The organism is Pseudoalteromonas sp. NJ631, assembly GCF_000276645.1.
Lineage (GTDB): Bacteria > Pseudomonadota > Gammaproteobacteria > Enterobacterales > Alteromonadaceae > Pseudoalteromonas > Pseudoalteromonas piscicida.
Genome location: NZ_AKXJ01000004.1, coordinates 57,672 through 173,014, shown reverse-complemented (window position 1 = coordinate 173,014; position 115,343 = coordinate 57,672). Strand labels below are relative to the sequence as shown.

The 115,343-nt window shown below is 42.9% G+C and carries 92 protein-coding genes, 1 tRNA gene and 1 pseudogene (1 of these 94 only partly in view); 25 read left to right on the top strand and 69 right to left on the bottom strand.

From position 1 onward, the window contains the following. Positions 1 to 52: 52 nt before the first annotated feature. From A587_RS0109505 to ggt, 3 genes are all read right to left on the bottom strand, one after another. The gene (locus A587_RS0109505; RefSeq protein ID WP_017217386.1) at positions 53 to 757 is read right to left on the bottom strand and encodes an SIMPL domain-containing protein; all 705 of its coding nucleotides are present in this window, start codon (positions 755 to 757) and stop codon (positions 53 to 55) included. Positions 758 to 969: 212 nt separating this feature from the next. Continuing rightward, on the bottom strand, positions 970 to 2,664 hold the full coding sequence (locus A587_RS0109500) for an NAD-dependent malic enzyme (protein WP_017217385.1): 1,695 nt from the start codon (positions 2,662 to 2,664) through the stop codon (positions 970 to 972). Between the two features lie 172 nt (positions 2,665 to 2,836). Further along, on the bottom strand, positions 2,837 to 4,597 hold the full coding sequence (ggt, locus tag A587_RS0109495) for a gamma-glutamyltransferase (RefSeq protein WP_017217384.1): 1,761 nt from the start codon (positions 4,595 to 4,597) through the stop codon (positions 2,837 to 2,839). 82 nt (positions 4,598 to 4,679) lie between these two features. Here ggt and rrtA point away from each other — a divergent pair, with 82 nt between their 5' ends. Then, a complete protein-coding gene (rrtA, locus tag A587_RS0109490; RefSeq protein ID WP_017217383.1) occupies positions 4,680 to 5,264 on the top strand; it encodes a rhombosortase in 585 nt (194 codons plus the stop codon). A gap of 26 nt (positions 5,265 to 5,290) precedes the next feature. Here the strand turns inward: rrtA and A587_RS0109485 are convergent, their stop codons facing one another. The 4 genes from A587_RS0109485 to A587_RS0109470 all read right to left on the bottom strand — a co-directional run bounded on the left by A587_RS0109485 (position 5,291) and on the right by A587_RS0109470 (position 10,102). Continuing rightward, positions 5,291 to 7,774, bottom strand: a complete 2,484-nt coding sequence (locus A587_RS0109485) for a S9 family peptidase (RefSeq protein WP_017217382.1) — start codon at positions 7,772 to 7,774, stop codon at positions 5,291 to 5,293. A 356-nt stretch (positions 7,775 to 8,130) separates the two neighbouring features. Further along, positions 8,131 to 9,279, bottom strand: a complete 1,149-nt coding sequence (locus tag A587_RS0109480; protein WP_026000944.1) for a 5-(carboxyamino)imidazole ribonucleotide synthase — start codon at positions 9,277 to 9,279, stop codon at positions 8,131 to 8,133. A 1-nt stretch (position 9,280) separates the two neighbouring features. Next, on the bottom strand, positions 9,281 to 9,763 hold the full coding sequence (purE, locus tag A587_RS0109475) for a 5-(carboxyamino)imidazole ribonucleotide mutase (protein WP_010372883.1): 483 nt from the start codon (positions 9,761 to 9,763) through the stop codon (positions 9,281 to 9,283). A 132-nt stretch (positions 9,764 to 9,895) separates the two neighbouring features. After that, positions 9,896 to 10,102, bottom strand: a complete 207-nt coding sequence (locus A587_RS0109470; RefSeq protein ID WP_017217380.1) for a hypothetical protein — start codon at positions 10,100 to 10,102, stop codon at positions 9,896 to 9,898. Positions 10,103 to 10,231: 129 nt separating this feature from the next. Between A587_RS0109470 and A587_RS0109465 the strand changes: the two genes are divergently transcribed. Further along, entirely contained in the window at positions 10,232 to 10,756 is a 525-nt protein-coding gene (locus A587_RS0109465; protein ID WP_017217379.1) for a TetR/AcrR family transcriptional regulator, read from the top strand. Between the two features lie 147 nt (positions 10,757 to 10,903). Further along, a complete protein-coding gene (htpX, locus tag A587_RS0109460) occupies positions 10,904 to 11,764 on the top strand; it encodes a protease HtpX (protein WP_017217378.1) in 861 nt (286 codons plus the stop codon). A 44-nt stretch (positions 11,765 to 11,808) separates the two neighbouring features. Here the strand turns inward: htpX and A587_RS0109455 are convergent, their stop codons facing one another. Then, on the bottom strand, positions 11,809 to 12,288 hold the full coding sequence (locus A587_RS0109455) for a GNAT family N-acetyltransferase (RefSeq protein ID WP_017217377.1): 480 nt from the start codon (positions 12,286 to 12,288) through the stop codon (positions 11,809 to 11,811). 114 nt (positions 12,289 to 12,402) lie between these two features. Between A587_RS0109455 and A587_RS0109450 the strand changes: the two genes are divergently transcribed. Next, entirely contained in the window at positions 12,403 to 12,606 is a 204-nt protein-coding gene (locus A587_RS0109450; protein WP_017217376.1) for a hypothetical protein, read from the top strand. 187 nt (positions 12,607 to 12,793) lie between these two features. Further along, positions 12,794 to 14,299, top strand: a complete 1,506-nt coding sequence (locus A587_RS0109445) for a hemolysin-type calcium-binding region (protein WP_017217375.1) — start codon at positions 12,794 to 12,796, stop codon at positions 14,297 to 14,299. 246 nt (positions 14,300 to 14,545) lie between these two features. Here A587_RS0109445 and bioD read toward each other — a convergent pair whose 3' ends face one another. From bioD to bioB, 4 genes are read right to left on the bottom strand one after another with little or no spacing between them, the layout of a single operon-like run. Further along, complete coding sequence (gene bioD, locus A587_RS0109440) at positions 14,546 to 15,241, bottom strand: dethiobiotin synthase (RefSeq protein WP_017217374.1); 696 nt, start codon at positions 15,239 to 15,241, stop codon at positions 14,546 to 14,548. Then, positions 15,238 to 16,017 carry a methyltransferase domain-containing protein gene (locus tag A587_RS0109435; protein ID WP_017217373.1) on the bottom strand — a complete coding sequence of 260 codons (780 nt, stop codon included), beginning with the start codon at positions 16,015 to 16,017 and terminating at the stop codon, positions 15,238 to 15,240. Before A587_RS0109435 ends, bioD begins: the two co-directional genes overlap by 4 nt. Further along, entirely contained in the window at positions 16,014 to 17,156 is a 1,143-nt protein-coding gene (locus tag A587_RS0109430) for an aminotransferase class I/II-fold pyridoxal phosphate-dependent enzyme (RefSeq protein WP_017217372.1), read from the bottom strand. The genes A587_RS0109435 and A587_RS0109430 overlap by 4 nt, the downstream gene beginning before the upstream one ends. 3 nt (positions 17,157 to 17,159) lie before the next feature. Further along, positions 17,160 to 18,203: a biotin synthase BioB gene (gene bioB / locus A587_RS0109425; RefSeq protein ID WP_010379433.1), complete on the bottom strand. Its 1,044-nt coding sequence runs from the start codon at positions 18,201 to 18,203 to the stop codon at positions 17,160 to 17,162. Between the two features lie 148 nt (positions 18,204 to 18,351). Here bioB and bioA point away from each other — a divergent pair, with 148 nt between their 5' ends. The 3 genes from bioA to A587_RS0109405 all read left to right on the top strand — a co-directional run bounded on the left by bioA (position 18,352) and on the right by A587_RS0109405 (position 22,677). Further along, a complete protein-coding gene (bioA, locus tag A587_RS0109420) occupies positions 18,352 to 19,641 on the top strand; it encodes an adenosylmethionine--8-amino-7-oxononanoate transaminase (RefSeq protein WP_017217371.1) in 1,290 nt (429 codons plus the stop codon). Positions 19,642 to 19,829: 188 nt separating this feature from the next. Further along, positions 19,830 to 21,167, top strand: coding sequence for a KamA family radical SAM protein (locus tag A587_RS0109415; protein WP_026000943.1), 1,338 nt, complete (start codon positions 19,830 to 19,832; stop codon positions 21,165 to 21,167). A gap of 538 nt (positions 21,168 to 21,705) precedes the next feature. After that, positions 21,706 to 22,677 carry a hypothetical protein gene (locus A587_RS0109405; RefSeq protein WP_017217369.1) on the top strand — a complete coding sequence of 324 codons (972 nt, stop codon included), beginning with the start codon at positions 21,706 to 21,708 and terminating at the stop codon, positions 22,675 to 22,677. A gap of 877 nt (positions 22,678 to 23,554) precedes the next feature. On the opposite strand, the gene A587_RS0109390 is transcribed toward A587_RS0109405, so the two are convergent. After that, positions 23,555 to 24,193 (bottom strand): hypothetical protein, encoded by a 639-nt coding sequence (locus A587_RS0109390; protein ID WP_017217366.1) that lies wholly within the window; start codon positions 24,191 to 24,193, stop codon positions 23,555 to 23,557. Between the two features lie 339 nt (positions 24,194 to 24,532). Here A587_RS0109390 and A587_RS23930 point away from each other — a divergent pair. Next, a pseudogene (locus A587_RS23930) lies at positions 24,533 to 25,492 on the top strand (integron integrase). Between the two features lie 274 nt (positions 25,493 to 25,766). Here A587_RS23930 and A587_RS0109380 read toward each other — a convergent pair. Further along, positions 25,767 to 26,201, bottom strand: a complete 435-nt coding sequence (locus A587_RS0109380) for an AAA family ATPase (RefSeq protein WP_026000942.1) — start codon at positions 26,199 to 26,201, stop codon at positions 25,767 to 25,769. 228 nt (positions 26,202 to 26,429) lie between these two features. On the opposite strand from A587_RS0109380, the gene asnS reads away from it, so the two are divergent. From asnS to A587_RS0109355, 5 genes are all read left to right on the top strand, one after another. Then, positions 26,430 to 27,827, top strand: coding sequence for an asparagine--tRNA ligase (asnS, locus tag A587_RS0109375; RefSeq protein WP_010379069.1), 1,398 nt, complete (start codon positions 26,430 to 26,432; stop codon positions 27,825 to 27,827). A 279-nt stretch (positions 27,828 to 28,106) separates the two neighbouring features. Then, positions 28,107 to 29,117, top strand: a complete 1,011-nt coding sequence (locus A587_RS0109370; protein ID WP_010604792.1) for a heme-binding protein — start codon at positions 28,107 to 28,109, stop codon at positions 29,115 to 29,117. 566 nt (positions 29,118 to 29,683) lie between these two features. Then, complete coding sequence (locus A587_RS0109365) at positions 29,684 to 30,160, top strand: hypothetical protein (protein WP_017217363.1); 477 nt, start codon at positions 29,684 to 29,686, stop codon at positions 30,158 to 30,160. 70 nt (positions 30,161 to 30,230) lie between these two features. Beyond that, a complete protein-coding gene (locus A587_RS0109360) occupies positions 30,231 to 32,624 on the top strand; it encodes a TOMM precursor leader peptide-binding protein (protein ID WP_017217362.1) in 2,394 nt (797 codons plus the stop codon). A gap of 10 nt (positions 32,625 to 32,634) precedes the next feature. Beyond that, complete coding sequence (locus A587_RS0109355) at positions 32,635 to 33,597, top strand: Gfo/Idh/MocA family oxidoreductase (protein ID WP_017217361.1); 963 nt, start codon at positions 32,635 to 32,637, stop codon at positions 33,595 to 33,597. A gap of 212 nt (positions 33,598 to 33,809) precedes the next feature. Here A587_RS0109355 and A587_RS0109350 read toward each other — a convergent pair whose 3' ends face one another. From A587_RS0109350 to trhO, 9 genes are all read right to left on the bottom strand, one after another. Next, positions 33,810 to 34,424: an FKBP-type peptidyl-prolyl cis-trans isomerase gene (locus tag A587_RS0109350; RefSeq protein ID WP_010604796.1), complete on the bottom strand. Its 615-nt coding sequence runs from the start codon at positions 34,422 to 34,424 to the stop codon at positions 33,810 to 33,812. 119 nt (positions 34,425 to 34,543) lie between these two features. Beyond that, on the bottom strand, positions 34,544 to 34,927 hold the full coding sequence (locus A587_RS0109345) for a hypothetical protein (RefSeq protein WP_010604797.1): 384 nt from the start codon (positions 34,925 to 34,927) through the stop codon (positions 34,544 to 34,546). 53 nt (positions 34,928 to 34,980) lie between these two features. After that, a tRNA-Ser gene (locus A587_RS0109340) sits at positions 34,981 to 35,071 on the bottom strand. A 90-nt stretch (positions 35,072 to 35,161) separates the two neighbouring features. Next, on the bottom strand, positions 35,162 to 35,533 hold the full coding sequence (locus A587_RS0109335; RefSeq protein ID WP_010379077.1) for a hypothetical protein: 372 nt from the start codon (positions 35,531 to 35,533) through the stop codon (positions 35,162 to 35,164). A 234-nt stretch (positions 35,534 to 35,767) separates the two neighbouring features. Next, positions 35,768 to 38,818, bottom strand: coding sequence for an efflux RND transporter permease subunit (locus A587_RS0109330; RefSeq protein ID WP_198285546.1), 3,051 nt, complete (start codon positions 38,816 to 38,818; stop codon positions 35,768 to 35,770). Between the two features lie 45 nt (positions 38,819 to 38,863). Then, positions 38,864 to 39,901: an efflux RND transporter periplasmic adaptor subunit gene (locus tag A587_RS0109325; protein WP_010604799.1), complete on the bottom strand. Its 1,038-nt coding sequence runs from the start codon at positions 39,899 to 39,901 to the stop codon at positions 38,864 to 38,866. Positions 39,902 to 40,099: 198 nt separating this feature from the next. Then, positions 40,100 to 41,110 (bottom strand): L-threonylcarbamoyladenylate synthase, encoded by a 1,011-nt coding sequence (locus A587_RS0109320; RefSeq protein ID WP_017217359.1) that lies wholly within the window; start codon positions 41,108 to 41,110, stop codon positions 40,100 to 40,102. A 107-nt stretch (positions 41,111 to 41,217) separates the two neighbouring features. After that, entirely contained in the window at positions 41,218 to 42,600 is a 1,383-nt protein-coding gene (locus tag A587_RS0109315) for an NAD-dependent succinate-semialdehyde dehydrogenase (RefSeq protein WP_017217358.1), read from the bottom strand. 302 nt (positions 42,601 to 42,902) lie between these two features. Continuing rightward, positions 42,903 to 43,886, bottom strand: coding sequence for an oxygen-dependent tRNA uridine(34) hydroxylase TrhO (gene trhO / locus A587_RS0109310; protein WP_017217357.1), 984 nt, complete (start codon positions 43,884 to 43,886; stop codon positions 42,903 to 42,905). Positions 43,887 to 44,094: 208 nt separating this feature from the next. On the opposite strand from trhO, the gene A587_RS0109305 reads away from it, so the two are divergent. Together A587_RS0109305 and A587_RS0109300 are read left to right on the top strand one after the other, a co-directional pair. Further along, on the top strand, positions 44,095 to 45,426 hold the full coding sequence (locus A587_RS0109305; RefSeq protein WP_017217356.1) for a DEAD/DEAH box helicase: 1,332 nt from the start codon (positions 44,095 to 44,097) through the stop codon (positions 45,424 to 45,426). A 2-nt stretch (positions 45,427 to 45,428) separates the two neighbouring features. Continuing rightward, entirely contained in the window at positions 45,429 to 46,259 is an 831-nt protein-coding gene (locus tag A587_RS0109300) for a CvfB family protein (RefSeq protein ID WP_010379092.1), read from the top strand. A 42-nt stretch (positions 46,260 to 46,301) separates the two neighbouring features. Here A587_RS0109300 and A587_RS0109295 read toward each other — a convergent pair whose 3' ends face one another. The 34 genes from A587_RS0109295 to tssJ form a co-directional block, all read right to left on the bottom strand. Further along, on the bottom strand, positions 46,302 to 47,183 hold the full coding sequence (locus tag A587_RS0109295; protein WP_017217355.1) for a patatin-like phospholipase family protein: 882 nt from the start codon (positions 47,181 to 47,183) through the stop codon (positions 46,302 to 46,304). 161 nt (positions 47,184 to 47,344) lie between these two features. Then, the gene (locus tag A587_RS0109290; protein WP_017217354.1) at positions 47,345 to 50,461 is read right to left on the bottom strand and encodes an efflux RND transporter permease subunit; all 3,117 of its coding nucleotides are present in this window, start codon (positions 50,459 to 50,461) and stop codon (positions 47,345 to 47,347) included. Positions 50,462 to 50,470: 9 nt separating this feature from the next. After that, positions 50,471 to 51,511, bottom strand: coding sequence for an efflux RND transporter periplasmic adaptor subunit (locus tag A587_RS0109285; protein ID WP_017217353.1), 1,041 nt, complete (start codon positions 51,509 to 51,511; stop codon positions 50,471 to 50,473). A 278-nt stretch (positions 51,512 to 51,789) separates the two neighbouring features. Continuing rightward, on the bottom strand, positions 51,790 to 53,958 hold the full coding sequence (locus tag A587_RS0109280) for a DUF6359 domain-containing protein (RefSeq protein WP_017217352.1): 2,169 nt from the start codon (positions 53,956 to 53,958) through the stop codon (positions 51,790 to 51,792). A gap of 70 nt (positions 53,959 to 54,028) precedes the next feature. Further along, a complete protein-coding gene (locus A587_RS0109275) occupies positions 54,029 to 56,068 on the bottom strand; it encodes a bifunctional 2',3'-cyclic-nucleotide 2'-phosphodiesterase/3'-nucleotidase (protein WP_017217351.1) in 2,040 nt (679 codons plus the stop codon). Between the two features lie 319 nt (positions 56,069 to 56,387). Continuing rightward, positions 56,388 to 58,898: a DUF5666 domain-containing protein gene (locus A587_RS0109270; protein ID WP_017217350.1), complete on the bottom strand. Its 2,511-nt coding sequence runs from the start codon at positions 58,896 to 58,898 to the stop codon at positions 56,388 to 56,390. Between the two features lie 218 nt (positions 58,899 to 59,116). Beyond that, positions 59,117 to 59,275: a hypothetical protein gene (locus tag A587_RS25250; protein ID WP_232288042.1), complete on the bottom strand. Its 159-nt coding sequence runs from the start codon at positions 59,273 to 59,275 to the stop codon at positions 59,117 to 59,119. A gap of 88 nt (positions 59,276 to 59,363) precedes the next feature. Further along, on the bottom strand, positions 59,364 to 60,074 hold the full coding sequence (locus tag A587_RS23925) for a hypothetical protein (RefSeq protein ID WP_017217348.1): 711 nt from the start codon (positions 60,072 to 60,074) through the stop codon (positions 59,364 to 59,366). 50 nt (positions 60,075 to 60,124) lie between these two features. After that, on the bottom strand, positions 60,125 to 61,078 hold the full coding sequence (locus tag A587_RS0109260; protein WP_026000941.1) for a hypothetical protein: 954 nt from the start codon (positions 61,076 to 61,078) through the stop codon (positions 60,125 to 60,127). 50 nt (positions 61,079 to 61,128) lie between these two features. Beyond that, positions 61,129 to 62,091: a hypothetical protein gene (locus A587_RS0109255; protein ID WP_017217346.1), complete on the bottom strand. Its 963-nt coding sequence runs from the start codon at positions 62,089 to 62,091 to the stop codon at positions 61,129 to 61,131. Between the two features lie 122 nt (positions 62,092 to 62,213). Continuing rightward, the gene (locus A587_RS0109250) at positions 62,214 to 63,173 is read right to left on the bottom strand and encodes a hypothetical protein (protein ID WP_017217345.1); all 960 of its coding nucleotides are present in this window, start codon (positions 63,171 to 63,173) and stop codon (positions 62,214 to 62,216) included. A gap of 32 nt (positions 63,174 to 63,205) precedes the next feature. Next, complete coding sequence (locus A587_RS0109245; protein ID WP_017217344.1) at positions 63,206 to 64,123, bottom strand: hypothetical protein; 918 nt, start codon at positions 64,121 to 64,123, stop codon at positions 63,206 to 63,208. Positions 64,124 to 64,179: 56 nt separating this feature from the next. Then, complete coding sequence (locus A587_RS0109240; RefSeq protein ID WP_017217343.1) at positions 64,180 to 67,275, bottom strand: hypothetical protein; 3,096 nt, start codon at positions 67,273 to 67,275, stop codon at positions 64,180 to 64,182. Positions 67,276 to 67,278: 3 nt separating this feature from the next. Beyond that, positions 67,279 to 68,358, bottom strand: coding sequence for a DUF4150 domain-containing protein (locus tag A587_RS0109235; protein ID WP_017217342.1), 1,080 nt, complete (start codon positions 68,356 to 68,358; stop codon positions 67,279 to 67,281). Next, positions 68,355 to 69,257, bottom strand: coding sequence for a hypothetical protein (locus A587_RS0109230; protein WP_017217341.1), 903 nt, complete (start codon positions 69,255 to 69,257; stop codon positions 68,355 to 68,357). Before A587_RS0109230 ends, A587_RS0109235 begins: the two co-directional genes overlap by 4 nt. Then, on the bottom strand, positions 69,247 to 70,287 hold the full coding sequence (locus A587_RS0109225) for a DUF2169 family type VI secretion system accessory protein (protein WP_026000951.1): 1,041 nt from the start codon (positions 70,285 to 70,287) through the stop codon (positions 69,247 to 69,249). The genes A587_RS0109230 and A587_RS0109225 overlap by 11 nt, the downstream gene beginning before the upstream one ends. Then, a complete protein-coding gene (locus A587_RS0109220) occupies positions 70,274 to 71,425 on the bottom strand; it encodes a hypothetical protein (protein WP_017217339.1) in 1,152 nt (383 codons plus the stop codon). Before A587_RS0109220 ends, A587_RS0109225 begins: the two co-directional genes overlap by 14 nt. A 17-nt stretch (positions 71,426 to 71,442) precedes the next feature. Then, positions 71,443 to 71,865 carry a hypothetical protein gene (locus A587_RS0109215; RefSeq protein ID WP_010604818.1) on the bottom strand — a complete coding sequence of 141 codons (423 nt, stop codon included), beginning with the start codon at positions 71,863 to 71,865 and terminating at the stop codon, positions 71,443 to 71,445. Positions 71,866 to 71,881: 16 nt separating this feature from the next. Beyond that, positions 71,882 to 73,921, bottom strand: a complete 2,040-nt coding sequence (locus A587_RS0109210) for a type VI secretion system Vgr family protein (protein WP_017217338.1) — start codon at positions 73,919 to 73,921, stop codon at positions 71,882 to 71,884. A 26-nt stretch (positions 73,922 to 73,947) separates the two neighbouring features. Continuing rightward, on the bottom strand, positions 73,948 to 76,635 hold the full coding sequence (gene tssH, locus A587_RS0109205) for a type VI secretion system ATPase TssH (RefSeq protein WP_017217337.1): 2,688 nt from the start codon (positions 76,633 to 76,635) through the stop codon (positions 73,948 to 73,950). A gap of 28 nt (positions 76,636 to 76,663) precedes the next feature. Further along, positions 76,664 to 77,629: a type VI secretion system baseplate subunit TssG gene (gene tssG / locus A587_RS0109200; protein ID WP_232288040.1), complete on the bottom strand. Its 966-nt coding sequence runs from the start codon at positions 77,627 to 77,629 to the stop codon at positions 76,664 to 76,666. Further along, positions 77,630 to 79,354, bottom strand: coding sequence for a type VI secretion system baseplate subunit TssF (tssF, locus tag A587_RS0109195; protein WP_017217335.1), 1,725 nt, complete (start codon positions 79,352 to 79,354; stop codon positions 77,630 to 77,632). After that, positions 79,354 to 79,755, bottom strand: a complete 402-nt coding sequence (tssE, locus tag A587_RS0109190) for a type VI secretion system baseplate subunit TssE (RefSeq protein WP_017217334.1) — start codon at positions 79,753 to 79,755, stop codon at positions 79,354 to 79,356. Before tssE ends, tssF begins: the two co-directional genes overlap by 1 nt. Before the next feature lie 78 nt (positions 79,756 to 79,833). After that, complete coding sequence (locus A587_RS0109185; RefSeq protein WP_010377064.1) at positions 79,834 to 80,319, bottom strand: Hcp family type VI secretion system effector; 486 nt, start codon at positions 80,317 to 80,319, stop codon at positions 79,834 to 79,836. A gap of 165 nt (positions 80,320 to 80,484) precedes the next feature. Continuing rightward, the gene (locus A587_RS0109180; protein WP_017217333.1) at positions 80,485 to 80,991 is read right to left on the bottom strand and encodes a hypothetical protein; all 507 of its coding nucleotides are present in this window, start codon (positions 80,989 to 80,991) and stop codon (positions 80,485 to 80,487) included. Between the two features lie 106 nt (positions 80,992 to 81,097). Beyond that, positions 81,098 to 81,490 carry a hypothetical protein gene (locus tag A587_RS0109175; RefSeq protein ID WP_017217332.1) on the bottom strand — a complete coding sequence of 131 codons (393 nt, stop codon included), beginning with the start codon at positions 81,488 to 81,490 and terminating at the stop codon, positions 81,098 to 81,100. A gap of 253 nt (positions 81,491 to 81,743) precedes the next feature. Beyond that, positions 81,744 to 83,270 carry a type VI secretion system contractile sheath large subunit gene (gene tssC / locus A587_RS0109170; protein WP_017217331.1) on the bottom strand — a complete coding sequence of 509 codons (1,527 nt, stop codon included), beginning with the start codon at positions 83,268 to 83,270 and terminating at the stop codon, positions 81,744 to 81,746. Positions 83,271 to 83,281: 11 nt separating this feature from the next. Further along, complete coding sequence (tssB, locus tag A587_RS0109165) at positions 83,282 to 83,800, bottom strand: type VI secretion system contractile sheath small subunit (RefSeq protein WP_010604827.1); 519 nt, start codon at positions 83,798 to 83,800, stop codon at positions 83,282 to 83,284. 58 nt (positions 83,801 to 83,858) lie between these two features. Then, entirely contained in the window at positions 83,859 to 85,442 is a 1,584-nt protein-coding gene (locus tag A587_RS0109160) for a TssA family type VI secretion system protein (protein ID WP_017217330.1), read from the bottom strand. Further along, positions 85,439 to 86,431 (bottom strand): type VI secretion system-associated protein TagF, encoded by a 993-nt coding sequence (gene tagF / locus A587_RS0109155; RefSeq protein ID WP_017217329.1) that lies wholly within the window; start codon positions 86,429 to 86,431, stop codon positions 85,439 to 85,441. Before tagF ends, A587_RS0109160 begins: the two co-directional genes overlap by 4 nt. Positions 86,432 to 86,438: 7 nt before the next feature. Next, positions 86,439 to 90,149 (bottom strand): type VI secretion system membrane subunit TssM, encoded by a 3,711-nt coding sequence (gene tssM / locus A587_RS0109150; protein ID WP_017217328.1) that lies wholly within the window; start codon positions 90,147 to 90,149, stop codon positions 86,439 to 86,441. A gap of 4 nt (positions 90,150 to 90,153) precedes the next feature. Continuing rightward, on the bottom strand, positions 90,154 to 90,876 hold the full coding sequence (gene icmH / locus A587_RS0109145) for a type IVB secretion system protein IcmH/DotU (protein ID WP_010377048.1): 723 nt from the start codon (positions 90,874 to 90,876) through the stop codon (positions 90,154 to 90,156). A 16-nt stretch (positions 90,877 to 90,892) separates the two neighbouring features. After that, on the bottom strand, positions 90,893 to 92,233 hold the full coding sequence (gene tssK / locus A587_RS0109140) for a type VI secretion system baseplate subunit TssK (RefSeq protein ID WP_017217327.1): 1,341 nt from the start codon (positions 92,231 to 92,233) through the stop codon (positions 90,893 to 90,895). Continuing rightward, positions 92,233 to 92,664, bottom strand: coding sequence for a type VI secretion system lipoprotein TssJ (gene tssJ / locus A587_RS0109135; protein WP_010377046.1), 432 nt, complete (start codon positions 92,662 to 92,664; stop codon positions 92,233 to 92,235). Before tssJ ends, tssK begins: the two co-directional genes overlap by 1 nt. A 1,231-nt stretch (positions 92,665 to 93,895) precedes the next feature. Here tssJ and A587_RS0109125 point away from each other — a divergent pair. Further along, a complete protein-coding gene (locus A587_RS0109125) occupies positions 93,896 to 94,183 on the top strand; it encodes a hypothetical protein (protein ID WP_017217325.1) in 288 nt (95 codons plus the stop codon). A gap of 42 nt (positions 94,184 to 94,225) precedes the next feature. Beyond that, complete coding sequence (locus A587_RS0109120; protein WP_017217324.1) at positions 94,226 to 94,549, top strand: hypothetical protein; 324 nt, start codon at positions 94,226 to 94,228, stop codon at positions 94,547 to 94,549. Between the two features lie 60 nt (positions 94,550 to 94,609). On the opposite strand, the gene A587_RS25405 is transcribed toward A587_RS0109120, so the two are convergent. Both A587_RS25405 and A587_RS25400 read right to left on the bottom strand, forming a co-directional pair. After that, positions 94,610 to 94,909 carry an ISAs1 family transposase gene (locus A587_RS25405; protein WP_321527296.1) on the bottom strand — a complete coding sequence of 100 codons (300 nt, stop codon included), beginning with the start codon at positions 94,907 to 94,909 and terminating at the stop codon, positions 94,610 to 94,612. Between the two features lie 113 nt (positions 94,910 to 95,022). Continuing rightward, positions 95,023 to 95,631 carry an ISAs1 family transposase gene (locus tag A587_RS25400; protein WP_026000939.1) on the bottom strand — a complete coding sequence of 203 codons (609 nt, stop codon included), beginning with the start codon at positions 95,629 to 95,631 and terminating at the stop codon, positions 95,023 to 95,025. Between the two features lie 147 nt (positions 95,632 to 95,778). Between A587_RS25400 and A587_RS0109105 the strand changes: the two genes are divergently transcribed. Then, positions 95,779 to 96,051 (top strand): hypothetical protein, encoded by a 273-nt coding sequence (locus tag A587_RS0109105; protein WP_017217323.1) that lies wholly within the window; start codon positions 95,779 to 95,781, stop codon positions 96,049 to 96,051. 56 nt (positions 96,052 to 96,107) lie between these two features. Here the strand turns inward: A587_RS0109105 and pyrF are convergent, their stop codons facing one another. The 9 genes from pyrF to gyrA form a co-directional block, all read right to left on the bottom strand. Next, entirely contained in the window at positions 96,108 to 96,818 is a 711-nt protein-coding gene (pyrF, locus tag A587_RS0109100; RefSeq protein WP_010377038.1) for an orotidine-5'-phosphate decarboxylase, read from the bottom strand. Positions 96,819 to 96,846: 28 nt separating this feature from the next. After that, positions 96,847 to 97,983: a lipopolysaccharide assembly protein LapB gene (locus tag A587_RS0109095; protein WP_017217322.1), complete on the bottom strand. Its 1,137-nt coding sequence runs from the start codon at positions 97,981 to 97,983 to the stop codon at positions 96,847 to 96,849. Between the two features lie 2 nt (positions 97,984 to 97,985). Further along, positions 97,986 to 98,249 carry a lipopolysaccharide assembly protein LapA domain-containing protein gene (locus A587_RS0109090; protein ID WP_010377035.1) on the bottom strand — a complete coding sequence of 88 codons (264 nt, stop codon included), beginning with the start codon at positions 98,247 to 98,249 and terminating at the stop codon, positions 97,986 to 97,988. Between the two features lie 17 nt (positions 98,250 to 98,266). Next, positions 98,267 to 98,557, bottom strand: a complete 291-nt coding sequence (gene ihfB / locus A587_RS0109085) for an integration host factor subunit beta (RefSeq protein WP_010377033.1) — start codon at positions 98,555 to 98,557, stop codon at positions 98,267 to 98,269. 61 nt (positions 98,558 to 98,618) lie between these two features. Next, positions 98,619 to 100,286 carry a 30S ribosomal protein S1 gene (rpsA, locus tag A587_RS0109080; protein ID WP_017217321.1) on the bottom strand — a complete coding sequence of 556 codons (1,668 nt, stop codon included), beginning with the start codon at positions 100,284 to 100,286 and terminating at the stop codon, positions 98,619 to 98,621. Between the two features lie 97 nt (positions 100,287 to 100,383). After that, a complete protein-coding gene (cmk, locus tag A587_RS0109075; RefSeq protein ID WP_017217320.1) occupies positions 100,384 to 101,100 on the bottom strand; it encodes a (d)CMP kinase in 717 nt (238 codons plus the stop codon). Positions 101,101 to 101,353: 253 nt separating this feature from the next. After that, positions 101,354 to 102,634 (bottom strand): 3-phosphoshikimate 1-carboxyvinyltransferase, encoded by a 1,281-nt coding sequence (gene aroA, locus A587_RS0109070; RefSeq protein WP_010377028.1) that lies wholly within the window; start codon positions 102,632 to 102,634, stop codon positions 101,354 to 101,356. Next, on the bottom strand, positions 102,634 to 103,716 hold the full coding sequence (serC, locus tag A587_RS0109065; RefSeq protein WP_017217319.1) for a 3-phosphoserine/phosphohydroxythreonine transaminase: 1,083 nt from the start codon (positions 103,714 to 103,716) through the stop codon (positions 102,634 to 102,636). The genes aroA and serC overlap by 1 nt, the downstream gene beginning before the upstream one ends. Positions 103,717 to 103,925: 209 nt before the next feature. Beyond that, positions 103,926 to 106,598 (bottom strand): DNA gyrase subunit A, encoded by a 2,673-nt coding sequence (gene gyrA, locus A587_RS0109060; RefSeq protein WP_017217318.1) that lies wholly within the window; start codon positions 106,596 to 106,598, stop codon positions 103,926 to 103,928. Positions 106,599 to 106,863: 265 nt separating this feature from the next. On the opposite strand from gyrA, the gene ubiG reads away from it, so the two are divergent. From ubiG to yfaE, 5 genes are all read left to right on the top strand, one after another. Next, entirely contained in the window at positions 106,864 to 107,574 is a 711-nt protein-coding gene (gene ubiG, locus A587_RS0109055) for a bifunctional 2-polyprenyl-6-hydroxyphenol methylase/3-demethylubiquinol 3-O-methyltransferase UbiG (RefSeq protein ID WP_017217317.1), read from the top strand. After that, positions 107,571 to 108,218, top strand: a complete 648-nt coding sequence (locus A587_RS0109050; RefSeq protein ID WP_017217316.1) for an HAD family hydrolase — start codon at positions 107,571 to 107,573, stop codon at positions 108,216 to 108,218. The genes ubiG and A587_RS0109050 overlap by 4 nt, the downstream gene beginning before the upstream one ends. A 355-nt stretch (positions 108,219 to 108,573) precedes the next feature. Beyond that, complete coding sequence (gene nrdA / locus A587_RS0109045) at positions 108,574 to 110,859, top strand: class 1a ribonucleoside-diphosphate reductase subunit alpha (protein ID WP_017217315.1); 2,286 nt, start codon at positions 108,574 to 108,576, stop codon at positions 110,857 to 110,859. A 53-nt stretch (positions 110,860 to 110,912) separates the two neighbouring features. Then, complete coding sequence (gene nrdB / locus A587_RS0109040) at positions 110,913 to 112,043, top strand: class Ia ribonucleoside-diphosphate reductase subunit beta (RefSeq protein WP_017217314.1); 1,131 nt, start codon at positions 110,913 to 110,915, stop codon at positions 112,041 to 112,043. After that, the gene (gene yfaE, locus A587_RS0109035; protein WP_017217313.1) at positions 112,043 to 112,315 is read left to right on the top strand and encodes a class I ribonucleotide reductase maintenance protein YfaE; all 273 of its coding nucleotides are present in this window, start codon (positions 112,043 to 112,045) and stop codon (positions 112,313 to 112,315) included. The genes nrdB and yfaE overlap by 1 nt, the downstream gene beginning before the upstream one ends. 59 nt (positions 112,316 to 112,374) lie before the next feature. On the opposite strand, the gene A587_RS0109030 is transcribed toward yfaE, so the two are convergent. Continuing rightward, positions 112,375 to 112,899 carry a YaeQ family protein gene (locus A587_RS0109030; RefSeq protein ID WP_017217312.1) on the bottom strand — a complete coding sequence of 175 codons (525 nt, stop codon included), beginning with the start codon at positions 112,897 to 112,899 and terminating at the stop codon, positions 112,375 to 112,377. A 175-nt stretch (positions 112,900 to 113,074) separates the two neighbouring features. On the opposite strand from A587_RS0109030, the gene A587_RS0109025 reads away from it, so the two are divergent. Beyond that, positions 113,075 to 115,343 carry the 5' portion of a TonB-dependent receptor gene (locus tag A587_RS0109025; protein ID WP_017217311.1) on the top strand. 185 nt of this gene lie beyond the right edge of the window, so the window shows 2,269 of its 2,454 coding nt (coding positions 1-2,269); its start codon is at positions 113,075 to 113,077; its stop codon lies off the right edge, out of view.

Below are 115,343 nucleotides of genomic sequence, written 5' to 3'. Positions count from 1 at the left end.
AGCCCTCCAATGGAGGGCTTAGTGTATAAGTTTAATTAGTTAACAGCTAGTATTACTCAATTAAGTAAACAGCATAAACTTCCGCGTTTAATGTAATTGCACCTGTGTTATACGCATTTTTGTATGCGCCTTGATCTGCTTCCATCGCCATTGCCGCAGAGCGCACGTAAGGCTGAACTGGCGTTTGCATTGGTTGGAATGAAACTGAGTACAGTTTTGCCAATTCAACATCAAACTCGCCTGCCAGCTCTTTAGCTGCTTTCTTTGCATCTTTGATGGCGGCTTTTTTGAGGCTTTGCAGATACTTGCCTTCATTTTCAACACCAAATTCCGTGTTATTGAACTGATTGATGCCGCTGTCTACAAACTCTTGAAGTAACTCTGGGTATTTTTTGATGTCTTTAAGTTTTACCGTCAGGCTGCGGCTCACACGAAAACCATCAAACTCTTCTTCATTTGATTCACGATTGTAGCGTGTCTGTCTGTAGACATTCAGCTGATCTGCGTGAATATCGTCTTCTTTAATATCGAAGCGTTTAGCGATTTCGATGGCCTTAGCCATAATCTTATCGACGTTTTCTTTAGCTGTGGGCAGCGACTTTTGCTTTTCAGTAATGGCAACGCGGATGGTTGCAATATCGGGTTGTACTTGAATAAATGAAGTGCCTTTAACATATAAATGCGGCGAGTCAGGCAATGCGCCTGCAAAGCTAAATCCAGATAAACATAATGTCAGTAAGCCAGTTAAAATTCGCATCTTTTGCTCCTAGAATGTGATACCTGCATATTCAAGCATATTTCAATTAACAACTACTGAATTGGATTTCAGGGTAACAAACTTTAACAAAATGAGCAGTTGTCACTTTGAGAAGTGATACGTAGTGCACTCAAATTTTGTGCGTGATTGATAAACAAAATCGCCGCCAATGTGAGTTGGCGGCGATTTCTGTTTTAGCTAAGTAAAAGTAACTAGACGCTACAGCGTTTGTAATTTCTATACTTAGGGAGCCAATAGTTTTTCTCTATTGCAGCCCAAATTGCGTCGTCTTCCATTTCAAGTGCAACGCCCTCTTCCATTGCCTTTTTAGCAACTGCAAAAGCAATGCGCTTACTCAACGGTTCGATTTCAGTTAGTGCTGGTAGTAGGCTACCTTTGCCGGTATTAGCACGTGGTGATGATTCAGCAAGCATTTCGCTAGATACCATCAACATGCTATCTGTAATACGGTTCGCTTTAGCTGCAAGTACACCAAGGCCGATCCCTGGGAAGATATAACTGTTATTACATTGTGGTATGATGATTGTTTGCTCACCGTGTACTACCGGTTCAAATGGGCTTCCCGTAGCAACAATTGCTTGACCATCAGTCCACTCAATCACATCTTTTGGATGCGCTTCAACCTGGCGTGATGGGTTACTCAATGGGAAAATAATTGGCTGCTCGCATCCTGCATGCATCGCACGGATCACTTGCTCAGTGAATAGACCCGCTTGACCTGATACACCAATTAAAATGTCTGGTTTTGCACAGTGCATTACATCTAATAAAGATGCAAATTCACCACTGTATGTCCAATCCGCGAGGTTTGCTTGTTGTTGAACTAGCGCTTCTTGGAAATCTCTTAGCCCTTCCATGCCTTCTGTCAGAAGGCCAAAACGGTCCACCATAAACACTTGGCTTCTCGCTTGCTCATCGGTTATCCCTTCTGAAATCATTTGGCTAATAATTTGCTCTGCAATACCACAGCCAGCAGAGCCTGCGCCTACAAACACCACTTTTTGTTCAGAGAGCTTTGCCCCTTTAACACGGCAAGCGGCTAACAGCGAACCTACAGTAACCGCAGCGGTACCTTGGATATCATCGTTAAAGCTACAGATTTCATCGCGGTAACGTTTCAATAGTGGCATTGCGTTAGGTTGTGCGAAATCTTCAAACTGTAACAGCACATTAGGCCAACGGCGTTTAACCGCTTTAATGAATAGATCTAGGAATTCGTCATATTCAGCTTGGCCGATACGTGGGTGTCTTGCGCCCATGTACATTGGGTCATTGAGTAGCTTCTCGTTGTTTGTCCCTACGTCAAGCATTACAGGCAGCGTGTAAGCTGGGCTGATCCCACCACATACGGTGTAAAGTGCCAGCTTACCGATAGGAATACCCATACCACCAATACCCTGGTCGCCAAGGCCTAAAATACGTTCACCATCTGTAACCACGATAACTTTTACTTTGCCTTTAGTGGCATTTCGTAAAATATCGTCGATTTGATAACGGTCTTCATAAGAAATAAACAAACCACGAGAGCTGCGATAGATATCAGAAAACTTCTCACATGCATCACCTACTGTTGGGGTGTAGATGATTGGCATCATTTCTTCCAAATGATCGCGTACTAAACGGTAATACAGCGTTTCGTTGTTATCCTGAATAGCACGCAAGTAAATGTGCTTGTTTAGGTTGTCGCTAAAGCTTGAATATTGCTGATAACAACGCTCAACTTGCTCTTCAATTGTTTCATAACGAGGAGGAACTAGTCCTGCTAAGTTGAAATTTTCACGCTCGCGTTGAGAGAATGCACTCCCTTTGTTAAGCAGTGGAGTTTCTAATAGTGTAGGACCTGAATAGGGAATGTAGAGATAATTTGGATCGGTTTGTTTAGTCATATTTACAAGCTTGACACTAATTTTTTAGTCTAAGGGTTCATTATTGTCGAAAAGGATTAAATTACAATGAATTTAGTGCTCATCAGACCATTATTAACGCGCTCCAGAGCACGTTAAACGCATTTTTCTGGAACGCAAAATTATAGCCTAAAAGCACTTAAGAAACCACGGCTTATTCGCTGCTTTCACCGAGTGCAACACCTTCTCTTCTTGGATCTGCGCCACCGATTAAATGTGTTCCACGAACCTCAATGGCATGTAGTCCTGAGTTTAAGTCGCGGATCTGTACTTCATGGCCTTTTTTCTCAAAGTAAGATGCTTGTTTTGTCAGCTCAGTGCCTTTTTCAAGCGTTGTGTACTTATTGCGATTGGTGATTTTTGGTAAATCAATCGCAGCCTGAACAGATAACCCCCAGTCCAGTACACCAACTAAGGTTTGAGCAACATAGTTGATAATACGGCTGCCACCCGGTGAGCCGACTATCAATTTAAGCGACCCATCTTTGTTAAACACCATTACAGGTGCCATAGAACTTCTTGGGCGTTTGTTTGCTTCTACCCGGTTAGCGACCCATTTATCCCCTACTTTTGGAGAAAGCGCAAAGTCGGTTAATTGGTTATTGAGTAAATATCCGTTGACCATCACCGTCGAGCCAAATGCCATTTCTATCGAGCTTGTCATAGAAATAGCATTACCCTCTGCATCTACAATCGACACATGGCTGGTCGAAGGTAATTCATAACTATCATCCATAGCATAAGCGAGTGTGCCCGAAGTTGGGTCGCCTACTGGAAAGTCGTGATTATCCATTTCACCGATAAGTTTGCTACGGCCTAATAGATATTGTTCGTTAAGCAATGCTTTTGCTGGCACTTCAACAAAATCAGGATCAGCAACGTAAAAATCTCTATCGGCAAACGCTAGGCGAGATGCTTGAGTAAAGAGGTGCAAGGCTTCTGGGTCGTTTGCCTTATACTTACCTAGGTCGTACGGTTCAAGCAGTTTCATCATTTGCAAAACGGCAATACCACCACTGCTAGGCGGTGCCATAGAGCAAACTTTATATACACGATATTCCGTACAGATAGCGTCTCGGGTTTTGCTTTTATAATGTTCTAAGTCGCTCAGCGCCAATTTGCCAGGTGCGATTTCAGACTTTTGCACAGCTTCCACTAATTGGGTGGCATTTTGCCCTTCATAAAAGGCTTGTATCCCTTGCGTTGCTACTTTGTAGTATAGGTTTGCCAAAGGCAGATTCTTTTTAAGGGTTCCTGGTTGTAGTGCTTTACCATCCGGATAGAAATATTCTTTTGCAGGACTGAGCTTTGTCAAACCTGGGTTGAGTTTTTTCTCAAGCAGCATATTTAAACGTGGAGAGACGATAAACCCATCTCGAGCTAATTCAATCGCCGGCTTGAATAATTCCTGCCATGGCAGTTTACCGTATTTGTCATGTGCTGATTTAAACGCGTGCAGAATACCAGGCACACCAACAGAGCGACCGCCCACCACAGCCTCAATCCATCTAACCGCATTACCCGTATCATCTAAAAACAGATCAGGGCCGGCAAGTTTTGGTGCAGTTTCTCTACCATCAAAACTAATTAATTCATTGCTTTTCTTGTCGTAGTGCAGGATAAAAGCCCCGCCACCTACGCCTGAAGATTGCGGCTCAACTAATGTAAGCACAAGTTGAGTCGCTATCATAGCATCAACCGCACTTCCCCCTTTTGAGAGCATCAATTGACCTGCTTTACTCGCATAGGGGTTGGCAGCAACGACCATGTACTTTTCTGCGGTGCGTGCTTCTTTAGATTGGAAACCTGTTGCGGCTTCCGGCTCTCTAATTTCGATTTTTTGTTGTTCAGCTAAGGTGTTGGTTGAAAAGCTGAATGCGGCAATCACGGTTAGTGATGCAAGTGTATGTTTCATAATACCCACTTTGCTTACGTCTTATATTTGGCATCATAAAAGCAATTAGGCACAATATGCAAAAATAATAACGTGAAATCGTATGTTTGAACTTCCAACGAACAAAGAATATCTCATTGGCCCTGCATCTTTGGCGATATTGTCAACAATACTAATGTTGTTCGGGCTTGGCCCACACTTAGATTTTGACAGAAATGCAATTGCTGATGGTGAAATATGGCGTATTTTGAGCGGTCAGTTTACCCATAGTAATTGGTATCATTTGATGCTAAACCTGCTTGGGATCTTATTTATTTGGCTATTACATGCCGAATATACAACTCTAAGAAAATATTGGCTGAATGTATTTTTTCTTGGCCTCTTTACCGGGCTCATGATCTTGCTATTTTCCCCAAACATTGTTGTATATACAGGCTTGAGTGGCTTATTGCATGGGCTTATCGTATGGGGAGCGCTTGAAGATATTAAGCGGAAGCTAACAACTGGATATCTGTTGTTTATTGGTGTGTGGGCAAAGGTGTGTTGGGAGCAATATGCTGGTGCAAGCGCAGATGTAGCTAAGCTGATAGACTCGAGAGTCGCCATTGAAGCACATCTATTTGGTGCAGTTGGTGGTGTGGTTTTAGCTGTTATCTATTTATTTTATAAAACAAAAAAGCCAGCTTAAGCTGGCTTTTTTATCCATTGTTTTAATTACAAGTTTTCTTTAAACAGCTTGTATATACGACGGTATTCATCCAACCAACTTGATGGCTGTCTAAAGCCATGCGGTTCAACTGGATAAATCGCCGTTTCAAAGTCTTCCTTTTCTAGCTCAATCAGGCGCTGTACCAAGCGCACAACATCTTGGAAAAACACGTTATCATCAACCATAGGTGCATTGATCAGAAGCTTGTTTTTCAAACCTTCAGCATGATAGATAGGCGAACTGCGTTTGTATGCAATTGGGTCTACATCTGGGCGATTAAGAATATTTGAGGTGTACGGGTCATTGTAATAGGCCCAATCGGTGACTGGACGTAAAGCCGCGCCTGCTTGAAATAGATCCGGCTGAGTAAATAGCGCCATAAATGTCATAAAGCCGCCGTATGAACCACCATAAGTTCCTACAGCGCCACGATCAACATTAGCGTTGTTCACCATCCACTCGACACCGTCTGCCAAATCTTCGATTTCTGGTTTACCCATATGACGATAGATTGCCGTTCTCCAATCTCGGCCATAGCCCTTAGAGCCGCGATAGTCCATATCCATGACGACATAGCCTTCGCTCGCGAGGAGTGAATGGAACATAAACTCTCTAAAGTAGTTAGACCAACCCATATGAGAGTTCTGCAAATAACCCGCACCATGGTTAAAGATCACAGCCTTACGATTTTTACCTGTTTCGCCTTCTTGATAATCTGCCGGGTAATATACTTTTGCGTAGACAGGCTCACCTTGATGGCTTGAAGGAACCGCGACAATCTTAGGTGCAATTAGCTTCTTATTTAAAAACGCATCTGAGACCGTATTAGTGAGTCGTGACACCGCTGCTTTTGGCGCTGCATCCGCCACATAAAGCTCAGGAGGCATCATGATTTTTGAGTGAGTTAACAACAGCTTTTGCTCATCTGGGCTTAGCTGGTAATCAGTCAGGCCATCCAAATCGGTTAACTGCTCATCTTCACCGCTAGCTAAATTAACGCGATAAATTTCGTATAAACCTGGGTGATCTTTATTTGCTTTGTAATAAACAAATTGACTATCGTGGGTTAAGGTTGGTTCAGAAACCACAAACTTCCCTGAAGTCATTACTTTCGCTTTGCCGTTAAGCGGCTTAACATAAAGCTGGCTATATCCAGTTTGCTCAGAAAGATAGTACAACGCGTCTTGGTTGCTTAACCAACCAAAATCATTGTAGGTATAATTGATCCATGCATCATCGTGTAGGCGGTGCTGAGAAACGAATTGTTGTTTATCAAAATCAACCGTTGCTAACCATCTGTCTTTATTATCCCAAGCACCAAGCATCACTGCGACTTGAGAACCGTCACTATTCCATTGGATAGCGGATTGACTCCAGCCCCATGTGTCGATCAGGTTGATATCACGTGGGGCTTTTTCACTCTTATATGATTCACCTTTGGCCTTAGCATTTTCGCGTTTCACCTCGGCTAGTACATCTTCATCAAAGCCAGGCAAAGTATCATAGCTCAGCGTAACTTGTTCTGACTTTGCTAAATCAATGAAAATAACATCAGAACTCATTGGTTTAGTGTCTGCAACACGGCGGCGAGCTTTTACCGGATCAATGTCACCGTTTTGACTCACATAGTTAGGCATGATGTCAGAATCGGAACGACTTGGTTTATCATCTGTGATCACGGCGATTAACTTGTCACCTGTCGGTGCTAAGCTAACTGATATAAGCGTTTTTCCTTTACCTAGATAAAACTGATTATCTTGGATGCTTGCGTTATTTGCTTCTATCTCTTGATTTCTTGCTTCTCGATCTTTGCTGTTTTTGTGCGTTAGCGCGACGAATTGAATCAGTTTGTGTTGCTGCTCAGCGATATATCCATTTGGCTCTTTCACCCCTTCAGGCTTATCCGCTAAATGTAACTTTACCAATTCTTTAGTTAAGCCTGTGGCTAAATCGAACGCAAATAGCGCATTGCCTGAACGGTAAGCTAATCGGTTATCACTTAAGAATTGCGGTGCATACTCATAGTTTGAAGAATGAGTAACTTGTGTCATAGCGCCAGACTTCAGGTTTTTAACGAATATGTTGCCTTTAAATTCATAAGATTGTAGCGTCCGCTCTTTATTATAAATCGCGTTTGCAGCACCAACGGCATGCAAATCTGACAGCGAAACTGCTTCGCTTGTTTGTGCGCTACTGACTTTAAATAGATCTCTTAACTCTGAAGCAGCTTGCTTACGTTTATAGAAAACGGTTTTGCTATCAGCTCCCCAGTACGCGCTTTCTGGTTGTCTTCCCAACCAATCAGGATGCGCCATTGCTTGTTTTAAGGTGATCTGCTCACCACCAAAATCAACGGGAGTAGCAACGACTTGTGGAACTGGCGAGTTGGATTCAACTTGTTGTGGTTTTGGGCTTACTTCTGTGGTTTGACAACCGGAAAGGAATAAACCTGAAGCGACTGCTATCGAGATAAGAGAGAGTTTCAACATGTGACTTTCTTATAATAATTAAATTTGCTTAATTTAAGCAGAAAGCCAGCTGAATATCGACAGATTTAAGATTAAAAGCACGATGGGTGGGACAAAAAAAGGCCAGCATAGGGATGCTGGCCAAATACTCTCTGCGCTCACATAGTCGTTGATGGACAACGAGTATGAAATGAGGCCTATCCGCGCCTCACTACAGTAGACCGCGCTATCAGAAAAGAGTTCCAAAAATAACAGTAAAAAAATTAAATTTTTTATATATTCCCTGAGCTCTGTTACTAGGAATGAGTTAACTCAATAGTTATCAGAAGCTTAGGTTTTTAGTTAACAATGGACCTTTTTTGCTAAAAACAGTATTACTAATTCAAAATTAATTGTTGAGCAGTTTCCATGACCCCTGGGTAGTCTGCTTCAGGCAAGATGTCAGCAAGCTCTGCCAGTGCCTCACCTAACTTATGAAGTGAGTCAGCTGAAACGTTGATATGCCCCATTTTTCTGCCCGGTTTCGCATCTTTGCCATACCAGTGACTGGTTGTCCCCGGAACAGCAAGAACTTGCGATGGAATGTGACTTTGCCCTAACACATTAATCATCGCGGTTGGGCGAAGCAGCCTTGTTTCACCAATCGGTAAACCGGCAACGGCACGAATATGGTTTTCAAACTGGTTTACATGGGCACCTTGTTGAGACCAATGTCCTGAGTTATGTACCCTAGGCGCTATTTCATTAACCAATAATTGACCTTCAACATCGAAAAACTCAATAGCAAGTACACCAACATAATCGAGTGCATTCGCAAGTTTCGCAAATGCGTCTTCCGCTTGCGATTGAATATTGGCTTTCTCTTTACCTGCAATTGATAAGGTCAGTACACCATTGGTATGCTGGTTTTCAGTCAACGGATAAATTTTACATTCACCATTTTTAGCGCGCACACCAATAATCGACACTTCACGGTCAAACGGTATCATTTTTTCAGCAACGATAGAGTGAGGCTGTGCTTCAGTGCCTGCTTGCAAAAACTCGGACATTTCGTCCCAAGTACTATCTATTTCAGACTCTGATTTTACTCGCCATTGCCCTTTACCATCATAGCCTGCCTGACAGGTTTTAACGACCAACGGCATGCCTAATTCATCAATCGCTGTGAGAAAATGCGCTTTATCAGTAATGATTTTGAAAGGAGCACAAGGAACAGATGTTTTATCTAGTAGCGCTTTTTCTTTCGCGCGGTCACCACCAGTGGCTATTGCTTCTGCGCCAGGGTAGAACTTACCACTTTGTTCGCAAACCGCCAAAACATCATGTGGAATATGTTCAAATTCGGCAGTGATCGCATCAGCATTGTCAATAGCTTGCTGTAATGACTCTGGTGTTGTTGCAAAGGTAACGGGGTTTATTACCGTTTGGCTGCCAACATCATAAGCCAACACTTTTATATCAAGATGAGTTGACGATAAGCTCATCATACGGGCTAACTGTCCCGCCCCTAAAACAAGAATATTCATGTTATTTCGCAGGATCTGGATTAGCTAGTACTGTTTCTGTTTGTTCTTTTCTGAACGCTTCTACTTTTGCAAAAATTTCTGGCTGCTGACAACCTAAAATTTGAGCTGCTAGCAAACCTGCGTTTGCAGCACCAGCGTCGCCAATCGCTAACGTACCTACCGCAACACCTTTAGGCATTTGGCAAATTGATAGCAATGAGTCCACGCCATTTAGCGTTTTTGATTTTACTGGAACGCCAAGTACAGGCAGACTTGTAAATGCTGCCGCCATACCTGGTAGGTGTGCAGCACCGCCAGCACCGGCAATGATAACTTTGATCCCACGTTCTGCTGCTGTCGAAGCATAATCCGCTAAAAGCTGTGGAGTACGGTGAGCTGAAACTACTTTAGTTTCATAATCAATACCAAATTTATCTAACATTTCAGCTGCATGTTGCATTGTAGGCCAGTCTGATTTTGAGCCCATAATGATGCCAACGGTCATAATAATTCCTCGACTAATTTTGAACGATACAGGGCTAAGGTCCTTCACACCTTAGCTGCGGGCATTATACCTGAGTTCGTCTTTAATGCGAAGAATCAACTTATTGCAATTATCACGCGATGGCACCCTGAGTTATTTAGACACCACCAATTCTTCAATACTTAATGCTTTCGCACGCTTAAAGTGAGAGAAAAACGTTTTAGGACCCATAATTAAGCATAGCACCACCAGGCCACCTGGGATCAGCACCATTTTTAAAGCTGGACCAAGAATATAGCTGTAAAAAAAGATAAAAGGGATGAACAGAATGTATCCGATGAATAAGCTCAAATATTGCATAACAACTCCTATTGAAATTTAATGAGCACGCTCAATTATAATAATGAGCGCGCTCATTATTTGCAAACTTTATCTCTTAAATAATCTGGAATTGTGCTACACTCTCTTAGCAAATAAAAAGGTAACCATATGAAAAAAAGAGAAATTACGTACAATAAAATTCTCAGTGCTAGTTGGCAACTTTTTCAAGACAATGGTTTTGAAAACACTACTACTCGGCAAATTGCCCAAGCAGCAAACGTGGCAACGGGAACGGTTTTCTCTCACTTCCCCACTAAGCTCGACATGCTCAAAGTCGCAATGCATAACCAAATAGATGAACTAATTAATGAAGCGAAAACATCAGATGAGCAACATAGTGCCAGCTTAAAGTTACGCCACTATGCAAAGTATTTATTTGCTTTTTATCTTAGCAATAGAGATTTCAGTAAGGAGCTGCTTTGTGGGATTATTTGGCATAGCGAATTCTTTACTGGACAACTCAATTTGTTCAAACACTTGTTATTCAGTGAGCAGGAATACAATGAGTTGAAAGCAACCGTTATGATGGATTGCTACTTTATGACCTTATTAGAAGGGTTAAGCAATGAGCATAGCTCTGTTGACCAGATGCTGCATTCCCTATCTCAGAAGCTGAAATTGGTTAATCAATAAACCGTATGATGTGTTCTTTATTGAATATTCATACGAATTTACTTGTGCTTTTGAACTTCTGACCATATAAAGCATCTAGGACTAGTGTAATAAGCAAGTGCTTGGGAAAAGTTACTTAGTTCCTTATTTTTGTCTAACGAGGTCAAAATGAAACGCGTCATCTTATTCCTTATCACTAACTTAGCAGTAATGCTTGTGTTAGGAATTGTGTTATCTATCTTAATGTCTGTGTTTGGTATTTCTAGCCGAAGCTATACAGGCATTATGGTTATTGCTGCCGTATTTGGATTCGGTGGTTCTTTTATCTCTCTTTACATGTCGAAGTGGATTGCAAAGAAATCAACAGGTGCCCATGTTATTGAGCAACCACGAAACGAAACTGAACATTGGTTAGTTTCTATTGTCGCAGAGCAAGCTAAAAAAGCAGGAATTGCGATGCCAGAAGTTGCGATTTACGACAGCCCTGAAATGAATGCGTTTGCAACCGGGCCGAGTAAAAATAACAGCTTAGTTGCTGTGAGTACTGGCCTACTCCACAACATGAATCAGGATCAAGCTGAGGCAGTTCTTGCACACGAAGTGTCGCACGTTGCAAATGGCGATATGGTTACGCTTACCTTGATCCAAGGTGTTGTAAATACCTTTGTTATATTCTTCGCTAAAGTATTGGCGGGTATTGTTGACAACTTCTTAAATAGCGATGAAGAAGAGTCAGGTGGAAGCTGGACATATTTTATCTTTGATATGATATTCCAGATCCTCTTTGGTATTTTGGCTTCTGTTGTTGTCGCTTACTTTAGCCGTAAACGAGAATTCGCAGCTGATAAAGGTGCAGCGGATTTAGTCGGTGCGCAAAAAATGCGTTCAGCACTAGAGCGTTTGAAGCACAACCATGAATCGCAATTAGAAGGCTCAATGATGGCTTTTGGTATTGCTTCAGGTAAGTCTATTGCAGACTTCTTTGCGTCTCACCCGCCACTTGATGAAAGAATTAGGGCACTTTCGTAATTCTTTTCAAATTCTTATTAGGGCAACGATTAAGTTGCCCTTTTTTATAGCTCAATTTTATACAGATTATTTCCAACAGCGCTAAACCCTAAACGCTTGAGTAGGTTTAATGAACGGTGATTAGCAGCCGATACATGCGCCAAAACCACATTGAGCTCAAACTCAATCTGGCTTTTGTTCGCAAATAGACAACGTAAAGCTTCAAACATCACACCTTTACCCCAATAATCAGGCAGTAATTCATAGCCAATATGTAGGCCCTCAATGTAACCGTCTTCGTGATAGAAACCAATACAACCAATCACCGCTTTAGTGCTTTTACACACGAGGCAAAAGCGTCCACCTCTGCCTTCATATTGACGCTCAATATCCATTTGGATCATGCATTTAAGGTCTACTTCAGTGAGGTTGTCGCCGTAATCGTTATACGCTTTTACCTGCGGTAAATTAAGTAGCGCTAATAACTGCGGATTATCTTTGTGCCTTATGGGCCTGATGACTAGCCTTGGTGTTTCAAATTCCATAAAATGCTCAGGTCTAAGTATCTGCCGCAATGGTAGCACTTATCGCAGCAAATACACCTTCAATATTATGATCGCTTGTATTGTTTTATAATTTAGCATTTTTGGAGAATGAATATGAGTCAAGAGTTCACCGTTATCCCCCCAACGACAAAGGTTTACTGCCCAGAGAGAGGTGAAGGTTGGACGTTAACGGGCATTACAGGGATCGATGAAAACGCATCAGTGATGTTCTCTGGTGTACGCTATACCATCTCAGCAAATGAAATCGTCGAGTCATTATTGCCAAACTTTAAAAATAGGCAAGAATCAAGTAATTAATACTTTTTAACTATCCCACTGTTGTAAAAGTGTAAATTATGATCAATTATGGCGCTAGATTGCAAAGTCAATAATGGAAGCGCCCGCCTTAAAGGATTAAGTCATCGCATTGAGTTGGACTTAATTGCGAAGACATTGCTTTGTGTTGTTTTAAGTTACAGGACATAAACTTTTTAGGGTTCCTGCTATGTTAAAAGCATCACTCACAACACTTGGTTTACTCTCAACATTACTTTCCACATACACCTATGCAGATAGTTGCCCAGGTCAGGTTTTTGGTATTAACGCTGGCCGTGGCGATATTGGTATTTTGTTTGGCCTAGATGAAGGTGCAGGACAAGCCAGCGCCAATAGTTTAGCCGCTTTTAGTTCAGCTGCACTCACCTATGATACTAGCAGTGCACGTTGGTACTATGCATCCGCACCAAGGCCAATCGACTATAAAGTTGATACCAGTCATCTAAACTTACCAGCTGACACAGATATTCCCATTGAAGGTAACAAACATCGCTATATTCAACTGGCATATTTTGATGGAACCTCTCATACCATTGTCGGTAGAACGGCTTATTTGGTGGGATTGGCATATGACAGCACAAACGATAGACTCATTGGAACGAGTTACGATTCTATTTACAGCATAGATAAAAACACAGGCGACGCGACTAAACTCTCGGATCTCCCCTCATTGGCGGGAAAATACCGCGGCGATCTTGAGTTTTATAATGGCCGCTTAATCCTAGTCACCAGTGCAGCCGTCTACCAAGTTAATATCAACGACTTTTCTGTGACTAAATTATCTGATCACGACCTAACTGCCGTTACGGGGGCAAGCCTTAATAGTAACGGAGAGCTTATTATCAGTCGCGTTATCATTAATGACGCTGGACACACCAACAAAAGCGCGATTTATAAATTAAACCCTGATACAGGAAACACCTGTTATATCAATACATTACCAATACGAATAAATGACCTCGCATATAACCCAAATAGTAGCAGTACATGCTATACCGTTTCTGGTTGCGGCGGCACACCAACCCCTCCTTCGCCACCGTCTTTTACGTTAACGAGTATTGAAAACACGGTTTATGAAGGAAGTACCCTTAGCTATCAAATTACCTTAAGTAAGGTCTTCGAGCAGGACGTCAGCTTTTCGGTGGCGGTCAATGATGTGACATCGCAATCAAATGACTACGTAGCACCATCTACTTCATTGGTAATACCTGCGGGCAGCACAACTGCTACCATTCAAATAGCAACAATAGATGATGCTGAGTACACTGGCGATCGGGAACTCTCTTTGAGCGTAACAGGCGCGAGTAATACCTCAGGCAATGAAACCCTATCGGGAAACATACTCGACAATGAAACCGCATGTGTGCCTGACAACTACACGCGGATTAATTACGCGTTCGTCAGAGAAGACTCATTATTCAATAATGACTGGGGTATCAAAGTAAATGGCCAGTATATTAAATTGCTTGATGAATACGGAAGTGCCAGCAGCTATGACATCCTTCAAGGACAATCCTTTACCTATGTGCTCGCTATCGATGGTAACAGCAATACACTATCAACCAAGTACCAAGTCTCAGGCACCAACCAACGTTGGGAAGATCAAAACGATAATGATTACAATGACTTTGAGGTCAGTGTGACAACACAAACCATTCAAAAAGGTTGTAATTAACAGACTCAAAGCGGCTTACTACTTTTAGAAGCCGCTTTATTTAACCTGAACTCGGGATAAGAAGTTAGTTAATCCACTAAAATCACTAAGTTCAAAAGCGTAATATCACTCTAGCCAGAAGTTATTTCTTAATACAAGGCAAATTTGTGCGTCAATAGCTGGACTATTGCAGCAAATTTAACGCAGTAGTAAGGGATAACAGCTGCTAAAGAACAAATTGTTATCCCGAATTCAGGTTATTTAATATTAACTGGTGCCTGATTTAAGCTCAAACAACTCTAGTAACGCTGAGCGAAGCTGTAGCTTTGGTGTGCCCTCACTGTAAGGCGCTGTTGCAAGCAGCGGACAGTCTAGGCGAAGCTTTAAACTTTCAAGGTTTTCTTCAAATACAGACATCTCAGGGTCAATCTGATTTGCTATCCACCCCACCAAATTCAACCCTTTTTGCTTGATAGATTCTGCCGTTAAAAACGCATGATTCAAACAGCCTAGCTTCATGCCAACCACTAATATAACGGGAAGTTGTGCTTTGACGACCCAATCATACAGATATTCATTGTCGTTAATGGGCAGTGCCCAGCCACCTGCACCTTCACATAATATATACTCAGCGCCCAGTTGCTGAATCTCACTATAGCGCTCGTGTAGCTTATCTACTGTAATGTCAACATTTACCTGTTTGGCTGCAATATGCGGGGCAATTGGTGGTGCAAAACAAAATGGGTTAACTTGCTCGTAAGTACCGTGCACCGTCGCAGCTTCCATTAAACTGATAGCATCAACGTTCACTAGTTCACCAAATGCCTCTTCAGCATCTGCCGCAATCGGCTTAAAGCCAAAAGCCTTTTTGCCGTGCTTGGCTAACAGTTTCAGTAATAGAGTAGAAATATAAGTTTTACCTACTTCAGTGTCGGTCCCAGTTACAAAATATGCTTGATTCATTTCCTTAACTCCAAAAATCCGACTTGATAACTTACATCAAAACCAGTTTCACTCTCAGGGTAACTGCTCAGCAGCTGAGCGTAGGCTGATTTTCCTAACAAACCTTGTCGACGAGAAGCGGTTTTTACATCGTTGGCACCGATATTTTTTACCGAGCGCAACGCCTTTATTGGCGTGTCATAACTATCAATCAATAACGCTTCATCCGCCCACGTCACAGCAAATCCGGCCTGTAGCGCAAAGGATTTAAGTGCAGACAGCGAATAAAATGAATTGATATGGCCACACTGATCGATGGCTCGCCATGCGCTATCGATTTCGTTTAACGAGCCGTCTAGCACTGAGCTTAGCAACACTCGTCCTTCTTTTTTTAGTACTTCATACAACTGCGCAAACAACGCTTGCGGGGAATTAGACCACTGAATTGCAAAATTACTAAAGATCAAATCGATACAATGTGACTGAATAGCGAGTTTATCCATATCACAGCAAACACTATTTGTCGTATTTTCAGCGCTTGCCAACATCGCTAAGCTAAGATCCGCTCCAACATAATGATTCGTGAAGGCGTTTAATCTATGAAAGTTTTCATGTGGCCCGCATCCTAAATCGAGCAACCTAGGAAACATACGCACAGCTCCAAGCTCGCTATTTTGCTGTGTTAAACGTGAAAAGAGTACATCTGCGGCCTGTTTTTGCACGTTAGCGTGTTGAGAGTATGATTGCGCGGCTTTTGAAAAGCACTTTGCTGTTTGCGTCTTTTGTGCTCTGCTCATGCTCCCTCCACTAAGGCCGAAACTAATTTATCTATATCTTCGTGACTGTGCTGTGCCGTTATTGTAATTCGCAATCTTGCGGTATTTTGCGGCACCGTTGGTGGCCTAATAGCCCCAACCCAAAGTCCCTTTTCCTTAAGTTTATGTTGCGCCGCTAATACATTTTCACTGCTACCATACACAAGAGGCTGTATGGCCGTATCACTTGGAATAGGAGATAAGCAGGTTTGTGCAACTAACGACTTAAAATAGTCGATGTTTACTTGTAATTTGTGTCTCGCTTCAGATGCAGCAAGCAATTTATTCAGTTGGCATAATGCAACGCTTGCCATAATAGGCGACAACGCCGTTGTATAGATAAACTCACGATTAAATTGCGTCATGTAATTTATCACATCATGACTCGCTAATACCGCAGCACCTTGACAGCCCATCGCTTTACCAAAGGTGATCACCAAAATTTCAGGTTTAATGCCGCTTTCAATCGTGCCAAGTCCTTGCGCTCCCACAACGCCAAATGCATGAGCGTCGTCGACCATGAGCCACGCAGAATGAGACTTTGCCAGCACACTGATTTCAGACACTGGCGCTTTGTCTCCATCCATAGAAAACACCCCTTCAGTCACAATGAGTTTACTGTCGGCTTTGGTTTTTTCTAATCGAGACCTTAAGTGCGTCAAATCATTGTGATTAAAGCGAACAAACTTAGCGCTGCCCGCTAAACCACCGTCTAACAGACTGGCATGGTTGAGTTTATCTTGGAACACCGCAGCGCTTAATTGCTTTTCTTGGGGCGTGAACAATGCCTTTAACACACTGGTATTAGCAGCAAAACCGCTTGGAAACAACAGTGCTGCATCATAACCCAAAACGCTGCAAAGCTTATCTTCTAGCTGACGGTGAATATCAAGATAACCCGTAACAAGCGCCGAACTTCGGCTTCCGGCTTCAGTGCATGCGAGCGTATTAAACTCCAACGAGTCTGCAAGTCCCAGGTAGTCATTGCTGGCAAAGTTAATATATTGCTGATCAGCAATTTGAATTCTACTTGCAGAGGCCTTTTCAGCCACAATGCGCTTTCTTAGCAACCCTTCAGCGTGACGGGCAGCTAAGGCAGATTGAATATACTCAAACGACATTGATTAGTTGGCTTCGTAAAATAGCTCTGATGTCGCTTTGTCTGCAATTGCAGAGCTTAACGATGCCTCATAGGCCTCATCCGAGTAATCTTCTCGTTTTTCAGGGTTCATCCCAAGTTTTCTGATGAGATTCATATCGGCGTCTGCTTCTGGGTTTTCCGTGGTTAATAGCTTATCACCATAGAAAATTGAGTTAGCGCCAGCGAAGAAACACATAGACTGCATCTGTTCATTCATCGCCGTTCTACCTGCAGATAAACGCACGTAACTGTGTGGCATCATGATACGCGCAACCGCGATAGTACGGATAAATTCAAAGTGATCGAGGTCATCTACATTTTCAAGTGGCGTACCTTTAACTTTAACAAGCATATTAATCGGTACACTTTCTGGTTGTTTTGGCAGGTTTGCTAATTGGATCAGCAAGCCATAACGATCAGATGCCTGCTCTCCCATTCCTACAATACCACCAGAGCACACTTTCATTCCTGCATCTCTTACGTGATCAAGGGTATCAAGTCTGTCTTGATACGTTCTTGTCGTGATAATTTGCTCGTAGTACTCAGGCGAGGTGTCCAAATTATGGTTGTAATAATCAAGGCCCGCTTCTCTTAGCGTGTGTGCTTTTTGATTATCCAGTTTGCCCAAAGTCATACAGGTTTCTAGGCCTAGTTCTTTAACTTCTTTCACCATTTTGGCGATATAAGGCATATCTCTATCTTTTGGATCAGACCAAGCGGCACCCATACAAAAACGTGTCGCGCCCTTTTCTTTCGCCAACTTAGCTTGAGTTACAACCTTTTCCACTTCCATCAAACGCTCACGTTCAAGATCCGTTTTGTAATGACCTGACTGTGGGCAGTATTTGCAATCTTCAGGACAGGCACCCGTTTTGATAGACAGCAAAGTGGAGATTTGAACTTCATTGGGATTGAAGTTTTTGCGGTGAATACTTGCTGCATAAAAAAGTAAGTCGTTAAAAGGCATGGTGAACAGTGTTTTTACTTCTTCATGTGTCCAATCGTGTCTTAGCGCGCCTAATTCCATATTTTCATTCTCTTTTTATTCTTGCCTAAATTTACAACACGAGTATTTTCTAGTGATTAAATTTAGCGCAGTCAAACTGACGGTGATTGGCTTAGTCTACTTCTTAGCTTAGTATTGTCAACGTTACATGCGCCAACAAGGTTTACAAATGAACAATAAACATACAGTTGATATTGAATTTGATCGCAAGCATATATGGCACCCCTATACATCGATGATTGACCCTCTGCCCGTCTATCCAGCCGCAAGAACATTCGAGAACAAAATTGAGCTTGAAACTGGTGAAACTCTCATTGACGGTATGGCATCCTGGTGGAGTGCTGTGCATGGTTATGGTCATCCAGAAATAATCGCTGCGATAAAAAATCAAGCGGACACGATGAGCCATGTCATGTTTGGGGGGCTAACTCATCAACCTGCCGTGGAGTTATGTAAACTACTCGTGGAGCTAACCCCCGCCCCACTTAATCGAGTATTCCTAGCGGACGGCGGCTCGGTCAGTGTTGAAGTTGCAATCAAAATGGCGATCCAATATTGGTTGAGTAAAGGCAAAAAGAATAAAACCCAAATAATGACAGCCAAAAAAGGTTATCACGGAGATACATTCGCGGCGATGAGCGTTTGCGATCCTGTGAATTCGATGCATGCCATGTACCAAGGCTTTTTACCTGAGCAGGTGTTTGTCGATGCCCCTAGAAGTGAGTTTTACGGCAGCCAAAGTCAAGATGAACTTAGTGCGTTAGAAACCGCATTTGCAGCTCATCATGAAAAGGTCGCGGCATTTATCATCGAACCGATAGTACAAAATGCGGGCGGCATGAACTTCTACCACCCAGAATATCTCAAGGCGCTTCGAGCGCTATGCGATAAGTATGAGGTGCTACTGATTTTAGATGAAATTGCGACTGGATTTGGCCGTACAGGTAAAATGTTTGCCTGTGAACATGCAGATATCGCAGCGGACATTATGTGTGTTGGAAAAGCACTTACTGGCGGAAACATGACGCTCGCGGCCACTTTAGCAACAGAAGAAGTGGCTTTGGGTATTAGCCAAGGCGAGGCGAAAGTGCTGATGCACGGACCAACTTTTATGGGAAATCCGCTGGCCTGTGCCGCCGCTGTAGCTAGTCTCACTATCTTAAAACGCCAAGAAACAATGGCCAATATTGAACGAGTCGCGAGCGCGCTTAACGCACTCAAGCGCTGTCTTGATCTAAGTGCAGTCACAGATGTCAGAGTACTAGGTGCGATTGGCGTAGTGGAAGTAGAAAGGGTTGTTGATGTAGCAAAAATCCAAAAATTCTTCATTCAACAAGGTGTATGGATAAGACCTTTTGGCAAGCTAATTTATATTATGCCGCCGTATATCACCTCAAATGAAGATATTGAAACACTCATTGACGCGATTTACGCTGCCATTGAAGGTGAACACTTCTAAAACACATTAAATTTGGTATTAGGTCTATTTCATGACCTAATTCCGGCAATTTAATCTAAAACGCTGGCGCATAATCAACAAAATTGCGTTATTTCGAACTTTCCTCGCTTTGTACCTGAAATGATATCAATGGCATGTTACCATGGTCGTTTTTATTATTAGCAAGTGAGAGAAGAGACAAATTAGATATGCAGCAAACCGTCAAATTGCAGCCAGCTGAAGCTTACCAGCCCCCTCGTTTTACTGTTTACCAACACCGCCAAATCGATAAGATAGAGCAACTGGATAAACTGCCTGAACACCTTCGCTTTCAAATGAAAGTCGTCGCCAATGTATTCCCTTTTCGCGTTAATAACTTTGTGATTGAAGAGCTCATCGATTGGGATAAAGTGCCTAACGACCCAGTTTTTCAGTTAACTTTCCCACAACGTGGCATGCTGGATGACGAGTCATACGAGCAAATGGCCGACTTGTTAAGTCGCGAACATACTCCAGAAGAAGTGTTTAACCTTGCAACCAAAATTCGTCAAAAGTTAAACCCGCACCCAGCTGGTCAAATGGAAAAAAATGTTCCAGAGTATGAAGGTGAACGCGTAGACGGCATCCAGCACAAATATAAAGAAACAGTGTTGTTTTTCCCGTCTCAAGGACAATACTGCCACTCATATTGCACTTTCTGCTTCCGCTGGGCGCAGTTTGTTGGCAAAGCTACCCGATTTAACAATAACGACGCCGAGCTGCTCCACAACTACTTAGCCGAACACACTGAAGTGACCGATCTATTGATGACTGGTGGCGATCCTATGGTAATGCGCACCGTTAAATTGCGTAAATACCTTGAGGCACTAAAAGAGCCAAGGTTTGACCATATTCGTACCATCAGGATCGGCACTAAATCTCTCACTTTTTGGCCGTTTAGATACGTCACCGATCCAGATGCACAAGAGTTGTTAACCTTGCTAAAAGAGTTGGTTGATGCCGGAAAGCATGTGTCAATCATGGCACACGTTAACCACAAACAAGAACTGCGTACTGAAGTCACACGTGAAGCGATTAAACTTATCCGCAAAACTGGCGCACAGATCAGAACACAAGCACCACTTTTAAATAATATAAACGTAGACGCTGATATGTGGGCTGACATGTGGAAAGAGCAAACACAGCTTGGCATGATCCCCTACTACATGTTTATCGAGCGAGATACCGGCGCTAAGCGTTACTTTGAAATCCCGTTACACAAAACGTGGGAAACTTTCCGTGAAGCTTATAAGCAAGTCTCTGGTGTGAGCCGTACAGTTAGAGGCCCTTCAATGAGTGCGGGGCCTGGTAAAGTTGAAGTGTCTGGCGTAACCGAAGTCGCGGGCGAAAAAGTATTTGTGCTGCGCTTTATTCAAGCACGAAACCCAGACTGGGTGCAGCGTCCGTTCTTTGCCAAGTTCGACGAAAATGCCCACTGGCTGGATGACTTAAAACCTGCATTTGGGGAAGAAAAATTCTTCTGGCAGGACGAGTACGACGTCATGTAAATGATAAAAATATCAAAAAGCCAGCAAATTGCTGGCTTTTATTTTATTTGGCGCATTTAAATAACCTGAGGTTTAGATAAGGTGTGGGCTAACTGGCTGCTAAAAGCATTAATTTGAATAAGTCTTAACTGTACTAGCAAGGTTTGATTGCTAGGGCTTAATCAAATCAGACTGTCGCATAATGGCCAAACTTGGCCGTTCAACAGCAACTTCATACCTTAATCTAATTGCGATAACGGACACTCAACCAACTCGTATTTGGACAAAAACGTTTTAGGTCGCCGGCTGTATTAGGTGAATTTCGCATAAAAGCTTCTATGGCGCGAAGTTAATGGCCTTGTTAGTAGCTATGCCCAAAGCGTCCACCTGATGTGAATTAAACGAATTAGCATCTGGTTTTCTTCTTGATACTTTTCTTCGCTACAAGGAATATCATCTTCCTCATAAATAAATCGCTGACACCCACCACTAATTTGCACCTTCCTAAGATACCGCCTAAGCTTTAATTCTGCACTCAAAGGATTGAGGAAACCAAACTATGGCTACTGCCCGTAAAAGACAAATCAGTTTAACCGACACCAAATACTACCACTGTATCTCCCGTTGCGTAAGGCGTGCTTTTCTCTGCGGTGAAGATAAATTTACTGGCAAATCATACGAACACCGTCGTGATTGGGTTGAAGAAAAGCTCCTGATGTTGGGCTCCGTGTTTTGTATTGATGTCTGTGCTTATGCCGTGATGAGTAATCACACCCACATTGTTTTATATGTTGATGATAAAAAGGCTAAGCGCCTGTCGGATAAAGCAGTTGTGATACGATGGCACAAGTTGTTTAAAGGTAATTGGATAAGCCGTAAATTTACTGAAGGTGAGCCACTCAATGAGTCGGAGCAATTGATGCAAGATGAGCTGGTTGATAAGTACAGGGAAAGACTAGCGGATATTAGTTGGTTTATGCGGGTACTTAATGAAGACATCGCCCGTCGAGCAAATAAAGAAGATAACTGTACAGGCCGTTTTTGGGAGGGACGGTTTAAATCCCAAGCATTACTAGACGAGGCAGCACTGGCTGCGTGCCTCACTTACGTAGACCTAAACCCAATTAGAGCCAAAATCGCCGCAACACCTGAAACCTCAGACTACACCAGCATCAAAAAACGCATCGACCACGCTCAGCTGGGCAATCAACCAAAAAGCCTACTACGCTTTGCTGGCAGCCCACGAAAACATATGCCAAAAGGCCTGCCTTTTGAACTCAAGTCCTATATTGAATTAGTTGAACTCACAGGTCAATGCATTCGAGCCGATAAACGCGGGTATATCAATGAAACACAACCGATTCTTACTCGATTAAATATAGAACCTGAGAACTGGATAAAACTCACTACGCAATTTTCACGTGTATTCCACGGTGCAGTTGGTCGAGAGCGAACAATAACCGCTTACTGTGAAACACTGCAAAAACGACGACGGACAAACCTAACAAACTGCGAGCGCTTGTTAGCTTAGCAAAACTCACATTCTCAATTCTTGAATTTCTTACTGTCGTATTTGCAGCGCGTAGTCGTGCGCGATAACCCAGTTTTATTGTAGAGGTACGCCTAGGCGATAAGAATTAGTCTATCTAATGAACGTTTTTGACCAAAATTATTGGAGTGTTTACATGCTTTTTTACTTCACTTCCCCAGCATGAATATCAATAGTGGTGGATGTCACTTATTTTCTCTTATTTTCTCTTCTTTTTGTATACTCCATAACGGTGACGAGTATAGCTAAATCCGAGTTCATCGAACCAATTACAAACATCTTCATACAGAGCAAGTAGTTCTTCAAACTTATGCACATAACTTTTTGTATTATTTTCCATGAACTTACCTAAACCTTATAACGCCCTCTTGAACAGTTTGTTATGAAGCTGAATCTCGTTGAACAATATAACAAAACAAACACTTACATGAGACTTGCGTCTCATCTAATGATAGTCAAGATTGTCATTCATTGTCTCAACTGATAGACTTAACAGACATTTTAGTCAACGGAGCGTAATGAGATGGAATGTGAACTTTGTGGAAAAGAGATCAATGGCGAAGTGTACTCTTGTAATGAAATGGATGTATGCGAAAGCTGTCACGACGATGCTTATCCGATAGATTAACCTTATTAATATTGTCAACGAACATAACACGTATACTAAATTATAGAGGGGCTGAGCATTTATTATGTCACGTTCCTCTATTTAGCAATAAGTTCCAAAAAATCCCAAGCTTCATAACGCCCAATTAAGGTGTGAAGCACGCGACCACTGCACTCAATTTGACCACCGTAAACACTAAACTCAACCCAAACAAAAAATGCCAAGCGTGCTGAATCACTCTTAAATTGTTTGTTATGCCTGTGGTATATCTCGCACATATTCCAATAAATCGTCTAGGTCTTCGGACTCAAGAGACGCAAACATTGAAAGTTTAGCTCCCAACCCTGTAAATGAAGTCCCCATAACCTTTGCTGCTGTATCATTTCGGATGAAGAAGCGATCGTGAATCTCACTTGATTCATACCGAATCATAGTTATATTATTTTCTGCCAACACTTGCTCAAACAATGCAACTACTTGTTCACTTGGAGATTCATTAGAATAAATATGCACCTCATTCAAAACTTTAGGTACAAAGTCACAAACATAGCGAACATATGCTTCAAGATTTGCAATGTGATCAGGTTTTCTTTTCTCATCGAACGTAAAGATAAAAGGATCAATAATCCTAAGAGTTTTAGGCTTGTTTTTTAACCAATTTTTAATCTTTTTTATACCAGTATCTTTATTTTCTTTAGTAATAATTAGATTTAGATCATTATTATTCTCATTCGAATATCGACAACCCTGATTACGACTAACTGAATTAAGTTGGCTACGAATTTCTTCTAATTCTCTTCTAATACGGAAAACTTCTTCTAGATCAAGAAGAACAATAGCATCTTCTTCTAGTAAGTAGTGAAGCAACTCTTTTTTACGTCTATAACTCATTCTCTACCCGTAATTTTTTAAACTTTCCGAAAAAGGCATAACATTTTATTCGTGCGCATGCGCGTTTACCTCGTTGGACCAGTGAAAACGCGCACAATTAACTATCTGTATGCAAAGAACTTATCAGCATTCGGCTAAATATACCATCTGGAAAAATGCGCATGCGCGTTTCCCAAACCTATTATTTCAAATCGAAGATAAATAACCTTTTGATAAACAATAATATTTTTAATTTATTCATGCGTAAACGCGCAAAAATTTTTTCATTATTTTCCTTGATATCCGAGAATTTTATATAATGCTGTATATATATACAGTAATGTAAGGTAAGGAGTTATCATGAGTCTAAAAAGCCCATTTCTGAAAGGTCTTCAGGAAGAAATGCGTATGCGTGGTTACAGCATTAGAACAGAAAAAACCTACCTATATTGGATTAAGGCATTCATTAACTTTCACCACAAGCGTCACCCTGAAACAATGGGAACGGAAGAGGTTACACAATTTTTAACCTTCCTTGCCAACCAACGAAATGTGGCTATCAACACACAAAAAATTGCACTTAACGCGTTAGCCTATTTGTATCAGAAGCATTTGCACCATTAGCTTGGGGATTTAGGTTTTTGCTATGCCACTAAACAAAGGCATTTACCTACAGTGTTATCCCCATCAGAAATCTCACTAATACTAAATGAACTTGATGGCCGCGATAGACTAATAATAGAACTACTCTATGGTAGCGGACTAAGAGTTTCAGAATGCCTCAGGTTACGTATCCAAGATATTGATATTGATAGAGCTTCGCTGACCGTTAGAGACGGAAAAGGGCATAAAGATAGGCAAACCATCCTCAGCAATAGATGCTCAAAAAAGCTCACTACATATATTGAAATGGCTATTAAGATCCAACAGGATGACAACCTTCACGGGATAGGTCCATCTTTGCCAAATGCAGTAGAACGCAAGTATCCCAACGCGTTTAGGCAGCATGGGTGGATGTTTATTTTCCCTTCCAGCACTACTTGTATCAATCCCTATACAGGAACACTTTGCAGGCACCATTTACATCAAAGTGTTATTCGTAAAGCGCTCGGGAATGCCGTGCGTAATATTCAAATAAATAAACGCGTCACCTGCCATACGTTTAGGCATAGCTTCGCAACCCATTTGCTTCAAGCTGGTCGTGATATAAGAAGTGTTCAAGAATTACTGGGCCACAATGACGTTAGTACCACACAAATCTATACACATGTACTTGGCCAACATTTTGCAGGTACAACTAGCCCGTTAGACACAATATAAATGTCAGAGTCCTTTCGAAACTCAGTAGCATTACTAAAATTGGGTCAACTGAAGCTAAAAAAGTTGGTTGCACATCACACTGCTGAATCGAAATGGGGCAGAAATGAGTTGACTAAACGGCCGCTATGTAAAATGAAGCTAACATTGACGACCGTCTCTTGTTTGCTCGAAGGCGAATTCTAAACCCGCTCTTTTTAACTGTAAGATCGGATATGAGATACTACCCTGTTTAACATGCACGAGCGTTGTTAGGGTTACTCTACCCTAAGCTTGATCACCATTCGAAAAGGTGGGCCATTTTTGAAATTGTTTTCAAACCAATGCCATGGCTATTACGTTTGGCATATAAGTGCTGTAGGGACTTATCTTTAATTTCGCCAACAATGACTTCTTTCACTTGATAACCCATTGCCACGGCAGCTGACGCATAAGCAACAAACTCCCATTTCTTGATATTGGTGTTATCAACTACGACCAAAGGGATACCTTCAGCTAAGGCATTAATAAATCGGGCTAAGTTTAGGTTGTGATATTCTGAAAGGCGTTGTTTTTCAAAATGATACTCTCCGTTCTCATTAAGAAAATAATCATCGGTTGAACAGATAAAATACTGTGTTTCATCGCCGGAGACGAGATCGTCGGCTAGCGTTTGCGCATAATGCGATTTTCCAGAGCCAGGTAGACCCCTCAAAATAAAAACTTGTTTCATCGAGTTTTGAACGTCACTGTTAGTATTAATAAAGCTATTTTTATCATCGAACATTCATAATGCCACAGTCCGACTGTTTTTTCATGGCTTTTACTCATTCTTTTCAGCCCAGTTTTTTGCATTTCAGTGTTTTTTTATTTGTCCATCGCAGGTAAGATACGGCTTACATGACGATAAGACACTCTGTCTTTTAATTTACAAATAAAAAATAAATCATTTGGAGTAAAGATGAGCCACACAGCGATAACGGAGCTACTAGCAGGCACCGTTGCGGTTGACAGCCAAGTAACAGTAAAGGGCTGGATCCGTACACGACGTGATTCAAAAGCAGGTATTTCATTTCTAGCCGTTCATGACGGTTCTTGTTTTGACCCTATTCAAGCCGTAGTCCCTAATTCGCTGAATAATTATGACGAAGTGACTCGTCTTACTGCTGGGTGTTCAGTAGCGGTGACTGGTGTGCTTGTACAATCACAAGGTCAAGGTCAATCTTTTGAGATCCAAGCGAACAGCGTTGAGGTATTAGGCTGGGTTGAGAATCCAGATTCATACCCAATGGCTGCAAAACGCCACAGTATTGAATACTTACGCGAACATGCGCACCTTCGCCCTCGCACTAATGTTATGGGCGCGGTTACGCGTGTACGTAACTGTCTTGCACAAGCTATTCACCGTTTTTATCATGAGCGTGGCTACCAGTGGATCAGCACGCCTATCATTACCGCAAGTGACTGTGAAGGCGCAGGCGAGATGTTCCGTGTATCTACACTTGATATGAACAACCTACCACGCACAGACAAAGGCGATGTAGACTATTCAGAAGACTTTTTTGGAAAAGAAGCATTCTTGACCGTATCAGGTCAGCTTAACGGTGAAACATACGCGAGTGCCCTTTCAAAAATCTATACTTTTGGTCCAACATTCCGTGCTGAAAACTCAAACACTTCTCGTCACTTGGCAGAATTTTGGATGGTTGAACCTGAAGTGGCATTCGCCGACCTTAACGACATCGCAGCGCTTGCAGAAGACATGTTGAAGTATGTGTTTAAAGCAGTACTTGACGAACGTCGTGATGATATGGAGTTTTTCGCACAGCGCATCGAAAAAGATGCCATTACTCGCCTAGAATCATTCATCGATAAAGACTTTGCTCAGGTAGATTACACAGACGCTATCGAAATTCTAAAAGCATGTGATAAAGAGTTTGAATTCCCTGTTGAGTGGGGCGTCGACTTACAATCAGAGCACGAACGTTACCTTGCTGAAGTACACTTTAACGCACCAGTAGTTATCAAAAACTACCCTCGTGATATCAAAGCATTCTACATGCGCCAAAACGAAGACGGTAAAACCGTTGCCGCTATGGACGTCGTTGCGCCTGGTATTGGTGAAATCATTGGTGGTTCACAACGTGAAGAGCGTTTAGATGTGCTAGATGCGCGTCTTGAAGAAATGGGCTTAAACAAAGAAGATTACAGCTGGTACCGCGACCTTCGTAAATATGGGACGGTGCCTCACTCAGGTTTTGGTCTTGGCTTTGAGCGCTTGGTTGCTTATGTTACTGGTATGGGCAACGTACGTGACGTTATTGCCTTCCCTCGTACTAAAGGCAGCGCGACTTACTAAAACGTCACAAACTCAGCTTTGCTAAAAACGCTCCCTTTTATGGGAGCGTTTTGCATTGTGCGTTTAGAGATCTCTCATGATAACGTCAGCGCTTTACTATAGTTGTACCAACATAGCGCTCACCCGAGGTCAAAGAATCCTACCAATTCAAACGCCTAAGCATTCATATGCACAACACAGCCCTCAATGTAATGTGATGTAATCGATCAATTTGCATAACCATACTTAAATTAAACACTGAAAACACTTTATTAACAAACCTTTTAAAGGGAGTTTTTTATGTTTAATACTGTCACCAATCAGCAAGCAAAAGCCACAGCAGATCACCTACAAGCTGCGCTGCAACCTAACAAGCAAGGTTTTGTCCCAGATTACAATATACCTTTACTCGCAACAGGAGGAGGAAATAGCCAGCCAGAAACCCTCAGCGCACTTGGGCCATTGGCAGATCTCATCGGCACTTGGGCAAGCGCTCGTTTTGCGGGATTTAACGTCATGCCGCTGCCGCAAGAAACTGCTCCAGAAGGGGTTATATTATTTAATTTCCCTTACTACGAGGTGATCACCTTTAGCGCCACACAAGGAAAAGTAGTAAATCGAGGTGGAGATTATCAACAAAATAGTTATACGATCTTTTATGAGCAACGTGTATTTTTTGCCGACGGTGACAAGAAAGACCAACTTGTGCATGCTGAAAATGGCACTTGGCTCAATTTAGCCACCACCAATCAAGGTTCAGGTAAGTACAACCGCCCTCCTTATATCCCCGCACCTTCAGGTGGAGCAAACGTGCCAATACAAAATCCAGAGCATGCGATAGTCAAACAGGTTTCAATTCCACACGGTAACTCAATTTTAGCACTTGGAAATCATCACTTTGTCGATGGTCGTCCAGAAATTCCCATTGCCAACACGCTGCCGCAACCAGAAACTAAGGCAGGTACTGCCATTGCGGGTTTGTATGGCGAAAACTCACCGAGTAATCCAAATATCAATCCGAATATCGTGTTAGAACAACAATTGCTAGTTAACCAAGCATATAACCCTATCACTAAAACGGATATTTTGACCGTTAACAGTGACAATGATGGATTAGTTTCAAGTATCCCATTTTGTAAAAACCATGTAGACGTTCCAAACTTTTCTACTACTTACTGGATAGAAAGGTTATCCAGTGGCGCGTTGCAACTGCAATACACACAGAATATTTCGCTACAGTTTAACAACACCAAAAACAGCAAACTACTGTTTCCCCACATTACTGCAAATACCCTGTTTAAGGTGGGATAGCGATACTAGGATTTCGCTTAGGTTCAAAATATAAGTTGATATCTACATGTAGTTAGTCAGGTCTCAACCTTGTTGTTATTTGCCATGGCGAATTTAGCGGTGTCTATCGCCCGGCACCAAACATCAATCTAAAGCCATGACTTTGGTCATAAAGGATTTGAAAATGAGTAATGACGTTAAAGATCTTCAGGTTCAGCTCACTGAGCTAAGTTCAAAAGTTAAAGAATTAGAAAAGCAATATTCTGAGCAGCAAGCAGAGGGAGTACGTAAATGCGACGCTTGCGCCGTTACGTGCAGTCCTTGCTATTTATGTACTCCTTGCACACCATGTACTCCATGTTCGCCTTGTACAAACTGTCTCCCTTGTGTTGTCAATTTCTGTAACTGCTGCCTTCACTGTCAGCCCACTGCTACGCCAGAATCTGCATCATTGCAATGTCTACAGTGTCAGCCTTCAGGGGGCGCTAGTGTTCAATGCGCACAAAGCATACAGTGTGTTCCTTGTATCATTTCGTTCTGTGTAACCTGCCAGCCTGCGCAATGCGTTACTTGCCAACCAACACAGTGTGTATTATGTCAACCGCAGTGTGTTCCTTGCCAACCAACACAATGTGTATTATGCCAGCCGCAGTGTGTTACTTGTCAGCCAACACAGTGTGTATTATGTCAACCGCAGTGTGTTACTTGCCAGCCAACACAGTGTGTATTATGTCAACCGCAGTGCGTTACTTGTCAGCCAACACAGTGTGTATTATGTCAACCGCAGTGCGTTACTTGTCAGCCAACACAGTGTGTTTTATGTCAACCGCAGTGTGTTACTTGTCAGCCAACACAGTGTGTATTATGTCAACCGCAGTGCGTTACTTGTCAGCCAACACAGTGTGTATTATGTCAACCGCAGTGCGTTACTTGTCAGCCAACACAGTGTGTGTTGTGTCAACCCTCTGTTAATCACTTTCAAGGTGCACAATTGTGTGCCGGAAGTAACCCAACATACCAATGTTATACCTGTACACCAGGTCCAATTTATTGCTGTATGTTGAGTGCAGTTCAAGGATAAAGACATTAGTGAAGCCTCTCTATCGGGGCTTCCATAACTTACAGAGGATGCATATGAATAAAGATAAAATAAGGCTATCACCTGCCGCAAGTATCTTACCTAACGATGAGGGAGTATTGCTACGCTCTGATCTTGGAGATTTTCAACTCCATGGAAAAGACATAAGTGCTTTTGTTGACGACATTATTCCTTTATTAAATGGTGACTTTGGCCTCGATGAGATCGCATCACAGATAACGCAATACTCTAGTACTAGTGTTGAACAATTATTGCGCTTATTGGAGCAAAAAGGTCTCATTGAACGCGTTGTTATCAACTCAACCTCAGCTCCTTGGCCTGAACAATACCGCTTTATTAACGCGTGGCAGAATGAGGCAAAGCGTGATCCACGAACACTCCAGAATAACCGTATTCTGTGTATAGGGTTAACGCCTTGGGCGATGCCTATGCTAGAAGAGCTGTTAAATGCTGGCGTGGGGTATATTCATATTCTTGATGATGCTAATTGTACTAACCAAAGTGGCTATTATCATCATGCAGTTAATCACCTGCCAAGTAATGCTACAACGGTCGATGCCTTCACAGACTACCTAAAGCAACGCTTTGTTCACTCAGAAGTTAGTGCACAAACTGCCGAACTGAACTCCCCATTAGATGAAGTTATTCTTCAAAACTGGGATCTGGTTGTTATTTCTCTGCCATCGGACTCGCGCAGTGCGCATACCAACATCGCCACGCATTTAGCTAAGCTTGCACTACCCACTTTTTACGTCTCAATTGATGGACTAACCGGGCATGTAGGTCCATATGTTACCAATCAAGGCGGTGGATGCTGGAACTGTTTACGACTGCGAAAACTTGGCACTGCAATAAATCCGCAAACTGCACACAAGATTGATGAGATCACGAATAAAGCACATTCCGGCGCTCGAGCCCATTCAATTTTAAGTAGTATGTCAGCATCAATCGCAATGCAGGCTGCAACGGATATACAAACCATTTTGTTACAGTACACGCAATCTGTGCTGCAAAATACTACCAGAACAACCAATTTGGTTAGTGGAGAAAGCTCGCTTCACCCTATTATTCCAGTCCCCGAATGCGCAGTATGCTCTGGCCCTAGTGAACAAGATATCTCTGCCAACAATAAGGCGTTACCAGCCATTTCTGAATTAAAGACAGTTGAGCAATTTAAAACAATGATGCGAGGTTGGGTTGACCCAGAATTTGGCGTGATAAAACAACTAACGGGCCATGCCCCCCACTTACCTGAACTCCCAGTCACCGCATCTGCTAGCCTAAGTAGTTTTACAAGTGGTCAATTTGATCCGAGAACACAAGGCCAAGTTGGTTCAGGCAAAGGATTAGACTCGCTTTCAGCTCATATTAGTGCCGTGGGTGAAGCACTTGAACGTTATTCGGCAGCGAGATACGATATTCGTAACTGTCGTTATGCCACGGTAAATCAACTTCAAGGAGACTACGTAAACCCAGCAGATCTAGTCCTCTATTCTCCCGAGCAGTATGCAACACCAAGGTTTCCTTTTAGTAAATGGCGAAGCAAACAAAAAATTCATTGGGTTGAAGGCAATTGGATTGGCACAAGTCGCGCTACTTGGGTGCCCGCTTTAGTGAGCTACTTTAATTTTACTTGCCCTTATGAAGAACAATTCAGTCAAGTTTCTTCTAATGGCTTAGCGGCAGGTAAAGATAACGAAGATGCAGCTGTCAGAGCCTGCTTCGAACTCATTGAAAGAGATGCGATGATGCTTACCTGGTACGCCCAACTCCCTTGTACTAGATTAGATGCCGACTCTTTGCTAACTGGCAAGTTGAAGCTCATGGTCGAATCGATAACACAGCAAGGCATAGCGCTAGAGTTATATCTTCTTGACGTCGGCATCCATATCCCAACGGTAGTTTGCCTTGGTCTAGGCGATGGCATCACCACGCCTGCGGTATCAGTTTCACTAGCAACCCATGACAACATCAATGTGGCTGTCACCAAAGCATTATTGGAGCAAGGTCATGTTATGCCCTATCTTTGCAGCCTAATGCAGAGTGGGCATAAAGCTCCACAAACCGTAGAGCAGGTCAGAACGTTAGAGGATCATGCTGCATTTTATTTCTCTAGTGCACACTTATCCGCCTTTAACTTCATGAGACAGCCTAAATCTGAATCTAAACCGCTATCATGCTGGTCTTATCCTACACTTGAGGGAGCCGCAGATCTAAGACAGCGCATTACCAAAGCGGGGGTTGATATTGCCATTGTTGACGTCACTGCTTCAGACGTTGCATTGAGTCCATTTAGAGTTGCTCGAGCTGTTGGTGTTAATATGCAGCCCATTCACTTTGGCGAACAATTCAAGCGCATTGACAACCCAAGATTGCATAAACTCTTAGCAGGCCGCGCGGTTAACTTGTATCCACACCCCATTGCATAAGGACTCAGCTATGAAAGTTTTAGTATGCGGAACAAATTACGGTGCTACTTATATTCGGGCATTACAGTTTCAAAATACTGGATTGATGCTCAGTGGCATATTGTCAACTGGTGGTCTTCGCTCAACACAGTACGCTCAGTCCTTTGCCGTACCACATTACACCAATGTAGAGCAGATAACAGACAAACAAGTAGATATTGCTTGTGTGGCTATCGCTGGCGATGCCGGTATTGAGATTACTATCGCACTATTAGAAAAACATATTCATGTAATTTGTGAACATCCAATTGGGCCGACCTCGATGGCACAGGCATTAGCAGTCGCAAAAGCGAATGGCGTTAGGTTCTGGGTGAACGCCCATTTCGCCGATTTGTATCCTATTCGCTCTTTCTATGACAGCTACTTCAGTGCCGCAGCACAAGGCCAATGTATGCATCTAGACATCGCCGTTAACCTCAGGACACTGTATTCGGGACTGGATTTAATTTGTCGTCTGTTTACCGACGAAGTTGATGTGACAGTAGCCATTCAACCGAAGGCTACTCCAAGTGCGTTTGCTAGTATTTTGCTACAACGCGGGGAGATGTCCATTTCGCTGCTTTGTCAAAACTTTGCGTCTGAGTTTGATGATGGTTCAGCAACATTTATCAATCATAGAGTCTCAGCCATATTTAACCATGGCACATTACTGCTAAGCGATACTTATGGTCCATTAACTTGGTTACCATCACCTATCACTATGTCTAGTAAAGAGTGGCGAAGCCACTACCTGCTGGAGCAACATGCGTTTACGGTGAATGAAATAATGACATTGCGCGATAAAGCCAACTTAGCCGTACTTGAACAACTTAAAGCCGTTATCTATGGCGACAGCGACTGTCCCCATTTTCAAACGCCTGACTACCTAATTGCATTATCAAAGCTTTGGGAGAATGTGTATTTAGTATTGAATGGAAGTAATGAGGCGGGTTAAAGAAAATATGCCGTAAAAGTAATACCAACTAGCCTAACTCAATGATCCATTTTTAGACGAGAAAATCTTGTCGATAACACAGCTATGGGTAAGGTAGCAACGTCTGTGTCGGCAAGGTAAAAGTTTTTGTTAATTAGTCGCTCAATTTGAGGGGGTATTAACGCTAAATGGAATAATAGAGTGGATCGAACAGATCCACTCAAAGCATAGACTTAAAGTACGTCTAGTAGCTCAACGTCGAAAATTAGCGTTGAGAAAGGTGCGATTGCAGCACCTGCACCACGCTCGCCGTATGCAAGCTCATGCGGTACGTATAGACGCCATTTCGAACCTGCAGGCATCATTTGAAGTGCTTCAGTCCAACCTTTGATCACGCCATTTACTGGGAATTCAGCTGGTTGACCACGCTCGTACGAGCTGTCAAAAGTCGTACCGTTGATTAGTGTACCGTGGTAATGAACACGTACTTTTGAATCTTCAACAGGCTTATCACCTTCGCCAGTTTCAACTACTTCATACTGAAGACCTGACTCAGTTACTGTTACTTCAGCACGTTTTGCATTTTCTTCTAGAAACGCAACACCTTCTGCTGCTAACACTTTAGCTTCTTCTTCACGACGCTGTTGGATTTCAGCATTGATCTTCTCAAATGCAGCTTGAATTTCAGGGATCTCAACGCGGAAGCTGTCACCAGCATAAGCGTCTTTCATACCTTCGAATACAGAGTTAAGGTTTAGACCTTCAAAAGGGTTTGCTTTAAGTTGCTCACCCATTTGTAAACCAATACCGTAACTCGCTTTATCTGCGTCTGTGTTGAATTGAGACATAGTCTTTCCATATTTTTTATTAACAAGAATCTTAGATTGTATCACAGCCAAAATAGGCAAGATACTGGAGCTGCTTGATTATCAAGCAGTCGAGCTATTCGTCGGACACAAAAAAACCGCTAACTAGCGGCTTTCTCTTCGGCATATTGTTTGAGTTTTTTCATTACAAAGGTTGCAAATGGCAGCAATAATACAAGCCCAATATTAAGCTCATCACTGTACTCTCCCAAGCTACCAACAAAGTAGTGTCCAAATCCAACCACACCAAATAATGCAATAACCACACTGGCGATTTCTGGCCAAGATTTTTCATATTTAGTGATCAGATGACCAACAAGGCAATTGAATAAAAAAACATGCAGCAGCGTCATCGTAATATCAGGGTCTTGTTGCGAATCAATCGACAACGTTAGCGCCATGTTTAGGCCACTAAGATAAAAATAACTAAATACAATCCAAATAGAACTATGTTTTATTATTGCCATGTTACTAGCCGCAGACATACACGCCTCCAAACGAAAAAAACCGCCATTTGGAGGCGGTTTTGGGAATGAGGTGGCGGAGAGATAGGGATTTGAACCCTAGATACGCTATTAACGTATGCCGGTTTTCAAGACCGGTGCTTTCAACCACTCAGCCATCTCTCCGTTGTTGGCGCGCATTTTATGGAGTTATCCATCGGTTGTAAAGCACTATTTCAATTTTTGCATTCAAAAGCGCAAATAATAGCCGAATAATCAATAATATTGCTTTGGCCTTTTGGCAATGTAAGCAAAAATACAACTGGCGATAACCATAGCAATCACGATGATCCCCGAATCTATCATGCCAATGACTGCGTTTTTTGCAGGCAGCACTTTTTCAATGATAACCGGAATAGATGAAAACAACACAACGGTACTAAGCACTTTGAATGCTCTGGAAAAATCAAATCGCTTGGTGTAACTCATCCATGTTGTTAGTAATCCTAATACCAAAATAGGCGCTAATAGCCCCATCCATATCTCACTGGTATAACTCGATAATGCAACGGTTGCCGTGCATCCTATCAAGCTCCAAATAATCCAGGCGGTCCAATTTTCCCGTTCTTTTAAAAATAAATTACCCATGACACATCTTCTTTCAATTAGCTTGTTATTTTTATTATTGTTATAGAAAACAGGATTTACTGTCTTAGAGTAGCAAACATACTGGCTATAAAACAACCACATCGGTTGTGACAGTTTAAATAATGAAAAGTTCAACAAAAAGTATCAAAGAATGTGTTACCACAACATTAATCGCTGTATAAAAAAAGCGCAGCTATTACTGCGCTCACCTTACTTTATTTTTAACCGGGGAATTTAACTTTCAGCTTTATCAAGTTCATCCACTAATAATTTGGTTTCATCCGCCCTCGGTTTTGTAAATCTCGCTAAACCGAGATAAACGACAGGTGTGAGGTAAAGTGTAAAGAAAACCGCCAAGCCTAAACCGCCAAATACGACCCAACCGATTGCATTTCTCGACTCAGCACCTGCACCTACCGATAAAATCAACGGTAAAGCACCAAGCAATGTGGACACTAAGGTCATCATGATAGGACGTAAACGGATCACTGCTGCTTCTTCAACGGCTTGTCTTACCGAACGTCCTTTATCACGTAACTGATCTGCGAACTCAACTAACAAGATAGCATTTTTAGCAATTAAACCAATCAACATCACTAAACCGATTTGCGAATATATGTTTAGCGAAGTACCTGTAAGATACAGTGCCAATATGGCGGAGGTGATCCCAAACGGAACTGTGATCATAACTACAACGGCACTATTTACACTTTCAAATTGTGCAGCAAGTACGAGCAACACAATCAAAAACGCCAGCACGTAGGTAAGTAACACTTCGTTGGCAGTTTCTTCAAAGGTTAACGCTTCACCTTTAAACGCCAGCGTCACGCTGTCAGGTAAACTCTGATCTGCCAGCGTTCGTAATTTTTCAACCACTTCTGCCATAGGCATGTCTTCTGGCTGTTTCATATCCAGCTCGATACTACGACGCTGAGCGTGGCGTTCAAGCTCGGCAGCTACGCCCTCTTCTACAATAACGGCAAGGCTACTTAGCGGAACTAATGCACCAGAGCGGCTGCCAACATAAAGGTTAGCCAAATCACTTGGGTCTCTGATGGTATGGTTTTGAGCTTGCAGCATAATTGGTATGGATTGATCGCCAACATTCAAATCAGCAACATCATCGCCATTAATGGCCGCCCTAAGTGTCGTTGAGATATCACTCAAACTAACGCCAAGCTCTTCTGCTCTTCGACGGTCAATGTTTACGCGCAGCTGAGGTTGCGAGGGTTGATAAGAGATTTGCACTGGAGCCACGTCTGGCATTTCTTTTTCAACCAAAGCCGCAAATTGTTGCGCTGCTTTAAAAATCTCTAAATAGTCGTTACCAAGTAGCGCAAGCTCGATACCACCACCTTGGCCTCTAAGATTTAAACTGTTTGCACCAAAGGCACGAGCAGGTGCACCGGGTATATTACCAAGCGGTCCTCTGATCTTATCGATAATTTCCTGTTGCGAGAAATGACGCTCATCCCAATGCTTTAGCGGCACAGTAATGAACACGATATTGGGATCCCACTGACCAACAACCGTATAGATAGACTCTATTTCTCCACTTTCCACAAAAGGTAATAAAATGTCCTCCATTTGTTTAGCTTGTCTGTCCATAAAGTTAAGACCAACACCGTCAGGCCCTCTTGCGAAAATCCTGATCTTGCCTCTGTCTTCAGATGGCAAAAGCTCATTATCCAATTGCGAATAGAGCGCGCCAGATAAGCTCGCAATAACCACGAATACACCAAAGGTTAGCCATGCATAGTCAAGTACCCAGTGGATCGTACCCCGATACATTTCTGCGAGTTTCACACCAATACTCGAAAACAGGTGCTTTTTGCTATCTTGCTTTACTTTTAACTTAGAGGTTAATGCTGGCACCAATGACAGTGCTACAAATGAAGAAATAATCACGGCACCAGCTAACACGCCACCAAACTCCCTGAACAGTCGGCCCGCTGTTGAAGGCAAAAAGGCAATCGGTACGAATACCGCAGCAAGTACTGCGGTTGTCGCGACTACAGCAAAGAAAACTTCTCTTGTCCCAAGCACTGCCGCAGCGCGACGACCTATTCCTTCGCCACGACGACGCTGAATATTCTCACTAACAACAATCGCATCATCGACGATAAGTCCAGTGGCCAACACCAGTGCTAGCAAGGTTAAAATATTAACAGAGAAGCCAAGCGCCCAGATCAGCGCCAGAGAACCGATAAGCGCGACCGGGATCGCAAAAGCAGGAATAAGTGTCGCACGCCACGAGCCGATAAATACCCAAAGCGTGAATACCACCAGCAATATGGTTATCACCAAAGAGCTCAAGACTTCATCTACGGATGAGCGAATAAACTGTGCATCATCGGAGGTGACGAATAGCTCCAGATCTGGAAAGCGTACTTTTATCTTATCAACTAGCTGCAGCACTTCATCTGAGATTTCAATGGTATTGGACTGTGCTTGGCGAATGATCTCAAGCCCAATTACAGGCTCTCCGTCAAGCCTCACCATAGAGCGAGGATCAGCCGGCCCAAAATACACAGAGGCAATATCCCCCACCCGAGTCTCACCACGAATGATGATATCACTCACCTGCTCAGCGGTTACAGAAGTGGCATCGGCACGGACAATCAGCTGCTGATCGTCTGACTTTAAACTGCCTGCGGGTACATCAAACGGTGCTTGTCTAAGCGCCGCAGCAACATCCGGAACGGTTAGATTAAAGCTTGTCAGTTTTAACGGATCAAGTCTTACGCGCAGCACCCGCTCTCTATCGCCGTTCAGGCGCACATCGGCTACGCCAGGAATAGTTAAAAACTGCGGCGCTAAGTCTTTTTCTACTCGCTCGGTCAATCCTTCAAGTGTTAAAGAGGCACTACTTACAGTTAAAGACACCACTGCTTCTGCGTCATTATCCGCTTTAATAATGGACACCCGTTCAACTTCTTCAGGTAGCTCTCTTTGTACTCGAGAAACAGATTCGCGTGTTTCGTTTGCTGCATCGTCTAGGTTAATGCCCGGACGAAATTCAACAACAATCCGCGCATTATTCTCTTCACTTTGTGCACGAATGCTTTTTACACCACTGACACGCGCGACTGCCCCCTCTAACTTACTCGTTACTTCGGTGTCGACAGTCTCAGGCGAGCCCCCAGGAAACGATGCGGACACCGTTAAACGCGGCCTATCTACATCGGGCAGTTCACGAACTTCAACGCCGGCAAGAGCAGCAATACCTGCAATAATAATCAATAAATTTAATACAACGATTAATACCGGACGGCGAATGGCCATCGACGGTAAATCTTGTAACTGTGGTAACTCCGGTTTAGTCACGATTTATTCCTTCGCCAGTGCATTCGTCACCGCAATTTCTTGCCCAGGACGAAGACGTTGCACCCCTTCTACAACTAATAACTCTCTTGCAGCCAAATCGCCTGATACCAGCAATTTACCCGGCAACCGCTGTTGGATTTTGACATCTATACGCTTAGCTTTGCCATCTACTTCTTTCCATACATAAGGACCTGTTGCGCCCCAAAGCAGTGCGGCTTCAGGAATAACGGCAAACTCTTCACCCAATACTGTTAGCGATACTCTAAAGCTCATTCCAGGCAAAAAACGGTCATTGCGGTTTTCAAAGATGGCTTTGATTTTTAGTGTGCGGGCTGTTGGGTCTATTCTAGAGTCCATTTGCGCTATCTTTGCGTCGATCCGTGTTGAATTATCATTCCAAGGTGTCAGCAGCACGCTATCGGTCGATTTAAGCATGCCATACGCCGATTCCGGTGCCGCAAATTGAACATACAACTTATCAAAGTTATCGATACTCGCAATCGCGGTTTGGGTGGTAATGCGATCTCCAACCTCAACATCGGTGAGTCCCATTACGCCAGAAAAAGGGGCGATCACTTGGCGGTCTTCTAATTCATTCTTAGCTTGGATCAAGGCGACCTTTGCTAAGTCTCTGTCCGTTACCGCTTTATCTAATTCATTAATTGGGACGGCGCCGCGCTTTTGGCTATCGGTTAGACGGTCGACGGTGCGCTGCGCATCTGCAAGACGAATTTTAGCTTCTTCAAGCGCCGCTTTTTGGCGGCGTGAGTCTAGCTCCAATAGCAAAGTACCCGCTTTAACCTGATCGCCCGGTTTAAAATGTACCGCAGTCACCCTATCACCAATCGCGGGATACAAAATAACCGACTGAATAGCTTCAGCATTACCTACTGCCTGAATTTGCTGGCTACTGCTTTCAAATTGAATAGGCTCTGCAATCACTTGCGAAGGTTTCGCCAAAGCGGCATTGGTTATCAGCATAGTGGCCGTAAAAACCACCAAGCGCGTTACTTTACACATATTAACCTTAATAATTTCCATTGTTCTTAGCTATATTTGAGTGTAACAGTTAATCACTCACATCAAGATAAACTATTCGATAACACACAGGATAAGTGCGATAAGATGCAGTATGCCTTGCAGCGTTTTAAAGGCAAGATAAGCCCATGTAAAGTAAGGTAAAGTTATGTAAAGATTGAGGCAGAGTTAGGCGCGATAGACTACCGCGCCAAATTATGACTATTGTGCAGCCGCACGCATCAGTCTGTCGTTAACATCGCGCCATTCGGGGGCAGTTGGTGGTGCTTCCAACAAAATCTCAGTTGCACTAGATTGATCCAATTGATGTAACCCGTGATAAAGCCCCTGCGCATACTTGGCTTTGTCAGCACCAAGTTTGAGATCCACCAGCTCGTGGTTTGCTGAATTCTCAGAGATCATTCGCTCTATTTGTGATGAATAATACAACACACCGGTATTCGCTTCGCACTGGCCGCTTAGGCGAGCAACTAACTCTTCCGTTGACAACAGGGTAAGCGGTTTGCTTGGTTGATAATGGGCTTTTACGTTACCTGGGACGGCTACAGTGTGTACATCAGGCTCATCCACTTCAATATTGAGCACCGCTTCAAGTGCAGCTTTAGTAATAGGGCCTGCTCGCAAGATCCTCGGTGTCGCTGAAGATATATCGACAATCGTAGACTCAAGTCCTACTTCACACGGACCGCCGTCTAACACAGCCGCTATCTTGCCAGACAATCCAAACAACACTTGCTCGGCGGTGGTTGGACTAATTTTTTTGTAAGGATTGGCAGAGGGCGCAGCAAGTCCGGAGTTAATGTGCTGCAATAATGCTAGCATTGCAGGATGATTTGGCACACGTATACCCACGGTTGGGTGGCCGCCTGTGACTACATCGCTCACATGTGCTTGCTTTTTGGCAACGATCGTCAATGGTCCCGGCCAAAAAGCATCTGCTAAAGCGTCAAAATAGTCTGGCAATGTTTCCACCCACTCAGTGACCAAAGACTTGTCTGCGAGATGTACGATTAACGGGTGATCTGCTGGGCGTCCTTTTGCTGCAAAGATTTTTTTTACCGCATCGGGTTGCCTTGCATCTGCTGCTAAGCCGTAAACGGTTTCTGTTGGAACCGCAACAAGGTGACCATCACGTGCAAGTTCAGCCGCTTGCGCCACTGCGCTTGGATCGGTTGCCAGTAAATGTAAGGTAGTTAAGCTTGCTTCGCCCACGTGTCTTTCTCGCTGTAAAAAATGGACGCGAATTATAACCAATTTAAAATGCAAAGAGCCAGTATTACTGGCTCCAGCGTAAAAGCTAACATCAGGAGCGGTTAGCGTTATTCAGCGCTTGCGACCATCACGGTTTTCACGTTAACAAACTCTTTGATCCCAAAGCCACCATGCTCTCTACCATAACCACTGTCTTTAACACCACCAAACGGCAAATTTGGTTGTGCCAACGAATAGCCATTGATGTTCACCATGCCAGTATCAAACTCCTTAATAGCAAGCTCTGTTGCACGTTGTGTGTCTTCAGAAAAAATCCCGCCACCTAAACCATAGCGTGAATCATTGGCTACCATCATCGCCTCAGCCTCATCATGCACACGGATCAGCGACGCCACAGGGCCAAAGAGTTCATCATCATAAGCCGGCATACCGGGTTTAACGTCTTCCAAAATGGTGACTGGATAATAAAACCCCTGTTGCTTTGGAATTTCTCCACCAAGTGGACAAGTCGCTCCCGCCTTAACGGACGCTTCAACTTGTTGGTGTAATTCATCACGTAAATCTTTACGCGCCATAGGACCTAAGTCGGTGTCTGCTGCGGTTGGATCTCCCACCTTAAGCTGCTTAAACCCAGCCACAAAAGCCTCTCTAAATTGGTCATAAATTTCATCAACGATAATAAAGCGCTTCGCAGCAACGCAGGTTTCACCATTGTTGACAATGCGACCTTGAATACACGCGGACACCGCTTTATTAATATCAGCATCTGCCAGCACCACAAAGGCATCGTTACTGCCAAGTTCTAGGACGGTTTTCTTGGAGAGCTCAGCAGCTTGTTTTGCAACTTGCTTACCTACTTTATCGCTTCCGGTAAACGTAACCCCGCGAATATATGGATTCTTTATCAACTCGCTTGCTGTCTCGCCGTCAATTAATAGTGACTGGTAGCAACCTTTTGGAAAGCCTGCCTCTAAATACAACTCTTCAATTAATTTAGCCATACCAAATACATTTGAGGCATGTTTCATGACCGTGGTATTACCCGCCATCACGTTTGAAACACTGTATCTAATCACCTGATAAAGCGGAAAGTTCCAAGGTTGTATTCCTAAGATCACACCTATTGGTTGATAAGTGATAATGGCATGTCCCTGCTCAAATACCCGATGCTCATCCTGTAATTCTTTTTCGCCATGCTCAGCGGTATATCGGCAAATTTCAGCACACAAAGAAACTTCTTGTTCACCCTGCTCCGTCACCTTGCCCATTTCCTCGGTCATCAGTGAGACTAACTTTGATTTATTTTCCTCGATTAAGTCAGCAAGCCTGTTTAGCTTTTGTGCTCTTTGTGTAAATGTGGTTTTCTTCCAAAATGAATAACAATCATTGGCTAAGTCTACCGACTTTTGCGCCTCGTCCAAGCTCATTAAAGTGTATTCGTTAACGGGTTGCTCTGTCGCAGGATTAATTGTGGTTACCGTATTTGACATCATAAAGCTCCTTCAAAAATTTAACGGCGTAAATCAATTTTTAGATTTACAGCGATAGCCTTTAAATAAGCAAGGAAGACACCAATCTGAGAATAATGAATATCCCATTGATTATTATGAATTAATTTAATTTCAGAATTAGATTTAAAAGAATTTGAATACGTGAATTAGAAAAGGCTACACACCTAATATGAAAAGTTTGCAGAGCGAATGGCGCTTGCGCAAATAGCTTGCAATGAAAGTTTAGCAGAGAAAAGGGACCATCCGGTCCCTTTGTTATGTATTCTTAGTACAATGCACCTTTAGCGCTTTTGACGTTGCGCTTCTTTTTGCGCTAGCTTTTCTTCTTTACGCTTACGAATAGCATCCTGTGCTTCATGACCAATATGACCTTCGCCGCGTAGCTTCGCCAGTTCAATTTGCTTTTGGCGCTCAGCAAATCGTGCAACTTGCTCTTCTGTTAAGTCTTTGTGGCAGTGGTGACAAGACACCCCTTCCATATATTCTTCGAGTTGTTTCTCTGCTTCCGTGATTGGCATACGACAAGCATGGCATTGATCATAAGACCCTTTGTTTAAATCATGATCGACAGCAACACGGTTATCAAACACAAAACACTCGCCTTCCCACATGGTTTCTTCTTTTGGCACGTCTTCTAAGTATTTTAGAATGCCGCCTTCCAAGTGATAAACCTCTTCGAAGCCTTGCTCTTTCATATACGCTGTCGATTTTTCACAGCGGATCCCGCCAGTACAGAACATCGCCACTTTTTTGTGTTTTTCTGGGTTTAAGTTATTTTGCGCCCACTCAGGGAACTCACGGAAAGTCTTGGTTTTAGGATCGATGGCATTTTTAAACGTACCGATCTCGATTTCATAGTCGTTACGCGTATCAACTAGCACAACGTCAGGGTCTGAAATCAATGCGTTCCAATCTTGTGGTTTTACGTACGTACCAACCACTTCTTTAGGGTCTATACCTTGTACACCCATGGTCACGATTTCTTTCTTAAGCTTTACTTTAGTGCGGTAGAAAGGGCAAGTTTCATCGAACGACTCTTTATAAACGATGTTATCAAGGCCCGGTTGTTTGTCTAACCATGTAAGTAGCGCATCAATGCCTTCACGTTTACCGGCAACGGTACCGTTAATGCCTTCTTCGGCAAGTAATAATGTGCCGCGAACTTCATTCGCTTCCATCACATCGTGAAGTGGCTGTCTTATCTCTTGATAGTTAGGTAAAGAGACAAATTTGTACATAGCACAAACAACGTATTGTTCTGACATTGTATTTTCCTAGATTTAAGCTTTGATTAGCTTACACATTAAGCATGACGATGTGTAAAGCACGAAAACCGAGTCGCAAACCCGGCGCTGAGGCGCGTATTTTACGGATTTTTGATTAAAATGCAAAAAACACAAATTCTATATCCGATAGCGTCTATGCTTTGGTATAATCTCGTGTTTTTAAAATTCAAGACTTGGAGAAATTGACTTGAGATTCACTGAACTTGGGATAGATACGCGCCTAGAACAACAACTGGCTCACCAAGGGATCACGGAACCGACCGAGATCCAAGCGCATGCCATCCCAACGGCTCTAGCTGGCCACGATGTTTTTGCGCAGTCTAAAACAGGCTCTGGCAAAACCCTAGCCTTCTTGCTGCCTGCCGTACAGCGTGTAATGAAACAAAAAGCGCTGAGCAAACGCGATCCTCGCGTTGTTATCGTAGCTCCAACTCGTGAACTCGCGACTCAAGTATTCTCTGAGTGTCGTGCACTGTGTGCTGGCACTAATATTCAAGTCTGTAAGATTTTAGGTGGTGAAAACTACAATGATCAGGTAAAAGCGCTACGCCGCGACCCGCACTTTGTGGTGGGTACTCCTGGTCGTATTGCCGATCACGTTGAAAATCGTTCATTATTTTTAGGTGGTCTTGAACTGCTTATTTTTGATGAAGCAGATCGTATGTTTGACCTTGGCTTTGAAAAACAGTTGGACGTCATTAATGATTCTGCGGATCACCGCCAAAGACAAACGCTGCTATTTTCAGCCACGCTAGACCATACCCAAGTTGAAGCATCGTCACGTCAATTACTTAAATCGCCAAAGCGCATTATGTTAAGCAATGCCCACCAGCAGCATGAAGACATTAAGCAAGCACTCTACTTTGCCGATCATTTAGATCATAAAGAAGCGCTGCTTAAGCACTTCATCACACAAGATGACGTAGGACAGTGCATTATCTTTACCGCAACTCGTGGCGACACAGACCGATTAAGCAAACTGTTAAATGAGATGTCGATTAAAGCGGTATCGTTGTCGGGCGATATGCCGCAAAATAAGCGGTTAGACATTATGGAAAGCTTCAGCCGTGGTATCTATAAAGTACTTGTTACCACAGACGTTGCTTCTCGTGGTCTCGATTTGCTCTCTGTTACCCATGTTATGAATTTTGACTTGCCTAAGCAGGCAGAAGAATATGTCCACCGTATCGGTCGTACAGGACGTGCCGGGTTTAAAGGCACTGCGGTTTCATTTGTTGGCCCCAAAGATTGGGATAGCTATGTGGCAATCAAAAACTATCTTGATGAGCCACTACGTTTTGAAGAAGTCCCCGGTCTTGTTGGTAAATTCAAAGGACTTAAGCAAAAACCGCAGCAGAGTAAAAATCGCCCTGCAGAGTCTGCGCCAAAGCAAACAAGTAAACCTAAGAAAAAGCCGGTGAAAAAGTCAAAACCGAGAAAAGTGGTCCCGCCACCGATTGATATTGACGGTACTATGCCGATGCGTCGCAAACCAAAACCACAAACTGACGAGGAATAATCATGTTAGGTCAAATCAAAATGTTAACCATTGAAGAGCTTACCGCTGAAGGGGCTTATTTAAACGGTGGTGAGCTTGGTGACGTATTTCTTCCTCGAGCAGAGGTGCCAAAGCACACCGAAGAAGGTGACTCTGTTGAAGTATTTATCTATTTAGATAACTTGGGACACGCAACGGCAACAACCAAAAAGCCACTTGCACAAGTCGGTGAGTTTGCCCTGCTTCGCGTAAAAGAGATCAATAAGGTTGGTGCTTTTATGGATTTGGGTATTGAAAAAGACGTGTTAGCGCCTTTCAATGAACAAAAACCGAAAATGCGCGACGGCTATAGCTATTTGGTTAGGCTTTACCTAGACAACGCCAGTAAGCGTATTTGTGCGTCTAGTGCGTTGGGTAAATTTTTGAGTAAATCAAAAGCCGAGTACGAAAAATTCGAAGAAGTAGACCTAATCGTCGCGGCAAAAACCGATCTTGGCTATAAAGTGATAGTCAATGAAAAACACTTTGGATTGGTCTTTTTCAATGATGTATTTAAGCGGATGTATATTGGTCAGCGCATGAAGGGCTTTGTAAAAGCAGTTCATGACGAAGATAAGATTGATATCGTGTTAGAAAAGCCGGGTATTGGTAAGGTTAAAGACCTTGCGGAAATCATTTATAGCAAGCTCGAAGAAAGTGGGGGCTATTTACCGCTAGGCGATAAGTCAGATCCTGACGCAATCAAGCGTACTTTCTCTACCTCTAAAGCTAACTTTAAAAAAGCCATCGGTGGTTTGTTTAAAGACGGCCGAATTGATATTGAAGCGACTTCTATTTCAATTCGTAAGTCTTAAACGCACACAATACTTAGCAAGTCTCAACCTGAGACTTGCTTGTCACATTACACTTACTTCAAGCATATCTCGCCATTTATCTACCGCTTTTAATCCAAGTTCAAATCCCAATTTATAATCTGACTTTAAGGTCTCTGGGCTTGAGCCTAAAATCATAGATTCCAGTGGTCTATTGGGCGCTATTTGAATGACGTTAACATCTTCTGGTGGTGAATTCATAAAGTTAACCGCATCGGCATAGCGACTTTGATAGTGATGATACATTTCAAACATTCGAGGAGATTGATTAACGCGTCGCATGATTGGCTTTAAGCGCTCAAGCACTGGCATTTTGCCATCGTCATGTGCCTCAATGGTTCTGATCACCCAAATAGTCTTTGCCCCTTGACTGTGTGCCCACCGTACGGGTAAAGGATCGGCTACACCACCATCCATCATGCCGTGACCCGCAACTTTAACGCCTGGACGATATAAAAAAGGGATTGCACTAGAAGCCTTTAAATGGGTAAACATGTTATCGTGCCAGGTATGCAAATAATGTGGCGCAAGCGAGTCTAAGTGACTTGCAACCGCATAAAAGTTACTTTCCGGCGTGAGGTGATTAGGCTCAGTTGGAAACCGTACTTTGCCGCTGTGCTCTACTTGTTGAAAATACCAATCCAAGTCAATGACATTACCACCGGTAAAAAATCGCGCGGGACGGAAAAACTGCTGCTCCGTTGTAAGTGATTCGATAGCAGTTTGCGCATATTGACTTGCGCGAGCACAATAGGCTGCGAGGTTTTGTGCACCCGCGGAGACACCCACTTTTAAATCAAAAGGCGTAAATTTTTTCTCAAGAAAAGCATCCAGCACGCCCGCTGTAAAAATGCCTTTTTGACCTCCGCCCTCAGCGATAATTGCAGAGCGTATGTTAGTTGTCATGTTGTGCTCTTTTTATTATATAAACCTGTACGCATCTTATTTTACTGTGGGCAAAACCTAGAAATTCAAGCTTCCATACAACTTAGCAATAAAAAATGCCCTGCTGAACAGAAACGTTAAAGCAAGGCATTCATAATATCCATAGTGTGATTAATATGTGGTTAAAGTTTGCTTACAGAACTCTCTATCGGCCGTTTTAAAAAGCTGACTAATAGCGCCGGTAAAATGGTGAGTGTAACGATAGTTGCCATAGCAATACCACAAAGCACTATCATGCCAACGCCTCGATAAAGCTCAGATCCTTCTCCTGGAATGAATACCAATGGCGCAAGACCGCATAGGGTTGTCATCGTTGACATCACAATCGGTTTTAATCGCGTTTGTAGCGCGGAGATCACCGCCTCGTACACACTCATCGCGGTACTCTCAAGGTTTCTGCGGCTTTGATCGACAATCAGAATAGGGTTATTAACCACAGTCCCTAACAAAATTAAAAAGCCAAGCATAGTGATCATGTCAAAAGGCTGGTGGAAAGTGCCTGTTATGCTACCAATGCCATTAATAGCAATTAGTCCAAGTAAGCCCCCTGCCATGCCAAGCGGCACTGTTGCCATAATAAATAGCGGATAGCCCCAATGCTTGAAGATTGCGACAAGTAGTAAATAACACAGCGCTAAAGCAACGATAAAATTACTGCCCAGCGCTTCTTTGGTTTTGTCTAGTTGATCGGCAGCACCACCGATACTCACATTGACACCAGGAAGCAGATCGCCCTGCCTCTGAAGCTGCGGTAATAATTCCATTCTTACTAATTCCTGCGCTTCCTCTAGCGCAACATTTCTTGGTGGAATAATATATACAGTCACGGTTCTACGACCATCAACTCGACGCAAACTATCACTATCTGCTTTTTCTCGTAGATCGGCCAAAGCGCTCAGCGGGATCAGTCCAGCTTTGGTTACAACTGGAGATTGCGCTAATTGCGAAAGACTTTGCTGATTACCCGACTCAGAAAATAAAAAGACGTCTACTTTGTCATCGTCTAAAATCAACTCATCAACATAAGCGCCGTCACTCAGAGCTGCGACCGTATAGCCGAGTTCGTCAGCACTCATACCCACTTCAGCCAGCCGTTGCCACCTTGGTTGAATCTCTATTAACGGTTGGTCGAGTGTCAGAGAAGATGGCGCAGAATCCACTTGTGGATTATCAAAGACCTCCCCCGCTAACCGGTACACTGCATCTGCCGCCCGGTAGAGCGCCGTTTGATCTGTACCGCTAATATCCAAAGCCACCGCTCTTGAACCGCCATCATTACTTGAGATAATCGAGCCTCGTGAAGAAAATGCACGCATTCCTGGGTAGCTTCTAAACTTGGTCGTGATTGCCTCCATCATTTCATCGATGTATTCACGGTTGTATGGTTCACTCAATAACCAAATGCTGCCAACACCAACGGACATCGAATAATACTTTAAAGGTGGCAACGACGTTTTACCTGATACAAAATCGCTGTCATCGTTTTCCAAATGCTTATTTAAATAAGGAAGTAGTTCATCACCAATTTTTCGCATATGGCTGAGGTTATAGCCCGGAGGCGCTATCATCATAGAGAACGCTTTTGGCTCCTCTCCCTCTGGCAAATATTCGGCTTTAGGCATAAATAACCACGCACCACCGAGTAACAACACACTACCGAATACAATACACACTATGCGAGCACGCGGACTTGATAACATCGCCGGAATAAACGTTGGCAGTTTAGGCGTAGACAACATGCCATTGGAGATCTCCTTACAGGCAAAATTTGCATTTGCCGCAGGCACCACAAACAAGGCCACCAACATAGAAGCGATAATTGCAGCAGAAATCGCAATTGCGACATCGGAATAAAGCTGTCCGGCTTCTTGCTGAATAAATAAAATAGGTGCGAATACCAACACTGTGGTCAGGGTTGAAGCGAGCACCGCAGGCCATACCTCTTGAACTCCGGTAATAGCTGCTTGAAGTTTGTCGAGACCTCGGCGTCTGGCTTGCTCTATGTTCTCAAGTACAACAATGGTGTTATCAACCGTCATGCCAATGGCGAACGCAACGCCGGCGAGGGAAATCACGTTGATCGTTCTGTCAAATAGCAACAGACCCAAAAATGCCGCGATGGTACAAATTGGAACGCCCATCACACCAATAAAGGTCGAGCGTGGGCTCTTTAAAAACCAAAACATCACCAGAGTCGCAAGCACCGCACCTAGCGCTAAATTCGTCCAAACATTTTCAACAGATCCTTTAACGTAACGAACATCATCGCTCAATAGCGTCAGTTGTAGTCCATTACTTGCGAGCATGTCACGGTTGATGCGAGCCACTACCTCCATCATTTCTTCTTTAATGGCCATCACGTTAGAACCGCTTTCCCGTCTCACCGAGAGCATTAAGGCTCGCTCGCCATTGTTATAGGCAATATCGCGCACTTCATAATGATCAAGCTTTACCTGAGCGATGTCTTTAAGCTTAATTGTGGTGCCCTCACGGTGACTGACTACCAGCTCTTCTAGCGCTTTAGCTGACTCAAAGCGGCCGACCATACGCAGTAAATAACGCCGTTTCCCACTGTCTATATCGCCAGCAGAGGCATCTTGGTTACGACTGCGTATTGCATTTCTAACGTCAACTAAGCTAATTCCACGGCTCGCCAATTGTTCTTGATCTACCAAAATTTGTACTTGATAGAGTGCACCACCACGCACACCAACCTGTGATACTCCACTGACTCTTTCCATTTCTGGACGAATAAAGTCTTCGGCGTAATCGCGAAGCATATCAATATCAAGATTGAGTGGGTTCCCCAGTTGTGGCTTTAGATTAAAAAACATAAAGGCATTGCTCGAAAACGCGCTGCTGTATAACACCGGCTGGTCAACGTTTTCTGGATAATTTGGCACTTGAGATAACGCATTACTCACGTTTATGAGCGCTTCGTTGACGTCGACACCAAATGGAAACTCAAGCTCTATCTCTGCCTCACCGGTATTGGCATAACTTGACATGCGCTTTAGATTCGCAAGTGAGCGAAGATACCTTTCTTGTTCTATAAGTATTTCTTTTTCAACATCTTGTGGCGTTGCTCCGGGCCAATTGGTCACCACAGTGATCGTTCTTACTTCAAGATCTGGGATCATTTGCACCGGAATTTTAAACGCCGCAACAATGCCCAATATCGAACAGATCAATACCGTGACAGCAACTAAAATGGCGTGATTTACACTGGCTCTTAACATCACCCGCTCCTATAATCCCGGTACAATGTTTAATGCCTGGCCTGCTTGCAGTAACTCATTGCCTTCAACCACCACTTGTTGCCCTATCTCTAAGCCAGATAAAACTTCAATATGATCATTAATTCGCTCACCAATTTCAACGTTTAACCGCTTTGCTTGACCGTCAACGGCCACAAAGACACTGAACCCACCGTCGGGATGACGCAAAATCGCATCGCTAGGAATAATCACGCTTTGGTCTTGTGCTCGAATTAGCGGCAGTTCTGCCGTAGCCGATGCGCCGACACGCATCTGCGCACCTTTTGGGATTGCCAATCTTAATAGAAACGAGCGACTGGTTTTGTCAACGACAGGAAGTTTTGCCAATACATGAGCCTGATGCTGCACGCTTGGCTCGCTTGCGACGCTAAAATTAACGACACGGCCGAGATTAATAAGCTGAAAGTATTCTTGTGGCACTTGCAAATCGAGCCACAAAATATCACTACTCACTAGCTCAAACACCGTTTGTCCACGCGTCACCCACTCACCTAAATTAACTGTGCGCTTTGCAATCACCCCCGTAAAAGGCGCTTTTAATTGATGGCGGTTAACGAGCTCTCGCTGATAAGCTATCTTAGCTTGTGCTTCTAAAAGAGTTGCTTCTGATGCTTGTAACTTTGCCTGTCTGTCAGCGAGCTCTGTTTGCGCAAATAATTTTCGCTGCGACAGAGACTGTGCTTCTTTTACCAACCTTATCGCATTGTTGCGATCGACCTTGGCGCGCTCAAGTGCCGCTTCTGTACTTTTTAGCTCAGCTTTTACTAAGGCTGAATCGAGACTTAGTAGTACAGCATTTACCTCAACAATATCACCGGCTTCAGCTGAGATCTTAGTTACTACACCATCGGTTAAACTTGACACTTGTGCATGTTGTGCTGCACTAATTGAGCCAGTTAAAGACAATGTCCGTTCAAGCTGTTGTTGCTTTACATCAGTGACCACAACGTTGACCGCTGCAGCATAAAGGTTAAAGGATAAAAGAGAGAGTATTAAGCAAACGCATTTCATGTAGTTTGTTCCAAAGTTAAAAACACTATTCCTTTTCGTAAGCACTAGGCAAAAGCACCTACTGATCTCGACTAAGCATTGCAACTTGCGAGTTTATGTCACTATAACGCCGACACACTAACACAAATAAAAATCATTACCATCCAAACTAGGTAAATGACCTCGAAAGTGTAGTTTGTGAAATAATGAATGAACAAAGAATATACGGGAATAACGCTTGGAATAAAGTAGGCATAAACGTTGCCATGCCTACTTTAAGGAGGGTCAATTACAATGATTTAATTTAACAATACAAGTGAGGTAACATTACGAACACCGGGGTGACTCATATAGTCATTTTTAATCCCTTCAACTCTCAGTGATTTACCAATCAAACTCGGGTTAAGCTTGGGACTATATGTATCACGCTGAGCTGCTTCCAACTTAATATATAGCTTGTTGCCAGCAACTGTTGGGTCGCTTAATTCAAGCGCATAGATATCGTTTACCGCAGCTGTGATTTTGCCACTGACTACCACTGCAGAGCCATTATTCAGCGCTAATACGTCAGCAACACTCATATCACTTGATGGCTCTGTCGTTGTACCAACGGTTTGTATTTCACTGACTTCTCGTATCCCCGGTGCACTCATATACGATGAGCGAACACCTTTGATAACTAAAGTAGAATCAAGAATGGATGGATTAAGCTGCGGACTAAATGCAGCACGCTGGTGACTTTCAAGTTTAACATTTATCGTATGATTTGGATTTTGGCTGTCCTCAAGTACTAAAGCATAGATATCATTAAGTGCAGATTTAACACGCCCAACAAGCTCAATTTCATTGCCCTCGGCGGTTGCAAGCGCCTGCTCAACCGACAATGCCACTGGTGCAATCTGAATATCGCTTACATAACGAATACCAGCCTCGCCCATGTAGCTGTCTCGAGTACCAGTCACTATAACTGATTGACCAAGGATCTCAGGATTGAGTTGCGGGTTAAAGTCACTGCGCTGAGCAGATTCAAGCTTTACGTTGATACTTAACGATGCGTTGGCAGTATCTGTGAGTAGTAGGCCATAGATGCCGTTTACTTCGGCTGTCACTTTACCTAACACAGCAAATTTAGACCCAGTAGAAGCAGCAAGGGCCTGTGCTACAGAAATCGTGCCATCAGGAGTTGGCTCTGGATCGGGATTAGGATCTGGGTTGGTTTGCCCTGAACCATAAGGCGCATTGAAAGAGTTATTTTTATAGCTATCTGTATTCCACGCATCAAAACCCGATGCAGGCGTCCCCCATGGTTGACCATTGTTTGGATCAGACATTTCTTGCGGCGCCATTGGCACAGGTGTTACTTCACCGCTTGCATGACCGTTAGTACCATCAAAGTACTGATACGACTCAGGAGTCGCTAGCCAGTTGATGATATTGACCGAAAGTACAGCGGCATTACCACTGTCTGTCCAGCCAGGGTACGTCTTTTTACTATTGCCATTATCTTGACGCTTGTACTTAGGTGTAGCGTCTTCAATTGGGGAAGAATCACCAATAAATGCGGCTTTGCCTAACCCAGCTTTTGAGATAGCAACATACGGGCCTTCATTTCTACCACCAAAGTAAAGTCCATCATCTTTGGCATGACGCCACTTAGCTGGTGTGTCTGAAGGTGAAAAATAAACCAAGCCTTTCGCTTTTTGTTCATCAACAATCGCAAGCGTCGCGCCGGCGGCCATCAAAACAGGAGTAACTCCGAGTGTGATCCCTTCTGTTTTGCTCGCAGACTCAATACCACTTACGCCTTGCTTGTAATCCGCGGCATTAAAGCGAAAGCGGACCCCAAAATTTTCTGCAAGCCATCCCATGTCTGCTGATTTTGGATTACGCCAGTCACCGTACTCACCACCTAGATTATACTTAGCCAGATCTGAGCGGTTGTAGCCGTTAAAGACTTCAGTGGCATCCCACGTATTTAGATTACGATCCGCGTCATAATGATCTGCAATAAAAAATATCCCTTTTCCATCCGCTACAAACTGCAATAACGCCGCTTGCTCTGATTGAGTGAAAGGACGGTTAGTTTCTGCCAATACAAAGACATCGGCATCTTTAATCGCATCGTAGCTGATAACCGCTTCATTTTGATTGCTTTGAGAGGTTCGGTCGTCAAAGAATCTAATCTTGCCGTCATTGTTTAAATCAACACCACGATATTCTTTTACGGTATATCCTTCATTAACTAATGCATCCGCAAAGTCTGAAAACGCACCATCAATAACCCAGTCGGCATTTCCTTCGACGCCACCGTGTGACACATCAAATAATACTGTCTTACCATTGTTGTTTGTGCTTGGTGTTTTGACTGGAATGTGGTTATTCCAGTCATACGGCTGCGCTGCAAATACAGATGTGGATATAGCTGCAGCCAAAACTACGCTGCAAAGCTTGAAGTTTACTTGTTTCATTCGTCAAATCCCGTTGAAAATTATAAAAAGAAGCAATAAAAAAGCCGCCAAAATATGGCGGCGTAGTGTATTAGTTCAGCGGTTGTGTTAAATCCAGCTGATAAAGTGCAAAACCTCTTTCGTCGGTTTTGCCGGTAGGTAGAATATGATTAAATTGCTGACTGTAAGTTTCAGCATCCGCACTGGTTGAGCTAAAGAATTCAATATTAGCGCCAACCACAGGTGCAAATGACCAGTTCATATCGGCGGACGGATCAAGTCCTTCAGCACCATTTTGGTCGCTAACAAAAGTTATATAGTCAGCAACGACCTGACGGTTCTCATTTGGCGAGTCAACGACGATTTTATCTCCCTTAATATTTGGGAAATTACCGCCACCAGATGCACGATAGTTATTCGTTGCTACCAAGAATACTTGGTCATCCTTCACCAATTCACCTTGATACTTCAATGCCTTAATGCGGTTACCGTTTGACACCTTTTCACCGTTTGCAGCGTAGCGTGCAGGCTCAGTGACATCAATTTGATACGTCACACCATCTAGTACATCATAGTTATATGAAGGAAAGTCTGGATTGATCAGCGCTTGAACGCCTTCAGTATTCGGTGTGATTTGATTGAACTGTCCTGCAGACATTTCAAGCCATTCGCGCACTTCGCTGCCCTTGAGCTTCAACACCTTAAGTACGTTCGGGTAAATGTACATATCCGCAACGTTACGATAGGCGATATCACCTGCAGGTATTGCGGTAAAGTCATCTGGCCCGCCACGCCCTGCTCTGAAAGGCGCACCCGCAGACAGAATAGGTAATCCATCAAGCTCAGTACCTTGCACGATTTTTGCTGTATACCATGCTTGTGCGTCAGTCACGATTTGGATTGAGGGATCGTCATTCACTAACGCAAAATAGCTGTTCACTGTGTTGGTAATTTTAGCAAAAGGCTCATTCACCCATGCGCGAGTTTCAGCATGCTCACGATGTACTGCTGCTTCAATTGCCGCATCGCTTTCTACCAAAGATACGGTGTTACGATTTTCATCCGTTTCATAGATAGCTTTCAGCGTCGACTGTGAGTCAACCACCACCCATTTACCTGATTTAAATTGGATATCTAAGTCAATTACACCAAGATGATTGCCCCAAAAACCAGGCATTACAGCCGCAACGCCATTGATTGTGCCTTTATCGTTATCAACACCATGTGCCGCTAAGTCTGCGTAGCCCGAACCAGGGAAGTTTGCATGCGCGTGACCAAACATAATGGCGTCTATATCATCCACCTTGGACAAAGCATAAGATGCATTTTCAGCCATTGGCTTATCGGCTGACACGTCTAGGCCTGAGTGCGGAATAGCAACGACAATATCCGCGCCTTCAGCTTTCATCTTAGGTACGTAGTGTTTTGCCATTTTTACGATGTCTTTGGCGATCACTTTGCCTTCAAGATTGGCCTTATCCCATTGCATGATTTGCGGTGGAACAAACCCGATGAAGCCGACTTTAATCACCTGAAGTTTGTCATTCTCATCAAAGAATTGTTTTTCTTGAATTAGGTAAGGCTTAAATAACGGCACATCATTTGTTTCATCTTCGTCGCCATCAACCTTAAATACGTTTGCACTAATATAGGGAAAGTTCGCATCGTCAATTGCTTCGTCTAAAAACGCTAAACCAAAGTTAAACTCATGATTACCAATGTTTGCGACGTCGTACTCTAGTGTGTTCATTGCCTTATAAACAGGGTGAACTTCTCCCTCTTTGAGGTTTTTTATCTTCGCCATATAGTCGCCAAGCGGACTACCTTGGATCAAGTCGCCATTATCTACCAGCATGGAGTTTTTAACTTGGCTTCTCGCTTGGTGGATTAACGCCGCGGTTTTCACTAGACCCACTTTGTCATCTTGCTTGTCTGAGAAGTAGTTGTAGTTCAATACATTTGCATGCAAATCTGTGGTTTCTAGTAAACGCAAAGACACCGCAGTGCCCTCTTTTGGAATATCAGGTCCTTTCGGCACGTTTATATCAACATCGTTATCTGAATCTGAGCAACCAGTAATAATGCTTGTGGCACCGCACAGTAGTGCGATTGGAAGTAGTTTTGTTTTCATAAGTCCTTTCTTTACTTTGTTTGCATACCCGTGCGCATGCTTTTAGTTATTTCAGTAATACCAATTCTCGTCTCTTCTTATTCCACTTCATAGAAGCTGAACCAAGAAGCACAGCGAGTTAGTATAAACCGTTGCGTTTTGCGTGGCGGGTGTCACTATACGAGGGAAAAAAGTCAAGAAAGCTAAGCTTTTATGGCAGTTAAGTGCTAGAAATATGACGATACTAAGTCAGGAGAAGTGAATTAACTTTAAAGTGATAAATATACAAAAAAGCCTCCACATTGGAGGCTTTAATTGCTTGCTTAACATTTAGTAATACTTAGTCTTCGAACTCTACTTTTTCTGCTTGAATATAAGTTTCACCATCCTCGGTTACTAAATAGCCCTCCACTTCAACGTTTTTACCCGTTGCAATATCAGACTGTTCACCATCTTCAAACTGAGTTTGCTCAGACACTTTAATCTTTTGGCCAAGTACATAAAACATGGTTGCTGAATCAACCTGCGTGATTGCCCCCTCAACTTCTACGTACTTTATTGCTTGAAACTTTAGCTCTTTAGCAACCACTGTCACGCCATCTGTGGTGTATCCTTCGACTTCCACTTCTAAACCATTGTCTAGCTTTTCAAAATTACCATGCTTAAACTCTGTGTTTGCGGTAACTTGAACACGCTGCGCGCCGAGATTGAACTGATAATCAAACGGAGAGTCCTTAACTAAGTCTTCGATAACCCCCGCAATCTCTACTTCTTCGGCAGCGTCATCATCAAATTCAACTTCCTTAGCCAATAGTACGTTATCTTGGGTTAACACCCCTTCGACTTCAACAGAGACGCCATCAGCTAAGTTTTCACTGCTGCCATCTTTAAACTCAGTATTGTTATCCGTGGTAATTGAAATGCCATTCACCATAAACTCAGACGCTGAGACAAAGTTGGTGACATTACCTTCAACTTCAAGCTCAATGCCGTCTTCAGATTCGATTTCAATTTTAAGCGCAAAAACTGAGCCGTCGGCACGCTGAATCGCTTTGACTTCAACAAAGTCGTCATTGACAAATATGCCGTTTTTAAACTCAGTGTTTTCATCAAAAAACACAGTTTTACCATTGAGGCTAAAAGTTGCATCGACAGGGTTAAAGTCCGAAACCTTACCTGTTAATTCAAAAGTTCGGTCATCAAAGTCGTCTTCCTTGTCGTCAACCTCAACTTTAGTTGCGATAAGTGCATCACCTTGGATCACATAGTCAACTTCCGCGATATCACCTGCCGCCACTTTTTCAAAAAATACAGTTAGATCAACATCACTCTCAAGCTCAAGTTCGGTTGCTCCATTGATGGCAAAGACCAGTTTACCAACAGTGATAGTCTGCTCAGCTGCATTCACAGCAGTAACTTTTCCTTCAACTTCATGCTCTTGCTGATCATTAAAATCACTCGCTGAGATGCGCTCTAAGTCTCTTACAACATAAGCATCTTCAAAGCCAAAAGCCTCAATCTCAACGACATCGCCAATATTAAGCTTCTCAAGTTTAAGTTCGTTGTCCTCAGCATCTGACTCATCTTCAAACTGGGTATAGCTATCCACAAAATAGGTGCTACCAAATACCGTTAGTGTTTGTGCTTCAAGATCAATTGCGTCAATTACACCAGTTAGTTCTATTTCTGACTGTTTATCGAAGCGTACTTTTTTCGCAATCAAACCATCATCTTCTGTAACAACGGCAAGTACAAATACACGCATACCGACTTGTAAGTCGTCATCGTCACCTTTCTTATAGTCAGTCTCGTCGCTCAATGTAAAATTATGGCCGCCAATTGCAAAAGCCTCATCACTGACTTGCGTTACTATTCCTTCGAATTTAGCCACCGCTCCCGAAGGCGCTGAATTGGCGCTTTCAACTTCGATGCTGTCAGCAAGTAAAACGCCCTCTACAGGCAAGTTTGATGCCTCTACTTCTACTATTGCATCATTTTCTATCGTGCCTTCGACCTCTGACGCTTGGCTGTAGTCGACAATAAGCGCGCCTAATTTAAATGTCTTGGCATCGAGATTTAGTTCAGAAACCTTGCCTTCAACCTCAAACTCGCCACTTTGTTCTTCAACATCAATACGGGTAGCGATATATTGACCCTGCCCTTGATGCAGCGCACTGATCTCAACGAAGTCTCCCGTATTTAACTCAGTAAATGCGATAGTGAGCTTTGTGCGCTTATCGACACCAAATTCTTGACCTAAAACGGTAATTGTTTGATTTGCATAGTCTACTGCGGTCACTACACCTTTAGCGGTTGCATCGTAGGTAATAGAGTCTGCAACCGCAAAGCCACCATCTGCTCCTTGTTTACCTTGTAAGTCAACCTGCATACCGACTTTAAGGTTTGCTTGTTGCTCTGATGTCGTTTCATAACGCACACCGTTTACGTACACACTGCCAAACCCAGTTACGGTTCCCTGTGCACTTACTGATGTACGGTAGGTAATGGTGATTGTTTCTTCCTCATTGCTGCTTAAATCAATGGTAATTGATTCTTCATTGGGCTGATAAAGCGCCTGATTCACAGAGCGAGAGGTAGCGGTTAGCTTATATTCACCCGTTGCAAGCGCACTGAGTGTAGTGGTGGTAGAAATATCTTCGCTATAGCTTGATGGACCTGTTAACGTTAGATCAGCCTCAGCTCCAGCGGGTAAGCCCTGTACAATGACTTTTATTGAACCTTTGGCTCCGGTGTTATCGCCAGGTTGCGGATCGTCATCACTTCCGCCCCCACATGCGACCAGAAGGCTACTTGATGCCAATAATGATGGTAATAACCATTTTCTATCCATTACATAATCTCCTAAATTTTTGGCTCATTTAGTACATGCAGCTGCTTTGCCACAAAAACTTAACATGCACTCTAGACGGCCAAAAATGAATACCCGCTTTATTACTGGTACCTTGGTATCCACCTAATTGGAGACTGATATTAAATTGGTTTGCTTGTTGAAATAACTATCTTAATGAGACCCGCGCAGCTGCAGATGAAAGTTTTTTAGAATTCGTATCACCACACTTCCATGCGATTAATTTGGCAGTCATCTGCATCAAAGTACTTTTTCATCACCTCGGGAAATGGGCCATTGCCGTGAGCATTCCTATTCTTTTTAAACGTATACTCCATAGCACTGTGATAGTACTCGTCAATTGGTTGAGTAATATCCATAAACCTATTCATTTGTGACCAATCGTGAGCATCGCCGCCCCCTGCAATACCTATACGATTTCCAAACCAATAGTGCTCGGGGTATTTTCTACAACTTAAGTAACCCGTTTGCATCGATGCGCTGCCTCGCATATTTTTTACTTCTGGACCAACGACATACTCTAGGTCTTCTATGGGGATATAAAATGGCTTTCTGAATTAAGGTGTAAGGCGTTCTTACCAGTCCAGTATGACGGTTAAACTCAATTGCATCCACAATACGAATTGCATTCCCTAATTTGTACATTATTAAAGGGAATGCAGTCAGTAAAAACAGCCCTAACCATGAATGCCAAGCAGGCATACTGTCGTCTGTCATACTTACCCCTAACAGACAAATCCCAATGATAGGGCCTAATACCAACCCATGTAGCCTAAGGGACCATAATCCCGGTGAGCGCGGTACAGAAACAACCCGACCATCGCATTGGCTAGGGTAACTTACGCCACTAAAGTCGTCTCTCGGTGCAAATCTGTCTTTACAAGGTTTTGCTTCTTTAAACTTACAGCCGTTTAATTCTTCAGCCTTGGCTAGTCGTTCCTTATAGTTTAAGTTATGGAGGTAGTCTTTTGTTTGTTCTTCATAATAAATACCACTTCGACGATAACTTGTCTCTCTAGCCAAGTATGCATCTCTTTGCGCTTTCTTTTCTTTTTCTTCTTCAGTTGCTTCTTCTCGATAATATCGCTCTCTTTCCTTCGCTTTATTTGCCAAATAGCTATCTAGCTCCTCTTCAGTCATCTCTTCAATCTTTTTCATCAACAACTCCTTTTAGTTGACTACCATAAAGTACTTGTAATGATTAACGCCTACCACACTTCCATGCGATTTACTTGGCAGTCATCTGCATCAAAGTACTTTTTCATCACCTCGGGAAATGGGCCATTGCCGTGAGCATTCCTATTCTTCTTAAACGTATACTCCATAGCTTTATAGTAATATCGGTTGATTGGTTGAGTAGTATCCATAAACCTATTCATTTGTGACCAATCGTGAGCATCGCCACCTCCTGCAATACCAATACGATTTCCAAACCAATAGTGCTCGGGGTATTTTCTACAACTTAAGTAACCCGTTTGCATCGATGCGCTGCCTCGCATATTTTTTACTTCTGGACCGACGACATACTCTAAGTCTTCTATGGGGATATAAAATGGCTTTCTGAATAAGGTGTAGGGCGTTCTTACCAGTCCGGTATGGCGGTTAAACTCGATTGCATCCACAATACGAATTGCATTCCCTATTTTGTACATTATTAAAGGGAATACAGTCAGTAAAAACAGCCCCAACCATGAATGCCAAGCTGGCATACTGTCGTCTGTCATACTTACCCCTAGCAGACAAATACCAATAATAGGGCCTAATACCAACCCATGTAGCCTAAGGGACCATAATCCCGGTGAGCGTGGTACGGAAACAACCCGACCATCGCATTGGCTAGGGTAACTTACGCCACCAAAGTCATCTCTCGGCGCAAATCTGTCTTTACAGGGTTTTGCGTCTTTAAACTTACAACCGTTTAGTTCTTCAGCCTTAGCTAGTCGTTCCTTATAGCTTAAGTTATGGAGGTAATCTTTGGGTAGATCTTCATAATAAGCTTCACTTAGGCAGTAACCTACTCGTCTATCACTGTATGCTTCTAATTCTGCTTCCCGCTTCTCTTCTTCATTAGCTCCTTTTTGGTAGAGCACTTCTCTTTCTTTAGCCCTCTTTGCTAAATAATTACGTATCTCCTCGTGAGTCATGTCCTTAATCTGTTTCACCATAAACTCCTTTTAATCAACCTCTAGAAAGCACTTGTAATACTAACGCCCTACCACACTTCCATGCGATTTACTTGGCAGTCGTCGGCATCAAAGTACTTTTTCATCACCTCGGGAAATGGGCCGTTAAAGTGGGCATTCTTATCGAGCTTATAGTGATACTCCATGATTTCGTAGTAATATTCTTCTATCGGTTGGGTAATATCCATAAACCGATTTATCTGAGCCCAATCGTTTAGGTTCCCGCCATCACCAAGTCCAATCGCGTGGCCAAACCAAAACTTTTCTGGATACTTTCTACAACTTAGATAACCTGTTTGGAACGAGCCGCCACCTCTTGCGCTTTTCACCTCAACGCCCACCACATATTCAAGGTCTTCTATTGGGATATAAAATGGTTTTCTAAACAAGGTGTAAGGCGTTCGCACCAACCCAGTGTGACGATTAAACTCTATGTTATCAATAAACCGTAAAGCGTCAGAAAATTTAAACAACAAGAAAGGCGTGATGAAAAGACCTGCCAAACTCAAGTATAAATAGTCTACTGGAAATGTATGAACCAGTGTCAGTACAATCAACATAAACCCAGCAATTGCGGACAATATGGTTATTACCATTCTAAAAAGTATTAGGCTTGGGTGGCGAACTACCGCAACTTTTTCACCGTCACAATTCCAAGCACCAAAGAGGCGTTTAGGGCCATCAAAATCATCTCTTGGGGCAAATGCGTCTTTACAGGGTTTTGCTTCTTTAAACTTACAGCCGTTTAGTTCTTCAGCCTTAGCTAGTTGTTCCTTATAGCTTAAGTTATGGAGATGGTCTTTTGTTTGTTCTTCATAAAAAACACCACTTCGACGATAACCTGTTTCTCTACCTATATATGCATCAATTTTTGCAAAGTCTTCTTTTTCTGCTTCGGTAGCTTCTTCGCGGTATTTTCTGTTTCTTTCTTTAGCCCTTTCTAGTAAATAAATATCCCGCTCTTCTTGAGTCATCTCTTCAATCTTTTTCATCACCAATTCCTTTTAGTCAACCACTAGAAAGCACTTGTAATGATTAACGCCCTACCACACTTCCATGCGATTTACTTGGCAGTCGTCGGCATCAAGTTTGAAGCCAGCTATAACTATAAACCCTATTCCGGATAGCAAAATACTAGCTGTAACATTATCATGGTGAACATACCTCTTGGCTTGGGTGGCCGTTTGGGATCAGGGGTCCATACTTCCCATGGCCTTGTAATTTCTGGTTGAACTTTGCCCTCAGACCAGTCAAATTTTAAAGCCTCTCGAAATATTTGCTCTTCAATTTCTCTTTGCTGTTCAAGGCTAAATTGTGTCCAAAAGCCTTTTGGTCGACCATTGCTTTCATCAAAAGACTTAGTTAGTGGATCCAACTCTCGATACAGCTCGTACTCCGGTGTATCGGGTAAAGCTCTATCTTGCTCCATGTGCCTAACAATCGACTCCCACTCCATAAAACATCGTACTGGGTTTGATGTATCTCCATTCACTGATAATGTCAACTTCGCATTTGGGTAACGTTCTACATCTTTATGCCTGATTTCAATAAACGCTTTCATAATACCAAGCGCTCCAAACTCATTTTTAATTCTGCATTCTATATTATCCCAATCGAATGTTGGATTGCCAAACTCATCAAGCTCTTCAGCATTTCCTATTTTCCATGTAAAATTTACTTTTTGCTCTATGCGGTCAAAATAAGCGCCCCTAATAGGAATTCGGTCATAGAACAGCCCCAACAAGTTAACCACGAACAAAGAATATATGGGAATTAGATAGACAATATACCACGTAAAATCCTCCTCCGAAAATAGTGCAACAAGTGAATTAAGAACAAGGATAAACCAAAAATAAAAAGATACCCCTCCTGGTATACAAAGTAAAAAGAAAAGAATATCACCATCCTTTGCTTTATATAAATACCTAGACTTTAATTTGAAGAAAACTTCACTCTTAGGATCATAAAACTTTTTATAAAACGCTAGCCCACACCGCTCTCTATTCACCCCACCTTTAAAGCTATGCTCGCTAAAAAATCGATTAAAGAAACTATTTTTCTGAAGTGTATTCACTATTTTCCTCCCTGAAAAAGCTGTAACAGCTGTTAAGGCAACCCCGTTAAAATTTGTATTAACGAGACTTTTATAAAGCTTTGCTTTTTATTGACCTGCTCTTGAGTCAGGTCTGGTTTCCACTTTAACCAAGGCTTTACAATTTCCTCACGTTCAGGGCCGTAAGTGAAGTTAAAATCTGCAGCATCTTCTTCATAAAGTCGTTTTAATCGACTCTGCTCTCCCAAACTAAACCCAGCCCAAAAAAGCTTTGGTCGATTGTTTTGCTTATCAAACTCCCTCGTCAAATCATCTTTGCTTCTATCAAGCTCATAAATAGGAATATCTGGTAGTGGTTTGGTATTATCCATATGTCGAATTATCAGCTCCCACCTTAAATGGCAGTACATAGCTGAATTTTGTATTCCCACAACATCCATACGAAGGTTTACCATAGGGTATTTATCACGATCTTTGTGCACTAAACGGACAAAAAAACGTGGAACTCCCATATCGCCAATTTGCTCAAAAATTTCTGCTTCTATATCCAGCCATGGAAAACACTGATTGCCAAACTCATCCAGCTCGCCTGAGCCAACATCAAAACTAAAACTAACGGTTTGTTTAACTCTATCGAAGTAGGCATATCTATGCCCCAACATTCTTAAAAAGTATGGATAAATATTTAGAAAAAAAAGTGAAACAGCTACGTTGAAAACAAAGTGACCAGCAGAGAGCTCAATTATCTCTTCAAATGTAAAATCATCATAAAGAAAATAACCTAAAGAATCCAAAAGCAAAAAAAACCATAATGTACAGCATAAACCAAGAGGTAAAAACATCAAAAAACGTTTAAACCCTCCTTCATCTAACACCAAATGATATCGCCACCCATCCTTTTTTATATTTTGAAAAATCTTTCCGTCCGTTTCATCGTTAAGTAAGGCTACTCCCTTTTCTTTCGGCCCCATAAGGTACAGTATATTACACTCTTTAAAAAACCCATTATATCGTGTACCTCTCACTTTCAGTAACCTCCACCGGTCTCATAACTTTCATAATCTATAGGGAGAGTCATATAATTATCTAAAATCAACTTAGGACTTATACTAATGCTAGTTACATCATCTGGAATATTGAAATAGAAGTCACCTGAAACGTGCTCATTTTCTTTAGAAAAAGTAGGGTTATAATCTTGAGTTCCATAAACCCATGTTCCTTTATGCTTATTAAGTGTCACTTTATGTCGATACTCATAATTAACAACTAGACTCAAATCAGACACCCCAACCTCAAACCTTGGTGTTAACACCTTTACCAAATAAGCATTGTCTCCTAAGTTGGATATTGAGACTTTCGGCTCAAAAAGTATAGAGTTAATATAATTATGATACTTTTCAGGGTTTATAAAAGCTGGTAGATTTTCACCAGACTTTGAGAAGGGACCATTTTTAGCCCAAATTTCTAACTTTGACTCGATTAATGACTCAGCTACTATTGTAGTTATTATACTTCCGACAAGTAAAGCCCAACCTACCGGACCCATCGTGGCAGCAAATATACCATAAACCGCTGAAAAAAATGTCACACCTGAGGCAACTAACATAGCAGTACCCGCTACCGTATCATTTTTTTCTATAAGCTTAATAGCATCTTTAAACAACACCCGAGTTCCTATTGCGCCAACAATCCCACTAAACAACCTAAGCTTTGTAAACAATAATATTGAGCTACGAATTTTAATAGCATGTTCAACTTCTTTAACCTGATTAATTGCATTAAAAAGAGAAGCGGATGCTGCTATTTGAGCCCCAATTATCGCGACATTTTTCTCGTCCTCATAACTCTCCCCTTTACCTTCAAAATTCTTTTTATAATCAGAATAAGCAAGATAGGTACTGTAAGAAACCAACATAAAAACAATATGGGCAACAGATTTATTTATAAGCTGAGCACCTAAGTTTGCTTTTGTGGAGGATATTCCATTAATGGAATAGTCTCCGCCTAATTCTTGTGCCACATTAAAAGCGAATCCACCTTTATACAGTGACGTTTTTGGCATGGTAAGCGCACTTTTACCTCTGAGCACAGTGTCTTGAACCTCCTTAATATCTGAAACTCTCAGTGCTAACGCTATAATAACCTCTTTGGTCTTTTTTAACATTTCAGCATTGTGAGGTTTGTTTCCAGGCCCTTTAATTTTTAGCTTTAATGCACCAGCAACAACTTCAAGGTCTCTTTTTGCTATATTTGCTTGCTTTCCGTTACTTGCCTGTCTGAGTATCCGCTGAAAAGGTTTTTTTGCCTCGCCCGTGACAAGTTTCTGCAAAACAGGCAAATCAACGAATTCTTTAGTAATTGCGACTCTATCGTTTGGTATCGCTCCTAAAGAGTGAATCTCTAGTTCACCAAACCAACTTGGAGACCTCGCTTTTATCGTTGCACCAACAATATGTAATAGTCTTTCACTAGGTGGTATCTTCTCAAATTTCAGTACAGCTAACTGTTGCTGAAGTGCGACGTACTCTTGTACGCCCTTTAGTGAAATATCAACTCCTCCTTTAGCAACATTAAAAATGGATCCTCCCATATTGATGTGCTGATTACCTTGGATATCACTTTTAAACTTTTTCGGTGTGAATTCGCCAAGCTCAGAGGAAATCAATTCTTCGTCATAAATGGAACTCTTGAGCATATCTCCGTAAGCATCTGGGTGAGCACAAAATAGAACATTAAAAAAGCTACTCTCATTGTCAAAATGTTGCCATACAAACTCTAGTGCTTTACTTTGCTGAAGCTGTAGGTCTTTTCTGATTCGTGTTAACTCTGTTTTGTTAACCATTGAATCTATGTATAAAGGTATAGAATCATCTGGCATAGTTAATAGTAAAAAATGTTCGGATGTTAGTCCTAGTCCATCATCAAAAGCCGATTGTTCAAGTGTACTAAAATCGATTAGTACAGACTTTTGGGTAGGCGGGCTCGCAATATTATTTCTAGAGCAAAGATTAGAAAGTGTAGTGTTCTGAGCCTCAATTTTTCTATTGTAGATATCATACAAGTTATTTCTAGCATCAATTATTGACTGCAATTCGTTAACAACTTCTTGTGGTTTTTCGCCTAGAAGATATTGCTCTAACTTATCCTCAGATACTAAGGCTGCTGCCTTTCTGAGCACTTTAGAAGTACTGTCATTCTGTTCATATAAGTTTGTTGCGAGTCTGTTTCTCATTTTTGTGTAATCAATTTCATAGAGTGACTCATCAAAAAGGAGCTTATGAGCAATTAATGCTGACTTTTGAAACCCATTTTTAGACAGCTCAGTTTGTCTATTTCTCAGGCTATGTAATGCAGCTTCCCCTTCTAAATAATATTTTTGCGCTATCCCCAAAACGTCATGCAAATAGATACAGGGTTCACCGTTTTCGTTGGCTTTTAGGTTTTCAATACTGTCCCAATTGGGGGCTAATGAAAAATCTATGGTTTGCATCCGCTCGCTACGATAGGTCGAGGCTTTACCTTCTTCTGGGCACTTTGACGTCATTGGCTTTTCATCAAAGCGGCTGTCATCTGGCTTCATATCACCCAGTGCGCTGATGTAATCCCACGACCATTGCACGCGTGAAAAGGCAACTTGATAAGTCATGGTTTCAACTGAAGTTGAGTCTGAGAAGAGGCCTTTTGCGCGAATTGGTAGTGTGAGTCTTGGCATGTGCGTGCCGTTGTTGGGCCTGAAGCTTTGACCGTGATACTCACGAAGGTCAACTTCACTGAGCATGCCACCTGAAATGGCGGCTATTTCTCGCCACAAATAACCATTAACAAAAAAGTAGTAGTAACCAACCGGTTCATCTTCTTGAAATTCTTTTTGATCTTTAAACATGGGCACGTATTCAGGTGCCTTTGCTTTATTAATATCAAGCGAAGCTTCTGAGAATACACGTAGTTCTACCGTCTCCACAAAAGGAATTTGGTCATCCGGTTTTGGTGATGACGCTCGTTGAACTTCAGCAAAACCAAGTGGCACTGTACAATCTTTGCCATTTAATCCTTGAAGTTGCAATTCCAGAGTACAAGGTGTTTGCTCATCATTGAGTTCAGTATTAAAAATATGTGCGCCCATGCTTTATTGCCCTCCCTGTTCTAGTTTTTTTTGTTGTTTGTTTGCGCCTTGCTTTATCACGAAATTTCCCTGTGAAATAAGACTACGGCTGCTTTGGTTATTTAGACCAAATGCACTCTGGATTGGGTCTTGTTCAGTAACCGTTGCATCTCTTTTTGCCACTGACAGAGAGCTAGGAGTAGCACCGCCCGGTTGATTAAGGGGACAAGGCGGCGTATTTTTACTGTTAGAGATCATAAGATCTCCTTGGCGAACGGCGGGTTTTCCTTCGATATACACATCAAAAGAACCAAGAATAAATTCGGCTTTGCCTTTTATAGTGCCGCTAGCGATACCTTTTTTTCTGCCGGGTTGGTCGCCTGTGCTTTTTGAAAAGTTACTTTTTATATTGGCTGCAGGGTTGCCATTAATTTTTACTGAGCTAGCTGTACTTGCCGCGTCTTTGGATTTGGCCATATTACAGTAAGGTATCGGCACCACTACTTTGCCAATTTGAGTCCAGCAAACATCTATAGTCGTGAGCGCGCCACCGCTATCTTTGTGTACTGCGGTGCGGCCATTAATTAATACGTTTTGGCCGCTTACGATACCGACTTGCTGTGCTTCGCTATCTACGTCTTTTTCAATTTGTTCCTCAGTGCCAGCCTGCCATCCGATTTTGCGTTCAACCAAATCCAAAAATGCTCGAGCATTGTCAACCAGTTTGTGCATGTCCATGCCAGTATCTGGCTCTTGATGAGGTAAAATTGGCTCGTTTTTTTCGTCGTTCCAGTTGGGCGGTGGGACAATATAGTCACTGGCAAACTCAGTTATCATTTCACCCAATACCATATCGCCATATTTAGCGCGCGCAATCTCGTCTATAAATGCGTTTTCACCGCTGGCTTTGTCAGGAAATACGGCTATCCCATTTACACAACCAATGGCACCATTATTTTTCGCTGCGATAGTAAGCTTCAATAACGCAGGATTATTATGTCGCCACGACACACTCCCACCTACTCTCAGCGTGGCAGACATGGCATCTTGATCGTACTGAATCGAATCTGGCTCTTTTCCCTTTACTGCTGCGATAAAGCTCATAACATACTCCTTGTTACTGAGATTAATTGTGGTTTTTCTTGCTCTGTGATCAGCCACACTCTGTCAATGTGGCTATTTAACGGGTTATGTAAATAACTACTGGCAACCGCAAGTCCCATCGCATTATGGCCAGCGCCAATATAACCAATGGTATTTGCCGTGTTGTTGAGTTCAATTAACGCGTCATGCTCTTGGTACAAGGCGCGGCTGGCATTGAGCCACTCTCTTTGCCACTGCTCACTGAGTAAGCGGGTCGAAATATAAGGCTCGCTTACCTCTGCGTGCAGCTCTTTTAATAGCTCACCTAAGTCGCCCTGATATGCTTTAATTTGGCATCCATCTTTACTCGCGTTTGCACCAAGCAGTACGCAACCGCCTTCACTTAATACAACACCTTCAGGACCGCCAACAACCTGTAGCTTGCCTACCCAGTTTGGCTTTGACGCTTCATCATAACCTACGCAACTATCTACAAATACATAGAGACTATTTGGCGAGAGCGAATCAATACCAAGCGTTTGATGCAACTGAATATCGTCAACATTCAGATCAAGGTGGTCACAAAGCATCCTAATATCAGACAGCTCTATATATGGCTCTTCTGCTTTTGTGTTGGCAGTAACTAGATTAATGGTGCCGTCCCACGCGTTGGCACTGCCATCAAGGCGTTGCTTAGTCTGGCTTAATAACGATTCTAAAATGGCTAAACAGCGGTCTTTACGTCGTGTGACCGAGATTTCTTCAATTTGCGCGCGCAAGTATGGGGCATCGAGGCTTCTATCGTATCTAACAATGGCTTTGCTTGGCGTGCAAAAGCGCATGTTGTTTGCGACCGCGGTATATAAAGCACTGGGGTGGTTACCGGCGGGGGTTTCTAGCGCGATTAATTCAAACTGCATGTGCCACTCCTTGCGCTTGCGCCTCTTCTACTAAGAACACACTGTTACTGCCTGTTTGGTTCTTTTTTACCCTTCCTCGCCATATTAATGAAAACTGCTGTGTTTGCGAGTCAATTACCAGCGTATCACACTGCATATCAATAGGCGTGGCGTCTGGGCCATTAACCAAACGACAGCGAGGCACGATTCTGGGCAACGTCAGCTTTAAGCTTTGTCCATAAGGCAAATCTGGCGTCAAACCCATCATGTCAATCCACCAGCCATCACTAAATGGGTTTGGCGTTTGTTGGTCTTGCGGTGCGACTTGATAATGCGCAGCAGGGACTGCTGCTTTAAATGGGAACTTGCCCGCGAGGGCTTGGGCTTCGTCAACCTCAGGAAGTTTATCCACCCTTGGCGACCAAAATGATGGGATCGCTGCAAAGCTCGCAACCGCAGTGTCGTGGCTCGGCTTTTTTAATACCTGATTAGCATACTCCACTTGTGGCAATGGCTGGCCTTTCGCTTCTTTATTTTTGAGCTTATAGCCACGACCAAGGGGATTCTGAGTCGAAACTTGTTCTTCATCCGACGGACTTGTGCCGCCATAGGCAAGTTGGTAATTTAATACACAGGGCGATAACACTTGTGGATCGCTCGCCACGGGCCCAAATAGAGATCGCTTCCACACACGCTCACCAGTAACTCGAAGTAATTTATCAACAAAGACCTTATCGTTACAGCCGAGTTTGAGTCCTACTTCAATCACTCGCGCTTGTTTGTCGGTTGGTGGAAAGCAGGTCAATTCACCATATACTTCAAAACCGGTTTTATAAGGCTGAACTTCGCTAACGGCGGTTAGGCTGGCTTCAAGCCCTTCACCGTCAAAGTCATCAGCAAGTACAACAGGCGCTCCAGTTGGATCGGGATACACATTACCCTTTACGTCGTATTCAAAGTTTTGCTTTACAGCGATGACTACGATGGGATCTTTTTCCTCATCCCAAGCCTCAACCGTGCTACTTTGCCACTCGGATTCATTCACTAGCATGGTTCAACTCCTGTTTCACTGATTGCCATTGAAGATAAGCCATCGGCATGTAAAAAAGCGCAGCGCCAAGTGCATGCGAGGAGATTTTGGAAAGCTTGCGCTGAATAGCAAGGCCAGCCAATCCCTGTTGTAACCAAGCCGCTGGCTCAGAGACTTTACGCCCTGCGAGTTGATGTTGAGTATTTGCTGTTATTAAGGCTTGGCGTTCGTATTCTGCTTGCTTAAAACTTGGTAGTTTTTGCGATTTTTGAGATTGAACTCCAGTTTGCGCATCACTTATTGCGAATTCTTCAGGCAAGTCGATAGCGGTGATTTGTTTCCACGCCTCGTAAGCCGGACGAGCGGTACTGGGGACTTCGAGTAACTTAACTAGATTTTGTAACGAACGGGTATGAGAAAAGTACGGAAACACTTCTGCAATGTAGCTTGGATTATGCTGACAATAAAGTAAGCATGGTTCATCCCATTTTGGCTCATCGAGTAAACCTGCCAGCTGCAATAGTTTTGCTTTTAGCGCGGCATCATCAGTCATCGCAAACCGCTTTACTAAGTGCTCTGAAAGTTGCTCTGTATTACACAGCCACATATTTACCAATGCCGTGTAGGCAATTTCAGGGTTGCTATGATCAAGCGCGGCCATGAGTTGGTGGCGCGACAAGTTAGCCGTACTAAATGCTAAATAGATAAGGCTCGTAGGCCAATTTTCATCTGTTGATAAAATTCGCTGTCTGAGTGCATCACCAAAATCAATGCGCCATGCTGACAAGTTATGAATCAGCAGCTCTGCAAGCGCAGGCTCACTGTTAATCGCCGTGATGATTTCACTAGCTTGATCTTCAAGCGCTCTTGTACCAAAGAGATGGTTAATAAGTAACAACAGCTGAGGTGAGTCAATCTCTTGGGTTAACGTAAATACATCGTCAATCGACCCGTGCGCGATACAATCTAGTTGTGAGCGATTTATCCAGTGCTCGTCGTCCGTCTCAGCTAAGGTATACACATGATTTACTAGTTGTTTTTCAAGGGCATGTAAACGCCCAGTCTCAACTACTTGACGTGCATTAAACTTTTGATAATGACGCCAAAGCGACTTGAGTTGTTGACGGTGAACGGCCAATTTGGTTGCAGCTAAAAACATAGTCACACCGTATCAGCTTAATTTAATCGAATTGGCCAGCCTTGGAGGCTGAGATCTTGCTCAATATCGGCGTTTAGCAGTTTACCTTCAAGCTGTATCTCACCATTGCCGTTGATTGCAATGCTGCCATTTTTGGTTTTGACACAGACTTTTTGCTCGCCATTTAACACCACGGTACCGTTGTTATTTGTCACCGACGCCGCCGGAAAGTCTTGCGGTGCAGCTAAGCGACCAATAACGATAGGCATTGCCACGCTATGTAGCAACACTTCATCGTCAATACTTACGCGTGTCACACTGTCTAATTGACCTTTAACCTTCATTTCTACATTAGATCCGTCACACTTCACTCGTAACACTTTGCCTAATTTATCAATGGCAGATACACGCCATACGATATTACTCAACGATGGTGGAAATTGTACGACATTGGTTTTCATAGACTTTGCTCCCTGCTTAGTTATGGCTAATTGCAGAGCCAGACACTGAAATGTTGCTGGCGCTTAAGTTCAAGTTGTTGGCATCAATGGTAATATTACCTGCCGCATCAATTTCTATTTTACCGCCGCCTTGAGAAAGCTGAATTGAGCCGCCACCTTGACCAACGATAGAAATGTTTCTATCGGCATTAATAGTGAAGTTACCATTTTGCGCCGCAAGCTCAACGTTACCGCCAACACTGAAGTAACTGATGTCTTGCGCGGCCTCAAGATTGATAGATTGTTGCGCTTCGAATTGAATATTGCTGTCAGCAGACTGGATTTTAATATCAGTGTCTGCGGTGAGTTGAATCGCCTCTTTGGCATTTATCTCAATATTGGACTCAATACTTTGGATATAAACAGCATCTTCTGCGCGAATGCTTATTTCTTTGTCGGCTTGTGCCACAATATTCGCTTGTGATTGCAGCGTCATCGCTTCTTTCGATTTAATATCGATGTAACCTTTTTTGGTTTCAAGCTTGATAAATTCGCTGCCTTCTGTGGCATTAAATTCGAGCATATTTTCTTGCGCTTTGGTGAACAGTTGGATTTTCTCTTCGCCTTGTTTGTCATCCATCAACAAGGTGTTTTCTGCCTTTGTTACCAATTTATTTTCGGTGGCATTCTCGGCAGTCACCGGGCTTAGTGCTTCATCGTTAAATAGCGCACCGAGAATAACCGGTCTGTCTAAGTCACCATTTTCGCCCGCCACCATAACCTCGGTTCCTTTGTTTAAAGGAAAGTGCATGCCGTGCCCGCCAGGCCCACCATAGTGCTGCATAAGTCGAGTCGGTTTACTCTCTTCTCCTTCACCATCTTGGTTAAATGGCAGCTTGACTTTATAGCGCCCTTTGTCATCCACTTCTTGCTCAATGGTGGCGTTAAATGATGCAAAGACCTTTTTGCGCTTAATAACAGGCGCTTTAAACTGCACATCAATTGGGATAATCGTCGCTTGGTTTTTATAGGTTAAGCCTTTTACCTTGGAGCCGTATTCAACGCTGCCGCCTTGACAGCCTTTGTGGGCAACGGACACCACTAAGTAACGACCACTATAATTAAGGTGATCGGTTATGGTTAAAGCTACGCCCGGGCGAAGCGCTCGGCAGTCGGTATCGATAACAAAAACATTTCTCCGGCAGTCGATGCTTTGCTGGTGTACTTTGGTAAGCGCATCGCCATCTCCTTCAGTCATGAAGTTTTCAGCAAATATACAGTCTTCACCAAAGCCGCCCACCTCTGTTTGATTATTGCTATTAACAGACAGTGCGCAGCCTTTTTCATAGTCTTCGTCATACAGCCTAAAGCCGCTATTTAGTAGGCTCGCTTTTTTAGAAAAGGCAAAGACAGACTCACTCGGTCTTACCTGTCCGGTGGGTGATGCATAAGGCAAAGTGATCTCTTCCATCTCTGAAGAAAAATCACTGCTGCTGGCAAATACCGACAGGTTGGCTTGGCTACCCGTTGACTCTGTGCTGCCGTAAACAAAACCGTAGCGGCGCATTAGACGCGTTACAAAGTCAAAGTCACTCTCGTCGTATTGCACTGTCATGGCAAGGGATGGTGATGAAGCCTTAAATTGCAATTTTCCTGACGGGAACCCTGCCTTATCTAACACGCTTTTAATAATGGCATCCGCAGGCATGTCGGTATAAACGCGATTTGATCGTTGATGTTTGAGCAACACCAAAAGTGATTGAAAAGATAAGGTATAGACGTAGCCTTGATGACTGCGACCATGGCAAACATATTCGGTAATAATTCCCGAAACCGTTCTGTCTGACATGGCCCACGTAATGGAAAATGTAACATCTTTACCAATCACCAGATCAGGCTCAATTAGTTCCTCACTTAACACCTCAATATTGAAGCGATAGTCACTGCACAGGCTGTCATTCTGTGATTCAAAACTCAATACTTTAAATAAACTCCCAGACAGCCCCGCAATTTCGATTGCAAAGTGACTTTCGTTTGCCTTAGGCAGTTTATCGGCAAGTGATGCGAACATTTCCATTTTTGTCTCCTTACTCGTATCTACCGTTAACTTAAGTCGGCGAATACGGCTTCAATTTCACCATTTTCATCCAGTGTCAGCGTCAGCAGATCTGGCATATCTTCTTCGCTCATAAAGCCCAAAATTGAGCGAGCGATCCCAGGTAAAATTTGTTGTTCAATTGTTGCGTTAACCAATCGTGCGCCGCTATCAGACATAGCGCATTTATCGGCTAGATAATCCAGCGCCGTTTGATCTACGCGCAGTTGTATTGCGTGATTGTCACGAAGTCGCGCCGCGACCTTCTCAAGCTTTAGTGCCACGATATGTTTTAACACATCAGTATCAAGCGGGAAGAAAGGCACAACCTGCATACGCGCTAAAAGCGCAGGTGCAAAATGCGCGAGCAAGTTTGGCTTAATTAAGCTGACTAGCTGCTGAAAGCTCGGTCTCTCAAACGCTGTTTCTTCTTCGTTGTTGTCTTGTGCTTCTTCGTCTTCAGGTACGCCTTGCTGAATGATCCCATCCACCATTTGCTGCATGGCTTGCTGCTCGGTTTCTGGTGTACAAGCATTGATGATTTGCTCAGCCCCTAAATTAGAAGTCATGATGATAACCGTGTTTCTAAAATCGATTTCACGCCCTTCACCATCACGCATTACGCCCATTTCAAACACTTGGTAGAACATATTCATGACATCTGCGTGGGCTTTTTCCACTTCGTCAAGTAACACCACAGAATATGGACGTTGGCGCACAGCTTCGGTTAACACCCCACCTTCACCATAACCCACATAACCCGGTGGCGAGCCTTTGAGTTGTGATACCGTGTGTGACTCCTGATATTCACTCATGTTTATCGTGGTTAAGAACTTCTCGCCACCAAATAATAACTCGGCTATGTGTTTTGCCGTTTCGGTTTTACCAACCCCTGAAGGGCCTGCTAATAAGAATACGCCCAATGGGCCAGATGAGGCCGATACACCCGCTTTTGCTACCCGTAAGGTTTGTGCAATCGCAGTCAATCCTGCATTTTGCCCCACAACACTTTGTGCTAGTGATTGCTCAAGCTTAAGTAAGTTCTCCAGCTCGTCTTTCACCATGTTACCAACAGGGATCCCAGTCCAACTTGCGATCACTTGCGCTACTGTATCGCTGGTCACTTCGGAGAAAATCGCATTGTCATCTTGATTTAACGCAGCGAGCGCTTGTCTAATCGCAGGTTTCTCTTCGTCACTCGCACCGTGCAAGGCGTTATAAGCATCAATTTGCAGTTCTCGGCTTTGCTCAAGCTCAGCAAGCTGCTCTTGGGCTTGTGTAAGCTCATCGGTGAGACTTTGAATACAGGTTTGATCTGCGATCCCAAGCTTTGACTCAATTGCCAAGCGTTCAATTCTGCTTTGATAGTAACGGATCTGCTCTTTGGCTTTATCGATCACAACAGGCGACGTTGCCGGTCCCATTCTGACCATAGCAGCTGCGGTATCTAGTACATCAATGGCTTTGTCAGGTAATTGTCTACCTGTGATATATCGTGCAGATAAAGTAACCGCGGCTTCAATTGCACTGTCTGTGATTTGAATTTGGTGGTGCTTTTCGTATTTATCTTTAAGACCCGTGAGCATGAGCTTTGCGGCTTGCTCGGTTGGCTCATCGACTTTAATTAATTGAAAGCGGCGTTCAAGCGCAGCATCGCGCTCAAAATATTTTTTATATTCGCTCCATGTCGTTGCAGCAAGTGTTCTTACTTCTCCACGTGCAAGCGCAGGTTTTAGTAGGTTTGCGGCATCTCCCATGCCAGCGTCGCCACCAGCACCAATCAAGGTATGCGCTTCGTCAATAAATAAGATAACGGGCGTCGCTGAACTCTTTACTTCATCAATGACTTGTTTAAGACGACGCTCAAATTCACCTTTTACACCTGCTCCGGCTTGTAGCAGACCCATATCCAGTACGCAGATCTTAACTTCTTTAAGTTCTGGCGGAACTTGCCCTTCAACAACGCGCTGAGCAAGCCCTTCTACCACTGCCGTTTTACCAACACCGGGCTCACCGACAAAGATTGGATTATTTTTACGGCGACGACACAACACATCGATTGCGAGACGGATCTCTTCGTTACGCCCAAGGACTGGGTCAATTGCACCAGAACGTGCTTTTTCAGTAAGGTCTTCACAAAATGCTTCTAGCGCGCTTTCACCTTGCGAACGGCTATTCGACACCGTGTTGTCAGCATTTGGCTTACTAAATACTTGGCGCTCAGTCGAGCCTTTACAGATCTTATTTAAATTCTGCTTTAAGAAGTGCGTATCAATCTTGTCGAACTCGCGTGCCAGCCCAAATGCAGGGCTGTATATCGCCATGTCTTTGAACGAGTCAATAAGCGCAGCGCCTGTTATCCAATCATTTTGATGGCGCATGTTTGCACTGAGCCATGCTTTTTCTAACCACTCATAGAGGCGACGGGAGAAAACCGGCTTGCTCGGGTTACCAGCTTCTTGTTGATTGATAAATTCGAGCGCACTATTCCACAATGCGTCTTGATCAACTTCGAAGAAAGGTAAAATCTTCGCAACATCGCCGTCATTGTGCTCTTCCATTAACTTTAATAAGTAATGCTCTGGTAGCACTTCAAAATGCTTTCGACTCGCTGCGAATCCAGCCGCGGCTTCTAACGCTGTCGCGCTGTGATGATTGAGTTTGTCTATGAGATTCTTTATGCCTGTTGCGTCCATCTTTTAATCCTTGCTATTCCCGTTCGCATTAAAACTGTGATTGTGAATATATTTTCTTCTCTACGCGTGCGTTAACTTTACCTATCGCACAACTTATCCCAAGCTTGCCAGCCCCTAACCGAGTTTCCTCGCGCGCTTGGCGATTGATCTGCACTAACAGTTGCCAATTCATTTTGGTGGAGGTGTGCCAATTTAATAATTGAGATAAACGTTTGGCCTTTACACCACCTGGCTCATATAGGTGAGCCTCAGCCTCGTCCATTGGACCAAGCTCAATGCAAATACGATTGCCGGTGACCAGTACGCGTTTACCCAATACGCCATTACCACCCAATGAAAACCCGCTTTGTTTTGAGCCTAACTTGCCCGCTTCGGTGATCCCTTCCCACTCAACGATATTGTCTTTTAGCGTTAAGCTTTCGTCTTGTAGCGCTTGCTTTAATACTTGCTCAAGCCCAGCTGCACTGGTTTGTTTGGCACTAATAAGATTTAGTTTGCTCTTATCTGACTGGTTATTTTCAAATACCGCTGCAACTATCTGATCAAATTGCTGCGCACCAATGCCTGCGAGATTAATCTGAGACTTCTTCCAACTTTGAAATAGCTGGCAATACAATACATGATTAAAGAGATCTAAAAATGCGCGTGTTCTTGCACCTGTCTCTTCATCTCCTGCAGCTTGCTCTAATAAGTAGTGCGGCATCGCAGCGTCAACACCATATAAACCGAGAAATGACGTTTCAAGCCTCAGCTTACCTCGTTGCCTTACTTGTAATTCGCAGCGTCTAACGTCTGACGCTGGAAACCCAAGTTCTTTATAAGGTGCAATTTCAACGCGATGACTATGACCACTTTGTAACTCGTTATTGCTAGCCCAGTGCTGTTCAATAAGCGTTAGCGCCTTGTACAAGCTAAAACGCCAAGGTGTGGCCATCAATTTAGCTATCGGCTCTGGCAGTTTTGCCCAAATAGGTTGGTTTTGCTGCTCCATCATTTACACCTGATAACTATCGCCTGCCGTCACGTCCCACTCCCACTCGTGGTAACTTGGCAGCAGCGTAACTCGGGTTTTTAAGCACTCGTTAATTGGCGCATATAATTTAAAGAACTGATGCAACACATCGCAAAAATGATACGCATCAGCTGTGCAAACAAAGCTCTTTTCGTTTAGGGTTAAATGGATCTCTATTCCTTTAACAAACACGCCCTTTTGTAGCAATGAGATAGGTTTAGATTCAGCGCCTTGAATACTCTCAATACGGTTTCGATTTTCAGAGCGCTCCGACCAATCAAACAGTGCCAATAGCTTTTTCAGCTGGGTTGGCTCAGCAAGTTGAGAAAAGCGCATATTTAACAAGCTAATTAGCTGCCAATGTAAAGCCTGATCAGGAGAATTAAGCAACTTGCTGGGTCTTACGACATTTTTAACGCTAAGCACCGACGGCACATCAGCGCTTTGTGCATTGATATCGCCTTCTTGCAGTGTTTGCCTTGGCCACGCTGCGTTATGCGCTAATAGATCCGTCGATAAAGTAGTAATATCACCCACTTCTTGCATTGAAAGCTGAATGTACGTCTGCGGCGATACCCCGCCAATATCACGGCTTATCAGTGAATACAAATGGGCGTTATCTTCATATACCGTGCTATACCGAGAAACAAAGTCGATGGCTTCCCCGGTGCTACTGCTTGCGCCTTGTACCGACTTAACGCTATAACAAAAACTTTCTCCAAGCGTATTTTGCACTGGATGTAGTTGGTATTCGGTTTGGTTTTCGCTGACTCGGATAGGCTCGGCATCTACCGGATAGATATTTACCGCAGGTACACAATTAAGCAGGATATTATCCGCGTTTACTTTGTTACCGGGCGGTAATTTAATATCACTGGCTATTTTGATGCTGATGGTATTAGTGTCTGGATCAATATTTAGTGTATCCAGTCCCGTTAGTTCAACAAAATAGAACTTTTCACGAGAGTTAAAGTAATCAAGCAGCAATGCATAAGCGGGATGACTCTGTTCGCTGTTCGGCAGCATTCCGGTGCTGTCTTTATGAAAAGCGGCATCTATTTTTGACTTGCTCAAGGTATATTGCGTCGTACTACCAAGTTTTCCTGTCTCAACCTCTATCGCTGCGTTTGGATTCTTCATCATTTGATAAAGACTGGCACAAAGCGGCGTGTCACCACGTAAATACACCCGCAATTTAGAGAGATCGTAATCATCTAAACTGCCTTGGCCTAACCGCTTGAGGTGCAGGTTTAATGTCGCTCCGGTATGGATCTCATGATAGTCCACAGAGTAGATCTCAAACGGCAGCACTTTCGTTTCTGCGGTGGTCGTAAAGTGGCAAGCCACAGGCGCGTTGTCACTTTTATGAGAAGAGATTTTCGCGCCTTTTGGCACACTCACTAGCCCTTGCATGGTGAGTTTTGGCGCAAACTCTAGCACCGTCGTGGACGGATAGTAGTTTAGTAATATTGGGCAAATCTGTCTGAGAACCTGCTCTGACACTTCAGGTAGCGTCTCATCTAATCGCTTTTGCGTAAATGCCGTTAAGTAAGCGACTCCTTCGAGCAAGCGCTCAACATGAGGATCTCTATCCTTTAATGCGTCAATATTTAAAAAGCCAGCGTGTTCAGGATACTGCTGAGCAAATTGTTTACCTGCTTGTGTTAACAGCCTCATTTGCGCATCAAAATATTGCTGCATATCCATTAGTCTGCTCCTCCTGCATTGACGTTTGCTTTACCACCTGATGCAAACTTAGTATTCAATCTGATTATCTCGCCGGTTTTTAATTGCGCTCTTATCTCAAATCGAATCACACAGTTTTCCTCTTTTATGTCGATGGGCCGAACGATGAGGTTGGTAATTCTTGGTTCGTACTTTTCTATGGTTCTTTTTACTTCATTGGCAAGTGTTTGCTGCGAATAAGGTAGTCCTTCATATAAATCTTCCACATCCGGTAAACCATAATCGCTTAAGTGCTCAAGCACTCCCCTACGCGCATTCAACAGTTGCGTTAGGTGTTTACATACGCTGTCGCTTAGATGCGATAAATTGTTATCGCTATAGGCTTGGCGTGATGGCTGAGCTAGCAAATCAAATAAGGTCATAGAAAAATACGCTCTCTATTCATTATGCGAACTAGTGTAAGCTTGAAAAGGAGGCCAATAGGCCTCCAACACTCGAAATTAACGACCTTCAGTCCATGAGTCAGAGAACTCAATGTTACCGTCTAGGTACGTCCAAGTGATGCGCTTGTAACGCATGTGCACTGTTTCAAGGTGAGGATAACGCTCTTTATCCAAATCTTTAACGTTGTGCATTGTTGGCGTGATTGAAGTGATTTTCACGTCTTCAAGCGTATGGCGGAAGTACTCACGCTCAGTACCAGTGTCATCAATACGGTACCATTTAAGCTCAAGTTGCTTTAATGTTTGACCGTTTGAACACGCTTTGTACATGTACGGAGTAGCAGCATCCACAGCTTTTGTGATAACAAAAGGCTCGTGCTTACGAGTACCTGTTAGCTCGCCCGTGTCGTTATCAGTTGGGATACGCAATTCGTGATCGAAATGCAAAATCTCAATTGAACCTTCACGCTCAGCTACAGTTACTGAACCTTTAACGTCGTTACCTTGGTCGTCCTTTAACCACATATACGCTGGAATTGCCATTTTTAATTTCTCCTTTTAAGATAAGATGTTTCCTAATTATTAAAGGCATTGATCAAACGCATGTTTTTCACGTTTGATCCCCAAACAAAGCGCCACGCTTTATGCCAATTTGGGAACATGTCCCAAGTTGGTGGCAGCCAACTTGGGGCAATCTTTCACTACATGTTATAAGTCACCACGTAATTCCATCACTAACGTCGCCGCATCAAATGGCGTTTTTAGTATATCCAGCTGCAAAAAGTGCTGCTGAACCGCTTCGGGTAACTGTTTAAATTCGAATTCAGATCTAAGCTCTTCATTCCATCTAAGCGTCACAAAACTGTCTACCGTGATCAGATCATCCTTTGGCGCCGTCTGATTGTAATGCTCAACTGCTTTTAAAAAATTTACATCATGGTCTTGCATACAATCATTAAGCGCCACGTAATGCAGGTAATTTACTGCCTCTACGACTAATTCTGTCTCGAGTTTGTCTGTCTCTAACTCGCTTGGGCGAACGCGTGGAGTATGCTTAAAACACGTTTCCATCGCCGCGCTATAAGAGATAGCAGCTTCTTGCAATTTCTTTTTTGCGAAATAGAGCTCCGGTAGCAGCCCTTGGCTATATGACAAGTTAGCCACCAAGACTGCACTTAGTACCATCAACCAGCTACATACTTTTCGCTTAAACATGACAATCCTTTGCCTCATCATTTATTTCTCTCAGATATTTCAGTCTTCTATCGCACAACACTTGTTTTGGAGTACAACGAGTAAGCATTTATTATTTTAAGTTTATTCATGACTTAATTGGTTCTCCTATAAAGCTTCCGTACTTAACTACAGGCAAGGAAAATAAAATTAAAATCCAGATTATATTTCCAAAAAACAACATTTCAGACGAGGTATAACCGCCCAAGTAAAACTCGTTTAACAACGAGTATATATTTGCAAACCACCACACCCAAACTACCAAAATCCATATTCTTCGACTTAACACACGAACTTGTAATATGAGCAATAAGTTTGCTGACAAAACCAAGCTATCTAAGACAAAGATAACAATATCTACAAACGCAACGCTAATCTCAGACGAGCTAAAAAGCTGATTATCGTATATTAAAAACACAGTTAAAGAACATTGCACTAAAAATATAACTTTCCAAATAATATGGTCTGCTTTTATGTTCATAAATACACCATTTAATACCAGCAACCATATTAAACTTGGTCTTTTTATTAGCAACTATTTTCCATTATTGCGCTTATCAACCTAACCCGGTTTAACAATTTCTTCTTTTTGCACTTTTAGAGGCAAACTCAACTAATATCTCATAAGCGTTTGCCGATACTTCTGAACTTCTACAATTAAGGTTCAATGTCATGCTTAATAATGGGCAGCATTCACTGCCCTAAATACGCTTCATTGGCTCTTCAGGAGGCCTTCACTTTTCGCCAGGCATTTGACCAACGAGTGCGAGACGTACGTCGATACCTTCCACTTGGAAATGTGGAACCACATACGTATTCACACGGTAATAACCAGGATTACCCGGGATCTCCGACACAGTCACGTTGGCATCTTTTAACGGGTGCGTAGCAATTAGAGACTCGTCTGGATTATTCATCTTAGTAACTAATGCGCCTAACCAATCATTAAGTTGCTGCTCCAGTTCGTGACGAGGTTTGCTTGAACCGATATTTTCACGTTGGATCACCTTCATATAGTGTGCAATACGCGATACCAAGTAGATGTATGGTAATCTTGCATTGATCCGCGAGTTAGAGGTGGCTTCCGGCGTCTCAAAAATTTGCGGCTTTTGCGCACTGTTTGCAGAGAAGAAACACGCAAAGTCACTGTTTTTGTAGTAGCTCAGAGGGATAAACCCTTGGTTTGCAAACTCAAGCTCTTTGGTTTCAGAAATAAGTACTTCCGTTGGGATCTTAGTTTCTTGACCACGGCCTGCCTCAAAAGAATGCAGGGGGAGATTTTCAACGCGACCACCAGATTGTGGGCCACGAATATTTACTGCCCAACCATTTTGGTGGAAGCTACGGACAATATTTGCCGCGAACGCAAATGTCGCGTTACCCCATAGATAACGTTCGTGATGCTCGCTGCTAACGTCTTCTTGATAGTTAAAGTGGCGAATTGGATTTAAGTCACCATATGGTAAACGCAGTAAGAAGCGTGGAAACGCTAAGCCAATGTAACGTGCATCTTCTGATTCACGGAAATTCTTCCAACGTAAAAACTCAGCACGCTCCATGTAAGAGCCCAAATCCTGAATTTTTGATACTTCTTCAAGCGAGTCTTTTAGGAAGAATTTAGCACCAACACTACCTAAGAAAGGACAATGGGCTGCTGCAGAGACCCTTGAAATTTCTTGTAATAACGATATATCAGGCGCTGAACAATCAAATTCGAAGTTTGACACCATAGTCGAAATTGGCTCGCCCCCTGGTGTGTCATATTCAGCTGTATACACTTGCTTATAAAGCGCAGATTGCGTGGTATCTGGTGCTTCTTCAAAGTCATCACGTAGTGTTTCTTTATCAACATCAAGTAGCTCAAGCTTTACGTTTGAGTTATTTGGACAACGAGTTACCAAATAACGTAGTGAACGCCACGCTGACTCTACTTTTTGAAACTGTGGATGATGTAAAATTTCGTCCAGCTGTTCAGAAATAATTTTGTCGACTTTAGCGATGTAGTCATCAAGTAATAGCTTGTCGATACGCGACACTTCTTTGCTGTCATTAGTAGCCATGTCTAAAAAGACATTGATAGCAGCAGTTAGGCGCTCATTGGTGTCAGTCTCCGCAAGATTATTAGCATCACGGAAGTTATCTATGCTGATTTCACTTGAAACCGGCTCAATAGACACAAGATTACAGATTGTTTCATAAGCTGAAGCTGTCAAAGTATCTTCTTTACGCGCTTCAACGTTTAACGTTTCTTGCATATTCATCGGTCGTGTCCTTACTCTTGCGGTTGTTTTTCTTGCTCAGATAAAAGCGGCGCCAGCTCATTAAGGCGTGCTTTTAACTCATCTAGCTCTGGTTTGTTTTGTAAAATACGCTCCAGTTCTTTTCTCAGTGTTGAGTTATCAAGCAAGTTAGATTTTAGATCACGTAACAAGTTACGCATCGACATCATCTTGTTAAGCTCTGGTACTTGCGCTGCAACCTGCTCTGGGTCGAATGACTTAAAATCATCAAACGTCAGGTTGATACCAATATCACCGTCACCCGCAATCTTGTTCGATACTTGGAACTTTGCTTTTGGTGACATGTCTTTAAGCACTTGCTCTAAATTATTTTTGTTAATAGCAATGCGCTCACGCTCAGCGAGGTCACTGTCGTTTTGGCCGTTGGAATAGTCACCCACAACCAAAACTTTCATAGGTAGTTCGCTCTTTTGCGTTGCACCTTCGGTTTCCAGCTCAAGCGCTATATTAATCCGCGCTCTTGGGATCTCTTTTTGAAACGTATCAGACATAGTCTTTCCTTATTTAATCAGTCGTTGCGCCTGCCGTTACAAGCCCAGCGGTTAACAATCAAACCCAGTCAATCGCTGAGCTTACTTTGGTTACGAGCATCTGCTGCTTTATCGCAGTTGCTCGTAGGTCAAATTCATCTCCTTGCTCCAAGGATACTGCCTCATTGCATTGCTTGGCATAACGCCAAACCTCTAGAGCAAACGACTCGTGCCATAGGTCCAGTCGGTACTGTTCAATGTCTTTAAGCAGCTGCTCAAACATTGGATAAGCAAGATCAGCGCGTTCACTGCGCATCAATAAACGAGCTTGATATAATCTTTGCTTCGCAAAATCGAACTTGTCTTGTGCAAACCCTTCCATTTGCAGCAGTGCTTGCGAAAGCTTATTTTGATCAACAAGCGCCTGCGCTTCTTTAAATTTATCTAACCAAATCTTCTGATTGCCATCAGTGCTTGCACCTTCACCTTGGCTTAGTAATTTATGTTCGCCAATTCGCTCGCGATTTGCTGCTGAGCAAAACTCACTTCCATCTTCATATTTAAGACTGAGCAGTGTTGGGTATTGATCAGCGATTGCGGCGAGTTCTAAATCGATCCACTGTGCTTCTTTAAATAACTTGAGCCCTTCGAGTGCAGCGATGGTTAGCCTTTGTAAATTAAGGTTAAAATGCATCGCCCCTTCCATGAATAAGGCTTCTGCCTTTTCTAACGCCTGAGCAAAGTTCTGTGCAGCCAAGGCGTTTTCAATAGGCACAAATGCCGCTTGCCTTGGGGCTGGTAAGCGCGTTTTCAGCTCACCATCATGTGGTGGTAATGCAAGCGCCCCCCACCTCACTGCACGTGCCAAGCGAATAGCTCGCATCCAATTTTGGCTTTCTTTGTCATACGCCAATAGTTTGCGAACTTGCTCTGTATAAGCCGAGTCTGACTGCGGTGCTTCCACGGCAAGAGCAAGTGTGGAAACTGGCTTTGAAGCAACAGCCGTAGGCTGTGAAGTCGCCGCTACAGATTGCTGTACTTGGGGCTGCTCTGCTGTGACCACCTCATGCTTTTCGACCGGCTCTTGTGCCGTCGCAACAGCTTGTACAGGAACTGGTTGCGAAACCAGACCTTGCTCACACCAGTGTTTTAAATCAGCGAGCGGACCTGAGTCTGCATCAAGTATCGCCACGGATTCTGTTGCATACTGTTCAAGTACACGCTTTAATTCTGGCCACTGCTCCGGCATTGTCGCGCTGTGCGCTGTAGCAACACCAAGTAAGCGCTGTTGTTGTTGTAAGAACCAAGTATGAACCGATGCTCTCGCACGTTCTTTCACAGGGTGGATCTGCGCCTGATACTGTTGCAAAAGCTGATTAAACAAATCTAACGAGTGGGTCAAACCTTCGAGCCCAAACTCATTGGTAGCGGCCAACGCTAGATACGACGCAATGCGAATATCTTTGGTCTGTTTTTCTAATAGCTCTGATGCCAAAATAAAGTTAGCTTTGAAGTCTGGCTCAGCAACACCTGACGAAGAGGCTTTTAGTAATTTAAATGACTCTTCGTATTTTAAATCGTCACCGCATGGCATGCCGTCTAGAGGCATTAATAACTTTTCACGCCACTGCTGCCAGCTCTGGTACTTATGTGGTTGACTCATAACTTACTCCAACTTCTTAGCGCATCGAAAACACTCATATTTGATGCTTTTGCCAATTCATACATATGCGGTGTCACAGGATGTTGTGGCAAAGTTCCTGTTAGATTAATGGTTGTCGACAAGCTATTGTGCTCAAGCCAAACTGACGCAAAATACGAAGCAGGCATAGGTCTGCAATACACCACCAGCGAGGCTTTCTGGCTCAATTGACCATAGTTATAAAAGCACCAAGGCTGCCAGTGATGATCGGCCACCATATTGGTAATTAGATGCAGCCAAAATGCACCTAACAACTGGGTATCTTCACCCACTTGTGGCATAGGTAACTTCAACCCGAACTGACAACGCAAGCAGCCTTGGGTTTTGATCATTTTGAGCGCCGACATCACTTGGCTGATTAATTGTGCTCGCTGGTCAAGATCTTCTAGTTCAAGCGCATCCCATACACGCTGTATCGGTGAAGCCCGTAGTGAAGACATTGCCTTATCGAAATCAATCGGTTGCGAAACCAATTCACTTACCTGCTTGAGCTCCTGTGCGCTATGGCGCATTTGCTCAACACTACTGCAATTTCTGATCAGCTCATGGTTCAAACTTAATGATTTAAACGCACTACCACATTCGCTAAATAAAAATGCAGGGTTTTGTTTGTAGTCCGCATTACTCGATAATACGAACGAGCAAAATGGGTATTGTCTTCCGCTTTTATCTTCGCTTGGCTGTAATGTGCCTAATAAACAGTTTTCGTCCTGACCTGAGGCGATAAAAAATAGCGTTGACTGCTCTTTTTGAGAAGATGCATCTTTTATCAACGCCTGTCGGCTCATGTCTGCGTAACCTTCTTGAAGCCAGCGTTCAAGCGCTATCGCTTCTCTTGAGTCAACGTTAAACTTAATAAAGTCCGCTTGAATTGGGTTCTTACCCATAAATCCAAATGGCTGAGTCGTTGGTACCTTGGCGACTTTCTTATTATTAAAAAAACCGAACATGCCAGTGTTACCTCAACGCCAAGTTTTCATTGGAAGCCACACTCACTTTGGTATCAAACAAAGACTCAGGCAGTGCAAATGACGTCATAAAATATTTGCTGAATATGCCACTGTTTCTGCTCGACTTAAGTGCAACTTGAACTTGGATTGGTTCAACACTAGCCTCTGCTTCTCTTTGTAATTGCCACGTTGCCATAAATTCAGTACCACGAACCCACTGTACATTCGCTTCATTCAATACTTTTAGGAATGCCCAAGGCCCTGACTTTTCGATTTCAATTCTTCGGCCTTCACTGTCTAAACCATATACCACTGCTTTTTCAGTGCCCGCTCTTGCAGGCCAGTTAAAACGACGCCACTCTTCAGGTTCGTTTCTATAGCGGTAATTTTGGTCACTAAAGCCGATATAAGTTTCTTTTAATCCCTTTTGTGCCACAGGCATCATTTGGAAGCTAATCCCTACTTCAGAACCATCTCTAGGAAATAGCGAACGCGTAACCTTTCTCGCCTTAGTTAGCTTGTTTAGTACCCCAGGCTTAAAGCCGATGCCAATACCATTCCACGTTTTCTCCACCCACTCACCACGTTTTAAACGAAGGTAAGGAGATAGGTTTTCAGCCATAAATTGCCAAAACACACCTGACTCTTGGTTTAGCAGTTCGCTAATATCTTCAACCGCTGCATCTGGGCCGTCGATATTAAACGGATATTTGCCACGGATATTTTCTTTGTATGTTAAGAATACTTGATTAGACCAACGCTCATTAAGCTGTACTTTCGCTTCGTTCATTACCGTTTGTACACTCGCTAAAAGTGGTGCTTTTAGTAGTTTTTCAAGTGCTTGCTTAGTATCTGGGTCAAGCGCTCTTACTTGGCTTTCTACCACCACCCATGCACTTTGCAGCGCATGGTTTTTGCTATCACCGTTTAACAACGTTTGAGTAAATGACATCGCCATATAGTCATCATTGTTACTCGCCGCGATCGTTTTGATGTCTGAATGAAATGCACTCAAAGCACCGAGATATTGCTCTAGGTAATCAGAGCGAGCGTTCTCTTCTCCTTTTGCCGTATAGCGACGAAGATCTGCAAAGCGGCTCGACAGTTCAGGTACACGCTTTCTCGCAGCAGCTTCTATCTTTGCACCTTTAACCTTGCTGTTTTTAGACTTTGCAAGTAATGCATTTGCCTGCTCGGTCAACTTTTCTGTTTCTACCGTTTTGTTTGGCGAATCAATTAGATTCACGTTGTCGTCGATTGACGCCATTAAATCGACCAATGGACCTTCTGGTGACGACAGCTGCGCCAGCGTTAAACTTGCCGCGTTGCTCGTATTAAATGGGCTTATTTCTACTGAATTTAAAAACTCAAACCACACATTGGCATAGTCTCTGAAATACAGCGCACGGATAGATTTAACTAAAGCGCTCGCTTTTGCTTCATCAACAGAACCTTGGCTTTCTGCGTTGTCTGTGCCCATCACCCAGTCGCCAGAGAATGCTTTGCTCGCGATGACCTTGATGGCGTCGTACACTTCGTTTTCCCATGCTTCTTTGGTGTAAACGTATGGAATGCTAATCTTGGACTGCAAAAAGGTTTTGTTGTTTTGCTGCATCATTTGATCAAGCGTTAGTGCGGCTTTTGATACCGTTACTTTTGCTTTGATCTGCTCATATAACGCGGTCGGTTCTGGTGCACTCATTAAGTCTGAACGAGCCTGACTCACCAAGAAATCATTATTCTGCCAAATCGCAAGCTGCTGCGGTGCAGGCTCAACTGCTAATTGGGCTAAGTAAAAATCAATCAGTCCTGACAGTTGCTCTGTTAATGCTTGTGTGTCTTCATTTAGCGTTAGCTCTAAGCGATCCGCCGTGTAGTCCAGTAGCTCAGACTTCGCATAGTCTTTATTTAAACGTTCAAACTCGTTACTCATCATGAGTTGCAGCTTAAGTGCTTGATAGTACTTATCACGTAGCTTTGGCTCGATACGTTTAGCGACCTGTTCTTCTGTACTTAGTAGTGCAATCCAGTTTTGGTGGCTTTCAAAAAGCGCTTGTTGCACAAGCTCCGAACTTGGTTCACCAATGAGCGCTTGTACACGTTGACGTAATACCTGCTCTATTGGCTTTATGGTGTTGTCTGCACTGTAAACACCAAGTAAGAAATACCAAGGCAGCTTTTTCTCATAACCGATTAGCTCTTGATAGTGTGCAAAAAGAGACAAAGTTGAGTTAAATTGCTCGGCCAACGGCTGGTTTTCTACACGTGTATTAACCACAGCAGTCGTTAACTTATCACTGGTTGTTAAAAGCTGCTGATTGTGGGTATAAGAGTTAACCAACAAGCCCGCAAGAGCAAATACCGACGTCACACACAAGCATACTGCAAAGCCTTTGAGCCATTTTTGTACGCGGCGCTTTTTCCGGTTACCCCGAGTGAGGTCTTGCAATTTAAACAACACATCTTTGAATACTTGGTTGATAAAGAACGCGGAGGTAATGCTTTCTTGGCGATACTCAAACAATACTGACCTAAACGTAGATAGTTTGCTCGTTGCGCTACGCTCGATAGGCGTACCTTCTTGCGTACCAGAGGTAAAATACACACCAGCAAACCACGGTACTTCCTGGTACGGGTTTTCTTTAAATAATGTGTCAATAAACTCTTCAACTTTGGCAGACGCCGCTTTGAACTGATTGGGAAAATCATAAATCAGTTGTTTACGTTGCGCGTTACGCTCACGCGTCATTTTAACTAGGCGCTGATCACACAGTCGCTCATATAGGCCAGTTAGATGTTTTGAAAAGTTCTCGCTCGCCACTTCACCGGTATTGGTGCCATCTTCCTCAAGTAAATACGCACCCCAGGGTTGCTTACGCTCATCTTCACTTAATTCATTAAAGAAAGGCTCAAAGCCGCTGATCAAATCACATTTGGTAAACACCACGTATACTGGAAAGATAAGTCCAAGTTGGTTAATTAACTCATCAATACGAGCGCGGATCTGTTTAACATGGTCGCGGATCTGTTCGCTGTCTGAAGTCAAGATGTCGGCAACACTAATCGCAACCATCACCCCATTGATTGGCTGTTTAGAGCGGTATTTACGTAACAGCTTTAAGAATGACAACCATTGATCATTATCTGACTCTTCAGTGGTATAACGACCTGCAGTATCAATCAAAACAGCTTGATCTGAAAACCACCAGTCACAATTACGTGTGCCACCAAAACCTTGAATATGCAGTTGATTAGATTTTGAATAAGGGAAATGCAGCCCAGAGTTTGCAAATAACGTACTTTTACCCGCAGCCGACGGACCAATGATCATATACCAAGGCAATGCATACAACGCAGCATTACCACGATAGCCAGCACCTAAATGAGAAGCTTTTAATGCAGACAGCGCTTCTTCCATCTTGGCTTTGATTTCTTCGACTTCGGCTTCTGTCCCCGCATGATTATTGGCAATTTCTTTCGCTAACTTGTCACCAGAGCGCTTCACCCACAACCATCGAACTAATAAAGTAAGACAAAACAGACCAAATACCGCACCCATCACCATTAAACGATGATTTTGATCTTCAAGGCCAATAAACCGACCAGCAAACCAAATTAGCGTCAAAATTGCGAATATGCCGACCCAATGAGCCGTCGCACGAGATGACAAAAATCCTAAGACTAGATGCACTAGTCCACTACGATTTACTCCTGACATGATGTTACCTCGCTTTCCCTGTTTTCTCTAACTGCGTTAGTACTTCAATATGCTTATCAATTTGCACGACTTGCTGGTTCGCACGATTCTCAATGAAATACGTTGAACCAACATACATACTGGCTAGTAAAGCAAGCGTTACCGATAAAATAACCCAATAAGGTAGGTTTCTTCCTACTTTAGTGACCATACTTTCTTGCGGTTTTGCATTATCAGAAAGCTGTAATTTTGCAGGTCCAGCAAGCTCTTCTAATTGCGCTCTAACATCCAACATCAACGCTTTGAGTTGCTCTACCCCTTTGATCTTATAGATCCCCTCGAAACCCAGTTGTAAACATACAAAATAGACTTCCAAAACCGTGCGTTGCTGCGCTGCTGCACGACGGATATTTTCAAGCTTTTCAAAAAAAGCTTCTCCCGCACGCATGTTGCCAAATAATTCTAATTGTAAAGGTCGCGCCATCCACTCCATACTGTACGGCTTCTGTGCCGTCATGATTTGCTCGTCGACCAAAGCGGTTAATGCAAATTTGGCTTCCTGCATTTCCGACGCACTGATCCGTGCGTCATAACAGCTCTTTTCATATTCATCAAAAGCATCCATGACTTTACTGCGTAGACCATCAACTCCTTGATGATCTGCCCCGCCCTGGCGAATTGAAGTAAGCACTTCAAGTACCGGAGAAATGCAGGCGACTAGTTCAGATTTATTTTTCGACGCTTCCATGACCTTTACCTACTAACTATTTACTCGCCACTGAAACCACTTCAAGTTTCACGCCTTGAAGGCTAAATGGCACAAAGATTCTTAACGCTAATTCCTGTACAACTTGTTCCCAAGCAGCACCATGTGGCTCAACTTTAAAATACTCGTATCCACCTTTAACAGACACTCTATTCGGTGGACGCTGGCAATGTGTTAACTTCACCCCACCAAGCGCTGAAGCGATTAATATTTCTAGCTGACTTGGCGCTGCCAGCTTAACCTGCTCTGCAAACAACTCGATCCATTGCGTAGATTCGTTTTCATAGAAAGCCGCAATGTATAGCTCACCCCGTGTCAAGGTACTGCTTTCTATGTCTTTAACCTCAAAGATAGACTGAGAGATTGCACTGAGTACTAGATCAGACGAGCGTGCTGCGCTTATCGAACCAATAAGGGTTTGAATATGAGTTTCGATTAAACCAAAGCTGCGCGTTAAGTCTTGATGGTCATAAACTGGTAACTCAAATTTACTCGCTTCTGGCTCAAAATTGATCAGTTGGCAGATCAGTTTATTTAGTGCCATAAACAGCGCATCAGGACTAGTTTTGGCTGTGGTACTTAACTGCTTAATCTCAGGAAAAACAGAGCTAAAAGTTTGTAATAACAAAAAGTGTTTGAGTTCTGTTGGACCAAAATCTTCCACGATCCCCATACTCGCACGATTGGTAAACATCGCGGTGTACTTAGCTTCAACCATATTGACGAGTTTATTTACACGCTCGGCTAAATAGCCATGGGCTTTGATGTTTAGCAGTGGAGGAATATAACTTGAGTCAATTTCGAACTGCCCATGCTCACCACGTATAACTTTTATACAAGGCAATTGCTCGATAAAACTGTTACTTGCGCTGAACTCAACCAGCATAAGTTTAGGTTTAGCAACCATCACTTCTGCTTTTCGGTTTGGATCATGTGCATCTTGAAGCTCAACAAAATCACAGTCATAAGCACTAAGTTGCCCAGTTTGCGGGTAACCTTGGATATTACTTACTGAATGATTGTTCGCGAGCGCCACACTAATGATGTATTCGCTTTTGTTATCTTCAAGCTCAAACATAGGTGCTTCGTTGTCAGCAAAAACATGATGTATATGACGACCACTTTTGAAGATTGCTGCAATACTTTGCAGTTTGACTACACCTTTGGCTAATGCCGATTCGTCGAATACAATGCGGTCTAAACCATATGCATTGTCTCTAAGACTTTGCTGTACACCAGCTAGTTGAGATTGCTGGTATTGATCGAACAGTTGTAAGTGCTGCTGACTTAGCATTAAACCTTCAGCCCAAACAGGTTTGTATACGTTGTTGTGCTGCATTACTTGTCCTCCTCTACTTCAGGTAAGCGAAGCGAGTTACTTGTAATTTCAATATCTAGAGAAGTAGATAAAGGCACAGGCCAATCATTTAAGTCATAAAATGCGCGCCAGTTACCACCCGTTCTATCTCTAAATAGCGCAACAAAAGCCACGTACTTTGCAGATTCAGCTTGTTCAAACTCGATTTTTATACGATCTGAGGGGTTTACGGTGCGTTCTTCCACCGTAACTAAGGTGTTAGCCAGAATTGATTTATCTGACTTCCAAAGCTGTTCAAATGTAGAATTTTTAAACGCTTGAATATCAGTAAGTTGATATACTTTTAATACCACAGGTAGTGGCTCGTTAAACTGGTTTAAATTTATGTTATCAGTAGCAGTTACGTCTAACTTAACGTAAGTAGACATACAACCAGTCAAAAACAAAACCATTATAAATAAAGCATTCCTAGCCATATCCGCCTCAATTATAAGACATCCAAATTAGATTATTGGAAACAATTAATCTTTTTAATTTCCAGTACAATAGTAAAAATACATTTGATTTAACTATTTAACAAGAAATTACAGAACACAAGTATGCAGTTTGTAACTGAATACTAAGTTAACATTCAAAAATCTTCTTAAAAAATATTTAAGCCATTGTTTTTTTGTAGGTTTTACTTTCTATTAGGCATTCAGAGAGGAAGTCATGAAGCTTAGTGAGCAATTCAGTTTGCATTAAGCTTTCTTACAACTTGTTGAGATAGACACTTCCCTGAAAACAAAAACCACACTAAACACCTGGACTTTTGATGTACATTCTCGAACGGCGCATACGATACACAAACGAATTTTCTAGATCAACCTTAATATCAAATTAATATTATCAAGCTATAAAAAACACACTTGCATTCGACTCAATCCATGTAATAACCTCTATTATTATATGAATTTATTTAATAACAGATAATTACATCAAAAAATCATGTTTACACTACATTAACCAATGTTTTGTGGATTGTTGTGAGAGTTTTTAAAGCAACTAAGGTTAAATATCATGCACACAAGGATGACCATTTACGGCATAAGCCAAAGAACTAAGGTCGTTAGTTTTGAACTAAGCACTTGTATAAATGAAGTTTTTGCTTACCATAGCACTTTAGGAGCAGACCCCTATTTTTCTGACAGACTTTTGGCTGGGAATAATGTGACTTTTGAAACAATCAACCCAGTTCAAATAAGCACTTTTTTCAAGGTTCCGCTTTTTGAAATTCGTACGAGGGTGACTTCTGAGCACACTTATTCTTATCAATTCACCTCAAAACCAAGGACTAAACTACGTAAACAAACAGAGAAAAGCCAAGTTTTTGTAAAAACCAATGTACAATCTTTGATCAGCTCCTTTATTTTAAAAGTTAGCTATTCACAAGACCGTATAAAATGGCGAGTTACTAAAGATTTACCCACGCGACCGCGGTGCTTATAAGCGCCAGGAACGACGACTCTTTTTTCACCCGACTCTTGGCAAAGTACAACTTAATTTATTGGCTTGAATGCCATGATTTTATTGGCTCGAGAGTGATTTCGGAGAGTAATTGAGCCGAACAGTTTTATGAAACGTTTCTTTAAAGTGACAGAAAATGAATAAAATAATTTACTCACCTATTAATAAGGAAATACCATGATCACAACGGAACAGTATTTTATTGGTTTTTTGGTTTCTTTGATCAGTTTCATCGTTGCTGTATTGATTAGCAAACAGAGACATAAGCTAGTTCAACCTTGGATAAAAGCCATTGTGTTACTAACATCAGTGCTTTCGTTTTTTATCTGTATGTCTATACTTTCAAGGCTATTTTCCAATGCGGTTATCATAAGTAAAGCCGCGGGTCAGTCGATCATATTTATACTGGTCGGTTTTGGGATCTACAAATTTATAGCACATACAAAAGCCAAAAGTCGCCAGTAAAATCAGAGCAACATTTATCGCTGAACATAACAAGGAGTTGGAATGCGAGAAGAAAACCGACAAGTCCCACAACAATTGGGCCAGTATCTATACCAACAAATTAAAGAGCCGTGGAGTGAAGCGCGACTCGTATTGGACTACCATGACGACAATATGCCTAGGTGTTCTGCTTTTTACTATGACACCAGCACACCAAAACAAGCACACGTTATACCAGTCAGTGATGAAATTTCAGTCCTTTTTTTAAGCTTGTTCGAAAATGCGACATCAAATCAAGAAGAGAACTGGCAAAAGGCCATTTTCTCAGTAAAGCGCAGTGGTCAGTTTAGTTTAAATTTTGAAACTGCTGATAACGAAGAGCCATAATCACCAAAAGGGGGGAGTTCCCCCTTATCCCAAGATGAAAGCATACTTCGTTAACGACCATCAACCGAAGATAAGCTCTGCCCTGAATTCATCGTCAAAGCTGGCCCGAACACACTTGCCACGTATAGAATCTTTACGGCCTGTGTGCTGTTTTACCAGATTGCGAACAACCCGTCTGAACAGCGCCATGTTTTCCGCGGAAATAGGCTCACTTATCTGATAGGCATCTTCTTTAAACACCACGTCCAACACCCAATGCTGCTGGTTCTCGATGTGCCAATGGTGGCGGATGGCCTTTTGTAACATCTGTGCATCTGGCTCAACAGAAGTAACATAAAAGTGCGTGTCTATTTTTGTTATCGACTCGGATTTTTTTGTCTTTCAACCGCGACCAGCGAAGTGATCCCAGGCCATTTTTCTTTTATCTCATCAGGCAGGTTGTTGGCCTTCAGAACATAAGTGATGCTTGTTTCCTAATGTCCATGACCACCGCTGACTTGTACATCTTCAAGCAAACTACTCTCTTCTGCAAAGGCTGTTTCAAAACATGAAGTGACTGCTTTATAAAGTGTTCTCTGATTTGCTTTAACCTGAACCAGATAGTCAGCCCCTCTTGAAATAAGTGTTGATAGTGTCGCTTTCTGACAATGTAGCGCATCTAGTGTGACGATTGCATCTGAAACATCAAGCACATCTAACAAGGCTCTGACTGCCGGTATTTCATTGGATTTATTGTGGACTGTACGCTGATATGAAGTTAAACCAGACTCGCAATCAAAAGCCGATACTAGGTGTAAGTTGTGTTCACACTTTTTACTTGCACCGCGTAGGGTTTTGCCATCAAACGTAATAATTGGCTTACCAGATTGAGAGCGCTGCTCGTTGACCCAGCTGAACAAGGCCAAAACCAATGAATCAGTCTCCACTGTTTTAAGAATTCGTGCAATGCTATGTCGCGTTGGGATACCGTGTTTAAAGGCTCTGAACTGTCTGAGCCAAGGGAGTTTACTGTGCCCGAACACTTCAATATCTTTCCAGCCCTCACAACCGGATAGAAACGCCGAGATGATAAGAAAAAACATTCGTAAGATCATGATGTTGATTGGTAGAAGAACGCTTATCTTCAACAAGTTCAAGGTGGCTAAATAACGACATAATTAACAAGTAGATAGTGACAATGTAGGTGTTATTAGATCAGAAAGAAGCGGGGGTTAAAGCCTTTTTACAAAGTGCGATCCCACCATGATGAGCAAACTGAGATCAGTCGGGGGGTTGATTTTATTGCCAATGGAAATTATAAGCTTAGAGAGAGTACGCTTACGCTTAAGGTTGGTGCAACCGACAATTCAAAGTTAGAAAAGTTTAGCTTTGTTGCTAGTGACGATCCTAACTATACTTTTATGGGAGAGTGGTATATAAATAACAAAACCAAAGTATATGCCCAATACTATGGTAAAGATTATTACTATGCGTTTAGTTGTGACTTAAGGCTCAGTCAATAGCAGACATGACCAACGCATCTTATGCGTTGGTCATTAAAAAATGTAAATTTATACGTTTAAAGTGAAGCTATACTTTGGTTAATTGCTTCTAGAGCTGCCGCTGGGTTTTCAGCTTTAGTGATCGGACGCCCTATCACTAGATAATCACTACCCGCTTTCACTGCTTTTTCAGGTGTCATAATACGTTTTTGATCGCCAGCATCAGCACCTGCTGGTCGAATACCTGGTGTCACAAGCTTAAACTCTTCACCGAGTTGAGCTTTTAAAAGTTCGGCTTCTTGTGCAGAACAAACCACACCATCTAGGCCTGATTCTTTTGCTAATTTTGCTAGATATAGCACTTGCTCTTGAGGTGTCTTTTCAATTCCAAGCTTTAATAACTGTCCTTGATCCATACTCGTTAGCACGGTCACAGCAATAAGTAACGGCGCTTTATCCCCATAAGCTACCAACGCTTCTTTTGCTTTTGACATCATTTCGTGACCGCCACTGGCGTGAACATTTACCATCCACACACCAAGCTCAGCTGCAGCAGTTACTGCTTTTGCGACTGTGTTTGGAATATCATGAAATTTAAGGTCTAAGAATACATCAAAATTCATATCTACCAGTTTTTTTACAAACTGAGGGCCAAAATAGGTAAACATCTCTTTACCTACTTTCAATCGGCATTCGTCAGGTGAAAGCTGAGAAACAAATGATAATGCAGCTTCTTCATTATCATAATCAAGCGCAATCAAAACCTTTTTTAAATCTTGTGTCGACATAGTTACCCTATTTGGCCAAATTAAAAACTTAAAAACCGTCTAACCCACGGCTTGGAGCAAGTGACTCCCAATGTTTGCAGGAGGGACATAACCAATACATCGTATGACTTGTAAACCCACAATGACCACATTGATAGTTTGGCTTAGTTGCAATATAAGACTTCACCAATTTATCTATTTCTTGTAGTACGTGATCTATTTTAGCATCTTTGCCGCTAATGAGTTGCAGCAAATAACTAAAGCCCCTAATTGATGGTTCACGCTTTAAACTATCAGTTAGAAACTCTATTGCCTCAGAAATATGACCTTTTTGGACCAACCCTTGGCAAAACTTAATTCTGATCAGCACGCCTCCTTTTTCTAATAACTCTGAGACTAGCTCAAAGAATTGATCGTGAATATTTAATTTAACATAACAGGATTCGAGCTCTTCAATTACTAGTGGTGCCATAAATACAAATTGGCTCACGAGCTTTCGCCAATAATATATACACTTCACGTAATCATCATGTTTGTATGCATCTTTGCCCATTTCGTATAAGGGTCTTACTGTTTCATGCGCGAGCGCTGTCGCTTTTTCGAATAGGCTTGGATTCTTTTCTTGATTTGCAGCTTCACAATAGAAGTTTGCAATAGTGGCGCAATGGGACGACTTTTTGAAAAGCTCAGGATGCGCTTCATACATATGAACGCCTTTTCGCCAATCTCTAGTTTGAGAGTATAGGTTTAAAATTGGATCGAGTGCATCCTTAAACCCAAGCTTTACAAGAATGACTAAGTGTTCTTCAGCACTATCCAACAGACCCGCTAAGACGTAATCTTGAGCTAGCTCTAGACGACAGGACTTCACCACTTCTTCATCTAGATTAGGTTGTTTAAGTAATAGCTCATGAATTTTTATCGCTCTATCTAACTCTCCCCGCTTTCTAAAAAGCGATGCGAGTGTTAAATAATGATCAACGGAGTCTGCTGAGACTTCAAGTAATTTGGTGAGGTGTTCAAGACCCTGATCTTCTTCCCTATCTAGTAGGAATTTTAGGCCTTTACTGTATTCAGAAGTAATTTGTCTACTTTGCTCTAGGGCTTGATTCTTTGCACTATTTTTACCCATAACATAACCGTAAGCGGCGGCTACAGGTAGTAATAAAAACAGCAGCTCGATCATAACTAGCGTTCGGCTGCTTGACTAAGCTTACTATTACTTTTTTTTAGGCGATGATTTTGCCATTTAAGCTTAGATAAAACCGACGCAGTTACAAGTAAACCAATAATTATCCCAAGAGCTAAGCAAATACTCATTAAGGTTGCGAGTGGTAACTCTGCACTTGCAATTACAAAATTGACATTAACAACTTGTGGATTTTGTGTTCCAACTAAAAATGCAATCAGTATGGCAACAACAGCTAATCCCTTTTTCAATACTGCAACCAAGTTTAGCTCCGTTAGACTTAATTATTTAAGCTTTCGTTTACTCTATCGCGCAGCTCTTTGCCTGGCTTAAAGTGTGGTACGTATTTACCATCCAATTCTACAGTTTCGCCCGTCTTAGGATTACGACCAGTGCGAGGTGAACGGAAGTGAAGCGAGAAACTACCAAAACCACGGATTTCGATACGTTCCGAGTCTGATAATGAGCCAGCCATTTGTTCAAGGATTTCTTTTACCGCATTCTCTACATCTTTAACAGGAACGTGAGCGTGCTGCAGTGCAAGTTGTTCTATCAATTCAGACTTTGTCATAATGTTTCCTTTAGTGTAAAAGGAAGGGCTAAGCGCCCTTCCTAGTTTAAAGACTGATTAATTAGTCTTTTTGAGCATTTTTGAAAGCTGCAGCCATTGCGTTTTCGAACGCTGGCTCATCTTTCTTAAGCTTCTCTAGTACTTCTTTTTCTTCAGCTTCGTAGATAGCTTTAACCGATAGGCTGATAGTACGGTTCTTACGATCAACACCTACAAATTTAGCTTCGATTTCGTCGCCTTCAGAAACAGCAGCAGTCGCGTCTTCAACACGCTCTTGCGCGATGTCAGCTACACGGATGTAACCTTCAACGCCTTCGATTAGCTCAACAGTTGCGCCTTTAGCATCAACTTCAGTCACTTTACCTTTAACAATAGCACCTTTTTTGTTGGCGTCTAGGTAGTTAGTGAATGGATCAGCGTCGATTTGCTTAACGCCTAGAGAGATACGCTCACGCTCTGGGTCAACTTGTAGAACGATAGCTGTGATTTCGTCACCTTTCTTGTACTCACGTACAGCTTCTTCGCCTGGAGTGTTCCAAGAGATGTCAGATAGGTGTACAAGACCGTCGATACCGCCGTCAAGACCGATGAAGATACCAAAGTCAGTGATAGACTTGATCTTACCAGAAACTTGGTCGCCTTTGTTGTTAAGACGAGCAAATTCTTGCCAAGGGTTAGCTTTACACTGCTTAAGACCTAGAGAAATACGACGACGCTCTTCGTCGATTTCAAGAACCATAACTTCAACAGTATCACCTAGTGAAACTACTTTTGAAGGGTGAATGTTCTTGTTAGTCCAATCCATTTCTGAAACGTGTACTAGACCTTCAACGCCTTCTTCGATTTCAACGAAACAGCCGTAGTCAGTTAGGTTAGTTACACGACCAGTAAGCTTAGCACCTTCTGGGTAACGACCAGCGATAGCAGCCCATGGATCTTCGCCAAGTTGCTTAAGACCTAGAGAAACACGAGTCTTCTCTTTGTCGAACTTAAGTACTTTAACGTTGATTTCGTCACCTACGTTCACGATCTCTGAAGGGTGCTTAACACGCTTCCAAGCCATGTCAGTGATGTGTAGAAGACCGTCAACACCACCTAAGTCTACGAATGCACCGTAGTCTGTAAGGTTCTTAACGATACCCTTAACTTCTTGACCTTCAACAAGGTTTTGAAGAAGCTCTTCACGCTCTTGTGAGTTCTCAGATTCGATAACAGCACGACGTGAAACAACAACGTTGTTGCGCTTCTGGTCTAGCTTGATAACTTTGAACTCTAGCTCTTTACCTTCAAGGTGAGCTGTGTCGCGAACTGGACGTACATCAACAAGTGAACCAGGTAGGAATGCACGGATTGAATCAACTTCAACTGTGAAACCGCCTTTAACTTTACCGTTGATCATACCAACAACAGTTTCGTGCTCTTCACATGCTTTCTCTAGACGGATCCAAGCTTCGTGACGCTTCGCTTTCTCACGAGAAAGGATAGTCTCACCGAAACCGTCTTCGATAGCGTCAAGTGCTACATCTACTTCGTCGCCAACAGCAACTTCTAGTTCACCAGCAGCATTTTTGAATTGCTCTGCAGGGATTGCACTTTCAGATTTAAGGCCAGCGTCAACAAGAACAACGTTGTTCTCGATAGCGATTACTGTACCTTTAACGATTGAGCCTTGCTCAACTTCAAAACCCTGTAGGCTTTCTTCAAATAACTGCGCAAAATTTTCTGACATACTAAATACGTCTCTATAAAGTTAAATTACCAATTAGCAACCATGCTGCATGGGGTTGTTAAATAAACACTAGCTTCCTGCCTGTGTCATTAAAAAATTACTTAGGTAAACAACTTTTTGGAAGTTTACCTGCCACAATGGCGTCTTGAATAAAAGACATAACCTGTTTGAACACTTGCTCAGCATTATGCTCAGTTGTATCAACAACTATCGCATCGCTAGCAGGAACTAATGGGGCAACCTTGCGATTCATATCGCGATCATCGCGAGCTTTAATGTCTTCTAACAGACCACTTAGTGTAACATCATGGCCTTTCTCATTCAACTCAACAAATCGCCTGCGAGCACGTTCTTCTGCACTTGCAGTCAAATAAATTTTAAGTTCAGCATCAGGGAACACCACCGTTCCCATATCACGTCCATCTGCAATTAAGCCAACTTCAGTTCTAAAAGCGCGCTGACGTCGTAATAATGCTTCTCTCACTCGAGGTAGCGCCGCAATTTTTGACGCAGCTGCGCCGACTTCTTCATTGCGAATGGTGTTAGTAACATCTTCACCTTCAAGTACAATTTTGCTTTTTTTAGTTTCTTTATCGATAGAAAATTGTACATCCAAATTGGCAGCGAGTGGGACCAACCCCTCTTCGTTATCAGTTGCAATTTGGTGGTGTAATGCTGCTAACGAAAGCACGCGATAAATCGCACCGCTATCCAACACTTCCCAATTTAATGTTTCAGCTAACAAGCGACAAACAGTTCCTTTGCCTGAACCACTTGGGCCGTCTACGGTGATAACTGGCATAGCTGCCTGCATTTAGACCTCCTAAAAATGCTCACCTGAATTTGACGGCGCATAGTATACGTCAATTTGCTGAATATATCCTTATTTACCTGTCATTTTTTGTTATATCTCAAATTATTAGTGCAGCGAACGGTGCTAAATGCCAGGTGCTGACTGGCTTTGACTGAATAAAATTCAGTCAAATATGTGCGTATTTGACTTTGTAATGATGACTATTTTAGAGAAGATTTTAAGGTGCTGAACATCTTCAGCACCTTGGATGAAATTAATACTGACTAATACTTTCTAACACTGAAAAATAGGTTGGGAAAGTTTTTGCCGTACATTTAGGGTCGTTAATCGTGATAGCTTGACCACCCACTGCCACCATCGAAAAACACATCGCAATGCGATGGTCATTGTATGTGTCTACATCCGTAAAATTAAAATTAGCTGGTGGTGTAACTTCGATAAAGTCGTGCCCTTCTACTACTTCTGCGCCTACTTTTTTAAGTTCAGTCGCCATGGCAGCTAGCCTATCGGTTTCTTTCACGCGCCAATTGTAGATATTACGAATTGCCGTTTTACCTTTTGCGAATAGTGCTACGGTTGCAAGCGTCATCGCCGCATCGGGGATAGCGTTGGCGTCAATGTCCACACCATTTAGCTCACCTTTTCGGACAACGATACGCTCATCGTGCCAATCAATGTTTGCACCGACTTGTTCCATCACTTTGGCAAAGCCGATATCACCTTGCACACTTTGTTTACCCACTCCCTTTATCTCAATTTCACCACCTGCAATTGCAGCCGCTGCGATGAAATAAGAGGCAGACGAGGCATCCCCTTCGACCATAAGTGTTCCAGGAGATTGATACTGCTGGCCTGCTTTTACCACGAAATGTTGATAATCGTGGTTTTCGACATGAACCCCAAAGTGCGCCATCACGCCAATGGTAATATCAATATAAGGCTTTGAAACCAGTTCACCTTTAATCGCAATATTCGTATCGCCACTAAAAAGTGGTGCTGCCATCAATAATGCAGTTAGGAATTGGCTTGAGATACTACCGTCAATCTCAACTTCACCACCAGCAAGTTGCTTACCTGTAATTTTTAACGGCGGGTAGTCTTTGTTTTTGAGATATTGAATATCTGCACCAAGCGTTTGCATGGCATCAACAAGATGGCCAATTGGGCGCTCTTCCATTCGTGGCTCACCAATCAGTTCATAATCACCGGGTATAGCTGCAAGCACTGCAGTTAATGGGCGATATGCTGTACCGGCATTGCCTAAAAATAGCGGCTCAACGGGGGTGTTAAAGTTACCACCATTTCCTTTGACCAGTGCCACTGTATTATCATCTTCTAACGTTACTTCAACGCCTAACTGAGACAATGCGCCTAACATATGGCGGATATCATCGCTATCCAATAAGTTCGTCACTTTTGTCGTGCCTTCACACAACGCTGCAAGCAACAAAATACGATTTGATAAGCTTTTAGAGCCAGGTAACGTGACACTGCCACTGACTTTAGTAATAGGCTTGAGGGTCAATTGTTCCATCAACTGTTCTCCCGTGCGAATTTATCCATAAATGCAACTAACGCTTTGATCCCTTCAATTGGCATGGCGTTGTATATACTAGCTCGCATGCCGCCAACAAAACGGTGGCCTTCAAGTGCAATTAAACCGTTTTGTTCTGCCTCTGCCAAGAATTTAGCATTTAGGCTATCATCATTTAACCAAAATGGTACGTTCATCAATGAGCGACAATGTTTTGCAACTTTGTTTGAATAGAAGTCAGAGTCGTCAATATAATCGTATAAAATGGCTGCTTTTTCTTGATTGTGCGCTTCCATGGCTTTAACACCACCAATGCTTTCAAGATACTTGAATACCTCAAACGCAAGATACCATGCAAATGTCGGTGGTGTGTTGTACATGCTTTGCTGATCAGCCTCAATGGCGTAATCAAGGATAGCAGGTCTTGGCAGCCCTTCACGCTTCAATAACGTCTTACGTACAATGGCGATACTGAGCCCTGAAGGACCGATATTTTTTTGTGCGCCAGCATAGATCAAATCAAAGTCATCGACGTTAATTTCACGAGATAAAATATTGGAAGACATGTCCGCTACAATTGGTGCAGTTGCATGCTTTGGAACGTCAAATATTTCGATACCGTCGATGGTTTCGTTTGGACAATAGTGAATAAATGAAGCGTTTTCTGGTAACTTCCACTCGGAAACACGTAAAATGTCGAATTGACCATTTTCGTCAGAACGAATATTAATCGCATGCGTTTGCGTGAATTTTTCACCTTCTTTCGTCGCACCGGTAGACCAGATCCCGTTCTCGATATATACGCCAGGTACACCATCTACATGTAGGTTTAGCGGTACAGCAGCAAAGTGACCTCGACCACCACCATGCATAAACAGAACTTCAAATTCATCAGAGATGTTCATCAAACGACGTAAGCTTGCTTCACATTGCTTTGCCATTTCGAGATACGGTGCCGAACGATGGCTCACTTCCATCACTGAAACACCTAGATTTTGCCAATCTAGAAATTCTTTTTGCGCTTTTTTCATAACTTCAACAGGTAACATCGCAGGACCCGCGCAAAAATTATAAACCGTCATATTTTTCCTCATTCCAAATAATCTAGATCATCCAAAGAATAGCGTTATTCTCATGACTTTTTGGATGAACAGTGGGCTGCCCGACTAAAACATCGGATTGTTGGTAGCCTTAATTTATCAGGCTTCAGGCTCTTGTCATAGAGGAACAGATTGAAAAAATTGACAGAAAGAAAAAAAGCGACCGAAGTCGCTTTTTTTGGGTAGAATTTTTATTCCTCTGCGTCAGATCCCGCAGCAGGTGTTGCTTCACCTTCTAGCTCTGCAACATCACCTTCAGGCAACGCTTCCACTTCAATTTCTTCGATGCGTTGAAGACCTACTACCTTTTCTTCTTCCATCGTACGGATCAGAATAACACCTTGGGTGTTACGGCCTACCGTAGAAACTTCGTTTACACGCGTTCTAACTAGCGTACCACGGTTTGAGATCAACATGATTTCATCGTTGTCATCAACTTGAACCGCGCCAACCACAGAGCCATTTCTTTCAGTTACTTTGATTGACACAACACCTTGTGTTGCACGGCTCTTCGCTGGGTACTCTTCAAGCGGTGTACGCTTACCATAACCATTTTCAGTTACGGTCAAGATTGCACCATCGCCTTGTGGTACGATTAGTGATACCACTTTCACGTCATCTGGCATCTTGATACCACGAACACCTGTTGCTGTACGGCCCATCGGACGTAAAGCCAACATTTCTTCGCCAGTTTCAGGATCGCGCTTCACTTCACCTGTTTCTGAATCTCGCTGCTTCTCGTTAAAGCGTACAACTTTACCATGCTCAGTAAATAGCATGATGTCATTTTCACCTGTAGTGATATTAGCACCGATCAGGCTATCGCCTTCGTTCAAGTTGATAGCAATAATACCACTTGCACGCTGACGGCTGTATGCAGTCAGAGGTGTTTTCTTAACGATACCACTTGCCGTTGCCATGACGATAAACTTATCTTCTTCGTATTCACGAACCGGTAAAATTGTCGTAATACGCTCATCAGCTTCGAGTGGTAACAAGTTAACAATTGGCTTACCGCGCGCAGCACGTGATGCAAGCGGCAGCTGGTAAACTTTCAACCAATACAAGCGGCCAGAAGTGGAGAAACAAAGAATTGTATCGTGAGTATTTGCAACGAGTAGACGTTCGATAAAGTCTTCATCTTTCATCTTAGTTGCAGATCGCCCTTTACCACCACGACGCTGAGCTTCGTAATCGCTAAGAGGTTGATACTTCACATAGCCTTCGTGAGAAAGCGTAACTACAACGTCTTCTTCGTTGATCAAATCTTCTAGACTGATATCGTGCGCAGCAGCAGTGATCTCTGTGCGACGCTCATCACCATACGTTTCTTTGATTTCAACTAACTCATCGCGGATCACTTCCATCAAACGCTCTGGAGTAGAAAGGATGTACAGTAGTTCAGCGATAAGATCGAGTAGTTCTTTGTATTCTGCTAGAATTTTCTCGTGCTCAAGACCCGTTAATTTGTGTAGTCTTAAGTCTAGGATTGCTTGGGCTTGTTGCTCAGACAAATAGTACTGACCATCACGGATCCCTAATTCTTCCGCTAACCAATCTGGACGCGCAACATTTTCTTCACCAGTACGCTCAAGCATTGATTTAACGTTACCAAGATCCCAAGCTCGCGCAGTTAGCGCCGCTTTCGCTTCCGCTGGTGTTGGTGACTTACGAATAAGCTCAATGATTGGGTCAATATTGGCTAGCGCAATTGCGAGGCCTTCAAGCGTATGCGCTCGGTCTCTTGCCTTACGCAGGTCAAATACAGTACGGCGCGTTACGACTTCACGACGGTGAATAATAAACGCATCAAGCATTTCTTTCAGGTTGAAACACTTAGGCTGGTTGTTGTCTAGTGCAACCATATTGATGCCAAACACAGTTTGTAGTTGTGTTTGCGCGTATAGGTTGTTTAGTACAACCTCACCGACTTCACCGCGTTTGATTTCAATAACAATACGCATACCGTCTTTATCCGACTCGTCGCGTAGTGCACTGATCCCTTCAACCTTTTTGTCTTTAACAAGTTCAGCAATCTTTTCAATTAGTCTTGCTTTGTTAACCTGGTAAGGAATTTCATGAACGATGATGGTTTCTTTGTTTGTTTTCTCATCGACTTCGATTTCAGCTTTCGCGCGGATGTAGATCTTACCACGGCCTGTTTTATAGGCTTGTTCGATGCCGTTTTTACCGCTAATGATGGCGGCAGTCGGGAAATCAGGACCCGGAATATAGTCGATTAACTCTTCAATGGTGATGTCTGGATTCTGGATCACAGCCAAACAGCCATTGATCACCTCAGTTAAGTTGTGAGGTGGAATATTGGTCGCCATACCAACCGCGATACCAGATGAACCATTCACCAATAAGTTAGGCACTTTAGTTGGTAACACATCTGGAATTTGCTCTGTACCATCGTAGTTTGGTACATAATCAACGGTTTCTTTTTCAAGGTCAGCAAGTAACTCGTGAGCGACTTTCGCCATACGTACTTCGGTATAACGCATCGCAGCTGCAGAGTCACCATCGACAGAACCAAAGTTACCTTGTCCATCTACGAGCATATAGCGTAGAGAGAAAGGCTGAGCCATACGTACAATAGTATCGTAAACCGCGCTATCACCATGCGGGTGATATTTACCGATTACGTCACCAACTACACGAGCTGACTTTTTATAAGGTTTGTTCCAGTCATTTTTAAGTTCATTCATCGCGAACAATACACGACGGTGAACAGGCTTTAGGCCGTCACGTACGTCAGGTAATGCACGACCTACGATTACACTCATTGCATAATCTAGGTATGAATTTTTTAATTCATCTTCGATATTGACTGGCAGGATTTCATTGGCGAGATCAGACATTTGACTCCACTTTCCTTCAGTGTCCACCCCTTTTGTGTCACACTACAACTTGTGTTGAGATGCTATCTGAATATCAAATTGCTTTTTCTGCTGAAGCGCCAATTAAACGCACTTCAAAAAATAGCCGAATTGCCTCAGAGTATCAGCGGGGGCTTTGTTTATTATAAAATTCGTCAAGCATGCTAACACACTTTTTACCGTTTTACAGGTGCTATTTTTATCTAATCCCCTTTATAATGCGCTCAATTCGACGAGGAAGTTTTTTATGACCGAACATCAAAATGTAGACCCTAATGAAATCGCTAAATTTGAAGAAATAGCAGAGCGCTGGTGGGACCGAGAGGGAGAATTTAAACCATTACACGACATTAACCCTTTGAGGTTGGACTTTATTAACGATAAGTGTGAAGGCCTATTCGCAAAAACAGTATTGGATGTCGGTTGTGGTGGTGGGATTTTAACAGAAAGCATGGCTAAGCTGGGTGCAAATGCAACCGGTATCGATATGGGGCAAGAGCCGCTTAACGTTGCAAAGCTTCACGCATTAGAGGTCGGCGTTAACGTAGACTATCAAAAAGTGCCAGCGGAAGAATTCGCAGCCATACACCAAAGTGAATTCGATGTAGTAACTTGCATGGAAATGCTAGAACACGTGCCAGACCCAGAATCCATTATTCGTTCAGTCGCACAGCTAGTTAAGCCTGGTGGTCATGTATTTTTTTCTACCTTAAACAAAACCACAAAAGCGTATTTACTGGCTATCGTCGCCGCAGAAAAACTGCTTAAAATGGTTCCTGAAGGCACGCATGAGCATGATAAGTTTATTCGCCCTTCGACCTTAATTGATTGGGCTGAAAAGTACGACCTCAAAGTTAGAGCGGCGACAGGGATTAACTACAACCCTATCGGCAAAACATTTACCTTAACTAAAGACGTTTCAGTTAACTACATTCTACACTTTGAGAAGCTGGCATGATCCAAGCGGTACTATTTGATTTAGACGGCACCTTGCTGGATACCAGTGATGATTTGGGCGCTGCACTAAACCACGTTTTAACTGCTAATAAAATGCCTACTGTCGGCAAACAGGTATATAGCAGTGCGATTTCAAACGGCGTAGCAGCGATGTTGCAGGTAGGATTTGGTGAGTCACTAAAGCACTACGACACTAAGGTTTTACGTCAGGGTGTGCTCGACTACTACCTGGAGAATTTATCAGTACATTCCCAATGCTTTGCGCAAATTGGTGAGTTATTAGCGGCACTTCTAGAAAAAGAGATTCAGGTTGGGATCATGACAAACAAGCCTGAGTTTTTAACACTTCCGCTACTAAAACAGATCCCTGAACTTGCAAAGATCGAGACAGTAGTATGCGGAGATACACTGGCGGTGGCCAAACCTCATCCCGAGCCTTTACTGTTGGTAGCGTCAAAATTGGGGGTTTCACCAGAGCAGTGTATTTATATTGGCGATGCTGAACGAGACATTATTGCTGCAAAATCCGCAAAAATGATTAGTGCAGCAGCAATGTGGGGATTCATTCCATCTGAAGCTGAAGCTAAGTCTTGGCATGCGGATCTCTATCTTACTAACCCGCTAGACACGTTATCGCATATTTAGTGCCGATAGAAAAATAAAACACCATATATTGTGTTTTTGCTATAATAGATACGAATTTGTGTAGAAAAAAATCAGTTAGAATTTTTTTTTATTTTTGCTGAAAAGCATCATCTTTTTGTTGATTTTTCTTTGTGGGCAGATAAGTGGATTGTCATAGGTTAGTGGATACTTACATAAATAAATTATCCCAAACTTATCCACAATTCTGCCCGAGTTGTTCTCTTGCAAATTCACGTCAACCCCACTATCTTGTGATCCCTAGCCACTAGGGCACCATATATAGTGGTGGTTTGCTAAACAATTTTATATTCGTGCGATATCTAAAGCGCGTTCCTAAGGAATACAGGCACATAACATGAACCAACAGCTATCTGTATGCAAAAGAAACGGTCGCAAAGAACCGTTAGATCTAGATAAGATCCATCGTGTCATTACATGGGCGGCAGAAGGCCTAGATAACGTCTCAGTTTCTCAGGTTGAATTAAAGTCACACATCCAGTTTTATGACGGTATTCGTACTGGTGATATCCACGAAACGATTATTAAAGCTGCAGCCGATCTGATCTCAAAAGAGTCTCCAGATTATCAGTATCTAGCCGCTCGTTTGGCTATTTTCCACTTGCGTAAGAAAGCCTATGGCTGTTTTGAGCCGCCGCACTTACACGACCACGTGGTAAAGCTGGTTGAAGACAAGCGCTATGATCAGCACCTTCTCACTGACTACACAAAGGCAGAGTTTGATGAGCTAAATAGCTACATCGACCATAGCCGAGATATGAACTTCAGCTATGCAGCCGTTAAGCAGTTGGAAGGTAAGTACCTTGTACAAAACCGCGTAACAGGCGAGATCTATGAAAGTGCGCAGTTCTTATATGTTCTTGTTGCTGCAAGCCTGTTTGCAAACTACCCGAAAGAAACGCGTCTAGATTACATTAAGCGATTCTACGATGCGGTTTCAACATTCAAAATTTCATTACCAACGCCAATTATGGCGGGTGTTCGTACGCCGACACGTCAGTTTAGCTCATGCGTACTGATTGAATGTGCCGATAGCCTAGATTCAATCAACGCAACTTCTTCTGCGATTGTAAAATACGTCAGTCAGCGCGCTGGTATTGGTATCAACGCTGGTCGTATTCGTGCACTAGGTAGCCCAATCAGAAATGGTGAAGCGTACCACACAGGATGTATTCCGTTTTATAAGCACTTCCAAACGGCTGTTAAAAGCTGTTCTCAAGGCGGTGTGCGTGGTGGCGCAGCGACCCTATTCTACCCGCTTTGGCATCTTGAAGTTGAAAACCTATTAGTACTAAAAAATAACCGTGGTGTTGAAGAAAACCGCGTGCGTCATTTAGATTATGGCGTGCAGTTCAACAAAACCATGTATAGCCGCCTAATTAAAGACGACTATATCACGCTATTTAGTCCATCAGACGTGCCAGGTCTTTACGACGCATTCTTTGAAGATCAAGATAAATTCGAAGAACTGTATGTTAAGTACGAGCAAGATGAATCTATTCGTAAGAAACGCATTAAAGCGATTGAATTATTCTCAATGTTTGCACAAGAGCGTGCGAGCACTGGTCGTATTTATCTACAAAACGTTGACCACTGTAATACGCACAGCCCGTTTGACTCTAAGGTTGCACCGATCCGCCAGTCAAATCTATGTCTTGAAATTGCACTACCAACGAAGCCGTTAAGCCATGTAAATGACCCTGAAGGTGAAATTGCACTTTGTACGCTTTCAGCATTTAACTTAGGTGCCATCAAGTCTCTAGATGAGCTAGAAGAGTTAGCAGAGCTTGCGGTTCGCGCACTTGATAACCTATTAGACTATCAAGACTACCCTGTTCCTGCTGCGTACAATGCAACGATGGGACGCCGTACACTGGGTATCGGTGTGATTAACTTTGCTTATTATCTTGCAAAGAACGGTGTTAAGTACTCAGACGGTAGCGCTAACGGCCTAACACACAGAACATTTGAAGCGATCCAATACTATCTGATGAAAGCATCGAATGAACTGGCAAAAGAGCGCGGCGCTTGTCCTAAGTTTAACGAGACGACTTATTCACAAGGTATCATGCCAATAGATACCTATAAGCGTGACCTTGATAAAGTCTGTGAAGAGCCATTACACCTTGACTGGGATGCATTAAGAGCAAATATCCAAGAACACGGTATGCGTAACTCAACGTTGTCAGCCTTGATGCCATCGGAAACATCATCGCAAATTTCAAATGCGACAAACGGCATTGAACCACCTCGTGGCCATATCAGTGTCAAAGCGAGTAAAGATGGTATCTTGAAGCAAGTTGTACCAGAGTACGACCGCCTCAAAGACAACTATGAGCTACTTTGGGATATTCCATCTAACGATGGTTACCTTGCGCTAGTTGGTATTATGCAGAAGTTCATCGATCAAACTATCTCTGCAAATACCAATTATGATCCAAGTAAGTTTGAAGCGGGTAAAGTTCCTATGAAGCTATTGCTAAAAGACTTACTCACCGCGTACAAACTTGGTGTTAAGACACTTTACTACCATAATACCCGCGACGGTGCTTCGGATGCTCAAGATGAGTTGAAACCAGAAGCAGAAGACGATGGCTGTGAAGGCGGCGCTTGTAAGATATAACTTTTTATGCGGGTGGTCTTCACCCGCTTTTTTAGGTATTGAGTAACACATTTATGGCATATTCTACGTTTAGCAGAAATCATAACGACCAATTAAAAGAACCGATGTTTTTCGGGCAAACTGTTAATGTATCTCGCTACGACCAACAGAAATTCCCTATTTTCGAAAAGCTAATTGAAAAGCAATTATCGTTTTTCTGGCGTCCAGAAGAAGTAGACGTAAGTAAGGATAGATTGGACTTCCAAGCACTCCCTGAGCACGAAAGACATATCTTTTTGAGCAACCTAAAATATCAAACGTTGCTAGACAGTGTTCAAGGTCGCTCTCCGAACGTTGCACTTTTGCCGATCGTTTCCATCCCTGAACTTGAAACTTGGATCGAAACTTGGGCGTTTAGTGAAACTATTCACAGTCGCTCTTACACTCACATTATTCGTAATGTGACGCAAAACCCAGAAGTGATCTTTGACGACATCGTGGGCAATGACAAAATTGTTGAACGTGCGGATGCAGTGACCAAGTATTACGACGAACTGATTGAAAAGGTAAGCCTTTATAATCAGTACGGTGAAGGCAAACATGAAATTAACGGCACAACGGTCGTCATTAACTTGTTTGAGCTGAAAAAGCTTCTGTACCTTTGCATCATGTCGGTAAACATCTTAGAAGCGATCCGCTTCTACGTGAGCTTTGCTTGCTCATTTGCTTTTGCTGAGCGAGAGCTTATGGAAGGTAATGCAAAGATCATCAAGCTGATTGCTCGTGATGAGGCGCTTCATTTGTCTGGCACACAGCATATGCTGAATATCATGCAAGAAGGCAAAGACGATCCAGAAATGTCTATCGTGGCAGCACAATGCCGTGACGAAGCGATTAAGATGTTTGTTGAAGCAGCTGAGCAAGAAAAAGAATGGGCTGAGTACCTGTTTAAAGACGGTTCAATGATTGGCCTAAACAAAGATATTTTGTGTCAATACGTTGAGTACATCACAAATATTCGTATGGCAGCAGTTGGTTTACCAACGCAATTTGAGACCAAATCGAATCCTATTCCGTGGATCAATGCTTGGCTTGTTTCTGACAATGTTCAGGTTGCACCACAGGAAGCTGAGATCAGCTCATACCTTGTTGGACAAATCGACTCTGAAGTTGATGCCTCTGACTTTGGCGATTTCGACCTGTAATGGTTGAAAAGCCTTCCTTCCTAATTCAGGTTGAGAATATTGAGGAGCCACTGAAATATGTGGCTTCTTCGTCTTCGATACTCGAAACCCTTGAAGCCGCAAATATTGAAGTCCCCTATCAATGTCGCGAGGGTTTTTGCGGCGCCTGCCGCGCCAAACTCATCGAGGGACAAACACAGTACGCGAACGAACCACTTGCTTTTGTGAGAGATGGGGAAATTTTATTGTGCTGTAGCAGACCCACAAGCCATATTAAAATAGAGTTGCCGTAAATAACCAAAACACGAGATAGTAATTTGTTCTCTAACAGCCGTTATCCCTAACTAATGCCTTAAATCAGCTTGGTAATTTGAGTACGAATATAGTGTTCACTATCAGTAACACTCATCGCCCCATTTTCAAAAATCACATCCCAATGCAAACTTCGCGTCAGCATTTCACACAATTCAGCTACAAAGTCCGTGGGAATACTAAACACAGAGAAAGATCCAATAAACTGTAATTGCGCTCGACGCTCTTCAAACCATTGCTCACCGCCAGCACACAACACCACAACCTTAGTATAAAGCTTTTCATACTTGAGTATCTCATCGACTTCTAAGGTACCAATAAACAAAGCGACTTCAACCTGTTCGTTGTCATCTTCTAGCCATACATCCGGCCAATATTTTTTCTCCGCCTTTCTCCACTTTGCCGGCTTATCAAAAGATAGTGCGCAGATCCCAAGCAGTTTCATCGCAAAGTGCTCGCTACTTTCTTTTGACAACATGGCAGTAGTAAACGCTTCTTCATGGTGGCTATGGTGAAATAAGTCAGCAACCTTAATCCTTGCCTTGAAAACAAATGGCTTATTCATTATGTTGTGCTCACTTTGACTTGTTCCTTAACTATAGTTGTAATTCTAATTTCAACAATAACTAAGTTATAGTATAACGTTATTGATCCTCCAAATTTGTAGTGTTATATTATCACTCTATTAGCCGAATAGGCTCACTCGTTCAATACATAACCTAACTCGTGGTAATAAAAATATGTTCAAGCAGTCTCTTATCGCCAGCGCATTAATTTCAATAATAGGTGCAGCGCCAGCTTATGCTGCACAACTAACAGGTAAAGTGGTTGATGCAAACAACCAACCGCTCAGTAACGCCACTATCCACCTTCATGGCAAAAGCAAATCGGTAAAGTCAGATAAATTTGGCCAATTTACGATTGAGCTTGATGCTGACTCGCAGCTTCATATCTCAAAGCCAAACTACTTAGACCATCGTATTAATGTTACCGAAGAACAAGGTTTCGTACGTGTTGAGCTAACACCAACGTCCGTTGAGAGCATAGTTGTTTATTCTTCTGCCCTGCACAAAAATAGTATGGAAATGACCTCTCCAGTGAGTGTATTAAGCGGTGATGAACTAAAAAACCGTGCAAAACCCACACTGGGTGAAACACTAAAAGGCCAACCAGGGATCAATGCTAGTTACTTTGGTCCGGTGAGTTCAAGCCCAATCATCCGTGGCTTAGATGGACCGAGGGTCAAAATCACGCAAAATGGGTTAGACAGTAGTGATGCCTCGCGCGTTGGTCCTGACCATGCCAACACTAACGATTCGCTAGCAGCGCAACAGATTGAAGTGCTAAGAGGCCCAGCTACCCTACTATACGGCTCAGGTGCAATAGGTGGTGTGGTTAATGTCGTTGATAATCGTATTCCTACTGATGTGATCGAAAGCCTTCAGGGCGCTGCCGACTATAGCCATGATACCAACTCAAATACCAATACCTTTGCGGTGTTATTAGAATCAGGCTTTGACGGCTTTAACTTCCATTTCGATGGCGTTAAGCGTAAAGGTGGTGACTATGAAACCCCAAATTTTGCGCTACCTCATGACGAACATGAAGAACACGAGCATGAACATGAAGGCGAAGATCATGCCCACGAAGCAGAAGAGCATGAAACAGAGTACGCCAATCGCGTCGATAATACCTTTATCGACTCTGAGCAATTTAACTTAGGTACAAGTTATGTTGGCGATCATCTGACCGTTGGTTTCTCGTATGGCCGTGTTGATACGGACTATGGCATTCCTGCTCACTCTCATATTGGTCATGACCATGATCACGAACATGAAGAAGAAGGACATGACCACGAAGAAGAATCCGTATTTGCTCGAGTAAAGCAAGATCGTTGGCAAGGGCTTGTAAATTATGCAGTACACAGTGATTGGCTTGAATCTGTTGGTCTACGTGTCGGCTACACCGATTATGAACACGCTGAAATTGAAGATGGAAATATTGGTACTGTATTTGAGAATGATACAACTGAGTTACGCTTAACGGCGGAGCACCGCTTAGGAGAGTGGCACGGCACTGTCGGTTATCATTTCTCCGACAGCGATTACGCCGCGAACGGTGAAGAAGCTTTTACACCATCGACCAATACCAAAACGCACGCACTTTATATCCTTGAAGAACGTCGCTTTGGAGATTTTACGCTTGAGTTAGGTGCTCGAATCGAAGACTACCAGCTATCAAGTAAAGGTAACCAACTGGAAGCGTACGAAAACGACCATGACCATGACCATGACCATGAAGGTGAACACGACCACGACCATAGTGGTAACTTAGATAATGGGTTTATTTCTTATGACCTAGAAATGACTAATCTAAGCTTATCTATTGGTGGTGTGTACGACTTTGCTGAAGGTCAAAACGTTGCTGTTTCGCTGTCTCGCTCGGAGCGCGCACCATTAACCGCGGAACTTCTTTCAAATGGTATTCATATCGCAACCAGCACCTATGAACTAGGGCTTGGTTATGAGCTAGAAGGCGATCATTTACACTTTGAGCCACAAGATATTGAACAAGAGACATCAAACAACTTAGACATCAGCTTTAGAAAGTTCTCAGGTGACTTTGGCTATACCGTTAACTTCTTCTATAACGACATCGAAAACTTCTACTATCAAGCATTAACAGACTATATCTATAGTCCAGAGCACGGTTTAGAAGTGGCAGATCACGAACATGAAGGCGCTGTTCCAGTGTTTAAGTTTGAAAGCAGTGATGCCAAACTATACGGTCTTGAGTTTGATGCCCATTACAAATTAAGCAACTTTGCACGCGTTAAAGTGTTTGGTGACTCGCTAACAGCCAAGTTAGATAACGACGAATATTTACCACGTATCCCAAGTAACAAGCTAGGTCTTGATTACGAACACAGTTACGAGAACTTAACAGCTAACTTCACAGTGACGCATTACTTCAAGCAAGACAACATCGCCAGCTATGAAAGTGAAACTA

Bases quoted from the DNA above. Each gene is read 5' to 3' on its own strand.
- trhO (WP_017217357.1), bottom strand. From the start codon at position 43,886: ATGTCAGAACAATACGTTGTTTGTGCTATGTACAAATTTGTCTCTTTA.
- A587_RS0109160 (WP_017217330.1), bottom strand. From the start codon at position 85,442: ATGAGTCAACCACATAAGTACCAGAGCTGGCAGCAGTGGCGTGAAAAG.
- A587_RS0109485 (WP_017217382.1), bottom strand. From the start codon at position 7,774: ATGTTGAAACTCTCTCTTATCTCGATAGCAGTCGCTTCAGGTTTATTC.
- A587_RS0109255 (WP_017217346.1), bottom strand. From the start codon at position 62,091: ATGAAAAAGATTGAAGAGATGACTCAAGAAGAGCGGGATATTTATTTA.
- A587_RS0109430 (WP_017217372.1), bottom strand. From the start codon at position 17,156: ATGTCGTTTGAGTATATTCAATCTGCCTTAGCTGCCCGTCACGCTGAA.
- A587_RS0109370 (WP_010604792.1), top strand. From the start codon at position 28,107: ATGTTTAATACTGTCACCAATCAGCAAGCAAAAGCCACAGCAGATCAC.
- tssM (WP_017217328.1), bottom strand. From the start codon at position 90,149: ATGTCAGGAGTAAATCGTAGTGGACTAGTGCATCTAGTCTTAGGATTT.
- A587_RS0109435 (WP_017217373.1), bottom strand. From the start codon at position 16,017: ATGAGCAGAGCACAAAAGACGCAAACAGCAAAGTGCTTTTCAAAAGCC.
- icmH (WP_010377048.1), bottom strand. From the start codon at position 90,876: ATGGAAGCGTCGAAAAATAAATCTGAACTAGTCGCCTGCATTTCTCCG.
- A587_RS0109380 (WP_026000942.1), bottom strand. From the start codon at position 26,201: ATGAAACAAGTTTTTATTTTGAGGGGTCTACCTGGCTCTGGAAAATCG.
- A587_RS0109245 (WP_017217344.1), bottom strand. From the start codon at position 64,123: ATGGGGCCGAAAGAAAAGGGAGTAGCCTTACTTAACGATGAAACGGAC.
- ubiG (WP_017217317.1), top strand. From the start codon at position 106,864: ATGACCGAACATCAAAATGTAGACCCTAATGAAATCGCTAAATTTGAA.
- A587_RS0109405 (WP_017217369.1), top strand. From the start codon at position 21,706: ATGGCTACTGCCCGTAAAAGACAAATCAGTTTAACCGACACCAAATAC.
- serC (WP_017217319.1), bottom strand. From the start codon at position 103,716: ATGACGGTTTATAATTTTTGCGCGGGTCCTGCGATGTTACCTGTTGAA.
- cmk (WP_017217320.1), bottom strand. From the start codon at position 101,100: ATGCAGGCAGCTATGCCAGTTATCACCGTAGACGGCCCAAGTGGTTCA.
- A587_RS0109355 (WP_017217361.1), top strand. From the start codon at position 32,635: ATGAAAGTTTTAGTATGCGGAACAAATTACGGTGCTACTTATATTCGG.
- aroA (WP_010377028.1), bottom strand. From the start codon at position 102,634: ATGGAACAATTGACCCTCAAGCCTATTACTAAAGTCAGTGGCAGTGTC.
- A587_RS25400 (WP_026000939.1), bottom strand. From the start codon at position 95,631: ATGTTTTTTCTTATCATCTCGGCGTTTCTATCCGGTTGTGAGGGCTGG.
- yfaE (WP_017217313.1), top strand. From the start codon at position 112,043: ATGGTTGAAAAGCCTTCCTTCCTAATTCAGGTTGAGAATATTGAGGAG.
- htpX (WP_017217378.1), top strand. From the start codon at position 10,904: ATGAAACGCGTCATCTTATTCCTTATCACTAACTTAGCAGTAATGCTT.
- tssE (WP_017217334.1), bottom strand. From the start codon at position 79,755: ATGACCTTATTTGATTTGCTAGCTCAGCCATCACGCCAAGCCTATAGC.
- A587_RS0109465 (WP_017217379.1), top strand. From the start codon at position 10,232: ATGAAAAAAAGAGAAATTACGTACAATAAAATTCTCAGTGCTAGTTGG.
- bioD (WP_017217374.1), bottom strand. From the start codon at position 15,241: ATGAATCAAGCATATTTTGTAACTGGGACCGACACTGAAGTAGGTAAA.
- A587_RS0109345 (WP_010604797.1), bottom strand. From the start codon at position 34,927: ATGTCTGCGGCTAGTAACATGGCAATAATAAAACATAGTTCTATTTGG.
- A587_RS0109480 (WP_026000944.1), bottom strand. From the start codon at position 9,279: ATGAATATTCTTGTTTTAGGGGCGGGACAGTTAGCCCGTATGATGAGC.
- A587_RS0109285 (WP_017217353.1), bottom strand. From the start codon at position 51,511: ATGAAATGCGTTTGCTTAATACTCTCTCTTTTATCCTTTAACCTTTAT.
- A587_RS0109185 (WP_010377064.1), bottom strand. From the start codon at position 80,319: ATGGCAATTCCAGCGTATATGTGGTTAAAGGACGACCAAGGTAACGAC.
- A587_RS0109290 (WP_017217354.1), bottom strand. From the start codon at position 50,461: ATGTTAAGAGCCAGTGTAAATCACGCCATTTTAGTTGCTGTCACGGTA.
- A587_RS0109445 (WP_017217375.1), top strand. From the start codon at position 12,794: ATGTTAAAAGCATCACTCACAACACTTGGTTTACTCTCAACATTACTT.
- A587_RS0109350 (WP_010604796.1), bottom strand. From the start codon at position 34,424: ATGTCTCAATTCAACACAGACGCAGATAAAGCGAGTTACGGTATTGGT.
- A587_RS0109125 (WP_017217325.1), top strand. From the start codon at position 93,896: ATGATCACAACGGAACAGTATTTTATTGGTTTTTTGGTTTCTTTGATC.
- A587_RS0109335 (WP_010379077.1), bottom strand. From the start codon at position 35,533: ATGGGTAATTTATTTTTAAAAGAACGGGAAAATTGGACCGCCTGGATT.
- A587_RS0109315 (WP_017217358.1), bottom strand. From the start codon at position 42,600: ATGTCAAATACGGTAACCACAATTAATCCTGCGACAGAGCAACCCGTT.
- A587_RS0109325 (WP_010604799.1), bottom strand. From the start codon at position 39,901: ATGGAAATTATTAAGGTTAATATGTGTAAAGTAACGCGCTTGGTGGTT.
- purE (WP_010372883.1), bottom strand. From the start codon at position 9,763: ATGACCGTTGGCATCATTATGGGCTCAAAATCAGACTGGCCTACAATG.
- ggt (WP_017217384.1), bottom strand. From the start codon at position 4,597: ATGAAACATACACTTGCATCACTAACCGTGATTGCCGCATTCAGCTTT.
- tssJ (WP_010377046.1), bottom strand. From the start codon at position 92,664: ATGGTTTTGTTTTTGACTGGTTGTATGTCTACTTACGTTAAGTTAGAC.
- tssB (WP_010604827.1), bottom strand. From the start codon at position 83,800: ATGTCTGATACGTTTCAAAAAGAGATCCCAAGAGCGCGGATTAATATA.
- A587_RS0109500 (WP_017217385.1), bottom strand. From the start codon at position 2,664: ATGACTAAACAAACCGATCCAAATTATCTCTACATTCCCTATTCAGGT.
- A587_RS0109120 (WP_017217324.1), top strand. From the start codon at position 94,226: ATGCGAGAAGAAAACCGACAAGTCCCACAACAATTGGGCCAGTATCTA.
- A587_RS0109180 (WP_017217333.1), bottom strand. From the start codon at position 80,991: ATGTTTAAGCGAAAAGTATGTAGCTGGTTGATGGTACTAAGTGCAGTC.
- gyrA (WP_017217318.1), bottom strand. From the start codon at position 106,598: ATGTCTGATCTCGCCAATGAAATCCTGCCAGTCAATATCGAAGATGAA.
- asnS (WP_010379069.1), top strand. From the start codon at position 26,430: ATGAGCCACACAGCGATAACGGAGCTACTAGCAGGCACCGTTGCGGTT.
- A587_RS0109270 (WP_017217350.1), bottom strand. From the start codon at position 58,898: ATGGATAGAAAATGGTTATTACCATCATTATTGGCATCAAGTAGCCTT.
- bioA (WP_017217371.1), top strand. From the start codon at position 18,352: ATGAACAATAAACATACAGTTGATATTGAATTTGATCGCAAGCATATA.
- A587_RS0109505 (WP_017217386.1), bottom strand. From the start codon at position 757: ATGCGAATTTTAACTGGCTTACTGACATTATGTTTATCTGGATTTAGC.
- A587_RS0109220 (WP_017217339.1), bottom strand. From the start codon at position 71,425: ATGTTTTTAGCTGCAACCAAATTGGCCGTTCACCGTCAACAACTCAAG.
- pyrF (WP_010377038.1), bottom strand. From the start codon at position 96,818: ATGTCGACACAAGATTTAAAAAAGGTTTTGATTGCGCTTGATTATGAT.
- A587_RS0109415 (WP_026000943.1), top strand. From the start codon at position 19,830: ATGCAGCAAACCGTCAAATTGCAGCCAGCTGAAGCTTACCAGCCCCCT.
- A587_RS0109050 (WP_017217316.1), top strand. From the start codon at position 107,571: ATGATCCAAGCGGTACTATTTGATTTAGACGGCACCTTGCTGGATACC.
- tssH (WP_017217337.1), bottom strand. From the start codon at position 76,635: ATGGACGCAACAGGCATAAAGAATCTCATAGACAAACTCAATCATCAC.
- nrdB (WP_017217314.1), top strand. From the start codon at position 110,913: ATGGCATATTCTACGTTTAGCAGAAATCATAACGACCAATTAAAAGAA.
- rrtA (WP_017217383.1), top strand. From the start codon at position 4,680: ATGTTTGAACTTCCAACGAACAAAGAATATCTCATTGGCCCTGCATCT.
- ihfB (WP_010377033.1), bottom strand. From the start codon at position 98,557: ATGACAAAGTCTGAATTGATAGAACAACTTGCACTGCAGCACGCTCAC.
- bioB (WP_010379433.1), bottom strand. From the start codon at position 18,203: ATGGAATTAGGCGCGCTAAGACACGATTGGACACATGAAGAAGTAAAA.
- A587_RS0109275 (WP_017217351.1), bottom strand. From the start codon at position 56,068: ATGAAAACAAAACTACTTCCAATCGCACTACTGTGCGGTGCCACAAGC.
- nrdA (WP_017217315.1), top strand. From the start codon at position 108,574: ATGAACCAACAGCTATCTGTATGCAAAAGAAACGGTCGCAAAGAACCG.
- A587_RS0109240 (WP_017217343.1), bottom strand. From the start codon at position 67,275: ATGGGCGCACATATTTTTAATACTGAACTCAATGATGAGCAAACACCT.
- A587_RS0109330 (WP_198285546.1), bottom strand. From the start codon at position 38,818: ATGGCCATTCGCCGTCCGGTATTAATCGTTGTATTAAATTTATTGATT.
- A587_RS0109455 (WP_017217377.1), bottom strand. From the start codon at position 12,288: ATGGAATTTGAAACACCAAGGCTAGTCATCAGGCCCATAAGGCACAAA.
- A587_RS23925 (WP_017217348.1), bottom strand. From the start codon at position 60,074: ATGAAAAAGATTGAAGAGATGACTGAAGAGGAGCTAGATAGCTATTTG.
- A587_RS0109210 (WP_017217338.1), bottom strand. From the start codon at position 73,921: ATGGAAATGTTCGCATCACTTGCCGATAAACTGCCTAAGGCAAACGAA.
- A587_RS0109175 (WP_017217332.1), bottom strand. From the start codon at position 81,490: ATGAACATAAAAGCAGACCATATTATTTGGAAAGTTATATTTTTAGTG.
- A587_RS0109095 (WP_017217322.1), bottom strand. From the start codon at position 97,983: ATGATCGAGCTGCTGTTTTTATTACTACCTGTAGCCGCCGCTTACGGT.
- tssC (WP_017217331.1), bottom strand. From the start codon at position 83,270: ATGAATATGCAAGAAACGTTAAACGTTGAAGCGCGTAAAGAAGATACT.
- tssG (WP_232288040.1), bottom strand. From the start codon at position 77,629: ATGATGGAGCAGCAAAACCAACCTATTTGGGCAAAACTGCCAGAGCCG.
- A587_RS0109295 (WP_017217355.1), bottom strand. From the start codon at position 47,183: ATGACAACTAACATACGCTCTGCAATTATCGCTGAGGGCGGAGGTCAA.
- A587_RS0109030 (WP_017217312.1), bottom strand. From the start codon at position 112,899: ATGAATAAGCCATTTGTTTTCAAGGCAAGGATTAAGGTTGCTGACTTA.
- A587_RS0109225 (WP_026000951.1), bottom strand. From the start codon at position 70,287: ATGCTAGTGAATGAATCCGAGTGGCAAAGTAGCACGGTTGAGGCTTGG.
- A587_RS0109300 (WP_010379092.1), top strand. From the start codon at position 45,429: ATGTTAGGTCAAATCAAAATGTTAACCATTGAAGAGCTTACCGCTGAA.
- A587_RS0109470 (WP_017217380.1), bottom strand. From the start codon at position 10,102: ATGCAATATTTGAGCTTATTCATCGGATACATTCTGTTCATCCCTTTT.
- A587_RS25250 (WP_232288042.1), bottom strand. From the start codon at position 59,275: ATGGATATTACTCAACCAATTGACGAGTACTATCACAGTGCTATGGAG.
- tssF (WP_017217335.1), bottom strand. From the start codon at position 79,354: ATGGATATGCAGCAATATTTTGATGCGCAAATGAGGCTGTTAACACAA.
- tssK (WP_017217327.1), bottom strand. From the start codon at position 92,233: ATGCAGCACAACAACGTATACAAACCTGTTTGGGCTGAAGGTTTAATG.
- A587_RS0109215 (WP_010604818.1), bottom strand. From the start codon at position 71,865: ATGAAAACCAATGTCGTACAATTTCCACCATCGTTGAGTAATATCGTA.
- A587_RS0109360 (WP_017217362.1), top strand. From the start codon at position 30,231: ATGAATAAAGATAAAATAAGGCTATCACCTGCCGCAAGTATCTTACCT.
- A587_RS0109235 (WP_017217342.1), bottom strand. From the start codon at position 68,358: ATGAGCTTTATCGCAGCAGTAAAGGGAAAAGAGCCAGATTCGATTCAG.
- A587_RS0109230 (WP_017217341.1), bottom strand. From the start codon at position 69,257: ATGCAGTTTGAATTAATCGCGCTAGAAACCCCCGCCGGTAACCACCCC.
- A587_RS0109450 (WP_017217376.1), top strand. From the start codon at position 12,403: ATGAGTCAAGAGTTCACCGTTATCCCCCCAACGACAAAGGTTTACTGC.
- rpsA (WP_017217321.1), bottom strand. From the start codon at position 100,286: ATGTCAGAAAATTTTGCGCAGTTATTTGAAGAAAGCCTACAGGGTTTT.
- A587_RS0109280 (WP_017217352.1), bottom strand. From the start codon at position 53,958: ATGAAACAAGTAAACTTCAAGCTTTGCAGCGTAGTTTTGGCTGCAGCT.
- tagF (WP_017217329.1), bottom strand. From the start codon at position 86,431: ATGTTCGGTTTTTTTAATAATAAGAAAGTCGCCAAGGTACCAACGACT.
- A587_RS0109390 (WP_017217366.1), bottom strand. From the start codon at position 24,193: ATGAGTTATAGACGTAAAAAAGAGTTGCTTCACTACTTACTAGAAGAA.